Origin of the sequence: Vibrio sp. Makdt, assembly GCF_027587015.1 — a bacterium.
Taxonomy (GTDB): domain Bacteria; phylum Pseudomonadota; class Gammaproteobacteria; order Enterobacterales; family Vibrionaceae; genus Vibrio; species Vibrio chagasii_B.
On sequence record NZ_JAPPTH010000022.1, the window covers coordinates 1 to 82,249 of the forward strand.

At 44.7% G+C, this 82,249-nt stretch carries 68 protein-coding genes, 1 tRNA gene, 1 pseudogene and 1 riboswitch; of the genes and pseudogenes, 44 read left to right on the forward strand and 26 right to left on the reverse strand.

Going from position 1 to position 82,249, the window contains the following annotated elements:
* A partial coding sequence (locus OH460_RS21230; protein ID WP_269999476.1) for a cation-translocating P-type ATPase occupies nucleotides 1–1,708 on the forward strand: 1,708 nt, incomplete at its 5' end.
* Between the two features lie 180 nt (nucleotides 1,709–1,888).
* Here the strand turns inward: OH460_RS21230 and nth are convergent.
* From nth to OH460_RS21270, 8 genes are all read right to left on the reverse strand, one after another.
* Nucleotides 1,889–2,524, reverse strand: a complete 636-nt coding sequence (nth, locus tag OH460_RS21235) for an endonuclease III (protein WP_050633734.1) — start codon at nucleotides 2,522–2,524, stop codon at nucleotides 1,889–1,891.
* Between the two features lie 163 nt (nucleotides 2,525–2,687).
* Nucleotides 2,688–3,380, reverse strand: a complete 693-nt coding sequence (locus OH460_RS21240) for an electron transport complex subunit E (protein WP_269999477.1) — start codon at nucleotides 3,378–3,380, stop codon at nucleotides 2,688–2,690.
* Entirely contained in the window at nucleotides 3,380–4,009 is a 630-nt protein-coding gene (rsxG, locus tag OH460_RS21245; protein ID WP_012603532.1) for an electron transport complex subunit RsxG, read from the reverse strand. The genes OH460_RS21240 and rsxG overlap by 1 nt, the downstream gene beginning before the upstream one ends.
* Nucleotides 4,010–4,022: 13 nt before the next feature.
* Nucleotides 4,023–5,069, reverse strand: coding sequence for an electron transport complex subunit RsxD (gene rsxD, locus OH460_RS21250; RefSeq protein ID WP_137408072.1), 1,047 nt, complete (start codon nucleotides 5,067–5,069; stop codon nucleotides 4,023–4,025).
* Nucleotides 5,069–7,846, reverse strand: coding sequence for an electron transport complex subunit RsxC (gene rsxC, locus OH460_RS21255; protein ID WP_269999478.1), 2,778 nt, complete (start codon nucleotides 7,844–7,846; stop codon nucleotides 5,069–5,071). Before rsxC ends, rsxD begins: the two co-directional genes overlap by 1 nt.
* A gap of 7 nt (nucleotides 7,847–7,853) precedes the next feature.
* The gene (gene rsxB / locus OH460_RS21260) at nucleotides 7,854–8,447 is read right to left on the reverse strand and encodes an electron transport complex subunit RsxB (protein ID WP_004734040.1); all 594 of its coding nucleotides are present in this window, start codon (nucleotides 8,445–8,447) and stop codon (nucleotides 7,854–7,856) included.
* 2 nt (nucleotides 8,448–8,449) lie between these two features.
* The gene (gene rsxA / locus OH460_RS21265) at nucleotides 8,450–9,028 is read right to left on the reverse strand and encodes an electron transport complex subunit RsxA (RefSeq protein ID WP_004737335.1); all 579 of its coding nucleotides are present in this window, start codon (nucleotides 9,026–9,028) and stop codon (nucleotides 8,450–8,452) included.
* A gap of 1,273 nt (nucleotides 9,029–10,301) precedes the next feature.
* Nucleotides 10,302–10,377 (reverse strand) — tRNA-Asn (locus tag OH460_RS21270).
* A gap of 508 nt (nucleotides 10,378–10,885) precedes the next feature.
* On the opposite strand from OH460_RS21270, the gene uvrB reads away from it, so the two are divergent.
* From uvrB to luxU, 3 genes are all read left to right on the forward strand, one after another.
* Complete coding sequence (gene uvrB / locus OH460_RS21275) at nucleotides 10,886–12,916, forward strand: excinuclease ABC subunit UvrB (RefSeq protein ID WP_269999479.1); 2,031 nt, start codon at nucleotides 10,886–10,888, stop codon at nucleotides 12,914–12,916.
* A gap of 323 nt (nucleotides 12,917–13,239) precedes the next feature.
* Nucleotides 13,240–14,628, forward strand: coding sequence for a quorum-sensing sigma-54 dependent transcriptional regulator LuxO (gene luxO, locus OH460_RS21280; protein WP_017632950.1), 1,389 nt, complete (start codon nucleotides 13,240–13,242; stop codon nucleotides 14,626–14,628).
* Nucleotides 14,629–14,651: 23 nt separating this feature from the next.
* Nucleotides 14,652–14,996: a quorum-sensing phosphorelay protein LuxU gene (gene luxU / locus OH460_RS21285; protein ID WP_017632949.1), complete on the forward strand. Its 345-nt coding sequence runs from the start codon at nucleotides 14,652–14,654 to the stop codon at nucleotides 14,994–14,996.
* A 93-nt stretch (nucleotides 14,997–15,089) separates the two neighbouring features.
* Here the strand turns inward: luxU and OH460_RS21290 are convergent, their stop codons facing one another.
* Nucleotides 15,090–15,977, reverse strand: a complete 888-nt coding sequence (locus OH460_RS21290; RefSeq protein WP_017632499.1) for a YvcK family protein — start codon at nucleotides 15,975–15,977, stop codon at nucleotides 15,090–15,092.
* Between the two features lie 194 nt (nucleotides 15,978–16,171).
* Nucleotides 16,172–16,324, forward strand: a riboswitch (molybdenum cofactor riboswitch).
* On the opposite strand from OH460_RS21290, the gene moaA reads away from it, so the two are divergent.
* The 11 genes from moaA to OH460_RS21345 all read left to right on the forward strand — a co-directional run bounded on the left by moaA (nucleotide 16,313) and on the right by OH460_RS21345 (nucleotide 26,454).
* Entirely contained in the window at nucleotides 16,313–17,302 is a 990-nt protein-coding gene (gene moaA, locus OH460_RS21295; protein WP_239830265.1) for a GTP 3',8-cyclase MoaA, read from the forward strand. Its footprint overlaps the riboswitch before it by 12 nt.
* An 87-nt stretch (nucleotides 17,303–17,389) precedes the next feature.
* A complete protein-coding gene (gene moaB, locus OH460_RS21300; RefSeq protein ID WP_004734027.1) occupies nucleotides 17,390–17,902 on the forward strand; it encodes a molybdenum cofactor biosynthesis protein B in 513 nt (170 codons plus the stop codon).
* 12 nt (nucleotides 17,903–17,914) lie between these two features.
* On the forward strand, nucleotides 17,915–18,394 hold the full coding sequence (moaC, locus tag OH460_RS21305) for a cyclic pyranopterin monophosphate synthase MoaC (RefSeq protein ID WP_004734026.1): 480 nt from the start codon (nucleotides 17,915–17,917) through the stop codon (nucleotides 18,392–18,394).
* Complete coding sequence (gene moaD / locus OH460_RS21310; RefSeq protein WP_239830264.1) at nucleotides 18,391–18,636, forward strand: molybdopterin synthase sulfur carrier subunit; 246 nt, start codon at nucleotides 18,391–18,393, stop codon at nucleotides 18,634–18,636. Before moaC ends, moaD begins: the two co-directional genes overlap by 4 nt.
* Nucleotides 18,637–18,638: 2 nt before the next feature.
* The gene (gene moaE, locus OH460_RS21315) at nucleotides 18,639–19,094 is read left to right on the forward strand and encodes a molybdopterin synthase catalytic subunit MoaE (RefSeq protein ID WP_102332513.1); all 456 of its coding nucleotides are present in this window, start codon (nucleotides 18,639–18,641) and stop codon (nucleotides 19,092–19,094) included.
* 640 nt (nucleotides 19,095–19,734) lie between these two features.
* Nucleotides 19,735–21,366 carry an ABC transporter substrate-binding protein gene (locus tag OH460_RS21320; RefSeq protein ID WP_269999480.1) on the forward strand — a complete coding sequence of 544 codons (1,632 nt, stop codon included), beginning with the start codon at nucleotides 19,735–19,737 and terminating at the stop codon, nucleotides 21,364–21,366.
* Between the two features lie 103 nt (nucleotides 21,367–21,469).
* Nucleotides 21,470–22,390, forward strand: a complete 921-nt coding sequence (gene oppB / locus OH460_RS21325) for an oligopeptide ABC transporter permease OppB (protein WP_019823600.1) — start codon at nucleotides 21,470–21,472, stop codon at nucleotides 22,388–22,390.
* 15 nt (nucleotides 22,391–22,405) lie between these two features.
* Nucleotides 22,406–23,308 carry an oligopeptide ABC transporter permease OppC gene (gene oppC / locus OH460_RS21330; protein WP_269999481.1) on the forward strand — a complete coding sequence of 301 codons (903 nt, stop codon included), beginning with the start codon at nucleotides 22,406–22,408 and terminating at the stop codon, nucleotides 23,306–23,308.
* Nucleotides 23,309–23,350: 42 nt separating this feature from the next.
* Nucleotides 23,351–24,322 carry an ABC transporter ATP-binding protein gene (locus OH460_RS21335; protein WP_269999482.1) on the forward strand — a complete coding sequence of 324 codons (972 nt, stop codon included), beginning with the start codon at nucleotides 23,351–23,353 and terminating at the stop codon, nucleotides 24,320–24,322.
* Nucleotides 24,319–25,311, forward strand: coding sequence for a murein tripeptide/oligopeptide ABC transporter ATP binding protein OppF (oppF, locus tag OH460_RS21340; RefSeq protein ID WP_210447377.1), 993 nt, complete (start codon nucleotides 24,319–24,321; stop codon nucleotides 25,309–25,311). Before OH460_RS21335 ends, oppF begins: the two co-directional genes overlap by 4 nt.
* Before the next feature lie 204 nt (nucleotides 25,312–25,515).
* Complete coding sequence (locus OH460_RS21345; RefSeq protein WP_269999483.1) at nucleotides 25,516–26,454, forward strand: glutathione S-transferase family protein; 939 nt, start codon at nucleotides 25,516–25,518, stop codon at nucleotides 26,452–26,454.
* An 82-nt stretch (nucleotides 26,455–26,536) separates the two neighbouring features.
* Here OH460_RS21345 and pta read toward each other — a convergent pair whose 3' ends face one another.
* On the reverse strand, nucleotides 26,537–28,702 hold the full coding sequence (gene pta, locus OH460_RS21350; protein ID WP_105057414.1) for a phosphate acetyltransferase: 2,166 nt from the start codon (nucleotides 28,700–28,702) through the stop codon (nucleotides 26,537–26,539).
* 139 nt (nucleotides 28,703–28,841) lie between these two features.
* Nucleotides 28,842–30,038, reverse strand: a complete 1,197-nt coding sequence (locus OH460_RS21355; RefSeq protein WP_004737356.1) for an acetate kinase — start codon at nucleotides 30,036–30,038, stop codon at nucleotides 28,842–28,844.
* A 343-nt stretch (nucleotides 30,039–30,381) separates the two neighbouring features.
* Between OH460_RS21355 and yfbV the strand changes: the two genes are divergently transcribed.
* From yfbV to OH460_RS21370, 3 genes and pseudogenes are all read left to right on the forward strand, one after another.
* Nucleotides 30,382–30,834, forward strand: coding sequence for a terminus macrodomain insulation protein YfbV (gene yfbV / locus OH460_RS21360; protein WP_269999484.1), 453 nt, complete (start codon nucleotides 30,382–30,384; stop codon nucleotides 30,832–30,834).
* A gap of 271 nt (nucleotides 30,835–31,105) precedes the next feature.
* Nucleotides 31,106–32,071, forward strand: coding sequence for an ABC transporter substrate-binding protein (locus OH460_RS21365; RefSeq protein ID WP_239930991.1), 966 nt, complete (start codon nucleotides 31,106–31,108; stop codon nucleotides 32,069–32,071).
* A 256-nt stretch (nucleotides 32,072–32,327) separates the two neighbouring features.
* Nucleotides 32,328–33,795: pseudogene (locus OH460_RS21370) on the forward strand (GGDEF domain-containing protein).
* Between the two features lie 49 nt (nucleotides 33,796–33,844).
* On the opposite strand, the gene dusC reads toward OH460_RS21370, so the two are convergent.
* Entirely contained in the window at nucleotides 33,845–34,801 is a 957-nt protein-coding gene (gene dusC / locus OH460_RS21375; protein ID WP_269999485.1) for a tRNA dihydrouridine(16) synthase DusC, read from the reverse strand.
* A gap of 180 nt (nucleotides 34,802–34,981) precedes the next feature.
* Here dusC and OH460_RS21380 point away from each other — a divergent pair, with 180 nt between their 5' ends.
* The gene (locus tag OH460_RS21380) at nucleotides 34,982–35,602 is read left to right on the forward strand and encodes a YecA family protein (RefSeq protein ID WP_269999486.1); all 621 of its coding nucleotides are present in this window, start codon (nucleotides 34,982–34,984) and stop codon (nucleotides 35,600–35,602) included.
* Between the two features lie 97 nt (nucleotides 35,603–35,699).
* Here OH460_RS21380 and dsbB read toward each other — a convergent pair whose 3' ends face one another.
* Together dsbB and nhaB are read right to left on the reverse strand one after the other, a co-directional pair.
* On the reverse strand, nucleotides 35,700–36,209 hold the full coding sequence (gene dsbB / locus OH460_RS21385) for a disulfide bond formation protein DsbB (protein ID WP_008220257.1): 510 nt from the start codon (nucleotides 36,207–36,209) through the stop codon (nucleotides 35,700–35,702).
* 147 nt (nucleotides 36,210–36,356) lie between these two features.
* Complete coding sequence (nhaB, locus tag OH460_RS21390; protein ID WP_102426095.1) at nucleotides 36,357–37,949, reverse strand: Na(+)/H(+) antiporter NhaB; 1,593 nt, start codon at nucleotides 37,947–37,949, stop codon at nucleotides 36,357–36,359.
* A 640-nt stretch (nucleotides 37,950–38,589) separates the two neighbouring features.
* Here nhaB and fadR point away from each other — a divergent pair.
* Nucleotides 38,590–39,429, forward strand: coding sequence for a fatty acid metabolism transcriptional regulator FadR (gene fadR, locus OH460_RS21395; protein ID WP_008220261.1), 840 nt, complete (start codon nucleotides 38,590–38,592; stop codon nucleotides 39,427–39,429).
* Between the two features lie 117 nt (nucleotides 39,430–39,546).
* Here the strand turns inward: fadR and OH460_RS21400 are convergent, their stop codons facing one another.
* Together OH460_RS21400 and metG are read right to left on the reverse strand one after the other, a co-directional pair.
* Complete coding sequence (locus OH460_RS21400; RefSeq protein ID WP_105057410.1) at nucleotides 39,547–40,026, reverse strand: DUF1456 family protein; 480 nt, start codon at nucleotides 40,024–40,026, stop codon at nucleotides 39,547–39,549.
* Nucleotides 40,027–40,240: 214 nt separating this feature from the next.
* On the reverse strand, nucleotides 40,241–42,301 hold the full coding sequence (gene metG, locus OH460_RS21405) for a methionine--tRNA ligase (protein ID WP_102424359.1): 2,061 nt from the start codon (nucleotides 42,299–42,301) through the stop codon (nucleotides 40,241–40,243).
* Between the two features lie 157 nt (nucleotides 42,302–42,458).
* Between metG and apbC the strand changes: the two genes are divergently transcribed.
* From apbC to OH460_RS21420, 3 genes are all read left to right on the forward strand, one after another.
* Nucleotides 42,459–43,535: an iron-sulfur cluster carrier protein ApbC gene (gene apbC, locus OH460_RS21410; RefSeq protein ID WP_008220270.1), complete on the forward strand. Its 1,077-nt coding sequence runs from the start codon at nucleotides 42,459–42,461 to the stop codon at nucleotides 43,533–43,535.
* Nucleotides 43,536–43,811: 276 nt separating this feature from the next.
* On the forward strand, nucleotides 43,812–44,453 hold the full coding sequence (gene udk, locus OH460_RS21415; RefSeq protein WP_004737367.1) for a uridine kinase: 642 nt from the start codon (nucleotides 43,812–43,814) through the stop codon (nucleotides 44,451–44,453).
* Between the two features lie 107 nt (nucleotides 44,454–44,560).
* Complete coding sequence (locus OH460_RS21420) at nucleotides 44,561–46,687, forward strand: AsmA family protein (RefSeq protein WP_269999487.1); 2,127 nt, start codon at nucleotides 44,561–44,563, stop codon at nucleotides 46,685–46,687.
* A gap of 116 nt (nucleotides 46,688–46,803) precedes the next feature.
* Here OH460_RS21420 and OH460_RS21425 read toward each other — a convergent pair whose 3' ends face one another.
* The gene (locus tag OH460_RS21425) at nucleotides 46,804–47,844 is read right to left on the reverse strand and encodes an IS481 family transposase (RefSeq protein ID WP_269999488.1); all 1,041 of its coding nucleotides are present in this window, start codon (nucleotides 47,842–47,844) and stop codon (nucleotides 46,804–46,806) included.
* Nucleotides 47,845–48,085: 241 nt separating this feature from the next.
* The gene (cobO, locus tag OH460_RS21430) at nucleotides 48,086–48,691 is read right to left on the reverse strand and encodes a cob(I)yrinic acid a,c-diamide adenosyltransferase (protein ID WP_008220274.1); all 606 of its coding nucleotides are present in this window, start codon (nucleotides 48,689–48,691) and stop codon (nucleotides 48,086–48,088) included.
* Between the two features lie 84 nt (nucleotides 48,692–48,775).
* Between cobO and OH460_RS21435 the strand changes: the two genes are divergently transcribed.
* The gene (locus tag OH460_RS21435) at nucleotides 48,776–49,225 is read left to right on the forward strand and encodes a low molecular weight protein-tyrosine-phosphatase (RefSeq protein ID WP_269999489.1); all 450 of its coding nucleotides are present in this window, start codon (nucleotides 48,776–48,778) and stop codon (nucleotides 49,223–49,225) included.
* A gap of 102 nt (nucleotides 49,226–49,327) precedes the next feature.
* Here the strand turns inward: OH460_RS21435 and OH460_RS21440 are convergent, their stop codons facing one another.
* A complete protein-coding gene (locus OH460_RS21440) occupies nucleotides 49,328–50,875 on the reverse strand; it encodes a SulP family inorganic anion transporter (RefSeq protein ID WP_008220276.1) in 1,548 nt (515 codons plus the stop codon).
* Nucleotides 50,876–51,133: 258 nt separating this feature from the next.
* Nucleotides 51,134–54,295 carry a ribonuclease E gene (rne, locus tag OH460_RS21445; RefSeq protein WP_269999490.1) on the reverse strand — a complete coding sequence of 1,054 codons (3,162 nt, stop codon included), beginning with the start codon at nucleotides 54,293–54,295 and terminating at the stop codon, nucleotides 51,134–51,136.
* A 619-nt stretch (nucleotides 54,296–54,914) separates the two neighbouring features.
* On the opposite strand from rne, the gene rluC reads away from it, so the two are divergent.
* Nucleotides 54,915–55,859 (forward strand): 23S rRNA pseudouridine(955/2504/2580) synthase RluC, encoded by a 945-nt coding sequence (gene rluC, locus OH460_RS21450; RefSeq protein ID WP_269999491.1) that lies wholly within the window; start codon nucleotides 54,915–54,917, stop codon nucleotides 55,857–55,859.
* Nucleotides 55,860–56,254: 395 nt separating this feature from the next.
* On the opposite strand, the gene OH460_RS21455 is transcribed toward rluC, so the two are convergent.
* On the reverse strand, nucleotides 56,255–56,836 hold the full coding sequence (locus OH460_RS21455) for a Maf family protein (protein ID WP_269999492.1): 582 nt from the start codon (nucleotides 56,834–56,836) through the stop codon (nucleotides 56,255–56,257).
* A 149-nt stretch (nucleotides 56,837–56,985) separates the two neighbouring features.
* Here OH460_RS21455 and yceD point away from each other — a divergent pair, with 149 nt between their 5' ends.
* The 15 genes from yceD (at nucleotide 56,986) to OH460_RS21530 (ending at nucleotide 70,052) form a co-directional block, all read left to right on the forward strand.
* Nucleotides 56,986–57,513, forward strand: a complete 528-nt coding sequence (yceD, locus tag OH460_RS21460; protein WP_137409091.1) for a 23S rRNA accumulation protein YceD — start codon at nucleotides 56,986–56,988, stop codon at nucleotides 57,511–57,513.
* Nucleotides 57,514–57,548: 35 nt separating this feature from the next.
* Nucleotides 57,549–57,719 carry a 50S ribosomal protein L32 gene (gene rpmF, locus OH460_RS21465; protein ID WP_004737376.1) on the forward strand — a complete coding sequence of 57 codons (171 nt, stop codon included), beginning with the start codon at nucleotides 57,549–57,551 and terminating at the stop codon, nucleotides 57,717–57,719.
* 9 nt (nucleotides 57,720–57,728) lie between these two features.
* A complete protein-coding gene (gene plsX, locus OH460_RS21470; protein ID WP_061033778.1) occupies nucleotides 57,729–58,754 on the forward strand; it encodes a phosphate acyltransferase PlsX in 1,026 nt (341 codons plus the stop codon).
* A gap of 5 nt (nucleotides 58,755–58,759) precedes the next feature.
* Nucleotides 58,760–59,710 carry a beta-ketoacyl-ACP synthase III gene (locus tag OH460_RS21475; RefSeq protein ID WP_061033777.1) on the forward strand — a complete coding sequence of 317 codons (951 nt, stop codon included), beginning with the start codon at nucleotides 58,760–58,762 and terminating at the stop codon, nucleotides 59,708–59,710.
* Nucleotides 59,711–59,790: 80 nt separating this feature from the next.
* Complete coding sequence (fabD, locus tag OH460_RS21480; RefSeq protein ID WP_061033776.1) at nucleotides 59,791–60,714, forward strand: ACP S-malonyltransferase; 924 nt, start codon at nucleotides 59,791–59,793, stop codon at nucleotides 60,712–60,714.
* A gap of 24 nt (nucleotides 60,715–60,738) precedes the next feature.
* Nucleotides 60,739–61,473, forward strand: a complete 735-nt coding sequence (gene fabG / locus OH460_RS21485; RefSeq protein WP_004737380.1) for a 3-oxoacyl-ACP reductase FabG — start codon at nucleotides 60,739–60,741, stop codon at nucleotides 61,471–61,473.
* 166 nt (nucleotides 61,474–61,639) lie between these two features.
* A complete protein-coding gene (acpP, locus tag OH460_RS21490; RefSeq protein WP_004737381.1) occupies nucleotides 61,640–61,873 on the forward strand; it encodes an acyl carrier protein in 234 nt (77 codons plus the stop codon).
* A 93-nt stretch (nucleotides 61,874–61,966) separates the two neighbouring features.
* Nucleotides 61,967–63,211 (forward strand): beta-ketoacyl-ACP synthase II, encoded by a 1,245-nt coding sequence (fabF, locus tag OH460_RS21495; protein ID WP_004737382.1) that lies wholly within the window; start codon nucleotides 61,967–61,969, stop codon nucleotides 63,209–63,211.
* A gap of 102 nt (nucleotides 63,212–63,313) precedes the next feature.
* Nucleotides 63,314–64,156, forward strand: coding sequence for an aminodeoxychorismate lyase (pabC, locus tag OH460_RS21500; protein WP_269999493.1), 843 nt, complete (start codon nucleotides 63,314–63,316; stop codon nucleotides 64,154–64,156).
* Nucleotides 64,153–65,169, forward strand: coding sequence for an endolytic transglycosylase MltG (gene mltG, locus OH460_RS21505; protein WP_269999494.1), 1,017 nt, complete (start codon nucleotides 64,153–64,155; stop codon nucleotides 65,167–65,169). Before pabC ends, mltG begins: the two co-directional genes overlap by 4 nt.
* Before the next feature lie 10 nt (nucleotides 65,170–65,179).
* Nucleotides 65,180–65,812 (forward strand): dTMP kinase, encoded by a 633-nt coding sequence (tmk, locus tag OH460_RS21510; protein ID WP_061033773.1) that lies wholly within the window; start codon nucleotides 65,180–65,182, stop codon nucleotides 65,810–65,812.
* Nucleotides 65,813–65,818: 6 nt separating this feature from the next.
* Nucleotides 65,819–66,784 (forward strand): DNA polymerase III subunit delta', encoded by a 966-nt coding sequence (locus tag OH460_RS21515; protein ID WP_116871819.1) that lies wholly within the window; start codon nucleotides 65,819–65,821, stop codon nucleotides 66,782–66,784.
* Nucleotides 66,775–67,542, forward strand: coding sequence for a TatD family hydrolase (locus OH460_RS21520; RefSeq protein ID WP_269999495.1), 768 nt, complete (start codon nucleotides 66,775–66,777; stop codon nucleotides 67,540–67,542). Before OH460_RS21515 ends, OH460_RS21520 begins: the two co-directional genes overlap by 10 nt.
* A 444-nt stretch (nucleotides 67,543–67,986) precedes the next feature.
* A complete protein-coding gene (gene ptsG, locus OH460_RS21525; protein WP_008223640.1) occupies nucleotides 67,987–69,417 on the forward strand; it encodes a PTS glucose transporter subunit IIBC in 1,431 nt (476 codons plus the stop codon).
* A 230-nt stretch (nucleotides 69,418–69,647) separates the two neighbouring features.
* A complete protein-coding gene (locus tag OH460_RS21530) occupies nucleotides 69,648–70,052 on the forward strand; it encodes a hypothetical protein (RefSeq protein WP_008223638.1) in 405 nt (134 codons plus the stop codon).
* A gap of 78 nt (nucleotides 70,053–70,130) precedes the next feature.
* On the opposite strand, the gene OH460_RS21535 is transcribed toward OH460_RS21530, so the two are convergent.
* Nucleotides 70,131–70,724, reverse strand: coding sequence for a porin family protein (locus OH460_RS21535; protein ID WP_269999496.1), 594 nt, complete (start codon nucleotides 70,722–70,724; stop codon nucleotides 70,131–70,133).
* Nucleotides 70,725–70,869: 145 nt separating this feature from the next.
* Here OH460_RS21535 and cydH point away from each other — a divergent pair, with 145 nt between their 5' ends.
* Nucleotides 70,870–70,959 (forward strand): cytochrome bd-I oxidase subunit CydH, encoded by a 90-nt coding sequence (gene cydH, locus OH460_RS21540; RefSeq protein ID WP_105057857.1) that lies wholly within the window; start codon nucleotides 70,870–70,872, stop codon nucleotides 70,957–70,959.
* 67 nt (nucleotides 70,960–71,026) lie between these two features.
* Nucleotides 71,027–72,241, forward strand: a complete 1,215-nt coding sequence (locus OH460_RS21545) for a patatin-like phospholipase family protein (protein WP_269999497.1) — start codon at nucleotides 71,027–71,029, stop codon at nucleotides 72,239–72,241.
* A 151-nt stretch (nucleotides 72,242–72,392) separates the two neighbouring features.
* On the opposite strand, the gene pyk is transcribed toward OH460_RS21545, so the two are convergent.
* Nucleotides 72,393–73,838 carry a pyruvate kinase gene (gene pyk, locus OH460_RS21550; RefSeq protein ID WP_269999498.1) on the reverse strand — a complete coding sequence of 482 codons (1,446 nt, stop codon included), beginning with the start codon at nucleotides 73,836–73,838 and terminating at the stop codon, nucleotides 72,393–72,395.
* Nucleotides 73,839–74,157: 319 nt separating this feature from the next.
* Here pyk and mlc point away from each other — a divergent pair, with 319 nt between their 5' ends.
* Both mlc and OH460_RS21560 read left to right on the forward strand, forming a co-directional pair.
* The gene (gene mlc / locus OH460_RS21555) at nucleotides 74,158–75,375 is read left to right on the forward strand and encodes a sugar metabolism global transcriptional regulator Mlc (protein ID WP_061033767.1); all 1,218 of its coding nucleotides are present in this window, start codon (nucleotides 74,158–74,160) and stop codon (nucleotides 75,373–75,375) included.
* 166 nt (nucleotides 75,376–75,541) lie between these two features.
* On the forward strand, nucleotides 75,542–76,483 hold the full coding sequence (locus OH460_RS21560) for a chemotaxis protein CheV (RefSeq protein WP_061033766.1): 942 nt from the start codon (nucleotides 75,542–75,544) through the stop codon (nucleotides 76,481–76,483).
* Between the two features lie 315 nt (nucleotides 76,484–76,798).
* Here OH460_RS21560 and OH460_RS21565 read toward each other — a convergent pair whose 3' ends face one another.
* From OH460_RS21565 to imuA, 3 genes are all read right to left on the reverse strand, one after another.
* Complete coding sequence (locus tag OH460_RS21565) at nucleotides 76,799–79,891, reverse strand: error-prone DNA polymerase (protein WP_269999499.1); 3,093 nt, start codon at nucleotides 79,889–79,891, stop codon at nucleotides 76,799–76,801.
* 74 nt (nucleotides 79,892–79,965) lie between these two features.
* Nucleotides 79,966–81,438: a Y-family DNA polymerase gene (locus OH460_RS21570; RefSeq protein ID WP_269999500.1), complete on the reverse strand. Its 1,473-nt coding sequence runs from the start codon at nucleotides 81,436–81,438 to the stop codon at nucleotides 79,966–79,968.
* Between the two features lie 3 nt (nucleotides 81,439–81,441).
* On the reverse strand, nucleotides 81,442–82,149 hold the full coding sequence (imuA, locus tag OH460_RS21575) for a translesion DNA synthesis-associated protein ImuA (RefSeq protein ID WP_105057395.1): 708 nt from the start codon (nucleotides 82,147–82,149) through the stop codon (nucleotides 81,442–81,444).
* Nucleotides 82,150–82,249: the final 100 nt, after the last annotated feature.

An 82,249-nucleotide genomic window follows, 5' to 3' on the forward strand; every position in this document is an offset into this window, starting at 1 on the left:
TTACTGGGATGTGTCAGGCAAAGGTTTTGATCCTAAGGGTGAATTCATTACCAAAGGTCACAATGTCGAAGCGACAAACAGCCCTGCAATGATGAAAGGTCTTGTTGTTGCAACGCTTTGTAACGATGCTGAATATGTAAATGCTGATGGTAAATGGACGGTTCGTGGCAACCCGACAGAAGGTGCACTAATTGTTGCAGCGGCAAAAGCAGGTCTTAAACAAGATGAAATGCTATCAACGGGTGGCTACTCAATTGTTAAGAAGTTCCCGTTCGATTCTGGTCGTAAGATGGCTTCTGTTATCGTTCGTGACCCACAAGGTAAGCACTTCCTAGCATTGAAAGGCGCGCCAGATGTTGTTCTTAGTAAATCAACCAGCTTCATGGTTGACGGTGGTTTCGTACCAACGGTTGGTTGTGAAGTTGCAGGCAACTTGGCTCTCGATACCGCACCGTCTCAAGAACTTCATTTAGACTTTGAAGCGGCAATCCAAACCTTTGGTGGTAATGCTCTGCGTACACTTGCCGTTGGTTTCCGTGAATTAAAAGAAGAAGAGCTTGAGTTAGATTTCCCTGAGCTTGAAAAAGACGTCAGCATCCTGGGTATCTATGGCATCATGGATCCACCACGTCCAGAAGTGCGTGATGCAGTAAATAGCTGTTATAGCGCTGGTGTTCGTACGGTAATGATTACCGGTGACCACGCAGTTACGGCAGCAGCGATTGCTCGTGAAATCGGAATCATCCGTAGCGAAGACGATCTAGTGGTAACGGGTGCTGAGCTTGACCAAATGGATGACGAGAAGCTTTTGTCTATCTGTTCTCAGGTTGCAGTATTTGCACGTGTTACTCCAGAGCACAAGCTGCGTATCGTAAAAGCGCAGCAAGAGAACAACGAAGTTGCCTCTATGACCGGTGACGGCGTGAACGATGCGCCAGCACTGCGTCGTGCAGACATTGGTGTTGCGATGGGTATTACTGGTACGTCTGTTGCGAAAGACTCAGGTGACCTTATCCTGTTGGATGACAACTTCAGTACTATCGTGAAGGCGGTACGTCAGGGTCGTCAAATTTTCGATAACCTACGTAAGTTTATCCGCCAAGCACTTACAGCGAACGTGGGTGAGGTTTCGGTAATCCTATTTGCATTCCTACTCATGGGACCAGATGTAGTACTTCCGCTAACTCCACTAATGATTTTATGGGTTAACCTCGTTTCTGATGGTCTGCCAGCACTCGCACTCGGTGTTGAGCCAGAAGAGAAAGATCTCATGGAGCGTAAGCCAGGCAAACGTGACCAAGGCTTCTTCTCTAATGGTCTAGGCGCTCGTATCCTAACTCGTGGTCTCGCATTAGGTGGTCTAAGCTTTGTGACATTCTCTTACGCACTCGACGGTGGTTACAGTGCTCAATACGCACAAACCGTTGCGTTTTTAACACTGATCTTTGCTCAACTTTGGAGCTTGTTCGATGCTCGTACGTTTACAACGATTTATCGTAAGAATCCGTTCACTAACCACTACCTACTTGGTGCGGTGGCAGTATCGGCTATCTTGTCTTTAAGCGTTGTTTACACAAGCTTCGGTCAGCTGGTCTTCAGCACAGAAGCACTAGAGTTTAATCACTTAATATCGTTAATCTTCATTGCAGCAGTACCAACATTTGTTCTATCTGCTGTCAAAGAAGTGACTAAAGTGAAGTTTATCTAAGAAAGACTTCTTAGCTAAATAATTGAATCCCGCCATAAAAGGCGGGATTTTTTATGCCTGTTATCTTGGGAGCGCAGAATTAGAAATGAAAACTGATATAGAGGCGACTTCTAGAGAGTGGCAATAAAAAAGCAGCGCTTTAAGCGCTGCCGTATTGATTAATCGTTGTGAACGGAAAGACTAATCTTCGCTCTTTTCTTTGTACTCACAGAGGTCTTCAATGATACAGCTGCCACAGCGTGGTTTACGTGCGACACAGGTGTAACGTCCATGAAGAATGAGCCAATGGTGGACATCCAGTTTGAATTCTTTTGGGATAACTTTAAGTAGTTTTGCTTCGACATCGTCGACGGTTTTACCCATCGCTAGCTTAGTGCGGTTTGATACACGATAGATGTGAGTATCAACGGCAATCGTTGGCCAACCAAATGCGGTATTTAACACTACATTTGCTGTTTTACGTCCAACACCTGGAAGGGCTTCTAATGCAGCGCGATCTTCCGGTACTTCACCATTATGTAGGTCAAGCAGCATACGACACGTCTTGATGGTGTTTTCTGCTTTTGAGTTAAATAGGCCGATGGTCTTGATGTACTCTTTTAAGCCATCAACACCAAGGTCGAAAATGGCTTGCGGCGTATTGGCTACAGGGTACAGCTTATCCGTCGCCTTGTTCACGCTGACATCGGTTGCTTGTGCAGACAATAGAACTGCAATCAGCAGTTCGAATGGGCTGTTCCAGTTAAGCTCAGTCTCTGGCTTTGGATTGTTTTCTCTTAAACGCTCAAGTATTTCTACTCGTTTTACATTGTTCATAGCGACATTACTTTCAAATAGTTAGGGCATGAAGCTTGGATTGCTTCTGCTTTATCATCGGTTACGCGCTCTTATGAGCGTCATTATTATATGTACTGTTTAGATCTGATTTTCCCGCTGAGTGGTTGAACTAACTCAGCGGGATTAAAGCTAATTTAACTTATCAGGCATTGGTAACGCGAGCGCGTTCAATGACTGGTTTTTCTTGTTTTGGTTGTCTAGATTTTGCTTGGTTATCGATAATGTTTTTCAACGCTATCAAGAAACCAACACCAATAAATGCGCCCGGTGGAAGTAGAGCTAACAAGAAGCTGTTATCAAACTGGAAAATTTCGATTCGTAGTACCGATGCCCAATCACCGAGCAGCAGATCTGCGCCATCAAATAGGGTGCCATTACCAATGATTTCGCGCATTGCGCCCAGTACCACCAATACTGATGTCATACCAAGACCCATCCAGAAACCATCTTGAGCGGCAGGTAATACTTCATTTTTAGACGCGAAGGCTTCTGCTCGGCCAATGATGATACAGTTAGTTACGATCAGTGGGATGAAGATACCGAGAGATAGGTACAGGCCATAAGCGTAAGCATTCATCAGCAGCTGAACACACGTTACCAGTGATGCAATGATCATCACGAATACTGGAATACGCACTTCTTTTGGTACGTGGTTACGAACCAGAGAAACAGCAACGTTCGAACCGACCAATACAAGCAGAGTCGCAATACCTAGTCCAAGTGCATTGGTCACCGTTGAAGACACAGCCAACAGCGGACATAAGCCAAGAAGTTGAACTAGGGCTGGGTTGTTAGCCCACATGCCATTTTTGATTAGTGTTTTATGATCACTCATTATTCACCACCACAATTTAGAGGTTGAGCAAGCAATGCTTGGTTGTTTTGGTTGACGTATTGAACCGCTTGTTTGACTGACTTCACAACCGCTCTCGGAGTGATAGTAGCGCCAGTAAACTGGTCGAAGTCACCACCGTCTTTACGAACCTTCCAACGGTCTAGATTAGAATCCGTCACTTGCTTACCTGCAAACGAAAGAATCCAATCACTCACACGTAGATCAATCTTATCACCTAATCCCGGAGTTTCTTGGTGAGAAAGTACACGTGTGCCCAAAATGGTACCGTCGATTTTCATACCGACGATCACTTTAATTGCACCGTTATAACCGTCTGGTGCAATTGCCTCGATAGCAATCGCGCTTGGCTCACCATTGATTTTTGCGATGTAAGCGGGCATCGCTTGTTCAGTACCAAGCTCTTCTGCTTGAACTAAAGTACAAGACGAAAACAGTTCGTTGTCGTGAAGATCGTGCGGGATCACTTGGTTAAGAACAGACAGTAGCTGAGCCTGTTCTTGTTGTTTGATCTGGTCTTTTGTGAGGTAGTGGGTTACCGCCACTAACCCTGTCGATGCACAGGCAAAAATCGCGAGCACAAGGCCGTTTTTCTTAATCGCATTTAGCATGATGTCCGCTCCTTTAGTGGCCGTATGTACGAGGCTTGGTGTAGTAGTCAATTAGTGGAACACACATGTTGGCTAACAATACAGCAAACGCAACGCCATCAGGGAAGCCACCCCAACTGCGGATAATAAACACTAGCGCACCAATTAGGGCACCAAACACCAAGCGACCTTTAACTGTCGTTGAAGCCGAAACTGGGTCGGTTGCAATAAAGAATGCACCAAGCATAGTCGCGCCAGACAGAAGGTGAATGGTTGGAGAAGCGGTTTCACCAGGAGTGAGCACTAAGAACACTAAGCTAAACAGAGTAAGACTGCCGATGAAAGCCACAGGGATATACCATTGAATAACACGTTGCTTAATCAGCACTAAACCGCCGATTAGGTAAGCAAGGTTTACCCACTCCCAGCCTACGCCAGCTAACCAACTAAATTGAGGTTGAGACAGCGCTTCAGATGCCGTGTTACCAGCCGTTAATGCTGTTTTGAACGCATCAAGCGGCGTTGCCATTGTAGTGCCATCAATACCAAGGCGTGCTTGTTGCAGAGACAAACCTTCGTTATTGAATCCCGTGAATATCATCAAGAATGAGTCAATAAAGCTTGTTGCTTCTGCTGTCAGGCTCGCGGGAGCATTCCAACTGGTCATTTGAACTGGGAATGAAATCAGCAAAACAACGTAAGCGACCATCGCAGGGTTAAATGGGTTCTGCCCCAGGCCACCGTATAAGTGTTTCGCGATAATAATAGCGAAGAACATACCAATCACTAGAATCCACCACGGTGAGTGCGGAGGAATAGCGACACTCAGTAGCCAAGCGGTTACAACAGCACTGTAATCACGCAGTGCCATTACTGGCGGGCGTTTTCTCAATAGCATGACGGCTGCTTCAAAGATAACAGCAAGCGCGATAGCAAATACTAACTGGATGAGGGTACCCCATCCAAAGAAGTAGGTTTGAGCTAGTAGACCTGGCAATGCACAAATAGCCACCCATTTCATTAGATCTGGGGTGCTTCTACGGCTATGCGCGTGCGGTGAGCTGGCGATAAAGAAGGCCACTACTCTTTCTCCTCATTGTTCTTTTTGTCTTGCTCTTGCTGTGCCTTTCTTGCTTTAGCACGAGCAATAGCGGCAGCAACGGCTGCTTTTTTAGGGTCAACAGCTTCAGATTGAGTCTCAGCTGCCACTTCGAGCACTGGCTCTGGCGTTTCTACTGTTTCGTCTTGTTTCGCTTGCTGTGCTTTTTTCGCTTTAGCACGAGCGATAGCTGCAGCAACAGCAGCTTTCTTCGGATCGACCTGTTCAGATTGAGTATCAGTTTCTACTTCAACTACTGGTTCAGATGTTTCTGCTTGCTTAGCTTGCTGTGCTTTTTTTGCTTTAGCACGGGCTATAGCGGCAGCAACGGCGTCTTTCTTAGCATCGCCAGAACTTCCAGCTTCAGTTTCAACTGCAGGTTCAGGAGCTTCGGTTGTTTCTTGTGTCGCTTGCTGTGCTTTCTTAGCCTTAGCGCGAGCGATGGCCGCAGCAACAGCAGCTTTCTTAGGGTCGACTTGCTCCGATTTAGTCTCGGTTTCAACTTCTACCACTGGTTCAGATGTTTCTGCTTGCTTAGCTTGCTGTGCTTTTTTGGCTTTAGCACGAGCGATAGCGGCAGCAACAGCATCTTTTTTAGCGTCACCAGAGCTTTCAGCAGGAGCATCAGAAGCTGATGCTGCTTGTTGTGCTTTCTTCGCTTTGGCGCGAGCTATTGCGGCAGCAACGGCATCTTTCTTAGCATCACCAGAGCTTTCAGCCGAAGCTTCAGAAGCAGCTTCCGCTTGTTGAGCCTTCTTCGCTTTGGCACGAGCTATTGCGGCAGCAACTGCGTCTTTCTTGGCGTCGCCAGAACCTTCAACAGGAGTATCAGAAGTTGATTCCGCTTGCTGTGCTTTCTTCGCTTTAGCACGTGCAATAGCCGCAGCAACTGCGTCTTTCTTGGCGTCGCCAGAGCTTTCTGCCGGAGCCTCAGAAGCTGATTCCGCTTGTTGAGCTTTCTTCGCTTTAGCTCGTGCAATCGCAGCAGCAACCGCGTCTTTCTTGCCATCACCTGAGCTTTCTGCAGGAGTATCGGCTGCTGCTTGTTGTGCCTTGCGCTCTCTCGCTTGACGCTTGCGCTCTTCACGCAGTTTAGACATTTCAGAGTTGTCTGGTTCAGCGCCTTCTGCTTTCTGAGCTGCAGCTTGTTTCGCTTTTGCCTTCGCAATAGCGGCAGCAACCGCAGGTTTCACTGCTGGCTCTTCATTCGGAGCCTGATCCGCAGCGGCTTTTTGTGCTTTAACACGAGCAATAGCCGCAGCAATAGCATCATCACCGCCAGATGTTTTCATATCTTTGCGGCGGTTATCTGCGGCTTTCTTAAAGCGGTTTTCACGTTCGGCTTTATCACGCTCCATACGAGCGTTCTTCTCTTCAAAGCGAATCTTGGCGCGCTCTGCAGCAGCGGCCTCATCTTTTCGAGTTTTGATTTCAGCTTTTGCTTGGCGATAGTACTGAACAAGAGGGATTTCACTTGGGCAGACAAATGCACATGCACCACATTCAATACAGTCTTTAATATTTAGCTCTTCACACTTGTCTAGCTCATTGGCTTTTGCATGCCATTGCAACTGTTGAGGTAACAGTGACGCTGGACAAGCTTCAGCACATGCACTGCATCGAATGCACTCCATTTCGTAAGTGCTTGGTGCAATTTCACGACGTGTTGGCGCTAAAATACAGTTCGATGTTTTAGTGACCGGCACATTGGCATGCGGCAAGGTGAAGCCCATCATCGGGCCGCCCAAAATCAAACGCGGCAGCTTTTTATCGGCTTTGTAGCCAAACTCTTCAAGCAACTCGTGTACAGGTGTACCTAATAGTGCCCACACGTTGCGAGGTTGCTTAAAAGTCTTACCGGTTAAAGTCACAACGCGGTTAAATACGGGTTCACCGTCGATTACCGCTCTCTTAATTGAGTAAAGAGATCCGACGTTTTGAACTAATACACCGATGTCAGCAGGGATGCCGCCAGCAGGAACCTCTTTATTCGTGAGGATCTTAATCAGCTGCTTCTCACCACCTGAAGGGTATTTAGTCGGTATAACGCGAATGACGATGTCTTTGTCTTTCGCGGCAACCTCAAGTGCTTTTATTGCCGCTGGCTTGTTGTCTTCAATACCGATAACGGTCAGTTTTGGCTGAAGGATGTGTTCAACTATCTCAATGCCTTTTAATACTTCTTCGGCATGTTCTTGAAGCAACTTATCATCTGATGTGATGTAAGGTTCACACTCAGCAGCATTGACGATAAGAATATCAGTACGACCTAGGCCTGACTGGAGCTTTTTCGCCGTAGGAAAGCCTGCGCCACCCATACCTGAAATACCGGCTTGGCGAATCACATCAAGCAGCTCGTCTGAGGTTTTGGTTGAAAAGTCTTCAACGGGATTTCGTTCAATCCAAGTATCTAAGCCATCGGGTTTAATAACCACACTGAGTTCGCTCAAACCTGAAGGGTGAGCGGTAGTTCTCGGTTCAATAGCGGTAATCACACCTGATGTAGGTGCATGTACCGGCAATGTAAAGCCAGTATCTAAAGCCGTTAGTTGTTGGCCTTTCAGTACGGTGTCACCCGCGGCAACCAATAAGTTACCTGGTTTACCGATGTGTTGTTTTACCGGAAGGACGATTTCTTCTGGAAGCCTTGCATGAACGATGTCAGTGGTATTGGACTGTTTCTTGTTTTCAGCAGGGTGCACGCCGCCCGGGAAGGTCCAAATAGAGCCCGTGCGAATTTGTTCAATTAAAGAGATCATACTAACCCTACGCCTTAGGCTCTGACGCGGTCGCATCAGTTGCTTGGTTAGTGATATCCGTAACAGGAATGATGTTCATCTGCCATTTCCAATTTTCAGTCGTTGTTGCCACTGGAATCATTTCAATACAGTCAGTAGGGCACGGTGCGACGCAAAGATCACAACCAGTACATTCATCTTTAATTACCGTGTGTAGCGCCTTAGTACCACCAACTATCGCGTCGACAGGGCAGGCTTGAATACATTTAGTACAGCCGATACACATATCTTCATGAATGAAGGCAACAGTTTTTACTTTGTTATCTAAGTCGTGAGCGGAGTCTTCAACTTCTACGCCCATTAAGTCTGCTAGCTTCTCAATGGTTGCTTGGCCACCAGGAGGACATTTATTGATTTTGTCTCCGTTAGCAATCGCCTCTGCGTATGGGCGACAACCTGGATAGCCACACTGGCCACATTGAGTTTGCGGTAAAATTGTGTCGATTTGATCGACGATAGGATCGGCTTCTACTTTGAAACGAATAGAGGCGAAGCCCAAGATAGCGCCAAAAACAGCGGCTAAAACAGCTAACGCAATGATCGCAATTAAAATGGTACTCATGCTTATTTCACCAACCCAGTAAAGCCCATGAATGCCAGAGACATTAGGCCTGCTGTGATCATCGCTATCGATGCGCCTTTAAATGGCATTGGAACATCAGCAACCGCAATACGTTCACGCATTGCAGCAAATAGGATCAGAACAAGGGAGAAACCTACCGCCGCGCCGAAACCATAAACGATCGACTGGATGAAGTTGTGGTTTTCATTGATGTTCAAGAGTGCCACGCCTAATACCGCACAGTTGGTGGTGATAAGGGGGAGGAAGATACCCAATAGGCGATAAAGAGTCGGGCTGGTTTTGTGAACCACCATTTCCGTAAATTGAACCACGACTGCGATAACCAAAATGAAACTCATGGTACGCAGGTATTCAATACCCAGAGGGGTAAGGATGTAGGTTTCTACTAGGTATGCAGATACCGACGCTAACGTCAGAACGAAAGTCGTCGCGAGGCCCATGCCAATCGCAGTCTCCAGTTTCTTGGAGACTCCCATGAAAGGACATAGCCCTAAAAACTTCACTAGCACAAAGTTATTGACCAGCACTGTGCCAACCAACAACAAAAGGTATTCGGTCATAATGGATTAATTCTTGAGATTCCGATCCCGATATTATCCTGCTTTGCTCACCTAATAACAACCAGTGAACGGTGTGGTTTTGTATGTCTGATGGAAATTTATACGCTTAATAACAGGATAGCAGATGGAGCAACAATAAATTGGACGATCTAAAACTCACCAGGACTACACCTTGTACTGAAATAATTAGTCTACTTGAGAGCCATTTATTGATAAGAAAATTAACAATTTTAACGGGTAAGCGGACTGTTCTTATTGCTTTAGCCGTGTATTTCCTCTGCTATTGAAAGGTATGTATTGGTATGAAGAGGAAGGGCTACCTGACAGAACTGATCATTGTTTGAAAAATCAGTTTGCACAAATAGATAGGTATATTTGTGCTGTAACTATTAGACCGAAGAGCACTATTACTCGATGAGCTCAGGGGCGGGAGCATTGAGCATCGCTAGGTCGCGATTTAAAACAGCGAATTTATATATGAAGTTTACACCTATTGTGGGTGTCTCTGAGAGAGTTCTGGGCTCCTAAAAATTTGTAGATCAAAACGACGAAAACTCCGCTGATATCTTTGAAGTAATCATATTCTAACTTCTGATTTTTCTTGAAATTATTTGATTGTCAGTACTATTTAATTCTTTTCGTTTAAGGTGGTTCGTCAATCATTTAAGTGTGTTCAGTGGTGAAGATCGAGCTTTGGTTGCCAACATATCCACGCCTTTTTCATTGTTGAAGCAAAAGCTGTATCTGAGACGTTTTTTAGCAACTACTGAATGATTAAAACTGGTTAGAGCGGTTTGTTGTTTTAATAAGATATTGAATTATGAACTTTGACGGATACTTTGAAAAAATACAGATTCAAATAGAAAAGGTTGACTCACTCGAAGATCTACTAGTGTGGCGGAAGCGAATCAACATAGGCCACTCGGGCCTTTCATTTAGGACGGAGCAAGGCACCCTAACTTCTCACTGTTATCGAAGGTTTAAAGACGAAGAACCACAAGACGTAGACTGCAATTAATGGTTATAACTCGAACGCGGGTGGCCAGCGCGGCCCAACGTTTCGACTAGGACATTGGTTTGGTACAAACCAGTCGCTTTAAAACGCAAAAAGCCGCATCAAGTGATGCGGCTTCTTTAAATTTGGCTTCCCTTGTCGGGACTCGCACGTGGCCGACTAGGGCGGTCCGACGCTTCGGCTGAGACATTGGTTTGGTACAAACCAGTCGCTTTATAACGTAAAAAGCCGCATCAAGTGATGCGGCTTCTTTAAATTTGGCTCCCCCTGCGGGACTCGAACCTGCGACATACGGATTAACAGTCCGCCGTTCTACCAACTGAACTAAGGGGGAATTGCTTGTTAGCGATGCGAATTCTAATAAGACTCCTTTTTTCTGTCAATCAAAAATCACAGAAAAAAATCAGATAAAAAACTTTACTTTCTTGAATGCCTTATTGGATTTGGCTTTGCTTTAGTTATCCACCAAAATTGTGGATAAGTGTGTGTGTGAAACTTTAACAACAATAGCTGGGATAAATCTGAAAATGTAAAAAACGATCTAACTTGATGTATTTAAAGGGATGTTTTCAATTTATTACGATTGTATAACTTTTCCTGATTACAAAGGGAACAGTAAAACAAGCGGTATTTTTAGATTTTTTGGGGAAAAGTAGTGGATTAAAATTCGAGTAATTTAGCTGAGGGAACTTTGCAGGGGCACGGATAATACCAAGTTCTAAAATTAAAAGCTATAACTGATCTCTAATCTTAAGATGCATTTCTCCAGATAATAGTTGCATCGACACTCCTCATAGAGTGACAATGACCTGATTAAAAAAACAGTATGGAAATGGCGACCTATGAGTAAACTTTTTGATTTGGTATCGGACTACAGTCCGTCCGGTGACCAGCCGACTGCGATTACCCAATTACTAGATGGACTGGATTCTGGTCTCGCACATCAAACTCTATTAGGGGTAACGGGGTCGGGTAAAACTTTCACGCTTGCTAACGTCATTTCCCAGTCTCAAAGACCAGCAATCCTATTGGCGCCAAATAAGACGTTGGCTGCTCAACTTTATGGTGAGATGAAGTCTTTCTTCCCAAATAACGCTGTCGAGTATTTCGTTTCTTACTATGACTACTACCAGCCGGAAGCCTACGTTCCAACCACGGATACATTTATTGAGAAAGATGCTTCTGTAAACGCTCATATTGAACAAATGAGGCTGTCTGCGACCAAGGCACTATTAGAAAGAAAAGATGCCATTATCGTTGCGTCTGTTTCCGCTATCTATGGTTTGGGTGATCCTAAGTCTTATTTGAAAATGATGCTTCACTTGAGCCGTGGCGAAATCATGGATCAGCGCGATATCTTGCGTCGTTTGGCCGAACTTCAATATTCCAGAAACGATGTTGCTTTTGAGCGTGGTCAGTTCCGTGTTCGTGGTGAAGTGATTGATATCTTCCCAGCTGAATCCGACCAAGACGCAGTACGAATCGAGATGTTTGATGATGAAGTCGACTGTATCAGCATTTTCGACCCGCTAACTGGTGCAATTAAACAAAGAGATTTGCCACGCTTTACGGTTTATCCGAAGACTCACTATGTGACACCAAGAGAAAAAATCCTTGAAGCGATCGAGAACATCAAAGATGAACTACGAGATCGAGCCCAATACCTGAAAGACAATAACAAACTTCTCGAAGAGCAGCGTATCTCACAGAGAACTCAATTTGATATCGAGATGATGACAGAGCTTGGCTTCTGCTCGGGCATTGAAAACTACTCACGTTACTTGAGTGGTCGTGCAGAAGGTGAAGCGCCTCCAACATTATTCGACTACTTGCCTGACGATGGCCTGCTGATCATCGATGAGTCACACGTTACCGTGCCGCAAATCGGCGCGATGTATAAAGGCGACCGCTCTCGTAAGGAGACTTTAGTTGAATTTGGTTTCCGTCTGCCTTCTGCGTTGGATAACCGCCCAATGAAATTCGATGAGTTTGAATCCATCGCGCCGCAAACGATTTTTGTCTCTGCAACGCCTGGTAACTATGAACTTGAAAAATCAGATGGAGAGATCGCCGATCAAGTCGTTCGTCCTACTGGTTTATTAGACCCAATTATTGAAGTAAGGCCAGTTGCGACTCAGGTGGATGACTTGTTGTCTGAAATTAGAATCCGTTCAGCGAAAGAAGAGCGTGTATTGGTGACCACGTTGACCAAGAGAATGGCGGAAGATCTTACTGAATATCTAACAGAACATGGGGTGAAAGTGCGTTACTTACACTCGGATATCGATACGGTTGAACGCGTAGAGATCATTCGAGACCTACGTCTTGGCGAGTTCGATGTGTTAGTAGGTATTAACTTACTTCGAGAAGGTTTGGATATGCCGGAAGTATCGCTGGTGGCGATTCTTGATGCTGACAAAGAGGGCTTTTTGCGTTCTGAGCGCTCTCTGATCCAAACGATCGGTCGTGCAGCTCGTAACCTAGAAGGTAAGGCGATCTTGTACGGTGACTCGATCACTAAATCGATGAAAAAGGCGATAGATGAAACGGACCGCCGCAGAGAAAAGCAGCAGGCCTACAACGAAGAGCAAGGTATTACGCCACAAGCTCTTAAGCGTAATATCAAAGATATCATGGAGTTGGGTGATATCACTAAGTCGAAGCAGCAACGACAATCTAAGCAGGTACCATTGTCTAAGGTGGCAGAGCCATCAGAAAGTTACGCAGTACTAACACCACAACAGCTCGATAAAGAGATCAGTAAGTTGGAAGCGGCGATGTATCAACATGCTCAAAACTTGGAGTTTGAATTGGCGGCACAGAAGCGTGATGAAATAGAGCAGTTAAGAAAGCAATTCATTACCAATAGCTAACTTCACTTAATCGCATTTCTTAACTCAAGAGTTAACTAAAGAAGCTCCTCTCAAAAGACTACATTTGAGAGTGTTTCAGACAAAAAACAGCCAGTAGTAAATGTTCTACTGGCTTACGTTTGTGAACACTCAGTCCACTAACAACGTCAGTTGGCTAGGTGACCCGAAGGTCATCTCTATGACTGCATCGTTCGTGCCATATAGATAAAACATTGATAATTTGAAGCAAGTAAAAAAATACAATACAAACATTGTGGCTAATTTGCATAATGCAAAGCGGAATGCGACTATAATAAGAAATGCAAATTATAAATGGCTAGGATATGCAATCAAAAACGTTAGATAACAAATCAAAGTATTTGTTGATGGTGGAGGATACGGCTTCAGTCGCAGCGTTATATCGCTCGTATCTTACACCGCTCGAAATTGATATCAACATTGTCGGCACTGGCCGCGATGCAATTGAGAGTTTGAATCATCGAATCCCGGACCTCATTTTATTAGATTTACGTCTGCCTGATATGACGGGTATGGACGTGCTCTTTGCTGTAAAACAAAAATACCCTGAAGTACCCGTTATCTTCATGACAGCGCACGGTTCTATCGATACCGCCGTAGAAGCGATGCGTCATGGCTCTCAAGATTTCCTGATCAAACCGTGTGAAGCCGACCGACTTCGTATTACGGTGAACAACGCGATCCGCAAAGCGACCAAGCTTAAGAACAGCTCTGAACATCCTGGAAACCAGAATTACCAAGGCTTCATTGGCAGTAGCCAAACCATGCAGCAGGTTTACCGAACTATCGATTCAGCCGCATCGAGTAAAGCGAGTATTTTCATCACCGGTGAAAGTGGTACGGGTAAAGAGGTGTGTGCAGAAGCGATTCACGCGGCGAGTAAGCGTGGCGATAAGCCTTTCATCGCCATCAACTGTGCGGCAATTCCTAAAGACTTGATTGAAAGTGAGCTGTTTGGCCACGTAAAAGGCGCGTTTACGGGCGCGGCAACCGATCGCCAAGGTGCTGCTGAATTGGCTGATGGAGGCACACTGTTCCTCGATGAGTTGTGTGAGATGGACCTTGAATTGCAAACCAAGCTTCTACGTTTTATCCAAACGGGTACTTTTCAAAAGGTAGGCTCTTCGAAGATGAAGAGTGTGGACGTGCGTTTTGTTTGTGCGACCAACCGTGATCCATGGAAAGAAGTGCAAGAAGGTCGCTTTAGAGAAGATTTATACTACCGTCTGTATGTGATTCCTCTGCATTTGCCGCCACTGCGTGAGCGTGGTGAAGATGTTATCGAGATTGCTTACTCATTATTGGGTTACATGTCGGTTGAAGAAGGCAAGGCGTTTGTTCGTTTTGCTCAAGAAGTGCTGGATCGCTTTAACCAATATGAGTGGCCGGGTAACGTTCGTCAGCTACAAAACGTATTGCGGAATGTGGTGGTGTTGAATAATGGTAAAGAGATTACTCTGAACATGCTTCCGCCACCATTGAATCAACCTATTGAAAACAGTCTGCGCCTGAAAGAGAAGCAGAGTGAAGACATCACAGTAAAAGATATTTTCCCATTGTGGATCACTGAGAAAACGGCAATCGAACAGGCCATAAAAGCGTGTGATGGTAACATCCCTCGTGCGGCTGGTTTTTTGGATGTCAGTCCATCAACGATATACCGTAAATTGCAAACGTGGAATGCGAAGCAGTAATCACCAAACAATAAGAAAGAACGATGATGAAAGTATTAAATCAGCAAAAAGTTGATGAGCTTGCCGGTGAGATTGGGCAAGAGAATGTCCCAGTACTACTGGAAATATTTTTAGGTGAATTGAAGGGATACTACGAGCACCTAGAGCTAAACAAAGATACCGATACGTCTAAGTATTTGGCCGATATCAGCCATGCGTTGAAGAGTAGTGCTGCGAGTTTTGGTGCTGATTCTTTGTGTAATTTTGCTATTAGCTTAGACGCAAAAGTGAAGCAAGCATTGCCCGTTACAGATATTGATTTTCAAGATATGCAGGAACTTCTGCTATCGACTTATACCGAATATCAACAGTTGATGACGGATCTCTAAAACGGCTAATTGCTATATCTACAGGTAGAGATACAGAGACTAAAAAAGGAGCATCATGCTCCTTTTTCGTTTTCTGATGTTTGAACTTATGAACTAAGCCAACTGAGCTTCGATCGCTTGTTGAAGCTTCACTCGGTCGTGTCGCCAATCTCGGTTTGCTGATGCAAGATCCGTGGTCACACAATTCCATTGCCCTTCTAGCTCTGGATGCGGTTCATTACCTAGTACAACGTCTATCTTACGTGCTTTACAGGTACGTTCACACCACTCCAATTGCTCTTGAAGCGTCATTTTACCTGCCGGGCCGTGTTCTGGAGATAGGTTTTCAATGAAGATAACCTTTGCCTTGGTGTTTCCTGCGATGGCTTTACCAATTTCAGGTAGTAGCAACGGAGGCATCACACTGGTTAAAAAGCTGCCTGGGCCAAGCACTATGCAGTCTGCTTCTTCCACCGCGGCAACGGCCTCTTTGGTTGCTGGCACTTCTGGCGACAAGTCCATCATGCGTAGCTTTTCCGTCATGTCATCAACATTGGTTTCACCGGTTACCCAGCGGCCGTCCATTGATAGGGCCGTGAGGTCAGAAGGGTGCTCTGTCATCGGCACGATATTAACGTCGACCTTAAGCATATTTCGAATCAGGTTAATCGCTTCCAATGGACGAACCGAGAGGTTGTCTAATGCTGTGAGCATCAGGTTACCCAAGTTATGACCGTCGAGTTCGCCTTGGCCGCGAAAGCGGTATTCAAACATCATCGAACTAATTGAAGGTTCAGTGATCAATTGGTTGATACAGTTGCGTGTATCTCCCCAAGCGATACCACCTTGGCAGTCTCGAATTCGTCCGGTTGAACCGCCATTATCCGTTGTTGCAACAATGCCAGTTGCGTTGTTACCAAAGTCTTTTAATGCAGCAAGCATACGACCTAAGCCATGGCCTCCACCAATTGCTACGACTTTCTTTGAAGAGTAAATATTCATTTTTTGTTCTTGTTAGATTATTACCAACTATAATTTAGGTTAAATGCTTCTCGCTATATACTCAACAAGAGTTATTTTGAGCGTTTGATACGTTTTTTTTGCCGATGTGACCCGTTTTTTACCATCAGAGCTAGATTCACGTAAAAATATTAAGTATTTTATTACTCAGCTACTGCGCGTATGAATATAACGTGCGGTTGCCATAACTCCGAGCTCTCGCATGCTAAGTCGCACAGTGGTATTTGCTGTACCGATACGCATCAAGAGCCAGTGACATGTTGTCACAAGGGCTTAATTGGAAATGATTATGCCTCCCGTGTTTGGAAAGGTGTTCCGTGGCGCAACAATTCGAAGATAGATTCCATCGCAAGTTTTATTACTTGCGCTTGTCGGTTACAGACGTCTGTAACTTTAAATGTACTTACTGCTTGCCGGATGGTTATAAACCGTCAGGGCAAAAAAACTCGTCTTTTTTAAGTGTTCCCGAGATCAAACGCGTTGTAAAAGCGTTTGCAGATTGTGGTACCTCAAAGATCCGCATTACAGGCGGAGAGCCGAGTCTGCGTAAAGACTTTCCTGAAATCATACATACCGTTGCTTCTACTCCAGGCATCGAAAAAGTAGCCACGACAACGAACGGCTATCGCATGGAGAAACAAGTAGGGCAGTGGCGTGATGCTGGTTTAACCCATATAAACGTGAGCGTGGATAGCTTAGATTCACGTATGTTCCATCAGATCACTGGTGAGAATAAGTTTACTGAGGTTATGCGAGGTATTGATAAAGCGTTTGAGGTTGGCTTTGAACAAGTCAAAGTAAACGTAGTATTGATGAAAGACCTCAATAGCCAAGAGTTACCTGCCTTCCTTAATTGGATCAAAGACAAACCGATTCAACTGCGTTTTATTGAGCTGATGAAAACCGGCGAGATGGACGAGTTGTTTGACAAGCACCATGTGTCAGGTGTTGCGATTCGTAACCAGCTAATTGCGAATGGTTGGTTGCTTAAAGTGAGAGCCGTTAATGATGGCCCTGCGCAAGTGTTCGTTCACCCAGACTACAAGGGTGAGATTGGTTTGATCATGCCTTACGAGAAAGACTTTTGTGAGAGTTGTAACCGACTGCGCGTTTCTGCGACCGGTAAGCTTCACCTATGTCTGTTTGGCGATCACGGTGTTGAACTGAGAGATTTGATTCAAGAAGATCAACAAGAGCAAGAGCTCATCGATCGAATACAGGCTCAGCTTCAAACCAAGTCCGTTAGCCATTTCTTACATGATGGCAACAGCGGCATGACTCCAAACTTGGCGTCAATCGGCGGTTAACCCGCTATATACTCTAACGCATTTTATCGCTCAGCTTCTCTAGGCTGGGCGAATCAGTCTAATTGAAAAATTTATATAGGTGAACAAATGGGTCACGCAGAAAGCAAATTCCAAGCAGCAAACATCGCAGTACTAACGGTTTCAGATACACGTACAGAAGAAAATGATACGTCAGGTGGCTACCTAGCTGAGCATGCTAAAGAAGCGGGTCACAACGTTGTTGATAAGCAAATCGTTATCGACGACATGTACAAGATCCGTGCGATCGTATCTAAGTGGATCGCTGATGAAAGCGTACAAGCGATCATGATCACTGGCGGTACGGGTTTTACTTCTCGTGACAGCACGCCTGAAGCGCTTAAGCCACTATTCGACAAAGAAGTAGAAGGCTTTGGTGAGCTATTCCGTCAAGTGTCTTACGAAGAGATCGGTACATCGACAATTCAATCTCGTGCGATTGCGGGCTTTGCTAACCACACAGTAATCTTTGCGATGCCAGGCTCTACAGGTGCTTGTCGCACAGGTTGGACTAAGATCATCAAGCAACAGATGGATGCTAGCCACCGCCCTTGTAACTTCATGCCACACCTTTCAGTATAAGGCGGTTTGAGTATGAGCCAATTTACACACATTAACGCGTCTGGCGAAGCAAACATGGTCGATGTGTCGGCTAAAGCTGAGACAGTACGTGAAGCGAGAGCGGAAGCATTCGTTCAAATGTCTGCTGAAACGCTAGAGCTGATTGTTTCTGGTAGCCACCATAAAGGTGATGTTTTCGCAACGGCACGTATCGCGGGTATTCAAGCGGCTAAGAAGACGTGGGATCTGATTCCACTGTGTCACCCTCTGCTATTAACTAAAGTAGAAGTGCAGCTTGAAGCTATCGAGTCTGAAAACAAGGTTCGCATTGAATCTGTTTGTAAACTTGCTGGTAAGACAGGCGTAGAAATGGAAGCGCTAACGGCTGCTTCTGTTGCTGCGTTAACGATTTACGATATGTGTAAAGCTGTTCAGAAAGACATTGTTATCGAGAATGTACGCCTGTTAGAGAAAACGGGTGGTAAATCTGGTCATTTTAAGGTGGAATCATGATTACAGTACTTTTCTTTGCTCAAACTCGTGAACTTGTTGGTGTGGACAGCGTTGAAGTTGATGAAAAGTTCAAGACGATTGAAGCGATTCGCAGCCACCTTGTAACACAAAAAGGCAAATGGGATATCGCTTTGGAAGAGGGCAAACTTCTGGCTGCGCTTAACCAATCCATTGTCCCTCTGACAACTGAAGTGAAAGATGGCGATGAAGTCGCTTTCTTCCCACCAGTGACTGGAGGCTAAGCATGGATCCAAGAGTATTAGTGACAGCAGAGGACTTCTCTGTAGGCGACGAATACGACTACTTGGCTCAAGGTACAGCTGCCGGAGCGATTGTGACGTTCGTCGGTAAAGTTCGCGACATGAACCTTGGCGATAATGTGATTGGTTTGTCTCTGGAGCACTACCCGGGTATGACAGAGAAATCATTGAGCGAGATCTGTGATCAAGCTGAGGCACGCTGGCCAATCCAAAAGATGCGCGTTATCCATCGTGTTGGTGACCTCGATATCGGTGACCAGATTGTTTACGTTGGCGTATCCAGTGCACATCGCGGTGCGGCCTTTGAAGCTTGTGAGTTTGTGATGGACTTCCTAAAAACCAAAGCGCCGTTTTGGAAAAAGGAACGTACCACTGAAGCAACTCGTTGGGTTGACTCTCGAGATTCAGATGCGAAAGCTGCAGAGCGTTGGGAAAAATAACCACCCAAGGTTACTCACCTACAGAACGAATATTAAAAGCCGACTATTAAAGTCGGTTTTTTTTGTGCATGCTACAAAGCTATTTATAAATAACTGGTGTATTAATAAATGGTTAATCATTCAAGTTGCATATAAATTCGGTGCGTGATTTTGTCTGTCTTGGTGCATTTCTAAATCTGTTTTGGTGCAGTGCATTATGCTGTTTTGTATAAAGTGATAATCCTCACAAATAGTGGAGTCTATTTAGGGGATATGTGATGTGCAATTAGATTTCATGTGGCATTAATGTTAATTTGCTGACCGAGTTATAGCATAAGATGCTAAAAAAAATTATCAACACAGATACATCAACACTAAAGGCTGTTTTTTAATTAATCCCTATGTGTAACTCACTATTCATTAGGTTTTTATTAGAGATTTACACTGTTACCTTGAGTAATTCGGAGAATTATCCGATTTTTTGCGACTTGTTTATGGCAAATTACTTCAATGGTTGATAGTGTGTGCCTCAATCTTTGTAAGGTTTTAGGTTTTAGGTTTTTATGCTTAAATTTTGAGCTAAATAAATCTAAATCACTGCCGTTCAGTGAACCAAGCAAAGAAGTCATGGATGCAATACATAAAACTTGGAGTTTATTAAATGTACAAGAATAAAATCACTCAGGCCCTTCTTCTAGGTGCTGGTTTGGCAGTGGCTGCCTCTTCTACTCTTTCTATCGCTGCTGAAGTTCCAGCAGGCACTGAACTAGCAAAAGTTCAGGAACTGGTTCGCGGTAACGGTACTGAAGTAGCAACACTCGACCCTCACAAATCTCAAGGCGTACCAGAATCTCACGTAATTCGTGACCTTCTAGAAGGTTTAGTGAACCAAGATGGCGACGGTAATACTATCCCAGGAGTAGCTGAAAGCTGGGAAACGACAGACAACAAAACATTTACTTTCCACCTGCGTAAAGACGCTAAATGGTCTAACGGCGATCCTGTAACGGCAAATGACTTCGTTTACAGCTTTCAACGTGCGGTTGATCCTTTAACTGCTTCTCCATACGCTTGGTATATGGAATATACCAAGATGGCGAATGCGAAAGACATCGTCGCGGGTAAGAAAGACAAGAGTGAACTAGGCGTTAAAGCTTTAGATGACTACACGTTAGAAGTGACTTTAGATACAGCGGTCCCATATTTCGTAATGATGATGGGTCACACAACAGTGAAGCCAGTACACAAAGCAACTGTTGAAAAATTCGGTGACCAGTGGACTAAGCCTGAAAACTTTGTTGGTAATGGTGCATTTGTTCCAAATCAATGGGTAGTTAACGAGCGTCTTGAACTAGTACGCAACGAAAATTACTGGGATAACGAACATACAGTTCTTAACAAAGTAACATTCCTACCAATCGAAAACCAAGTAGCGGAAATGAACCGCTTCCTCTCTGGTGAACTAGATTTCACATACGAAGTTCCTAACGAGCACTTCCGTCGCTTACAGAAAGAATACTCAGAAGATGTAAACATTAAGGGTAACCTGTGTACTTATTACTACCAATTTAATGCACAGAAAGCACCTTTCGACGACGTGCGTGTTCGTAAAGCAATGTCTTACGCGATGGACCGTGACATCGTTACGAAAGCTATTCTTGGTCAAGGCCAAAAACCAGCTTACTTCTTGACTCCTGAAATTACTGCTGGTTTTGACCCGGTAACTCCAGAGTATGGTCAACTTTCTCAAAAAGAGCGTATTGCTGAAGCGAAGCGTCTTCTTGAAGAAGCTGGCTACACGAAGAGCAACCCGCTTGAATTCAGCCTGCTTTACAACACATCTGAGAACCACAAGAAGCTTGCTGTAGCAATTGCATCAATGTGGAAGAAAGAGCTTGGTATTAACGCGAAACTCGAAAACCAAGAGTGGAAATCATACCTAGACAGTAAAGATACTGGTAACTTTGACGTTGCTCGTGCAGGTTGGTGTGGTGACTACAATGAAGCATCTTCATTCCTAACATTGATGGTTAGCCAGAATACAACTGCTGGTCAGCACTACAAGAGCGCTGAATATGACAAGGTTATCGATAAAGCCCTAAGCTCTACTTCAGAAGAAGAGCGTACGAAGCTATACATCGAAGCAGAAAAATTGCTAGCTAAAGACATGCCAATTGCTCCAATCTACCAGTACGTTACAACACGTCTTGTATCACCTCAGCTAGGTGGTTACCCAGAAGGTAACGCCGAAGATAAGATCTATTCAAAAGATCTTTATATCAAAGCAAAATAACCTCCTATAAAAATAAAATATAACTAACTTAGACCTGTGTGCGAGAAATCGCACACAGTGTCTATTTATTTTTTAATTGTCACAGACTGAAAAGAGTGAGTTTATGCTTAAATTCATTATGAAAAGGATATTCGAAGCGATTCCAACCATGTTGGTGTTGATCACTATATCTTTCTTTCTCATGCGTTTCGCACCGGGTAACCCGTTTTCAAGCGAGCGCCCATTACCGCCAGAAGTTATGGCTAACATTGAAGCTAAATACGGCTTAGATAAACCTGTTTTTGAACAATACACCACGTATTTGACAAATATCTTACAAGGTGACTTCGGTCCATCATTCAAATATCAAGATTACACCGTTAATGAGCTGATCGCAGTCGCACTTCCAGTATCTGCGAAGGTAGGCTTTATTGCCTTTATCTTTACCCTGATTATGGGAGTATCGGTCGGGACGATTGCCGCCTTGAAGCACAACACCTGGATAGACTACACCATAATGTCGACCGCCATGCTCGGGGTAGTAATGCCATCCTTCGTGTTGGCTCCGGCGCTTATTTACCTATTCTCTCTGCACTGGAACATATTCCCAGCAGGTGGTTGGCACGGCGGTACTTATATGTACATCGTGCTGCCAGTTATCGCGATGTCTCTTCTTTACGTAGCCACATTTGCTCGTATTACTCGCGGTAGCATGATTGAAACGCTCAACAGTAACTTTATCCGAACTGCACGAGCAAAAGGCCTAAGTTACCGTTACATCGTTCTAAAACATGCACTGAAGCCAGCACTGCTGCCTGTCGTTTCTTATATGGGACCTGCGTTTGTAGGTATCATTACAGGTTCAGTTGTTGTAGAAACCATCTTCGGCTTACCAGGTATCGGCAAGCTGTTTGTTAACGCCGCGTTTAACCGTGACTACTCGCTAGTAATGGGTGTAACCATCTTGATTGGTTTCCTATTCATCTTGTTCAACGCAATCGTTGATATTTTGCTAGCGCTGATTGACCCGAAAATTCGCTACTAACAGGGACGCATGGTTATGTTGAAGAAAAAAGAAAATTTAGAAGCGATCGAAAAGTTCTCTGAGAGCTTAGAAATTGAAGGTCGCAGTTTGTGGCAGGATGCCCGCATTCGTTTTATGCGAAACAAAGCGGCAATGGTAAGCCTGTTTATCCTTACGCTTATGGTATTGGCAGTTATCTTCTTACCGATGCTGGCTCAGTACACTTATGATGATACTGACTGGTACGCAATGCATGCAGCGCCAAGTGCGGAGCACTGGTTTGGCACTGATAGCTTAGGCCGTGATTTGTATGTTCGTACTCTTATTGGTGGCCGTATCTCATTAATGGTTGGTGTGATGGGTGCATTCGTAGCGGTACTGATTGGTACGCTTTACGGTGCAGCTTCTGGCTTCATTGGTGGTCGTACTGACCGAGTGATGATGCGTATCCTAGAGATCTTGTACGCGGTTCCATTCATGTTCCTAGTTATCGTTCTAGTGACATTCTTTGGTCGTAACATCATCCTAATCTTCGTTGCGATTGGTGCGATTGCTTGGCTAGATATGGCGCGTATTGTACGTGGTCAAACGTTAAGCTTACGTAGTAAAGAGTTCATTGAAGCTGCACACGTATGTGGTGTAAGCAAATGGAAGATCATTACACGTCATATCGTACCGAACGTGCTAGGCATCGTAGCGGTTTACTCTACGCTGCTTATTCCAAGCATGATCCTTACAGAATCATTCTTATCTTTCCTTGGTCTTGGTGTTCAAGAGCCTATGACAAGTTGGGGCGCGCTGTTACAAGAAGGCTCGCAAACAATGGAAGTTGCAATCTGGCAACTGGCATTCCCTGCGGTATTCATGGTAGTTACGCTGTTCTGCTTTAACTACGTAGGTGATGGTCTGCGCGATGCGCTTGATCCAAAAGACAGATAACGAAATAGCAATTAAAAGCTATAAAAGATTAAGGAAGCAATAATGAGCTTATTAGATGTCAAAGATCTGCGCGTCGAATTTACCACGCAAGATGGTATCGTAACTGCAGTAAACGACTTGAATTTCTCACTTAACCAAGGTGAAACGCTGGGTATCGTGGGTGAGTCAGGTTCAGGTAAATCACAAACGGTATTTGCACTGATGGGGCTGCTGGCTAAGAACGGCATCATCTCAGGCAGTGCAAAGTTTGAAGGCAATGAAATCCTTAACCTATCTGAAAAAGCGTTGAACAAAGTTCGTGCTGAACAGATCGCGATGATCTTCCAAGACCCGATGACATCACTGAACCCTTACATGAAAGTAAGTGATCAGCTGATGGAAGTACTTATGCTGCACAAAGGCATGGGTAAAGCAGAGGCGTTTGAAGAATCAGTACGCATGCTTGAAGCGGTTAAAATCCCTGAAGCACGCAAGCGTATCACCATGTACCCACACGAATTCTCTGGCGGTATGCGTCAGCGTGTGATGATTGCAATGGCGCTATTGTGCCGTCCAAAACTGCTTATTGCAGATGAACCAACTACCGCGCTGGATGTAACTATTCAAGCGCAAATCATGGAATTGCTAAACGAATTGAAAGATGAGTTCAACACGGCAATCATCATGATCACCCACGATTTGGGTGTGGTTGCAGGTTCATGTGACAAAGTACTTGTGATGTACGCGGGTCGTACAATGGAGTACGGCACGGTTGATGAAATTTTCTACGAGCCAAGCCATCCATACGCAGAGGGCCTACTGAAAGCGATTCCTCGTTTGGATACAGAAGGTGAAATTCTACCGACTATTCCAGGTAATCCACCAAACTTACTTCGCCTGCCAACAGGCTGTCCTTACCAAGACCGTTGTCACCGCGTAATGGATCGTTGTAAGCAAGAAGCACCTATTTTGACGCCATTTGGTAATGACCGTCAGCGTGCTTGTTTTTCTGACTGGGAGACTTGGACAAAATGAGTGTAGATAAACAGTTATTACTAGATATTAAAGACCTGAAAGTTCACTTTAGCATCGCAGCTAAATCAGCGTGGCCTTGGGCAAAACCGTCAAACCTGAAAGCCGTTGATGGCGTTGATATCCACCTTTACGAAGGGGAAACGCTGGGTGTAGTAGGTGAGTCTGGTTGTGGGAAATCGACATTTGCTCGTGCAATCATTGGTTTGGTTGAAGCGACAGACGGCGAAGTTATGTGGTTAGGCCAAGACCTGACTAAAATGCAGGAAGTACAGCGTCGTGAAACTCGTAAAGAGATTCAGATGATCTTCCAAGACCCACTAGCATCGCTTAACCCACGTATGTCTGTTGGTGACATCATTGCTGAGCCTCTAGAGACTTTTTACCCAGAGCTTTCTAAACAGGAAGTGAAGGACCGAGTTAAAGAGATGATGGCAAAGGTTGGTCTACTACCAAACGTAATCAACCGTTACCCACATGAATTCTCAGGTGGTCAGTGTCAGCGTATCGGTATCGCACGTGCTCTTATCTTGAAGCCTAAGATGATCATCTGTGATGAACCAGTTTCAGCATTGGATGTATCTATCCAAGCTCAAGTAGTTAACCTTCTGAAGGAGCTACAAAAAGAGTTAGGTTTGTCTTTGGTATTCATCGCGCACGATTTGTCGGTTGTGAAACACATTTCTGACCGCGTGTTGGTGATGTACTTAGGCAACGCGGTAGAACTTGGAGAATCAGATGCATTGTTCTCTGATCCTAAGCACCCGTACACCAAAGCGTTGATGTCTGCAGTTCCAATTCCAGATCCTCGCTTAGAGCGAAGCAAAACCATTCAGATGTTGGAAGGTGATCTACCATCGCCAATCAATCCGCCATCAGGCTGTGTGTTCCGTACTCGTTGCCCACAAGCAACAGAGGCCTGTGCGCAAACTAAGCCAACGATTCAAGGCAATGACGTTCACGCAGTATCTTGCTTGCACGTACAAATGTAGAGCCTATTTAAAACGGTTCAGCCTGTGACAGGCTTAAGCGCGACTAGTTATTAGAGTCGCGCTTTTTTTGTCTTAGGTTTAGGCTTATTGGTCCGCTCAACAAGCTTCATCAAAATATTCGAACAACTAAGCCAACTTCTTCTAGTTTTGAAAAAGTTGGCTTTTTTTATACTAGAGAAAAGTTAGCATCACAGGGGTTTGGATATGGGCAAGTTAGTTGAAGGTGTTTGGCACGACGTGTGGTACGACACCAAAGAAAGCGGTGGTAAGTTCGTTCGTGAAGATGCGGGCTTTCGCAACTGGGTTGAAAATAAAGCCGGAGCGCAATTTGAGCCAGAAAGTGGTCGTTACCACCTATATGTATCGTTAGCTTGTCCGTGGGCGCATCGCACGCTGATCTTCCGTGAACTGAAAGACCTAACCGATCACATCGATGTGACAGTAGTTTGCCCTGACATGATGAGTGAAGGGTGGCAAATGGGCTTGCCTGAGCCTCTGTTCGGTCACACTCGCATGCACCAAATCTACACCCAAGCCAAACCGGACTATTCAGGTCGAGTAACGGTTCCTGTTTTATGGGATAAGAAAACCAACACCATCGTGAGCAACGAGTCGTCTGAAATCATCCGCATGTTCAATTCAGAATTTAATGAGTTAACAGGTAACACCGATGATTACTACCCATGGGAATTGGCGAGCAAGATTGACGAGTGGAACGACTACATCTATCCGAACATCAATAACGGCGTTTATCGTACCGGCTTCGCGACCACACAAGAAGCTTATGAAGAAGCGTATGACGCGTTATTTGAAGCGTTAGACAAAGTGGATACCCACCTTAGCGAAAACCGTTATCTGGCAGGTAACGAGATTACAGAAGCGGATTGGCGGTTGTTTACGACCTTGGTTCGATTCGATGCAGTGTATGTTGGCCACTTCAAGTGTAACAAGCAGCGAATTGCGGATTACAAACATATCCAAGGTTATCTAAAAGAGCTCTATCAAATAGAGGGTATTAAAGAGACGACGGATTTCTACCACATCAAGCGCCACTACTATTATAGCCACACTGGTATCAACCCGACTCAAGTGGTTCCTAAAGGGCCTGAACTGGATTTAGATTCGCCTCACGGACGTGGTTAGAATCATTAATTAATTCGCTTTTCTTCAGGCGTAAAAAAACCCTAGATAAACATCTAGGGTTTTTGCTTTCTGAAAAAGAAAATTAGTTAACTACTTTTTCTTCAGCTTGCGCAGCTTGGTCTGCTTGGATAGCCGTTAGAGCTACTGTGTACACGATATCGTCTACTAGAGCGCCACGAGACAAGTCATTTACTGGCTTGCGCATACCTTGAAGCATTGGACCGATAGATACTAGATCTGCTGAACGTTGTACCGCTTTGTAAGTCGTGTTGCCAGTGTTTAGGTCTGGGAATACGAATACAGTCGCTTTACCAGCTACCGGAGAGTTCGGTGCTTTAGAAGCAGCAACGTTTTCCATGATAGCAGCATCGTATTGTAGAGGACCGTCGATCACTAGATCTGGACGTTTCTCTTGAGCAAGCTTCGTCGCTTCACGTACTTTATCTACGTCTGCACCCTTACCAGATTCACCAGTAGAGTAAGAGATCATAGCAACGCGTGGGTCGATACCGAATGCCGCAGCAGAATCTGCAGATTGGATAGCGATTTCAGCAAGCTGTTCAGCTGTTGGATCTGGGTTGATCGCACAGTCACCGTAAACCAGTACTTGGTCAGGCAGTAGCATGAAGAATACAGAAGATACGATAGAAGCATCTGGTGCAGTCTTGATGATTTGGAACGGAGGAACGATAGTGTTCGCTGTAGTGTGAACAGCACCAGAAACTAGGCCGTCTACTTCACCGTTTTCAAGCATCATAGTGCCTAGGAATACTGAGTCTTGTAGCTTCTCACGAGCAACAACTTCAGTCATGCCTTTCGCGCCACGTAGCTCAACTAGACGAGCTACGTAGTTTTCACGTACTTCATCAGAGTTGATGATCGTTACGCCAGCACCTAGCTCAACACCTTGTTGTGCTGCAACACGACGGATCTCTTCAGGGTTACCCAGAAGCACACACTCTGCAATGCCGCGCTCTGCACAGATAGCAGCAGCTTTAACTGTACGTGGCTCATCACCTTCAGGAAGAACGATACGCTTGCCAGCTTTGCGAGCGAACTCAGTTAGTTGGTAACGGAATGCTGGTGGGCTTAGACGACGAGACTTCTCAGTACCTTCCGTCATTGACTCGATCCAGTTGCCATCGATGTGACCCGCAACGTGTTCGTTGATGAACTCGATACGCTCTTTATCGTCTGCTGGTACTTCTAGGCTGAAGCTCTGTAGGTTCAGAGATGTCTGCCAAGTGTTACCTTGTGCTTTAAAGATTGGAAGACCAGTCTCTAAAGCAGGCTTGATTAGGTCTTGGATTTCCGCAGGGATATCGTAACCACCAGTTAGAAGAACAGCACCAATCTCAACGCCGTTCATTGCTGCAAGTGCTGCTGCAACGATAACGTCAGGACGGTCAGCCGAAGTCACAAGTAGTGAACCTGGCTTGAAGTGTTCAATCATGTGCGGTAGAGAACGCGCACAGAAAGTGATGCTCTTAATACGACGAGTATTCAGTTCACCTTCGTTGATGATTTCAGCGTTTAGGTGAGAAGCCATATCTGCAGCACGAGTAGCGATTAGCTCGATGCTCCAAGGCACACAACCAAGAACACGGATTGGAGAAGTGTTGAAGATCTCCATTACTTTTAGTTCGCTTTGCTGAGCGCTGTCTGCATCGTCAAAGATTTCAGATAGGTCAGGGCGAGTACGGCCTGCTTCATCTACTGGAGCGTTAAGCTTGTTGATGATAACGCCAGAGATGTTTTTGTTCTTAGTGCCACCGAAGTTAGAACATGCTACTTCGATACGCTCTTTAAGTTGAGCAGGGTTGTCAGTACCCGGAGTTGCAACAAGTACAATCTCTGCACCTAGTGTCGCAGCAATTTCTGCGTTCACTTGGTTAGCGAATGGGTGCTTACGAGTTGGTACTAGACCTTCGATAAGAGTTACGTCAGCATCTTTGTTGATCTGGTTGTAACGCTCAACAACTGTTTCTAGTAGCTCGTCCATGTTGTCGTTACCGATTAGGCTTTCAGCAACAGACATAGCAAGAGGTTGACCGATCTTAACATCGCTGTTTACGCCAACGATAGTTGAAGTTAGATCAGGTTGGTCGCCACCAGAACGTGGTTGAGAGATTGGTTTGTAGAAAGAAACCTTAACGCCCTTGCGCTCCATTGCGCGAAGAACACCCATGCTTGCGCTAGTTAGACCAACACCAGCACTAGTAGGGATAAGCATAATAGTACGAGACATTCGTATGAGTACCTTTAGCTATTGGATTAAAAAAGCTCAACTTCATATTCCTATTTAAGGGTAGGAATAGGAATAGAAGCTGAGCCCCATTTTTATCAAAAGACCGCCGACTCGTTAAAGCCTGCGGTCCTAAATTTGATTAAAGACCTGCTAGTTTCGCAGTGTCTTCAGCAATTACTAGCTCTTCGTTAGTAGAGATAACCATTGCAGGGATACGGCTGTTAGCTGTAGTGATAGTACCTTCGCCGCCGAAACGAGCTTTAAGGTTAGCTTCACCGTCAACTTCGATGCCGAAGATGCCTAGGCGGTTTAGAACCATTTCACGGATTGGGCCAGAGTTCTCGCCGATGCCGCCAGTGAAAGTGATTGCGTCTAGACGACCTTCTAGAGTTGCAGTGTAACCAGCAACGTATTTAGCTAGGCGGTGACAGAACACGTCCATTGCACGAGTTGCTTCTTCTTTCTCACCGTAGTTGTCTTCAACGAAACGACAGTCAGAAGTCACTTCAGTTAGACCAGCAAGACCAGACTCTTTAGTTAGCATGTTGTTGATTTCTTCAACAGAGTAGCCAAGAGCGTCGTGTAGGTGGAAGATGATTGCAGGATCTAGGTCACCACAACGAGTACCCATTACTAGACCTTCAAGAGGAGTAAGGCCCATAGAAGTATCTACAGATTTACCGTTCTTGATTGCACATACAGAAGCGCCGTTACCTAGGTGACAGTTGATGATGTTAACTTCTTCAACTGGCTTGTTTAGTAGGCCTGCAACTTCACGAGTGATGAATAGGTGAGAAGTACCGTGCATGCCGTAACGACGGATGCCGTGCTCTTTGTACAGGTTGTACGGTAGAGCGTATAGGTAAGACTCAGAAGGCATTGTTTGGTGGAACGCAGTGTCAAATACAGCAACGTTTTTAAGGCCTGGGAAGTTCTGTTGAGCAGCTTCGATACCGATTAGGTGAGCTGGGTTGTGAAGAGGTGCGAAAGTCGCAGCGTCTTGAATACCCTTAAGAACGTCATCTGTGATTAGTGCAGATTGAGTGAACTGCTCGCCGCCGTGTACGATACGGTGACCGATAGCGCCAAGGTTAGCTTTAAGCTCAGGCTTAGAAGCAAGAATAGTTTCTACCATGAAAGATAGTGCTTCTACGTGAGCTGCGCCCGCGCCTAGTTGTGCTTCGTGCTTGCCGTCAAGTTTCCACTTCATACGAGCTTCTGGAAGACCTAGACACTCAGCAAGACCAGTTAGGTGCTCTGCACCTGTTTCTGCATCAACAACAGCGAATTTAAGAGAAGAACTACCACAGTTTAAAACTAAAACTAGCTTAGACATTAATGACTACCTGTTAATTTTTCTGATCGAAATCAGTTAAGGATGAAAATTAATCTCAAGAATAGACGAAGCTCGCTAGCTTGCGTACTAACCTTGGTCAAAAAAACGTTAATTTCCGTATTAAAGTGAAAGCGCACTTTTTAAGCAAAAGCGGCTTGTGCATTCCTTGCAGAAGTCTTCTCAAAGTTGCTTAAATTGTAAATAAGGGCAACAATGAGATTGAGGTCTGCAAATAATAGCGATATTGTGCAAATATAACAAAAAAATTTGAAAGAATATTATTTTTCGTCAAATTTTTGTGTTTTTAGTTGATGATTTCAACTTTTTTTAATGGGAGACTCATATGAGCAATAGAGTTGGTTTAGCTGGCAGTTTAAAAGATGGCCAAAAGTACATGGATCTCTGGCCTGTTCGAAAAGAGTTAAACGCTATTTTCCCAGAGCAACGCATCATTAAAGCGACGCGCTTTGGTGTTAAGGTAATGCCTGCGATCGCTGCTATCAGTGTTCTTACGCAAATGGTTTTTAATAATTACCAAGCAATGCCACAAGCTGTGGTCATGGCTTTGTTCGCTATTAGCTTGCCACTTCAAGGCATGTGGTGGTTAGGTAACCGTTCAAACACTCAACTTCCGCCGGCTTTGGTCTCTTGGTATCGAGAGTTACACGAAAAGATCACTGAAACAGGGTTCGCGTTAGAGCCGATGAAGCCGCGCCCTCGCTATAAAGAATTAGCCATTATCCTTAACCGCGCTTTCCATCAGTTAGACAAGTCGTCAATGGAGCGCTGGTTCTAAAAACACCTTACATCTCCCTATAGGCCTGAGAGCATCGATATTCTACATACTTTGCTTGCTCTCAGAGCTAATCCTTGCATATCTTATTCACCCCATTTCTTATCGTATCCCAAAGCAAACCTAGCTTTCCTCGCATAATTCGAGCCTTGTTGTGTTTTTGTTAAATATCACTTCAAGTTATCAATTGTTACTGGTAATAATATCAATAGTGATTTGATGTTGTTCTCTTTGATCGAGCAATAACAACGGAAGCTTGATTCAGGGAGTGTGGATGGGTTTAGTAAAAAAAGTATTAACGGCAGTTTTGAGCTGTTCTCTGCTGCTATGGACTAGCAGTGTGATGGCAAACATTGCGAAAGTGTCGGTGTCACAAGTGGTCGATCACCCAGATTTAAACGCGACACGTTTAGGGCTTCTTGAAGGGCTCAGAGCAAAAGGTTATGAACCTGGAAAAAACTTAGAGTTTTCTTATGAAATGGCCGATGGAAACCCAGCTCAGGCAGCGAAAATTGCCAGAGAACTTGTGAGTGAAAACCCACATGTTTTGGTGGGCATCGCGACGCCGAGCTCACAGGCTTTGGTGTCAGCTACTCGAACAATTCCTATTGTGTTTACGGCCGTCACCGATCCGATCGGAGCAAGGCTTGTTAAACAATTTGAAAAACCGGGACGTAATGTGACTGGCCTTTCTGATCTATCTCCAATTGTTCAGCATGTCTCACTAATCAAAGAGCTTCTTCCTGAGGCGAACTCTATAGGCGTGGTCTATAACCCGGCAGAAGCTAATGCGGTCGCTTTAGTTGGGCTACTTAGAAAAGCAGCGCGTGATTTTGGCTACGAGCTCTATACAGAAAAGGCGCTGACCATTGATGATGTGGAATCTAAAGCAGAATCAGTGGCGAAGCGTTCCGACGTAATTTACGCGCTAACCGATAATACGGTTGCTAGCGGTGCTGAAGGCCTTATTGAAGCGGCAAACCAAGCGGGGACGCCAGTGGTCGCAGGGGCAACGTCTTATGTAGGGAAGGGGGCTATTGCTGGTTTAGGGTTAGACTATTACGACGTTGGAGTACAAACCGCGGATTATGTGTCTGCTATCTTGAATGGTCAAAAACCCGGTAAATTGAGCGTAAAGACCGCACAGAGTTCGCAATTGGTGATTAACTTGGATGCAGCTCGCGAGCTAGGTGTTACGGTGCCAAAGTCAGTGATTGAGCGTGCGATAGTGAGCCGGTGATGGCGTTGGATAGCATGAGCTTAGCGAATTAGACATAAGTCATATTGTTAACGGTGCTAGCATTGCCTTCCATCAAATGGCGCTACGCTGTTCTACGCGTTAACTTTTATCTATTTTGTTCATTTATAAGCAGTTATTTCACCGAGAGCGGTACCGTTAATATCAATTTACATTATTTTACGTCGAGCAGGTTGGCGATTAATGTAATAATATTAATGGGGTAAATGAAAATAGCTGAGCGCTAAGAGCACATTATATGAAAGTAAATAGGCACTTTAGCCTTACCTTTGTCTTTCGGGTTTCCCGCGGTGATCGCGGCAATGCTGCTTGGTTTAATCGGAAAGAACCATTTCGATTCGGTGAAAAAAGACATCGACAGCGAGTTTCATCGTATCGAAGATGTATTTAAAAGAACTACAAAAGTGGTCACAGCCCTAGACTACAGCTTCTCTAACTACTACAAATCAGGAAACCCGCTTTTTCTTGATCACAATAAACATGTTGTGAATGGACTTTGCCAAATCTGGCCTATTGATGTGCTACTCCTAGCGGATGGTAAAACTTCAGATATCCCCTCTGTTGATATCGACTATATGTTGATTGGCGAAGAGTCCCTCTGTTCCGAAAGCAGTGATAGCTACAAAAGTGCATCAGAAAAGATCGCACTTGCCCCGATTCTTTCATTCTTATCTCAACTTGATGAATACCACGACGGTGTACACTTCATTGACACTCGTGGTTATGTGATCTCTTCGCCAGAGGATTTTGCCAAAGGGTTGAGTAAAGAGTTGTTATCGACCATTAAGAGTCGCCCATATTGGCAGAAAACTGCGAATAACCCCGATCAACTGACCCTTTCTGGCCCTGGTTATCGTTTTGATTCTCTTGATCGCATGATTAGTATGACTATTCCTGTGTTCCATAAAGGCGTGCACCAAGGAATGTTGTCGGTTGATATAAACGCGGATCGGCTGTTGGCAAACTCTAACGAACACCTGGCTGGTCGTATCGATATCATAGACACAACTCTAACGATGCCGAAAGCTACCGCAGCTTTCTATCACGGGATTAACCTCGAAGGTGTCGCCTCGCATCACGCGATGTACTATGAATTAGATTTAGTGAAAGAGATTGAGCACTTTTTTGTTTATGAGAAAGACAGCCTTATCGTTGCCATTATTGTGTATCTGTTCTCTGTGACTATTTTCTTCTATGTTAACTCTAATATTGAAAGGGGTTATTTCAAAGAGCTTGCGGCTAAAGATCCAATGACGGGGTTGCTGAATCGACGCGGGTTGGAAGCATTTTGGCGTAGAGTAGAGCATGACCAACTGTTTGCTTTGACCGTTTTTGATATTGACGACTTTAAGTCGATCAATGACACCTACGGTCATGATAAAGGCGATGATGTCATTCGTTACATGTCACGCCAAATCACGAGTAGCATACGCAGTAGTGATGTTGCAGCCCGGTTTGGTGGCGAAGAGTTTGTAGTCTACCTGAAAGGGGATGATCGCGAGACTTTGATGCGAACACTCGATCGTGTAAAAACAGCGATTTGCGCCAATTCAACAGATATTATTCCGAATGGATTCACAGTATCTGGCGGTGTGTGCATTGTAGAGACAGAACAGAGCAAGCTTCACTTTGAAGAGATATTTAAGTTTGCTGATGAGAAGCTTTACGTGGCTAAAACGACCGGTAAAGATCGTATCGAATTCTAGCCACGTTGTTCAGTCTACATGCTTTAATCGACAGTTCGAGAGCGGAGAACTATGCAGGCTGATTGTACAGCTCTTGGTAGCGTTTTATCTGCTCGACGATAGGCGCGGCTTTTTTGTAGGTTCTGATTTCTCGGAACAGCTCTTCCGCTTCTGGGTACTCTTTGCGCAGATACACAAACCACTGTTTTACACGGTTTGGATAGTAAAGGCCTTTATCGCCCTCAATTTCGAACTCTGAATAGCGTAACAGCAGAGCAATCACCTCTATCCATGGCATTGGCTGGTGGTTGTGCTTAACCACGTTACCAAGATTTGGAACGTTGAATGCGCCACGGCATACCATGAGTGAATCGACACCTGTCGTTTTAATGCAATCTTGCCCGTCTTGATAGTTCCAAATCTCACCATTCGCGATCAAAGGCAGCGACGTCTTCTGGCGGATTTGATTGATGTAATCCCACTTTATTTCACTTGCTTTATAGCCACCGGTTTTGGTTCTTGCATGGACTGTTAGTTCGTCCGCTTTGGCTTGTTCAATCGCATCGACAATCTCAAAGCACTCGTCTGGGTGTTCCCAGCCTAAACGAATTTTAGCGGAAACAGGGATGTGATCAGGGACAGCTTCTCGGGTCGCTTTAACAACTTGGTAGATAAGCTCGGGCTCTTTCAGTAATGATGCGCCACCGTTACTCTTATTTACCGCTTTGGCTGGGCAACCGAAGTTTAGATCGATACCTTTGGCACCAAGGTTCGCAGCTTGAATCGCATTTTCTGCCATCCATTTCGGGTGTTGACCGAGTAGCTGCACATGGACAGGAACGCCCGCCATCGTCTGAGAGCCTTGGTGGAGCTCAGGACACAAGCGATGGAATACATGCGGCGGTAATAGTTGATCAGTAACACGCACGAATTCGGTTACGCAGAGATCGTAATCATTGAGCTCTGTGAGAATTTCACGCATTAGATGGTCTAGAACGCCCTCCATAGGGCCAAGTATTACTCGCATGCTGATTTACCGAAACATCTCTGTCCTGAAAATAAAGAGGCGTGATTGTACGGCTTGCCCACGGGATTGTCACTATGAGTGTGGCTTTGCTTACGATGAGGCTCATTCAATCGGTTAATGGCGACATGATGCATGGGATAGCGTTATAATAGGAAAAATGCCCCACTATCCAGAGCTTTCATGACATATCAAATATTAAGCCTACCAGAGTCAATTACCGACATTACTCCGCAGTTTCTTGAAGGGGCAATTCTTGCTTCTAACCTAGCCACTAAGCCGTTAGAGCCAGAAGCGTGGCTTGCGATTATTGCTCCAGAAGCGGGTGAAGCGCTTGTGGCAATCGTGACAGAACAGATTAACCGCCAGCACAACCTCATTCAGCGTAGTGAATACTTACTGACAGATGTGTTTTCTGAAGGTGACTTTACTGAACAATTCGCTGATTTCGCGGAAGGTTTCATGATGGTTTGGCCAACCGTAGAAGAGCAATGGCAAACCGTAAGTGTTGCTGACGGCACACTACGCATGCTACAAGCTCTGCTGACGACATTGATGCTCGCGATTGATGAAGAGCAAACTCAACAGCAAATGGTGGCGGCTGGACTAGAGAACCCGCCTGCGCTTGCAGATCTTGTCGGTCAAGTTGACTTAATGATTTCTGAGGTCGCATTGGCTGCTGATGAAGCGATGCTGGGTAATAAATCTCAGAGCGTGAATCCGTTTAAAGATATCGGTCGTAACGATGCTTGTCCGTGTGAAAGCGGTAAAAAATTCAAGCAATGCTGTGGCAAGAACAGTTAATCGTTTCAAGCGCGCTGTTCTTTAGAGAACGACAAAGATTGGATAACAAAAAGTCGACCCTAAGGTCGACTTTTTAGTTTTTGTAAAGCGTGAGTGATTAGTTGTTCTTGGATTTAACGAATTGAGAAATGACCACGAAACCGAACGCCACTAAGTTGCCTGCAAAGATAATGACAAGCCATTGCGGCATAGAAAGCGACAAGAACTGCCACACGACCTTGCTGCAGTCACCGTAGGCTTCAAACATCCACGGAGCCCATTGGTTTAAAGGTGCCCAGCTAGGGAAGGTCACGAACAGGTCACAGGTTGCAAATGGAGACGGGTTGAACTGGTAATCAACGTGCTCCAAAGCCAACGTTAAACCTTTGTATGCGCCAAAACCCCAGCCAGCAAGGCCAAGCCAGCGCGAGATTGGATTGTTCGGGGCGATAGCACCTATCATGGCTGCGACACCAATAGCTAGCATTGCCACACGCTCATAAATACACATGACACAAGGGCCAAGCATCATGACATGCTGAAAGAACAGCGCACAAGCCTCAAAAAATACGATAAATGCTAGCAGTAAAAGCCAAGATAAACGTCCCTTAGAGAAGTCTTTGAGCATTACAAAAAAGTTCACGAATTAAATCCCGTCTATAAAATAAAAAAGCCCTGAATACTCAGAGCTTTTTATCTTGGATAAGTTTCCTAATCAACTAATATTTTTGATTAGTGAGTTACACATTTTGTGCTTTGCGACACAGTGTGTAGCTTAGTGACCACCAGAGATCACTGGAGCAACCGCTTCACCGGTGCGCTGAATGATCCAACCTGCGTCATAGAACCATGCTGTCATCGGTTCAACAAAGTATACGATGCCTGCAAGGCCAACCAGTGCTAGCACGATAGTGTATGGCAGGGCCATGATTACCATGCGGCCGTAAGACAGTCGAATTAACGGCGCAAGTGCAGACGTTAATAGGAATAAGAACGCAGCTTGACCGTTTGGTGTTGCAACTGAAGGTAGGTTAGTACCTGTGTTGATAGCAACAGCAAGCAGGTCGAATTGGTCGCGAGTGATAATGCCTTCAACCAACGCTGTTTTCACTTCGTTGATGTAAACCGTACCTACGAACACGTTATCTGAAACCATCGATAGAATACCGTTGGCTACATAGAATAGGGCAAGCTGAGCGCCTTTATCTTCAACGTGAAGAACCGCATCGATTACTGGCTTGAATAGTGCTTGGTCGATGATTACTGCAACGACAGCGAAGAACACTGCAAGAAGCGCAGTAAATGGTAGCGCTTCCTCAAAAGCTTTACCCATAGAGTGCTCTTCGATTACACCTGTAAACGCAGTCGCTAAAATGATAACTGAAAGACCAATTAAACCAACTTCAGCAACGTGAAGTGCCAAGCCAACGATAAGCCAAACTGCGATTGCACTTTGAACCCAAAGCTTTGCAACATCTTGTTTAGTTCGGTTTTCACGTTCTTTGTTGTCAAACTCAACTAGGATTTGGCGAACGTTGTTTGGCAGCTTGGCGCCATAACCGAATACTTTGAATTTCTCGACAAGCGCACAAGTTAGAATGCCGCAGAAGAAAACAGGCAATGTTACAGGAAGCATACGGATAATAAACTCACCGAATTCCCAGCCTGCTTGTTTCGCGATAACTAAGTTTTGTGGTTCACCAACCATGGTCATTACACCACCTAGCGCAGTACCTACACCAGCGTGCATCAGTAGCGAACGTAAGAAAGCACGGTAGTCTTCTAAGTCTTCACGAGTTAGTTCAGAGATTTCTTCATCGTGAGTATGGTCGTGTGCAGAGTTAGAGCCTTTGCCCGATGCCACTTTGTGGTAAATCGAGTAGAAGCCCACAGCCACGCTGATCACAACTGCGATTACAGTTAGTGCATCTAGGAAAGCTGATAGGAATGCTGCTGCAACACAGAACGCAACAGAAAGCATGATCTTAGAACGAATGCCGAGCAGTATCTTCGTGAAAATGAACAGAAGAAGTTCTTTCATGAAGTAAATGCCGGCAACCATGAATACTAATAAGAGTAATACTGGAAGGTTTGCTTGCAGCTCATGATAAACCATTTCAGGTTTGGTCATGCCAATCGCAACGGCTTGAATTGCCAATAAGCCACCCGGTTGAAGAGGGTAGCACTTGAGAGCCATAGCTAGGGTGAAAATAAACTCAACCACCAATAGCCAACCCGCAACAAATGGGTCAACTAGGAAGAAAACAAACGGGTTGATGATTAAAAAGGAAATGATGGCAAGTTTATACCAATCAGGAGCTTTACCAAGGAAATTCTTGATAAAAGCGTTTCCGAGAGACATCGGCATGTTAATACTCTTTTATGTTGATTATGAATAGACAAGCAATACAACATTTTGAGAATCGAGCTATAGAAAGTGTTAAAAACTATAACTAACAGTGACTTAGAAAAACTACATTCCATGTAACGTTCTGTGGTCTTGCCAAGTCACTCCCTTAGAAACTCAAGCACTGCTTATTTTTGAGCGCAACTCTACTCTTAGATAACATTTAGTCAACAGGAAAAGCCCTGTAGCACCTAAAATACCTCTTTTTTGTGTGAGAAACGCGATCAAAGTAGCGGAAGCATACCACTTAAAATGTGATAAAAACCGACTAGAATCAATATTTCAGCGAAATGATTGAAATTTACAGAATAAAGACGGTTTATATATGATTATTACAACTTAATATTGCAATTTGATAGCTTTGAAAATATGACCAATGTCGTTGATTTTAAAGTGAATTTATTGTGTTAATTATTTGTTGAAATGCTGATTTATATAGACTTGCTTTGCAAACCTTGGACGGAAACATGAGCTTAACTTTAGAGCTTTAGCTCTACTGGTGTTTTGAGGGAGTAAAATTTTTGAGGGTGTTTCCGCTCGCCTTTACTAGTGGTATGATGAGTAAATTAGAAGAAAATAATTTAATTGGATTGAAGTGTAGATGGTCATTAAGGCGAAGAGCCCGGCAGGATTTGCAGAAAAGTATATCATTGAAAGTATTTGGAATGGCCGTTTCCCTCCAGGTTCTATCTTGCCAGCAGAGCGTGAGCTTTCTGAGCTAATTGGTGTTACACGTACTACGCTTCGTGAAGTACTACAACGTCTTGCTCGTGATGGTTGGTTAACAATCCAACATGGCAAACCAACTAAAGTTAACCAGTTTATGGAGACATCAGGCCTTCATATCCTTGATACGCTAATGACGCTGGATGTTGATAACGCAAGCAAGATGGTAGAAGACCTGCTTGCTGCTCGTACTAATATCAGCCCGATTTTCATGCGTTATGCATTCAAAGCAAATAAAGAGGCTTCAGAGCGTACAATCAGTAATGTGATTGAATCGTGTGAAGCGCTACTTGCGGCACCTACGTGGGATGAGTTCTTAGAATCTTCTCCGTATGCAGACAAAATTAAGCAAGCAGTAAAAGAAGACACAGAGAAAGATGAAGCAAAACGTCAAACGATCTTGATCGCGAAGACATTCAACTTTTACGACTACATGCTGTTCCAACGTTTGGCGTTCCATTCAGGTAACCAGATTTACGGTCTGATCTTTAACGGTGTACGTAAGCTCTATGATCGTATTGGTAGCTACTACTTCTCTAATCCTGAAGCTCGTCGCTTGGCTATGGAGTTTTACAAAGAGTTGTTCGTTATCTGTGAGAGCGGTCAACGTGAAAACTTGCCTTTGGTTATTCGTAATTACGGTATCGCAAGTGCACAGATCTGGAACGAAATGAAAACGACGTTACCAACAAACTTTACGGAAGACGACAGCTAATCTTTTTGGTTAACTTAGTCAGTTTCTAAAGTAAGAACAAAGAAAAGCGGCGAGATAATTCAATTATCTCGCCGCTTTTTATTTATTAAGAGTCTGGTTAACTTGGTCGATTGTTATTTAACCCGCAAACTCTTCTGAGTCTGGACGGTGAGTAAATTGAACGCCATTTAGAAAATCACAAAGCAATTGGTCTTCACACACTTTGTAGTTTTTGTTCTCTGGCTTGCGGAAGTAGGCGCCAATCTCATACTTACTTAGGCTGATACCCACCACTTCTAATACATCGAGCACGTCTTCTGCTTTCATGTTCAACGCAATACGTAGCTTCATGAAAATCATGTTGTTGGTAAGTGCAACTTCAGGCTTTGGCTGAGCCCCTTCTTTTTTACCGCGCTTAAGGTTGATGAAACCATTTAGGAATACCGCTAACTCTTTGTCTTTCATCTTAGAGCATGACTTATCGTTATCCGCTTTTAGCCAGTTAATCACTTGGTCGTGGGCAACAGTCACATCCGCTTGCTCGATAGCTTTGATGATTTGTGCGTTCTTAAGGTTTAGTGCGTGTTGAATACGACGCAAGATTTCGTTGTTAGTCACAGAGGTGTCCTAAAAGGTTTAGAGAGTAAAGCGGCTTCAAACGGCGTATTGCTGCTGATAACCTTGTCATACTTTACTTAGCATAGTTGACGGCGACTCTAACAGAGAACGCCGATTTTCGGTAGATATAAAAAATCCCCGATGCTATTAACTCTTTCAAGTTAAGTTACATCAGGGATTTGGCAGTGAATGCTTTATCTGACAGACGCCAAAATTACATTACACGCATACCAGGTTGAGCACCTTCGTGTGGCTCAAGGATCCATAGGTCGCTGCCGCCAGGGCCTGCTGCTAGGATCATTCCTTCAGACATACCAAACTTCATCTTACGAGGTTTTAGGTTTGCAACCATAACAGTTAGCTTGCCTTCTAGCTCTTCAGGTTTGTATGCTGACTTGATGCCAGAGAATACTTGGCGAGTCTCACCACCGATGTCCAGTTGGAACTTCAGTAGTTTGTTCGCTTTTGGCACTTCTTCACAAGAGATGATACGAGCAATACGCATATCAACGGCTGCGAACGCGTCAAATTCAATCTCTTCAGCGATTGGTTCTTTGTCTAGCTCTGTTTGGCTTGCTTTTTCTTTCTCAGCTTCTGCTTTCTCTTTAGCTGCCATTTCTGCTGCTGCGTCTTCTTTAGAAGACTCAATCATCGCTTCCACTTTCTTAGGATCAATACGGCTAAATAGCGCTTTGAACTTAGTGATCTCGTGATCGGTTAGCGGAGTAGCAACACCTTCCCACGTTAGCTCTTCGTTTAGGAAAGCTTCAGTGCGAGCCGCAAGTTCAGGCATCACTGGTTTCAGGTAAGCCATTAGGACGCGGAATAGGTTGATACCAACAGAAGAAACTTCTTGAAGCTCTTTCTCTTTACCTTCTTCTTTTGCAAGAACCCAAGGTGCTTTTTCGTCGATGTACTGGTTCGCTTTATCTGCTAGTGCTGTGATTTCACGGATAGCACGGCTGAATTCACGAGTTTCGTATAGCTCACCGATACGCTCTGCAGCAGCAACGAATTCGTTGTATAGCTCTGGTTCTGCAAATTCAGCGGCTAGCTTGCCTTCGAAGCGCTTAGTGATGAAGCCAGCGTTACGAGAAGCTAAGTTAACAATCTTGTTTACTACGTCAGCGTTTACACGTTGAGTGAAGTCTTCAAGGTTAAGGTCAAGGTCATCGATACGGCTGTTTAGTTTCGCAGCGTAGTAGTAACGTAGACATTCAGGGTCTAGGTGATTTAGGTACGTACTTGCTTTAATGAAAGTACCTTTAGACTTAGACATCTTCGCGCCGTTTACAGTCACGTAGCCGTGTACGAATACGTTGTTTGGCTTACGGAAACCAGAACCTTCTAGCATTGCAGGCCAGAATAGGCTGTGGAAGTAAACGATGTCTTTACCGATGAAGTGGTAAAGCTCAGCGGTGCTGTCTTTCTTCCAGTACTCGTTAAAGTCTAGATCGTCGCGCTTGTCACATAGGTTCTTGAATGAGCCCATGTAGCCGATTGGTGCATCTAGCCATACGTAGAAGAACTTGTCTTTTTCGCCTGGGATCTCGAAGCCAAAGTATGGTGCATCACGAGAGATGTCCCACTGTTGTAGACCAGACTCGAACCACTCTTGCATTTTGTTTGCTGTTTCAGCTTGCAGTGAGCCAGAACGTGTCCACTCTTTTAGCATGCTTTCAAACTGAGGTAGATCGAAGAAGAAGTGCTCAGAGTCTTTCATTACTGGAGTTGCGCCAGAAACTGCTGACTTAGGATCGATTAGCTCAGTTGGGCTGTATGTCTCACCACAGTTATCACAGTTATCACCGTACTGGTCTTCTGACTTACACTTAGGGCAAGTACCTTTTACGAAACGGTCTGGTAAGAACATCTCTTTCTCAGGGTCGAAAAGCTGAGAAATAGTACGGCTAGAAATGAAACCGTTCTTTTTAAGTTCTAGGTAGATGTGAGAAGCCAGTTCACGGTTCTCGTCGCTGTGTGTGCTGTGGTAGTTATCAAAGCTGATATCAAAGCCAGCGAAGTCTTTTTGGTGCTCTTCACTAACAGCAGCGATCATCTCTTCTGGCGTGATACCCATCTGTTGAGCTTTAAGCATAATTGGCGTGCCGTGAGCATCGTCAGCACAGATGAAGTTTACAGTGTTGCCACGTAGACGCTGGTATCGAACCCAGATATCAGCTTGGATATGCTCAAGCATATGACCAAGGTGAATAGAGCCGTTAGCGTACGGAAGCGCACAAGTTACCAAAAGTTGTCTTGGATCAGTTGCCATACTTAATAATTCGCTTTTTTGATAGGTATAAATTTGATTGGTAATACTACTTTATAACGTGTGATACGCCAAGGTATCAGACAAAGGATTCCCCTAGTTTTTTAGGGGTTCAGTCTTCATCTCGTGGGTGATAGCATAAATAAAAAAAGGAGCCCCAATGCGTAACTTTACTTCGAAGCAAGATTTCTGTTCATGGTTGAATGAGTTTGAGTCACCAATCCTCATCCCAGAGTGGGCGCTACACCAAAACATTGTCTCAGTTGATCCTCGTGGATCGTTTGTTATTACTTTGCCTTTCGCTGCGAATCAGCTTGCTGTTGACCTGGAAAATTGGATGAACGCTCAGATTGAACAAAAGCTTGTGAGTGCTTTTCAATTTGAAGTGAAGGTCAAGCCATCGGCACTTGAAACGACGGTATCAACGCCACTTAAAGGCGTGAAGAATATTATTGCTGTCACTTCTGCCAAGGGCGGGGTGGGCAAATCAACGACTTCCGTTAACCTTGCGCTGGCTTTATCTAAGTCAGGCTCAAAAGTCGGTTTATTGGATGCGGACATCTACGGCCCATCGGTTCCTATGATGCTAGGACAACTAGATGCGAAGCCAGAAGTGCAAAACAATAAGTGGATGATGCCAATCGAAGCGCACGGTATTTTCACGCATTCAATTGGTTACCTTGTATCGAAAGATGACGCTGCGATTTGGCGTGGTCCAATGGCGGCAAAAGCACTGGGTCAGCTTGTGAATGAAACGGTATGGCCAGAATTGGATTACCTGGTTATCGATATGCCACCGGGCACAGGTGATATCCAGTTAACTCTATCTCAGCAGATCCCAGTAACCGGTGCGGTGGTTGTGACTACTCCTCAAGATCTGGCTTTAGCAGACGCACGTAAAGGTGTCGCGATGTTCGATAAAGTGAGTGTGCCTGTAGCAGGCTTAGTTGAAAACATGAGCTACCATATATGTAGTCACTGTGGTGAGAAAGAGCATATCTTTGGCGCTGGTGGCGCAGAGGCTATGTCTGAAGAGTTCTACCTCGATATCTTAGCGCAAATCCCACTGCATATTGATGTTCGCGAAGACATCGATGCCGGTTGCCCGACGGTAGTGCGTCGCCCTGATAGCGAACATACACGTCACTACCTTGAGCTTGCTGAAAATGTCGCGGCTAAAATGTTTTGGACGGGTAAAGCACGACCAGAAGCGATTAACTTTTCTATGGTTGAATAGTAAGCGCGAACCTCAACGCGGTATAGATAATGAGTGGTTTAGATAAACAGCCCGTGGTTTTTGCACAACTATCGTTTTTTGGTTAGGTAGTTGGCAAGCCTGTGCAAATAGTTGTAGGCAAGTTATTTGAAAGCAAACGATTGTCTTAAGTAAATGTATTGAGATCATCAATTTGACTGCAATTTGCTAAAATGGCGACTAGAATCTCGGTGCTTTAGCCCCTATAATCAGGCGGTTTATCTATTCCCACCACCAAACCATATCGGGTGCAAAATAATGTCTGATAATAATCAATGTGTCATCGTAGGTATCGCTGGCGCTTCAGCTTCAGGAAAAAGTCTGATTGCTAGTACGATTTATAATGAGCTGCGCGAAAAAGTAGGCGACCATCAAATTGGTGTTATCACGGAAGATTGCTATTACAGCGACCAAAGCCACTTGAGTATGGAAGAGCGTGTTAAAACTAACTACGATCACCCAAATGCACTGGACCATGATCTGTTATGTGAGCATTTACAGCAGCTGATGAGCGGCAATGCTGTAGAAGTACCAGAGTACAGCTACACAGAACACACACGTACTTCTGAAACGACTACACTTACTCCTAAGAAAGTGATCATTTTAGAAGGTATTCTGCTATTAACAGACCCACGTCTTCGTAACCTAATGCACGCAAGTGTGTTCATGGATACACCACTAGACATCTGTCTACTACGCCGTGTTAAGCGCGACGTTGAAGAGCGTGGTCGAACAATGGATACAGTACTAAAGCAATACCAAGAAACAGTACGTCCGATGTTCATGCAGTTTATCGAGCCTTCAAAACAACATGCAGACATCATCGTTCCTCGTGGTGGTAAAAACCGTATCGCGATTGATGTACTAAAAGCGCACATTGCGAAGTTGTTGAAGTCTTAATCGAATAAAAGTTTTGCCTAAGTGACTCACTTAGCTTTATTTTTTACCGAATCAGTGGCACTTTTATAGTGCCACTTTCTTTTGGAATCTAAGCAAGGAATATGCGGATGAAGAAACTACTCATTTTCATAGCTGTGCCAGTGTTTATTGTTGTTGCAGCAATTTTGGCACTAGTACTGTTAGTGAATCCCAACCAATTTAAGCCATTAATTGTCGAACAAGCCCAGAAGCACACCGGCCTTGAGCTAGTGATCGAGGGTGATATCAGCTGGCAATTCTTCCCATCTATTGGCTTCGAACTTGGTCAAACTGAATTACGCAACCCAGAAGGGTTCACCCAACCTAACCTATTTAAGGTTGATACCGTTGGCGTTGACGTTTCGGTTACTCCGCTATTTAGCAACCAACTAGAGATCGGCAACATCACTCTAGATGGCGCTGAATTCTACTTAGAAACGCTTAAAGATGGCCGTAAAAATATTGATGCGCTGACGCAAGCATCTACATCTGATGCGTCGGCACCAGCAGCTGATACAACGTCTGAGCCTGCGCAGGCTCCACAAGAGCAAAGCGCATCTGAGGCATCTGGCTGGACGATAAATCTAGCAGGCGTAACCATTTCAAACGCACTATTTGAAATGGATGATAAGCAAGCGGGTTCTTTCACTAAACTGTACGATGTGTCTTTGAACCTATCTGAGTTCGCAGTAGACACATGGACGACGGCAACTTTCGCTGCGTCTGGTGAGAACAACCAACAAAAATTCTCAGCTAACGGTAGTGCAGAGTTCAAATTGGCTGAAGGCTTTGCAAGCTATGCGCTACGTAATATCGACCTAAACGCTAAGTTTAATGACCCAACGACGTCAATTGACTCCGTAAAGCTTGGTTTAGATACGTTTGAGTTCGATAAGGTTAACCAACTGACTTACGCTGTGGTTGGTAAAGCTGCTGGTCTAGATTTAGACCTGAAAGGTGGCGGTGAGCTGACGGTTGATAAAGCAATTTCAAAAGTGACACTGAACAAGTTAACGTTAGACTCTACGTTCAAGGGTGACACGCTTCCTCAGTCACCAATGAAAGTCGACATGTTGTCTGATCTTAGCTTTTATCTAACGAAGAGCCATTTGAGCTTTGTGCTAGAGAAGCTACAAGCTAACTCTATTGCATTAGACGGTAAAGCCGACGTTACTCTGTCAGATATACCAAAGGTTCGTTTCTCGCTTCATAGCCCGAATATTGATTTAGACGAGTTCCTAGGTTTAGGTAGTTCAACAGAAACTGCGAGCACGGCGCCTTCTGGTTCTGCTGGTGGCTCAACGTCAAAGTCAGGCAGCTCAGCACCAGCGAAAGAAGTTGAACCTGACCTATCTGCGTTGAAAACGCTTGATGTGAAAGGTGATATCACGATCGATAAGTTCAAAGCAAACAATGCGAAAATGCAGAATGTTAAAACGGCGTTCTCTGTTAACCGCGGTGTTGCTGAATTGACTTCATTCACATCAAACCTTTATCAAGGTTCTATCTCTGCGACAGCGAAACTAGACGCTCGTAAAACACCAGCGACTTACACTGCTAAGAAGAGAATTAAAGGTGTGAAAGTTCAGCCATTATTGGTTGATGTTGCCGGTAACGATATGCTTGAAGGTACAGGTAATATCGATGTTAATGTGAAAGGTAAGAGCCTTACACCAACAGGAATCAAAAAGAACTTAGTTGGTACTATCGCGATTAACTTTGAAGATGGTGCGGTTAACGGCATCAACGTTGCACAGCTGATTCGTGAGAACTACGCGAAGATCAAAGGTGAAAAAGTTGAAAGCACAAATGAAGCTAAAAAGACTGATTTTAGTGCGATGAAAGCGACGCTTAAGGTTGATAAAGGTTGGGTTTCAACGAATGACTTGTCGGCACAATCACCATTACTACGCGTTACAGGCCAAGGCAAAGCTAACTTCATTAATGAAACGGTAGATTTCTTAGTAAGAACATCGATTGTTGGCTCATTAGAAGGTCAGGGCGGTAAGAGTATTGATGACCTGAAAGATGTGACGATTCCGATTAAGGTGACAGGCCAATGGGCTGACCCGAAATTTGCACTTGTTTTTGATGATGTATTGAAGCAAAAAGCACAGAAAGAGATTGACCGTGGTGTTAACAAGCTAACGGACAAGATTAAAGATGAGAAGACCAAAGAAGCCGTAGATGGTTTATTGAAAGGTTTCTTTAATTAACGGTTCTCGCTAAATATAAACAAGCGCCATTCCTATTGTAGGAATGGCGCTTTTTATTTGTACTAATTCAGACCTGATCTGACAGTTACCCACTTTTAGACTCGGTGCCTGTCAGATTATATCTGGGCTAAATTCTTTTCAGCCCAGATTGATTTCCCATCCTCTAATGTCTCTATTGGCGTTCTGCCACAGCACATTTTTCCTTGATGGGTACGATGATTGTTGTAGTAGTCCATCCATTCGTCCAGATCTTTCTGTAACTCTTCCATAGAACTATACAGTTTCTTTCTGAATGTGACTTGGTAGAACTCATTCAATATGGTCTTGTGAAAGCGTTCGCAGATACCATTTGTCTGCGGTGACATCGCTTTCGTTTTCGTGTGGTCGATATCATTGATGGCTAGATAGAGTTGGTAGTCATGCTGATCAACACGACCACAGTATTCAGTGCCTCGGTCAGTCAAGATTCTCAACATTGGCAGCTTATGATTCTCGAAGAACGGCAGAACCTTGTCATTCAACATATCTGCTGCCGTGATTGGTGTTTTTGTTGTGTAGAGCTTTGCGAACGCTATTTTGCTGTAGGTATCAACGAACGTCTGCTGATAGATACGCCCAACACCTTTAAGGTTGCCGACATAGAATGTGTCTTGAGAGCCTAGATAGCCTGGGTGTGTTGTTTCTATCTCACCACAAGCTTCATCATCATGCTTCTTGCGTTCTAGAGCAGCGACTTGTTCTTCCGTTAGAATGATACCGTTCTCAGCGACTTGCTTTTCTAATGCAATGAGGCGTTTTTTGAAGTTTTCTAGGTCGTTGCGAAGCCAGATTGAGCGCACGCCACTTGGAGAGATAAAGACCCCCAGTTTACGCAGTTCGTTGCTTGTTCTAACTTGCCCATGAGCAGGGAAGTCGATGGCGTATTTTAGGACGGCTTGTTCAGTTTCACTATCAACTCGGTTCTTTAAGTTTGGTGTTCTTCTGCTCTGATTAATCAGAGCATCAATACCGCCAGTTTCAACCAGCTCTTGATAGCGATAAAACGTGTCTCGAGAGACACCCATAACCTTGCAAGCTCTAGATACATTGCCAAGTTCCTCTGCAAGATTGAGAAGCCCAGCTTTGTGTTTGATGATTGGATTGCTAGTATGAAGCATGAGAGTTACCTCTATTGTCTTTGATTAGTGATTAAGCACCTTTAATCAAAGTGGGTAACTCTCTTCTTTTCAAATTGAAGTGTCAGATCTAGTCGGAACTAATACATTTTATTTTGGCATAGGTAATACTCAAGAGAGATTCCCTATGACACTCGTCCCTCGCTCAAGGGCATAACGGCCTAGTGGTTGTCATCCTCTAGAGGGAAGAATGACCGAGTCCGGGAGCTCTGGTTGAAGGTGATTACCAGTCAACGCCTTGTAGCGCTTTAACACCAGATTCGAAAGCGTGCTTCACGTTGCGTACCTCTGATACGGTGTCTGCCATTTCAGTCAGTGTGCGGTGCGCGCCACGGCCTGTAATGATCACTGATTGCATCTTCGGACGGTTGTTAAGCGCTTCAACGACTTCATCTAGTTCAATGTAACCGTAGCTCACCATGTAAGTCAGCTCATCAAACAGAATCACATCAATCGATTCGTCAGCCAGCATGCGTTTACACTCTTTCCATACGCGTTGTGCCGCTTCGATATCTTGCGCCTTGTTCTGCGTTTCCCAGGTAAAACCAGTGCCCATCACCTGAAATTCAACATCTAGCTTTTGCAGGACATTCTTTTCACCGTTATCCCAAGTGCCTTTAACAAACTGAGCAACCGCACATTTCTTACCGTGGCCTACTGCGCGAGTTATGGTACCAAAGCCAGAGGTCGATTTGCCTTTACCATTACCAGTGATGACCAGTAACAGGCCCTTTACTTCTTGTGCTGCAGCGACACGAGCATCGACTTGTTCTTTTACTTTCTGTTGTCTTGCTTTATGACGTTGTTCTTTGTTGTCTTCAGTCGACATAACAAATCCTTTTAAGTTGTGATTGCGCCTATCATAGCCTAACTTAACGATAGCAAAAACCATCGGAAGAACAGGTGATTACGGATGAAAAAGATACTCGTGGTTTGTATGGGGAATATTTGTCGCTCGCCAACAGGTGAAGCGGTATTACGAAAGAAGGCACAGCAGATCAATATTGATGTTCTAGTCGACTCTGCAGGGACGATTGGTTTCCATCAAGGTAACCCACCAGACTCGCGCTCTAAAGCGGTCGGAGAGAAGCGAGGTTATAGCTTTAAAGGCATTACTTCACGAAAAGTCGTCGCAAATGATTTTGAAGAGTTTGACTTAATACTCGCAGCAGATAGAGCTAACTTGACCGACTTAATGAGCCAATGTCCGGCACATTTGCAATACAAACTGGCGTTGTTTCTAAGCTTTGGTGAATCGCAGTATCAAGAGGTTCCTGATCCGTATTATGGAGAGGGTGATGGGTTCGAACTGGTTTTGGATTTAATCGAAGAGTCTAGCGAAGCGATATTAAGGTCGATTTGATATCGAGGATATAAAAGCAGTAGAACGCTTGCACGCGAAGTATAAAAAAGGCCGACATTGAATGTCGGCCTCTCTATATCTAGCGTAAAGTGATGCTTAGGATTACTTAGACATTACTTTGTAGATTGGGTCTTCAGCTACGTTAGCTTCTACTAAGCTGCCTGCTTTGTGCAGCATAGCAACACAGTCTTGGCTTAGGTGACGAAGGTGCAGCGTTTTACCTTGTGCTGCGTAACGCTCAGCAATGGTATCAATTGCTTCAATAGCTGAGTGGTCGGTTACGCGAGAGTTCGCGAAATCAACGATAACGTCTTGTGGATCTTCATGAGCGTCAAATAACTCAAGGAAGTTCGCTGTTGAACCGAAGAAGATTGGACCGTTTACTTTGTACTCTTTTGAACCCGCTTCGTTGATGCAAGTATCTGCGTAGATGTGCTTAGCATGCTGCCATGCAAACATCAGTGCAGATGCAATAACACCCACAAATACAGCAACCGCTAGGTCAGTCATTACTGTCACAACCGTAACAAGAACGATAACGAAGAAGTCTTGCTTAGGTACGCGACGTGCAAGCTTGAAGGTTGCCCATTCGAATGTACCAATAACAACCATGAACATCACACCAACTAGCGCCGCTAGCGGGATCATTTCGATAAGTGCTGAACCGAATAAGATGAACATTAGCAATGCCACAGCAGCAACGATGCCCGATAGACGACCACGGCCACCAGAGTTTACGTTGATCATTGACTGACCAATCATCGCACAACCACCCATCGCGCCAAATACTGAACACGTCACGTTAGCCATACCTTGACCAACACATTCACGGTTAGATTGACCACGAGTGTTTGTCATCTCGTCTAGTACTGTTAGCGTTAGTAGCGATTCGATTAGACCAATCGCTGCAAGGATCACTGCGTAAGGTAGGATGATGTATAGCGTTTCTAGGTTAAACGGTACTGCTGGAATAGAGAAGGTCGGTAGAGAACCCGCCAGCGTTGCTGCTTCGTCACCAGACATAGTACGTAGGAAATCAACAACAGTACGAGTTTCAAGATCAAGACCTACAACCAATGCCGTCACCGTTACGATAGCAACCAATGAAGATGGTACTGCTGTCGTCAGTTTTGGTAGGAAGTGGATGATCGCCATAGTTAGTGCCACTAGGCCTAACATCAGAGTCATCTGGTCGCTTGGTAGCCAAGTTAAAGCACCTGTTAGATCCGGTGCTTTGAATTGACCAAGTTGAGCTAGGAAAATAACGATAGCTAAGCCGTTCACGAAACCAATCATTACTGGGTGTGGAACGATGCGGATAAATTTACCTAGCTTGAAGACACCTGCTGCAATTTGCAGAAGGCCAGCTAGCATAATTGCCGCGAATAGGTATTGAACACCATGAGTTGCAACTAGGCTTACCATTACAACAGCCATTGCGCCAGTCGCACCAGAAATCATGCCTGGGCGGCCGCCGAAGATTGAAGTGATAAGACCTACGATGAATGCTGCGTACAGACCAACCATTGGGTCAACGCCAGCAACAAAGGCGAATGCTACAGCTTCAGGTACCAGAGCAAGTGCTACGGTAAGGCCTGACAGTACGTCATTCTTTACAGAGTGCTTAGAAAATTGTGGGAATTCGAACATGTGTGCTCAGCTATGCTTAAAATGGATTTACCGACACGAGTGTATTGCGTAGCTAAACAGTGATGAAAAAGAGCGGCAATAGCTAAGTGTCGAAAAGATAAGTGCGCGAATGCTACCCAAAATTGTGACTAAGTTCAAGGTAGAACCCAATTTTGAGTAATATATCTATTAATTTTTATTCGATTAGCAGATAAGAAAAAGGCTGCTTAAATAAGCAGCCTTTGATTCGATTTTCTAATGATTACTCAGTAGTAAACACTAGTAGTTTGGCTTAGTCATGCCTGCGCCAGCTTTGTTTGACGCTACCTGACTACCTGCACCTTTTGGTACAAAACGTTCAGTGCGGAACGGTGCTGCAACCACTTCAATCTCTTTGATCTCTTGAGGACCAGGAGCTTTAGTCATTGGTGAGCCCGCTTGCTTCTTCGCAACCGTTGCTTTTGGCGTTTCTGCTTTTGCAACAGGCGCTTCTTCAACTTTCAGTTCAGCTTTCGGTGCTTCAACGACTTTTGCTGGTTCAACAACAGCCGCTTCAGCTTCAACTGCTGGTGCTTCAGCAACTGCTTCCTCAGTTTTCACAGTCTCAACTGGTGCTTCAACTACTGGAGTTTCAACGACAGGTGCCTCAACTTTCGCTTCGACAACCACTGGAGCTTCTTCAACAACAGCAGGAGCTTCAGTGACTTGAGCTTCAGCAACTGGTGCCTGAGTTACTGCAGTCTCTTCACGGCGGATAATCACTTTACCCATTGCCAGTTCAGGACATGCAAAACCGCCTGCCATTACAACGCTGCTTTGTGGTGCTGTCTCTTGAGCGACATTTTGCTCTTGAGTATTAACCACTGTTTGCGTTTCAACTGCTACTTCAGCCACTTCAGGTTTTGCCTGTTTGTGGTGAGGTTTCGGAATGAAGCGAGGCATCACTTTACCCATAGCCATCTCTGGAGAAGCTACACCACCTTTACGTAGGCGGAATGGGTTAGGGCGACGATCACGACCGCGACGACGACGTTGACCACTTGCACGTAGGTGACGTGGAGAACGACGGTTACGACGTTGTTTCGGTTCTTCCTGTTCAGATTGCTCGCCATTTGCTTGAGTTGCTTCAACTTGCTCTGCAACTTTTTGCTCTTGCGCGACTGATTTGTTTTTCGCTGCTGCTTGCTCTTTAGAAACAGATGGTGCTTTTTGTTCCTTAGTTGAGTTCTCAGCCGCTTCTGCTTGAGCTTGCTGGTCTTTAACACGAACTTGCTTGTTCAGCTTACGACGCTGGCGACGCTCTTTGATCTTAGCAGCTTTCGCTTCAGGCTTAGCCTTTGGCGCATCTGACTTACCAGCTTGTGCGTCTGCCGCTAGCTGTAGGCCTTCTTCTGCTAATTTAGATGGTGCTTGCTCTTCGCGTTGCTTCTGCTCATCACGCTGCTTGTTGCGTCGATCTTGCTTAGGCTTACGAGGTTGACGATTTTGCTGTGGAGCTGCATCTTTCTGCTCTTCAGACTTCTCATCACGTGCAGGCTTGCGACGGCGTTTGTTGTCACGGCTATCGTTACGGTTGTCACCACGCTCACCACGTTGGTTACGGCGGCGGTTATCGTTACGGTCACGGCGTTGACGGTTGCCATTGCGGTTGTTTTTAGGCTTCTCTTCAGTTTGTTTCTCTTCTTGCTTCTCTTCTTGAGTTGAAGAGCCAAATAGGAAACTACCGATAGCCTTAAAGAAGCGACCAATTAGGCCTGGTTCTTGTGCTACTGGTTCAGCTTTCTTCTCTTGTGCCGCTTTTGGTGCTGGCGCTGGAGTCGGTGCTGATTGAGCTGGAGCAGCGAAGCCTTTCAGAGCTGGCTCTTCGATCTTCTTAGGACGAATTGCTTGTTCTGCAGGTTCTTTGCTTTCTGCTTCTTTCAGAGCATCTAGCTTCTTAGGAAGTAGGTAAGAAAGTAGATCGAACTCTTCGCCTTCACGAACACGGATAACCTCAAAGTGCGGTGTTTCCATGTCAGAGTTAGGAACAACAGTGATCTTAACTTCTTGGTTCTTCTCGATGTGGTTTACTGAGCGACGTTTTTCGTTCAGAAGGTAAGACGCGATAGGAACAGGCACAACAGCAAGTACTTGTGCTGTGTTGTCTTTCAGAGCTTCTTCTTCAATCAAACGTAGAACAGACAGTGCTAGAGATTCGTTATCACGAACAACACCAGTACCTGTACAACGAGGACAAATGTGGTGGCTTGCTTCTGCTAGTGATGGGCTCAAACGTTGACGAGACATCTCTAGAAGACCAAAGCGAGAAATACGGCCAATTTGTACACGAGCACGGTCTAGACGAACGGCATCACGTAGGCGGCTTTCAACTTCGCGTTGGTGGCGAACCGGAGTCATATCGATAAAGTCGATAACAACAAGACCACCTAGGTCACGTAGACGTAATTGACGTGCAATTTCATCGGCTGCTTCTAGGTTAGTGTTCAGTGCTGTCTCTTCGATATCACCGCCCTTTGTTGCACGAGCTGAGTTGATATCGATAGAAGTTAGCGCTTCTGTTGGATCGATTACGATAGAACCACCAGAAGGAAGGCGAACTTCACGTTGGAAAGCCGATTCGATCTGGCTTTCAATCTGGTAGTGACTGAATAGTGGTACTTCACCATCGTACTTCTTAACGCGATTCATGAAATCTGGGCGTATTAGTTGAATGTGCGCTTGAGCACGTTCAAAAATAGTGTTGCTGTCGATTAGAATCTCGCCGATGTCACGACGTAGGTAGTCACGAATTGCGCGAACAATAACGTTACTTTCTTGGTGAATTAGGAAAGGAGCTGCATTTGAATCAGAAGCTTGCTTGATAGCGCCCCAGTGATTCAATAGAACATTTAGGTCCCACTCTAGCTCTTCTGCGCTTTTGCCAACGCCCGCTGTACGCACGATTAAGCCCATACCTTGAGGAAGCTCAAGAGTGCTCAATGCTGCTTTCAGTTGGGTACGCTCATCACCTTCGATACGACGAGAAATACCGCCTGCACGAGGGTTGTTTGGCATAAGAACTAAGTAACTACCTGCCAAAGAGATGAAAGTTGTCAGTGCAGCACCTTTGCTACCACGTTCTTCTTTCTCTACTTGTACGATTACTTCTTGGCCTTCTTTTAGCACTTCTTTAATGCTAGGACGGCCTTGGTATGTATAACCTTCAGGGAAGTATTCGCGGGCAATTTCTTTAAGAGGGAGGAAACCGTGACGTTCTGCGCCGTAATCAACGAATGCCGCTTCTAGGCTTGGTTCAATACGGGTAATACGTCCTTTGTAGATATTCGCTTTCTTTGACTCATGACCTGGACTTTCGATATCTAGATCGAATAGTCGCTGGCCGTCAACCAAAGCGACACGCAACTCTTCTTTTTGAGTTGCGTTAATTAACATTCTTTTCATTTAGAAATACTCGTTGTCTTTTCTTATTTTCATCATTGTTCTTATCGCTTTATTTCGTTTCTCATGGTGCCAGATCCCATGGCTTTATCGGTGCAGCCTCCCGGCTGGAGAGGGATGCTCTGGGGCACGTCAGTCATCATAGGGAGTTAGCCTATGATCCGCGATGTGGCGGTGAATACTCAACATGAGCGTACGTGAGTAGAGCGATAAGGGGACTCAGTTGACTGTGTCTTACGCCAATTGCAGCACTGTCTAATCTGAGTTATCTACTCATTTACTTGCTTATGAACGATTGTCTGTTTAAATTTTAGTCAAACCGTTGATAGCAGCTGTGAACTATAGCAGTGGTCGGTAAACACAGCAATCTGCTTTGTCGGAATGCTGTAAAAAAAACAGTTTTTGTTTGTGTTTTGATAGTTCTAACTCACTGTCTATAAATAATTTATCAATTGATATTTTAATTTGCAGGAATCTTGATGCTTTTTTGTTCGAAGAATCAAAGAAATATAGAACTTCAGTGACCATTTGGTGGTAGGTGGCAAAGAATTAAGAGTAAATTAGTTCAGAATAGACCTAAGAAAATCTCAATTATCAAAAGTGACAGTGATACAATAGCGCAATGAGCGAAATTAGAACCCAAGTCCAATTTGTCGATATTGACGAAGATATGGCTGGTCAGCGTATTGATAACTTCTTACGCAACCAATTAAAAAATATCCCGAAAAGCATGATTTACCGAATCGTGCGTAAAGGCGAAGTCCGCGTAAACAAAAAACGCATCAAGGCTGAGTACAAACTAAAAGCTGGTGATTTAGTTCGTATCCCGCCAGTTACCATTGAAGAGAAAATTGAAGAGAACGTGCCAAGCACGAAACTCAACAAGGTTTCAGAATTGGAACAGTGCATCATTTATGAAGATGATCACATGCTGATTCTAAATAAACCATCGGGCACTGCCGTTCATGGCGGTAGTGGACTTAAGTTTGGCGCAATTGAAGCATTGCGTGCACTTCGTCCTGAAGCTCGCTTTCTCGAGTTAGTGCACCGTATCGATAGAGATACGTCTGGCATCTTGCTTGTTGCTAAGAAGCGCTCGGCGCTAAGACATCTTCAAGCGCAATTCCGTGAAAAAACGGTTCAAAAATACTACTTCGCTTTAGTGATGGGCGAGTGGAAGAACAGCTGCAAGGTGGTGAACGCGCCTCTGCTGAAAAATGAAGTAAACAGTATCGTTCGTGTTAACCCGAATGGTAAAGCGTCGGAAACTCGCTTTAAGGTTTTAGAGAAGTTCAAAGATGCGACACTGATTCAAGCGAGTCCTATTACTGGCCGTACGCACCAAATCCGTGTACACACTCAATATACGGGCCACCCAATTGCATGGGATGACCGCTATGGTGATCGTCGTTTTGATGCTTACACGGGAAAGGTCGGGTTGGATCGCTTGTTCCTACATGCTGCAAACATCAAGTTCACGCATCCGGGTAGCGAAGAGAAGATGGATATCTCAGCTCCGATGGAAGCGCGATTAGAAAAAGCGCTGACTGGTTTACGTAAGCTTTAAGAAGATACGAGATACGAGATACGAAGATATAGAGTGTCTATAAATTTATTCTTCAATATCCATAATTGAGAAAGGTTGACGAATTTCGTCAACCTTTTTTGTTTGTGCTTGTTACAAGAGCTCCCCAACTCCCTCGTCCCCACTCTTGGGGATGATGTACTTTTTGCTATTCGAGTAAAATAGTACCTTGTATTTACGTGTTACTTGGGTCGAACAACTTTTGGGTTACTGTCTTCCGCAGTGTTTATGAGACAGCAGTGACCTTTTTAAAAGTTGAGTGGTACTACTATGGTCTTCATATCGTGTTCACCTTAAAGTTCAAGAGACAACTGCCGTCATTCCCTAGAATGACGAAGGAAGGAGTAGGGAATCTCTGTAAGAGTGGTAAGCGCGAGTTAAAGCACACTCATTCCTTGCGCATCCAACATATCGACTAGGTCAATAAGCGGTAGACCAATAAGCGTGTTCGGATCTTTTCCTTCCATCTCTTTGAACAAAGCGATACCTAGTCCTTCACACTTAAAGCTGCCAGCGCACCAGTAAGGTTCTTCTTTTTCAACATAAGAGATGATTTGTTGCTCGGTTAAGTCACGGAAGTGAACAATAAAGGTATCGAGACGCGTGTCAGCTTGTTGGGTTTCGCTATTCCATACAGTGACGCCTGTATAGAAGATGATGCTCTTGCCACTTTGACGGGACAACTGTTCAATCGCTTTTTCACGAGTGTGAGGCTTACCTATGATCTCGCCGTCAATCACGCAGACTTGATCCGAGCCAATCACCAAACTTGGCTGCTCAACAACGCAAGACTTAGCTTTGGTTTCAGCAAGGCGCATGACCAACTGTTGTGGAGTCTCTCCCGAAATCGGTGTTTCGTCACAGTCAGGCTTGGCTGTAATGAAGCTAATTTGTAGCTTTTTGAGGATCTCTTGCCTAAATGGTGAGGTAGAGGCTAAAACTAGTTGGTAATTTTTCATTTTAATTTACAATTCATAGAAGCATTTACAGTAGGATATAGGAAGTTATCCCGCTATTCATAATGCTCTGTATGGGAAAGGTAAAAAAGTGTACTTTTTTTGCCATTTCCTTTGACTAAACTCGATTTGGAAGATAAGATTCGCGCCCTATGCAAAAGGTAAAAATACCGCGTACAGTTGATCCGGCAAGAACGGCTCAGAAACGACTAGATTTAGATGGCATCATCCAAACCAGTCTTTTTAAGCGTTTAGCTGAGGCAACTGAAGGCGTAAAACGTGACGCGCAAGTCTCATTGTCATTTGGGCTTGATGAACAACGATTAGTCGTTATCTCTGGTAAAGCTAACGTCGAAGTCGATTTAGAGTGTCAGCGTTGTAATGAGGTTTTCGCACATGAGTGCGATGTCCAATTCACTTATACTCCTTATTATAATGAGAAAAGTGAAGAGGAAGCACCGGAAGAGTACGATTTGGTAGATCTGAACGAGTACGGTGAGTTAGACCTGATTCAACTAGTTGAAGACGAGTTCATCCTTGGATTGCCGCAAATAGCAATGCACGATAATGCGAAATGTAGCGTTAACTCAAATAACTTGGTGTTTGGTGAACTTCCTGAAGAAATTGAGGAAGACAAGAAGCCGAATCCATTTGATGTTTTAAAAAGCTTGAAGAAGTAACTGCTTCTTTAAGAATTTACATAGGAGTAGGGTCAATGGCCGTACAAAAGAGCAAGAAATCACGTTCAATGCGTGGCATGCGTCGTTCACACGATGCGCTAACTACAGCTGCACTTTCTGTAGACGCAACTTCAGGTGAAACTCACCTACGTCACAACGTGACTGCGGAAGGTTTCTACCGCGGCAAAAAGGTTATCAACAAGTAAGGTTGACCTTTGCAAAATCTAACCGTTGCGCTTGATGCAATGGGCGGGGACTTCGGTCCTCGTGTAACAGTGCCTGCCGCCGTGCAGGCACTGTCGTATTTCCCAGAGCTAAAAGTCATTCTCATAGGTGATCGAAACGCGATCACATCTCAATTATCTTCATTAGGTCGAATGCCTGACTCTCGTTTGAGTATTCAGCATTGTGATCGAGTTATTTCCAATTCTGAAAAACCTTCACTAGCCTTGCGTAACAGTCAGGGTAGCTCCATGCGTGCTGCGATTGATTTGGTCGCCGACTCTCAAGCGGATGCTTGTGTGAGTGGTGGCAACACTGGCGCATTGATGGCTTTGTCCCGTTTCCGACTTAAGCTCCTTCCTGGTATTGATAGGCCTGCATTGGTTTCAGCTTTGCCTACCGCCTCAGGAAATCGCACATGGATGCTTGATTTAGGGGCAAATGTGTCTAGTGATGCAGATTCGCTTTTCCAATTTGCTGTAATGGGCAGTGCATTAGCGGAACAACATTTAGGTCGCGCTCCACGTGTCGCTATTTTAAATATCGGTGCCGAAGAAATTAAAGGTAATGACCTTGTAAAACGATGCGCTGAAATGTTGTCGAATACTCAGTCTGTGAACTTCATAGGCTATATTGAAGGTAATCAACTCCTGCAAGATGCTGCTGATGTCGTCGTATGTGATGGTTTTGTGGGCAATGTCTGCTTAAAAACGTGCGAAGGTACGGCTCAGCTCTTTATTGATAAGCTAAAAACGCGCATGATGGCTTCAACAATAAAGGGTTGGATAGCCAGAATGTTGTTTTCTGAGCTATTTACTGAATTAAAAACCTTGAACCCCGACCAGTATAACGGCGCAAGTTTGTTAGGATTGCGCGGCATTGTCATTAAAAGTCATGGAAGTGCTGATGTATCTGCAGTTGTCAACGCGATTGGCGAGGCAGTACACGAGGTCAAACGACAAGTCCCCAGCCGCATTAGCGATCGTTTGGAAGCGGTTTTACTCGAGAGGCATTATTAGTCTTCATGTATAGCAAAATTTTAGGTACTGGCAGCTACTTGCCATCTCAGGTGCGTACTAACGCAGACTTAGAGAAAATGGTAGAGACTAGCGATGAGTGGATTGTTGCTAGAACAGGTATTAAAGAGCGTCGTATTTCAGCGGAGAACGAAACCGTTGCAGATATGGCGTTTTACGCTGCTGAAAATGCCATTGAAATGGCGGGTATCGACAAAGAAGATATTGATTTAATCATCGTTGCGACCACCAGTAGTAGCCACACATTCCCGTCTTCGGCGTGTCAGGTACAAGGTAAGCTTGGTATTAAAGGCTGCCCTGCGTTTGATTTGGCTGCAGCGTGTTCTGGTTTTGTCTATGCTTTGTCTGTTGCAGATCAGCACATCAAATCAGGTATGTGTAAGAACGTTTTGGTGATTGGTGCTGATGCACTGTCAAAAACCTGTGATCCGACTGACCGCTCTACGATCATCCTATTTGGTGATGCAGCAGGCGCGGTGGTTGTAGGCGCGAGCGAAGAGCCAGGTATTTTGTCGACTCACATTTACTCTGATGGTAAATACGGTGAGCTTCTAAGCCTTGAAGTACCAGAGCGTGGCGGTGATGCAGACAAATGGCTGCACATGGCGGGCAACGAAGTATTCAAAGTGGCGGTAACTCAGCTATCTAAGCTAGTTAAAGACACATTAGCTGCAAATAATATGGATAAGTCAGAGCTTGATTGGTTAGTTCCACACCAAGCGAACTACCGTATTATTTCGGCAACGGCGAAAAAACTGACGATGTCACTTGATCAAGTGGTGATCACCCTTGATAAGCACGGCAACACTTCAGCAGCTACCGTACCAACAGCATTAGACGAAGCTGTTCGTGACGGACGAATTAAACGCGGTCAAACACTTCTATTGGAAGCATTTGGCGGCGGCTTCACTTGGGGTTCTGCGTTAGTTAAATTCTAACCCTAAGCGAAAACCTACAAACAAGGCACATAACTTATGTGCCTTATTCAATTTTTTGCTTTGCTTAAAGGAAAATTACAATGAGCAAGTTTGCTATCGTATTCCCAGGCCAAGGCTCTCAAGCTATCGGTATGCTTGCAGACCTAGGCGAACAGTATGATGTTGTTAAACAAACATTTGCTGAAGCTTCAGAAGCACTTGGTTACGATCTATGGGCATTAGTTCAAGATGGCCCAGTAGAAAATCTAAATGAAACTTTCCGCACTCAACCGGCTCTATTAACAGCGTCTGTTGCAATTTGGCGTGTATGGCAAGAGCTTGGCCTAGAGCAACCTGCAAACTTAGCGGGTCACAGCTTAGGTGAATACTCTGCACTAGTATGTGCTGGCGTTATCGATTTTAAAGAAGCGATCAAGCTAGTTGAACTACGTGGTCAACTAATGCAAGAAGCGGTTCCTGCAGGCGTTGGTGCTATGTACGCAATCATCGGTCTAGATGATGAAGCGATTGCTAAAGCGTGTGAAGAAGCGGCACAAGGTGAAGTTGTTTCTCCAGTGAACTTCAACTCTCCTGGTCAAGTTGTTATCGCGGGTAACAAAGCGGCAGTAGAGCGTGCTGGTGCACTATGTAAAGAAGCGGGCGCTAAGCGTGCACTTCCTCTACCAGTATCTGTACCGTCTCACTGTGCACTAATGAAACCTGCAGCAGACAAGCTAGCCGTGGCTCTAGAAGCGCTAGAGTTCAACACGCCAGCACTACCTGTTATCAACAACGTTGATGTTGTTGCTGAAACAGACCCTGCAAAAATTAAAGATGCGCTTGTTCGTCAACTTTACAGCCCAGTTCGTTGGACTGAAGGTGTACAAGCGATGAATGAGCAAGGCGTTGAGAAGCTACTCGAATTAGGTCCTGGTAAAGTTCTTACTGGCCTAACAAAACGAATCGTAAAAACTATGACAGCTGCTGCAGTTAATGACACTGCATCACTAGAAGCTGCTAAGTAATAACCACTTAATAGAGAAGTTATGATGAATTTAGAAGGCAAAGTTGCACTAGTTACAGGCGCAAGCCGTGGTATCGGTCGTGCAATCGCTGAACTTTTAGTTGAGCGTGGTGCTAAAGTTATCGGTACTGCTACATCTGAAGGCGGCGCTGCTGCAATCAGTGAGTACCTTGGCGAGAACGGTAAAGGTCTTGCTCTTAACGTAACTGATGTTGACTCAATTGCTGCTACACTGAAAACCATCAACGATGAGTTCGGTGCGATTGACATTCTAGTTAACAATGCAGGTATCACTCGTGACAACCTACTAATGCGTATGAAAGACGACGAATGGAACGACATCATCGACACTAACCTAACACCTATCTTCCGCATGTCTAAAGCTGTATTGCGTGGCATGATGAAGAAGCGTGAAGGCCGTATCGTAAACGTTGGCTCTGTAGTTGGTACTATGGGTAACGCTGGTCAAGCAAACTACGCAGCAGCGAAAGCTGGCGTGATTGGCTTTACTAAATCAATGGCTCGTGAAGTTGCGTCTCGTGGCGTTACAGTAAACACTGTTGCTCCTGGTTTCATCGAAACTGACATGACTAAAGCGCTAAATGATGACCAACGTGCAGCAACTTTGGCGAATGTACCAGCAGGTCGACTAGGTGACCCTCGCGAAATCGCTGAAGCTGTGGTATTTTTGGCGTCGCCTGCGGCAGCTTATATCACAGGTGAAACACTTCACGTCAATGGCGGTATGTACATGGTTTAAATTATGTGCAACATTTGTGCATGATTTAAGTCAAGATCATACGTAATTTCGGTTAAAATCGTGAAAATTGTGGTTTGACCAGAAAAGTTGACCTTGCAACTTTCAATAGATTGAATAAACTACGGAAAACATCGCATAAAGCGAACTCTGTAAAGGAAAAGAAAAAATGAGCAACCTCGAAGAACGCGTAAAGAAAATCATTGTTGAACAGCTAGGTGTAGACGAAGCTGAAGTTAAAAACGAAGCTTCTTTCGTTGATGACCTAGGTGCAGATTCTCTAGACACAGTTGAGCTAGTAATGGCTCTAGAAGAAGAATTCGACACTGAAATCCCAGATGAAGAAGCTGAGAAAATTACTACTGTTCAAGCAGCTATCGATTACGTAACTAGCGCTCAGTAATAATCTCTCCCAGGCGGTCACCTCGACCGCCTGTGTTTTCTCTAACTCATCTATCCTCATCTTAAATCACCTCAATCTCCGGAGTGTAAAATCGTGTCCAAGCGTCGTGTAGTTGTCACTGGCATGGGTATGTTGTCACCGGTAGGCAACACTGTAGAATCTTCTTGGAAAGCCCTGCTAGCTGGTCAAAGTGGTATCGTGAATATCGAGCATTTTGATGCAACCAATTTCTCAACTCGTTTTGCAGGTCTAGTTAAAGACTTTAACTGCGAAGAGTACATGTCTAAAAAAGATGCTCGTAAAATGGATCTATTCATCCAGTACGGCGTCGCAGCAGGTGTTCAGGCACTTGATGATTCTGGTCTAACTGTTACTGATGAGAACGCACCACGTATTGGTGTGGCTATCGGTTCTGGTATCGGTGGTCTTGGTTTGATCGAAGCTGGTCACCAAGCGCTTACTGAAAAAGGCCCTCGTAAAATTAGCCCATTCTTTGTTCCGTCAACGATCGTGAACATGATTGCTGGTCACATGTCTATCATGCGTGGTCTACGCGGTCCTAACATCGCTATTTCTACTGCATGTACAACTGGCCTACATAACATTGGTCACGCGGCACGTATGATTGCATACGGCGATGCTGACGCAATGCTAGCGGGTGGTGCTGAAAAAGCATCTACACCACTAGGTATGGGTGGTTTTGGTGCAGCTAAAGCACTATCTACTCGTAACGACGAGCCTCAAAAAGCTTCTCGTCCATGGGACAAAGGCCGTGACGGTTTCGTTCTTGGTGACGGTGCAGGCATGATGGTTCTAGAAGAGTACGAACATGCGAAAGCTCGTGGCGCTAAGATTTACTGTGAGCTAGTTGGCTTCGGTATGTCGGGTGACGCTTACCACATGACATCTCCAAGTGAAGATGGCTCTGGTGGTGCACTAGCAATGGAAGCGGCTATGCGTGATGCTGGCATTACTGGTGAACAAATCGGTTATGTTAACGCACACGGTACATCGACTCCTGCAGGCGACGTAGCAGAAGTTAAGGGCATCAAACGTGCTCTTGGCGAAGCTGGCAGTAAGCAAGTATTGGTTTCTTCTACGAAATCAATGACAGGCCACCTTCTAGGTGCTGCAGGCTCTGCCGAAGCTATCATCACGGCTATGTCTTTGGTTGACCAAATTGTTCCACCAACAATCAACCTAGATGATCCTGAAGAAGGCTTAGACATTGACCTAGTACCTCACACTGCTCGTAAAGTTAGCAACATGGAATATGCTGCATGTAACTCTTTCGGTTTCGGTGGTACAAACGGTTGTTTGATCTTCAAAAAGATTTAATCATCTTATAAAAGACCTAAACGTCGTAGATAGTCATAATTAGACTTGTTTTTAAACGGCTTGATGCTTAGCATTGAGCCGTTTCTTTTTATGGGGAAAAACATGTTTTGGGTTGACGGACAAAGCCAGCAAACTATCGACATCTCAGACCGTTCGTTTCAATACGGAGACGGCTGTTTTACGACTATGCTTGTCTCAAATGGTGAGATCCAGCATTTTCACGACCATCAGCATCGTGTCGATGAATGTCTAAAAGCGTTACGTATTTCTGCACTAGATTGGAATGTGGTTAACGTGTGGCTAGCTCGTGCAATTCAATATATCCAAAACAGTCACCATGAAAGTGCAAACAAGTCTAATAATAGAAAAGCCGGAATAAAGCTGCATGTTAGCCGCGGTGCTGGCGGCAGAGGCTACAGCACTAAGAACATTGCTAAGCCAACCATTACCATTAGTACGTTTGATTACCCAAGCCATTATGAGGCATGGCAAGATACCGGAGTTGAACTCGGGATTTGTCGCCAAGCTTTAGGGCTGAGCCCATTGCTTGCTGGTCACAAGCACAACAATCGTCTTGAGCAGGTACTGATGAAAGACGAGATGGATCAAGCTGGTGAAGTTGACGGTTTGGTTCTTGATATCTCTGGCAATGTGATTGAAACCACCATGGCCAATCTGTTTTGGCGCCAAGGTGAGGTGATTTGTACGCCTCAGCTAACCCAAAGTGGTGTAGCGGGAGTTATGCGTAAGCAAGTGTTAACTGCGCTGAACCAAACTGAACTTTCCGTTACTATTGGTGACTATTGCTTACCTCAACTCATGCAAGCTGATGAGGTTTTCATCACCAACTCCATTTTAGGGGTTGCCCCTGTTACCCGTATTAGTGAAACCCAATTCGACATTGGAACCGTTACTCGTAGCCTTCAAGGACAACTAAACTCGTGATCAAAAAGTTATTTATTTTTATTATCTTGTGCCTCATTGCAGCGGGCGCTGCCGGGTTCTATGTGTATAACCAAGCACAAGATAACCTGAAACAAGTTATTCAATTAGAAAAGCCGCAGGTAGTTACCGTTGCTTCAGGTAGCAGCTTTAACCGCGTGCTGGCTCAGTTAATCAATGAGGGCCTATTTGAGGGATCTCCTTATGAGAAATTAATCCGTAAGCTTCACCCTGAACTTGTTGACGTAAAAGCGGGTACTTTCCTGCTAGAGCCGGGGTTAACGCTTGAGCAAGCGCTGCAAGTGCTTGTAGAGGGTAAAGAGCACCAGTTTACAATTACCTTTGTTGAAGGCAGTCGTTTCGACGAATGGCTCGTGCAGCTAAAAGACAATGAATTCATTCAACAGACGTTAGATGGTGTGTCTGAAAAAGAGATCGCTGAAAAGCTGGGTATTGAAAATGAGAAGCTAGAAGGTTTGTTCTTAGCGGAAACCTACCACTACACCTACGGCACAACCGATTTAGATTTGTTGAAGCGCGCCCATCGTGACCTAATGAACGTGGTGAATGATGAATGGGAAAACAGAGCGGATAAACTGCCTCTTAAGTCACCTTATGAAGCTCTGATTCTGGCTTCTATTATTGAGAAAGAGACGGCCGTAGCTTCAGAGCGTGAACGTGTGTCGTCTGTGTTCGTTAACCGCTTAAACAAGCGTATGCGTCTACAAACGGATCCAACGGTGATTTACGGAATGGGCGATAGCTACGATGGCAACATCCGTAAGAAAGATTTAAGAACTCCAACGCCATACAATACATACACTATGAGTGGCCTACCGCCAACGCCGATTGCCATGGCAGGTCGAGCGTCAATTAATGCGGCTCTGAATCCAGAAAAGAGCAACTATCTCTATTTTGTCGCGAGTGGCACAGGTGGGCACGTATTTTCAAAGAGTTTGGCTGAGCACAATCGTGCAGTACGAGCTTACTTAAAACAATTAAGAAAAAACAAATAAAGAACGAATTATGAATCAGTCGAAATTTATCGTGGTTGAAGGCCTTGAAGGTGCGGGTAAAAGTACAGCTATCAATGCCATTGTTGAGACATTGAAAGCTTCTGGTGTTGAAGAGCTAGTAAACACTCGAGAACCAGGCGGTACCGTGCTGGCAGAAAAGATGCGTTCACTGGTCAAAGAAGAGCACGAAGGCGAACAGCTTCAAGACATGACTGAGTTACTGCTGATGTACGCTGCACGTGTTCAATTAGTCGAAAACGTGATTAAGCCTGCTTTAGATAGCGGTAAATGGGTATTGGGTGATCGTCATGATATGTCTTCTCAAGCGTATCAAGGTGGTGGTCGCCAGATCGCGCGTACGACAATGGAATCATTGAAAGCAACCACACTAGGCGATTTTAAGCCGGATCTAACTCTATACTTGGACTTAGACCCTAGAGTAGGGCTTGAGCGTGCACGTGGCCGTGGTGAGCTAGATAGAATTGAAAAGATGGATATCTCTTTCTTCGATCGCACGCGTGAACGTTACCTTGAGATCGCTGCGCAAGATGAGTCGGTTCTTGTGATCAATGCAGAGCAAGAGATAGAACAAGTAGCCGCGGATATTAAGCAAGCGCTTAGTACGTGGCTAGACCAACAGTAGGTAGTCATGGCGGAAGTGTATTCTTGGCTCACACCAGTTTGGAGTGAGTGGAAAAAAAGCCTCGATGCTGAGCGTTTTCCTAATTCGGTGATTGTTAATGCGCCGGAAGGGTTGGGCGTTGACGCTCTCATTAGCCAACTTACCGATGCATTAATGTGCACAAACTATGAAAGTGAGGCGTGTGGTTTTTGCCATAGCTGTGAGTTAATGAAGTCGGGCAGTCATCCCGATTTTCATGTCATCTCGCCAGAGAAAGAAGGCAAATCGATCACGGTTGATCAAGTTCGTGCTAGTAATCGCTGGGCTCAAGAGTCATCCCAGTTGGGCGGTTTACGCGTTATCTTGCTTGAGCCTGCTGAAGCGATGAACGAGTCGGCTTCTAATGCTCTTTTGAAAACTCTCGAAGAGCCATCAAGCCAGTGTATTTTCATTTTATCGACTCGTAACAGTAATCGATTAATGCCAACCATCATCAGTCGCTGTCAGCAGTTCAATGTGGTGAGCCCACAATTGGAAGCGGGCTCAGCATGGCTAGATGGAGAAGTGGGTAAGGCCGTTCCTGCGTATATTTTGGCACTTAACGACAATGCTCCGTTGAAAGCGAAAGCGATGTTTGAAGAGGGCGGTGTTGACGCTTCCGAGAAAGTGTTCGACGGTTTCGTTAATATCATCAAAGGCACTCAACCTGACATGCTAAAGTTCTCGACAGAGCTTAGCAAAGACCCTTTGATTCAATTGGGTTGGTTATGGCACTTATTGTCTGACGTACAGAAGCTGCATTTTGGCTTAGCGAATACGGCTATCACTCCCAGCGCTAATGCGCTGCGTGAGGTGATGTCTTATCAAAGCGCCTATACTGCAGCACATAAACTGTTGATATTGACTGAGCAGTTGAAGCAACACCCTGGGCTCAATACGGAGCTACTCATAATGAATTGGCTGATAGCCACTTGCGAGGAAACATGTTCGTAGATTCCCACTGTCATTTAGACAAGCTGGATTACCAAGATTTACACACCAGTGTAGAAGATGTCGTGAACAAAGCAAAAGCAGCGAATGTTGACCAACTACTTTCTGTAGGTGTGACACTAGATTCGTTTGAAAACATGCTCGAAATGATTGCACCGTTTGATAACGTTAACGCGTCTTGTGGCGTTCATCCTCTTGATGTTGAGAGTGACTTTAGTTTAGAAAGAATGCGTGAATACGCGAGCAATTCTAAAGTCGTTGCCATTGGTGAAACTGGCCTTGATTACCATTACCAGCCTGAAACGGCTGAACTGCAGCAACTGCGATTTAAACAGCATGTTGAGCTAGCGGTTGAACTGAACAAGCCTTTGATCATCCATACCCGTAATGCGCGTGAAGATACACTTGCTATTCTTCGTGATGGTGGTGCAGAGAAGTGTGGTGGTGTAATCCACTGCTTTACCGAAGATCAGGCATTTGCTGAAGCGGCCATGGAGCTGGGATTTTATATCTCAATTTCAGGTATTGTGACCTTTAAGCAGGCAACAGAACTTAAAGAGGTCGTTAAGAATCTGCCGTTAGATAGGCTACTAATTGAAACGGATTCTCCATACTTAGCACCGATCCCATATCGTGGAAAGCAGAACCAACCTGCATATGTTGTGGAAGTGGCGGCCTACATCGCGCAATTAAAAGGTGTATCGATGAAAGAGGTTGCTGAACAAACGACCAAAAATTACCAAAAACTTTTTTTGCGATAAAAAACTAACTAAACAAATAAAAGGGAGCGAAAGCTCCCTTTTTGTGTTTTTGATCACCAAAAATACGTTTTTTTTTAATGTTTACGAATTATGTTGAACTTGAGAGCGTGAATTATAACATTTGTAATTTTGTTACTAAAAATAACATTCTCTCTTATTTTATTTACCCAGTAAAATAATAATGACTTGTAAAAATATCCTTAAATTTCAATTGCTTATTTTATTGTAAACCATTGCATTTCTAGATTTGACATGTGATCCAAGACGTGTTTTGAAACTAAATTTCGTAAGTCACTAGAAAGTTAGTTCTGCATCAATATATATTTAGCGGCAGAAAATATAATGCAATACATGGTTACATTTTCACTGGGTGCTAACATATAGGCTACGGGGGTGTGCCGTTAGAACCCATATAATTATTTTATCTTTATCAGGAGCATAAACATGTTTAAGAACCTTTTTGCTAGCCTGCAAAAAGTTGGTAAGTCTCTGATGCTTCCAGTATCAGTTTTACCAGTTGCGGGTATTTTGCTAGGTGTCGGTGCAGCAGATCTTCCTTTCATTCCAGAAATTGTTTCAAACCTTATGGAGCAAGCTGGTGGTTCAGTATTCGGTCAAATGGCACTACTGTTCGCAGTAGGTGTTGCACTTGGCTTTACTAACAACGATGGTGTAGCTGGTCTAGCTGCAATCGTTGGTTACGGCATCATGACTGCTACACTAGGCGTAATGGCTGGTGTAATGGGCGTTGATAAAATCGATACTGGTGTACTAGGTGGTATCCTAGTCGGTGGTGTTGCTGCTTGGGCATTCAACCGTTTCTTCCGTATTCAACTTCCTGAGTACCTTGGCTTCTTCGCTGGTAAGCGTGCTGTGCCAATCATCACAGGTTTCTCTGCGATCGGTCTAGCAATTCTACTATCTGTAGTATGGCCTCCAGTTGGCGGCGCTATCTCTGCGTTCTCTGATTGGGCTGCTCACCAAAACCCACAAGTGGCGTTTGGTATCTACGGTATCGTTGAGCGCTCTCTAATTCCATTTGGTCTTCACCACGTATGGAACGTACCTTTCTTCTTCGAAGCTGGTACTTGTGTAAACGCTGCTGGCGAAACTCAAAACGGTGTTCTTACTTGTTACCTAGTTGCTGATGACGCATCTCGTGCAGCGGGCAATGGCTTCGGTCAGCTAGCTGGTGGTTACATGTTCAAGATGTTCGGTCTTCCTGCTGCTGCAATCGCAATTGCACACTCAGCTAAGCCTGAAAACCGCGCTAAAGTAATGGGTATCATGGCTTCTGCTGCGTTAACTTCATTCCTAACGGGTATCACTGAACCAATTGAATTCTCATTCCTATTCGTTGCTCCTGTTCTGTACGCAATCCACGCTCTACTAGCTGGCTCTGCTTACGTTCTTGCGAACACTCTAGGTTTTGTACACGGTACATCTTTCTCACACGGTCTAATCGACTTCCTAGTTCTATCTGGCAACGCGTCTAAGATGGGCCTAATGGTTGTATGTGGTATTGCTTACGCTGCAATCTACTACATCGTATTCCGCACTGTGATTAAAGCTCTAGACCTTAAAACTCCGGGTCGTGAAGACGAGTCAGAAGAAGAAGCAGTTGCGACTGGTTCTGAACTTGCTGGTGAGCTAGTTGCTGCATTCGGCGGTAAAGCGAACATCACTGGTCTTGACGCTTGTATCACTCGTCTACGTGTTGCAGTTGCTGATACAGCAGTTGTTGACCAAGACAAGCTGAAGAAACTAGGTGCTGCAGGTGTTGTAGTAGTAGCGGGTGGCGTACAAGCTATCTTCGGTACTAAATCTGACAACCTGAAAACAGACATGGATGAGTGGATCCGTAACAACGGTTAATTCACTGATTCAATAAATTGAAAGGAGGCCGAAAGGCCTCCTTTTTTGTTTTCTACTGTTTAGCTATGTTTCATCAAACTTATTCTTTTGTCTCTCAGTTATTTACCATTCATTTGAAATTACTCTCCTATGGATATCACCTTTGATGGCCTGCTATCTTTAACCTGATGATGACAAATGGTGTCGGTATTTAATTAACCTACCGTTTTTTGAAACAGTTTGAGAATACTATGAAACATCGTTACTTGATTGGCCTTATGTGCGGCAGCCTTGCCTCGTTAGCTCACGCTTCTGAAGCTCCTGCGTTAGAAGTTGGTCTAGCCGTTGACCAAGATCTGAGTGCCGTTGTTGAGTTTGACCAGAAATACCGTGTTACTATTGGTAATGACGGCGCTGCATTTGATTACATCTGGAAGCGAGGTCAGTTCGAGACTGAAGCTCCGTTGAGCTGGTACGTCGGCGCGGGTGCTTGGGCTGAATGGAATGACGACTTTGGCTTACGCTTGCCGTTAGGCGTTAAAGTGAACTTCTACGAAGGTTGGAATGCTTACGCACAGGTTCACCCTGAACTTGATATGTACAAAGGTGTTGAGTTGCAACTAGGCGGTGCTCTGGGTGTGACCTATAAGTTCTAAGGTTGAACTGAAAAATACGATACAGCGAAAAGCCAGCAAATTAGCTGGCTTTTTCATTTCTGTAGTATGCATTGTCATTTAGAAAGTAAAACTTAATCCGACATTGGCTTGGAATTGGTTCATCCAGTCTGTATCAAAGCGAATAATGCAGTCTTGGCCATTGCTTGGAATGTTGCATACGCCGGTTGTGTCGTTATCTACGACGGTACCTAACCAACGAACTTGGGTATTGAGCGCTAAGCGGTCACTAAACTTATATTCTAAACCGCCAAAAATCGACGTCGAGAAACCGTATTTATCTTTCGCCCAGTCCACATCAACATAAGAGGCGCCCAGTCCTAAGCCTAGGTACCCTGACAGAACCGAAGATGCAGGGTAGTAAATACTACTTTGAAAGTGCAGGTATTGGATTGAAGAGCTTAGGTTAAGCGTTTCCAGCTCTGAGCTTTGATTCGAATAAAAGAAACCAACACGTCCTTTCTCAAGCGGCGTTTCAATGGCAAAGGTGTAATTTTCAGATCCTTTCATGTCATAGTTTTTACCATTTTGATCTTCAACACTCCCTCCGGCGGTATAACCAACCATTGGAGTAATAATGATCTCCGGTGAGGCATAAACACTCGAAACCGAGAAAAGTGCAACCAACGTCATCATATTTGCTTTGTTATTCATGAGTATATCCTTATCCATACACTTACTAATTGTGATGGTTACATCAATATCGTGCGACTAATTTCGACGATTCTTGAAGATACTTCACACACCTGATAGTACTTAAATAGTGACTCAACAAATTAATAATAAGCCAGAGGTGTCTATGGAACATAATCTGAAAAATGCCCTACAAATTACAGCGTTCATCTACGTAATCATTCTTTCATTTGGCTTTATTGCGATCGGTAGTTAATACCATTTATTGCGATCGGTAGTTAATACCATTTATTGCGAGGCTGAGTTTTGATACTCAGGAAATAATGAATAGTGGGTTCGTAACCAATATTGATACCGCAATAGACTTAGATTATTACGCTAAGTTTATTGCTGGTAAAACAGCACTGGTCGCTCAAGGTGGCGGACAGAGAAGTATTTTTACCTCAGGCGTTCTCGACGCTTTTCTCCTCTCTAATTTTGACCCCTTCGATGAATTTTTCGGTACCTCGGCAGGTGCGCTTAACTTATGTGCCTATTTGTGCCGTGATAAAGGCTTAGGGCGCTCTTTTGTCCTTGACCTGACCACCTCTCCAGAGTTCTTCAATCTGTTCTCTTACATACGGCACAGGAAGAATTTAGGGCTTGAGTGGGCCTTAGAGCAAATCATGGCTTATCCTTATAAGCTTGACCTTGATTTAGGGCGACAAACCTTAGGTGAGCGGCACTTCTATGCGGCGGTAACGGGTTCTAAAGATTTACGAGATCACTACTTCCCTCTGTTGGGAGACGATTGGTATAAGGTGATGATAGCAACTTGTGCCATTCCTCGTTTGTACAATGATGAGATCTTGATTGGTGGTAGTGCTTATGTGGATGGCGGCGTGTCTGCCTCTATTCCCGTTCAAGAGGCGTGGCGTAGGCAAGCTCGTTCAATTGTTGTGATTCGTACAGAACCTGTAACCGATGAAGAGGGGAGACCGCTAGTTCAAGCTCCGCAGCAGCAACAGAAAATTCAAGCACCTAAACCGGTAACTGCCGAGGAGCTGGAGTGGTTCCGAGAATCGTTCGATAGTGTTCAAGGCCATTGGCAACAGAAAGTGGAGCAATGGAAAACCGACTGGAGCTCTTTTTTCCAGCAGCAGATCCTTCGTTCTAAAGAGCAGAAGCGCGACCGTGGGCATTTAGATTTGCTTAATGGTGGTCGATGGTTGTTTGGCGCTGATGATATTTACCGTTTAAGCCATTTAATTGGTGATAAGTTTGATTCTGGGTTGGCTGACATGTTGATGGTGCACTATCAAACTTATTCGTTGACTCAAGACTTTTTGAATTCTCCTCCAGACGATGCCTTTGTGGTGCAGATCGCGCCAAGTAGACCGTTAAAATCGAGCTCTTTAATGAGTGACAAAGAAGATTTGCTCCATGATTACGAATTGGGTTTAGAGGCCGGCTACCGATTCGTTGAAACTTATACCACAACGGAAAACGCTCGCAGTTCGCATATGCCCCAACTGGCAAGCGTTGTTATTGATAAATAATGCGGGCGGAATGCTATAGCTAGCCTCGTGGTGTGCACACATAGCTCGTCATGTACTGAAATGAAAAAGGGTTATTGAACTTGGTTCGATAACCCTTTTACTTTTATCTCATGTTGTCGCTGCTTATTGGCTTTATCCGCTGCGCTGAGAGTTAAGTGACAGGTAGGATTCTCATACAGTTAGTTGAGCCAGCCACGTCCATGATATCGCCTTGGGTAATGATCACGAGATCACCAAACTTGAGGTGTCCTTTCTCTTTTAGGCAAGCAAGTGTCGATAGTGCAATGTCAAAGCTGTCTTTGGCTTCTGTCTCAAAGTAGATAGGGGTTACGCCTCGATACAAGGTACAACGGTTTAGCGTTCCTTCGTTACGAGACAAAGCGTAGATAGGCATGTCAGCACTTAAGCGAGACATCATCAAAGCAGTGCGCCCAGACTCAGTCAGCGTGACTACTCCTTTAATGCCTTCCATGTGGTTGGCAGAGTAGATGGTTGCCATTGATACTGTTTCTTCTGCTGTCACAAAAGTGCGGTCAATTCGGTAGTTGGACTGATTGACGTTTGCCATCTTCTCGGCGCCCACACACACTTCAGCCATCGATTTTACCGTCTCTACTGGGTATTGCCCGGCAGCGGTTTCACCAGACAGCATTACCGCATCAGTACCATCAAGCACTGCGTTCGCTACATCCATTACTTCAGCACGGGTAGGCATTGGAGCGGAGATCATTGATTCCATCATCTGAGTTGCAGTGATGATAGTGCGATTAAGGGCTCTAGCGCGGCGTATAAGCTGTTTTTGTACACCGACCAACTCTGGGTCTCCAATTTCTACTCCGAGGTCACCACGAGCCACCATGACCACATCTGAAGCCATTATGATGTCATCCATGTTCTCAACGGTCGATACTGTCTCTGCTCGCTCTACTTTGGCGACCAGGTGAGCTTCTAAACCTGCTTCACGCGCAAGTTGGCGAGCGTAGTGCATGTCTTCGCCGTTACGAGGGAAAGAGACAGCGAGGTAATCGACTTGGATTTGGGCGGCGGTGACGATGTCTCGTTTGTCTTTGTCGGTTAGCGCTTCTGCAGAAAGCCCACCGCCTTTTTTGTTGATGCCTTTGTTGTTGGATAGCGGACCGCCAATGATGACTTCGGTATGAACGCGGCAACCTTCGACCTGAGTGACTTTGAGTTGCACACGACCATCGTCAAGCAACAGAATGTCGCCGGCTGAGACATCATTAGGCAGCTCTTTGTAGTCGAGGCCAACGGCGTGCTGGTCGCCTTCACCTAAACCTAGGCTGCTGTCTAGAGTGAATTCATCACCAACAGCCAGTTGAATCTTTCCATCTCTGAATGTCGACACACGAATCTTGGGACCTTGAAGGTCGCCGAGAATAGCAATTTGTGTCCCCAGTTTTTTTGCGATTGCTCTGACTTTTTCTGCACGTTGTATATGGTCGTCGCTGCTGCCGTGGGAGAAGTTCATACGAACAATATTGGCACCGGCTTTGATGATCTCTTCAAGCACGTTACCTTTATCGGTAGAAGGGCCTAGCGTTGTGACGATTTTCGTTTTTCTTAATTCAGCTGTCATGAATACTCCTAGAGTGAGGCCAGTAATCTTTTTAAAAGACTGAATTAAGTATATGCATTAATTGATAATTTATTGGGAGCTAGGAGGATATTTCTTGATTTGCCTTTAATTATTGAATTCAGGGCTCAAACGCGATGTTTTATTCTGAAAATTAAGTCGTAAATTATCGATGTGGGTGTTAATTTTCCTCGAACTATTTGACTCGATACACAAAGATTCATGTATATACGTGATACTGGTCACGGCGATATACCAAGTGACTTCACAATTACTTCGCAAAGTAAAAAAATTATCCCGTTGATGATTTCTGGAGCGTAAAATGTACATGGCTCAACCGGGCCATATTGATCATATCAAACAGGTCAATGCTGGTCGTGTATATAAACTAATTGACCTTAAAGGTCCTATTTCTCGTATCGATCTGTCCAAACAAAGTGAGTTGGCTCCGGCGAGTATTACCAAAATAACCCGTGAACTCATGGAAGCTCACCTTATCCACGAGACGACGGTTCAAGAAGCCACGACTCGCGGACGTCCTGCTGTTGGTTTGCAAACCAACAATGAAGGTTGGCAATTCTTGTCGATGCGTCTTGGACGCGGGTATCTTACTATCGCGCTTCATGAACTGGGCGGCGATGTGCTTATCGATACGAAGATCGACATTCACGAACGCGACCAAGATGATGTACTTGCGCGTCTTCTTCATGAAATCGACGAATTCTTTCAAACTTATGCTGAGCAGCTCGACAGGGTAACCAGTATCGCGGTCACGCTTCCAGGCCTTGTGAATTCAGAGCAGGGTATTGTGTTGCAAATGCCGCATTACAATGTCGAAAACTTAGCTTTGGGTCCTGAGATCTACAAAGAAACAGGTCTACCAGTCTTTATTGCCAATGACACCCGAGCTTGGGCATTAGCAGAGAAGTTGTTTGGTAATTCTCAAGATAATGACAACTCTGTCTTAATCTCTATTCACCACGGTTTAGGCGCCGGGATTATTCTTGATGGCCGAGTTCTGCAAGGTCGTCACGGTAACATCGGTGAATTGGGTCATATCCAGATCGATAAGGAAGGCAAACTTTGCCATTGTGGTAATCGAGGCTGTTTAGAAACGGTCGCGAGTTCACAGGCGATTCGTGAACAAGTGAAAGAGCGCCTAGCCAATGGTGAAGAATCCACGCTTACCGTTTTTGAAGATGTCACGATTGAACAAATCTGTGCTGCTGCGGCTGATGGTGACCCACTGGCTGTCGAAGTGATTGAGCAGTTAGGCCGTTACTTAGGTTCAGCGATTGCCATTGTGATTAACCTGTTTAACCCAGAGAAAATCTTAGTCGGTGGTGTTATCAACCAAGCTAAGAGCGTTCTGTACCCGGCGATTCAAAAGTGTATCGAAGAGCAGAGCTTATCGGTTTACCATCAAGATTTAGAGCTGGTGGAATCTCGATTCTACAAGCAAGCAACCATGCCAGGTGCTGCACTTATTAAGCAGGCTCTCTACGACGGTCAGTTGCTAATGAAAGTTATTGAAGGCTAACTCTTTTTCTCTTCTTTTAGCCTTCCCCGATCCTTTCCATGTACTTAAGCTTCGTATAACAACATTTGTTGTACTTAGTTTAAGCATTCTGTGCATTAGCGCTTTGCTTTAACCCATTGAAGTAGGCTATTGTAGCCACAGTTATTATTTGTCACTAAGGTGTTGTATGTCTGGCGTTTTAAATTCGGTTGATCAGAGAACGAAACTGGTTGGTGAAAACCGTCTGGAACTCTTGTTATTCAGCTTAAATAGTCGCCAATTATTTGCGATTAACGTATTTAAAGTTAAAGAAGTGCTAAAAGTGCCGGTACTTACTCGCTTACCGGGCTCCCACCATCATATTACAGGGGTGGCTTCTTTACGTGGTGAATCAGTACCTGTGATTGATCTGCGAAGTGCGATTGGCTTTCCGCCGTCACGTGCAGAGTCTCAAGAAAGTAACTTGATCATTACGGAGTACAACCGAACTGTACAAGGTTTCTTGGTTGGACAGGTGCGTAATATCGTCAATACAACATGGACTGAAATCCAGCCGCCACCAAAGACAACAGGTCGTGCAAACTACCTAACCGCTATCACGCATATTCAAGAAGAAGATCAGCACAAAATCGTTGAGATCATCGATGTTGAGAAGGTGCTAGCAGAGATCATCGATTACGATGTGTCGATCTCTGAAGGTGTGTTAGATGAGCAGTTAGCTCAAGAGATGATTGGCCGAAACGTACTTATCGTTGATGACTCTTCAACGGCACGTAACCAAATTAAAGGCACTTTGTCGCAGCTTGGATTAAACATCATTGAGTGTTGCGATGGCTTAGAAGCTCTGAACTTACTCAAGGGTTGGTGTGACGAAGGGAAAGACATCAATCAAGAAATTCTGTTGATGATCACCGACGCCGAAATGCCTGAAATGGACGGTTATAAGCTGACACACGAAGTACGAACTGACCCAAGAATGCATGACTTGTTTATTACGCTAAATACTTCATTAAGTGGAAGTTTTAATGAAGCAATGGTCGAGAAAGTAGGGTGTAACCGCTTCATTTCTAAGTTCCAACCGGACTTGTTGGTTGAGGTAACGCAGGAGCGTATGCGACAGATTTTGTAAATTATACCGACAGGTGGTTTGTTTTGAGTGACCTTATGGAAAACGTTTGCTATTATTGATGCAGCATATTAATTGTCACAAAATATGCTCAACTACTCACGTAACTTTTCACGCACAATTTAAGGTAGTTCCTCTTAATGATATGGTTAACGTCTAAAGTTGTTATGACTTTAAGCTTATTACTATATAGGGAATTTAAGAAAAGACGTACGGAAGCTGACGTTGAGGTATAACTCAACAATTTGAAATAAAGGGAGGCAGATGCTTCCCTTTTTCGTTTCTCTATTCTCCTAAATAAAACAGTCGCTTGAGTTGTTAGTGAAAGTCTCGCGACTTGGTTTTTAAGCCAACAATCTCATCGGTAATGTCGATAAGCTTCCCCGCAATTACATGTACCACTTCACCTTCTTTTTCTAGGATGCCTTGCACCTTTAACGCCTTGGCTGTGAGATACGCTTGCTGTTGAGCGCGCGCCGTTGCTCCCCATACCACCACATTAATATTGCCCGTATTATCTTCCAGTGTGACAAAGGTGACGCCTGCTGCGGTTCCGGGGGATTGCTTACCCGTTACAAGCCCAACAACGGTGACCATGGATTTGTGTCGTTGTTGTTTTAAGTCTTTCATATGAGTGAATCGACCTAGTCGATTAGCCTCTTCCAGTAACGTGATGGGGTGCTTATTCAAAGAGATCCCAACACTGGTGAAGTCCTCAAGTAAATCCTGCATCTCACTGGGTTGTTGCAATCCTTGTTCGTCATTACCTTTTTCAAAGCTGTCATCGATTTGACTAAACAAGGGTAGATCAGAGGCCGAGTCCATAATCGCCCAGCGAGTTTGAAAGCGGTCACCTGAAACGTTGTGAAGCGCATTTGCTGAGGCAAGTAGCTCAATGTCTTTCTTGTTGATTGATAACTGCTTTACCTGACTAGGGTGGCGATAACCCGATTTCGGCCGGTTAGCGAGCACACTCTGGATACCATGTTCACTCAAGCCTTTGATTTGTCTCATCCCTAAACGTATCGCTAAACCATTTTGCTGAGAGACAACTGTGTGGTTGTCTTGAGAGGCATTCACACATACTGGGAGTATCGCCACATTGTGTCGCTGCGCATCTTGTACCAATTGCGATGGGCTGTAAAACCCCATAGGTTGGCTATTCAGTAAGGAGGCGTAGAAGCACTCTGGGTAATAGTATTTTAACCAAGCTGAACAATACGCGAGTACTGCAAACGAAGCGGAGTGACTTTCCGGGAAACCGTATTCACCAAAGCCACATATCTGTTTAAATATTTGCTCCGCAAATTCAGTGTCATAGCCTCGCTTTTGCATGCCTTCAATGAGTTTGGTTTTAAATTTAAATACGTTGCCGTTTTTCTTCCAAGCGGCCATCGCACGTCTGAGCTGATCCGCCTCACCACCTGTAAACCCTGCGGCGACCATAGCGAGCTTTATCACTTGCTCTTGGAATATAGGCACACCCATAGTGCGCGATAGAACGGATTCAACCTCTTTCGAGGGATAGCTGATTGGCTCAATACCATCACGGCGCTTGAGATAAGGGTGCACCATGTCACCTTGAATAGGACCTGGGCGTACGATAGCGATTTGAATCACCAAGTCGTAGTACGTCCTTGGCTTGAGCCTTGGAAGCATGCTCATTTGAGCTCGTGACTCAATCTGGAATATGCCAACGGTATCTGCTCGTTGAATCATGCCATAAACTTGAGGATCATCTTTAAGGCGAGTGATCTCTGCGATCGTTAACGAGCGACCATGAATACGCTTGATCAGGTCGAAGCATTTTCGAATGGCAGAAAGCATACCAAGTGCAAGTACATCAACTTTAAGCAGCCCCAGAGTTTCAAGGTCATCCTTATCCCATTGAATAATTGTGCGATCGTGCATTGCGGCGTTCTCGACTGGAACCAATTCATACAAAGGTCCAGAAGAGATCACAAAGCCGCCCACATGCTGAGACAGGTGACGTGGGAAGCCGATGATTTCATTAACTAAATGGATAAACTGCTGACCTTTTAAAGATTCAGGTTGTAGCCCTAATAGCGTGAGCTGAGCCTGCCAACCTAGGCTTTTATCTCTGCGGTTGGTGTTCTTAATGAAGTAATCAAGCTGGGTCTCCTGTAGCCCCAGTGCTTTACCTACATCCCTTACTGCACTTTTGAAGCGATAAGAAATGACCGTAGCAGCAAGCGCAGCACGTTCTCTACCGTATTTTTGATAGATGTACTGGATGATTTCTTCGCGGCGTTCATGCTCAAAGTCGACATCAATATCGGGCGGCTCATCACGCTCTTTACTGATGAAGCGTTCGAACAGTACTGAGATCTGCCTTGGGTCGACAGAGGTGATCTCTAGACAGTAACAAACCACGGAATTGGCCGCTGAACCTCGACCTTGATAAAGAATGCCTTGGCTTTTCGCAAACATGACGATGTCATGGATCGTTAGGAAGAAGAAAGGGTAGTCGAGCTCGTCAATAAGCCCTAACTCTTTATCGATGATCTGTTGAATGTCACTAGGGACACCTTGTGGGAAGCGAGCCTGTTTGCCTTTCTCGACCAACATGCGCAGATAACTCATGGGAGTTTCACCTTGAGGGATCAGTTCACTTGGGTATTCGTATCGCAAGCTATCCAAATCAAAGTCACACAGTTCAGCGATGCGATTGCTCTCCTCTAGCCACTCTGTTTTAAAGATATGCGAGAGCTTATTGATGCTTCGCAAACAGCGCTCGGCATTCGCCAGTAAGTGACTGCCTACTTCGGTAATGGGCTTTTGGTATTTAATCGCAGTGAGTGAGTGCTGTAAGGGCAAGCAATTAGCATTGTGCATCAACACGCCGCCACAAGCTGTCATTGGTAGGTGATGATGATGTGACAGCTCCACACAGTAATCGATGTACTGCTGATCGGTCTGTTTTAGGTGTCGTTGCAATCCAATCCACAATCGACCTGAGTGATGTTGTGAAAGCCACTGTCCCCAATGGGCGTCTTCAGTTTTCTGTTGAGGCAGCCATAGAATGAAGCAGTGCTTAGCCGACATGATATCCCATTCAGAGAGTTGATAATGTCCTTTGCTGCTACGGCGTCTCGCGTTAGTAATAATACGGCACAGCTCAGCATAGGCCTTCCTATTTGGACACAGCAAAACCACTTGGCACTCTTCATTTAGCCAAAACATGCTCCCGACAATCTGTTTGAGCGACAGTTCATGTTGCTTGATTGCAGAGTGAACCTTAACGATGCCTGCTACTGAGCACTCGTCGGTGACCGCAAGTGCTTTGTAACGTAAAAAGTCGGCCTGTAAAACCAGCTCTTCCGCGTGCGAAGCTCCCTCAAGAAAGGAGTAATTACTTTGGCAGAAAAGCTCTGAGTATTGCTGAGACATAACGTAATCTCACTTAATCATTGCGAGTAAACATGATTGAAAAAGGGACGTTGAAATTGAATAAGTAGAACAGACTAGCTAAATAAGCCGTGCAAAAACCACTGCTTATCGGGTGTTCTAAAGACCCATAACCATCGACCGTTTTCACTGTGAGCAATAAAGTAGTCACGAATGATTTTCTGGCCATCCCACCATCCAGAAACAATACGTTCAGGGCCCTGAGATAAGGTGACGTTCTCGGTTAAGGCTTCGGGCTCCTGCAGCAAAATACTGGGCCTGAGTCGCTGTTGGCTTATATTGATAGTTGGCTCTGTTTGTCCCACAACCTCAACGGTGGCTTGTTTCTTTGCTACGTTTTTACTCAGGGTTGGAAGCGAATAGCGATTGGCTTTTTCTGGCCTAGGATCCTGCTGTATTTTCGGTGTTTGAATACATGCCTGTCCGAGCTTTGCCTGTAACAGTGACAGTAGATCTAGCGCAGCAAGCGTTCCGGTATTGCCATCAAAAAGATCATGGTAGGCCGTTTGAGGTTCACCATGACGAGCTAACGAGAGAGTGAGCCCTTGAACGGGGGCTGTGAGCTTGAGTGACTCTAAGGTGAGATGGGTAAGGTTAGCCCACTTTTCAGCAAGGTAATCCCCCTGTGCTGAATAGAAAGAGACATGGTGGTCGTCTTTATCCCTGAGGTGCAGAGTCAGTGTTAGCTCAAACGCGACTCTGTCACGTAGCTTCAAAAAGCACTCCAGTTGATTCAATAACTTCAGCAGTGGCTTTTCGATAAATAGAATGTTCTCTATATCAAACAACAGCTCCAGATATTGCTGGAAGCTTTCTGGTGGATGATAGAAATCAATAGGGTGCTTGAATTGCCCATTGAGGCGACCAACATAATTGACCAAGTCGATATCAAAGCGACGTGCGACTTCTTGCAAAGGCAGCTTCAATAGCTCTTCAACGATATTAATACCGACACGATTTAAGCGCTCAACTTGCTTAGGTGGCAATTCACTAGAACTTAATGCTTGTTGGTTAACCCAAGCCTTCATCTGTTGAACATTGTTCGTTACTTGATTGATCGCTTGTTTGCCCAGAAGGATCGCAGAGAGCGGTGAGTAGCCCGTGGCAAAACTGAACTTAATGTTGAGAGCTTCAATATGGCTTTTGAGTTCATGCCAATAGTTATCCAGCCCATCGTAAAGCGATAGCATGTTAGAAGCTTTAATCAACAAGCCATTGGGTGGCAACAGAGTCATGTCGGAAGTCACTAGGTACGCCCATTGAGCTATCTCTTTCAGTTTGTTTTTCTCAAGCTCAATGCTGTATGGGTGAACGTGTAAGTGATGGCAAAGCGCCGCCGCTGACCCTAGCCCCATACCCAGTGTGATGCCTGATTCCAGCGCGACTTGATTAGCTTGCAGTACACGATGATCTTTTTCATCCACGATGATAATAGGTTGCTCGTGTGATTCTTCCTTTGAGCTCGATTCACTTGAGTTAAACAAGGTATCCAATTGCAGAGATGGAAAGTGCAGATACAGCCACAGCATACGCTAGCCTTGTTTCGCAATAGGAAAAGCCAGCACAGTATTATCAGACAAGACACGGTGTGAACTGTCGATGCTGATGACTTTCTCTGTCAGTAACGGCCAATGGTGAGTCATGTCGAGGATAAAGCTGCCATACGACCAGCTGCCTTTTCTTTTTGTTACCTCAACCTTTAACCCCTGAGCATGAGAAGAGAGCTTCATGCTTAAAGAAACGGGTAGGGATAATTGATTATGGCTGGTGGCTTTAAAATGAAACTGCAGGCATTTACCGGTTTCACTTGCTGCTTGTAAGCGTTTGGTTTGGTGGATTTCGAGATCGGCTCCCCATAACAATACAGAATGGCAAGCACCACTCTTGAGGCATTGCTCAGCAGCCCATAATGCATCGAGATCGCGTTGAGGCTCGATCACCAAGATGTTATCAAGTTCGACTCCCTGGCTACTAAAAAACTCGGCACAGATCTTCCCTGGCGGGTTAATGAATATGGCCAGTTTTTGCGAGTTTTGTTGAGATAAATAGGGCGTGAGTAGGCGTAGTTCGCCGATCCCTTGTTGTGATTCAACTTCAATAACGCCGTGCGTCGGAAAGCCACCATCAAGCTGTTTATCCAATTGCGGATAGCCTGTTGAAGTGGTACTTCCTAGCGTTGTTGATTGTAGCCCTTTCCAGATTAGCTGGCGGTCTTGTAAGTTTTTTATGAGTTCATGCATAATTAAATACCTGTATATTCATACAGTATATTTAATCGTGAAAAAGATGCAAAGCAAAATGACGAAAATTAGTAGAAGCAAGTATTAGATACTTGATTTA

What these genes read in the sequence shown, in the direction of transcription:
- OH460_RS21530 (WP_008223638.1), top strand. Translation starts at nt 69,648, where the DNA reads ATGAAACATCGTTACTTGATTGGCCTTATGTGCGGCAGCCTTGCCTCG.
- rsxG (WP_012603532.1), bottom strand. Translation starts at nt 4,009, where the DNA reads ATGCTAAATGCGATTAAGAAAAACGGCCTTGTGCTCGCGATTTTTGCC.
- OH460_RS21355 (WP_004737356.1), bottom strand. Translation starts at nt 30,038, where the DNA reads ATGTCTAAGCTAGTTTTAGTTTTAAACTGTGGTAGTTCTTCTCTTAAA.
- OH460_RS21345 (WP_269999483.1), top strand. Translation starts at nt 25,516, where the DNA reads ATGGGCAAGTTAGTTGAAGGTGTTTGGCACGACGTGTGGTACGACACC.
- oppB (WP_019823600.1), top strand. Translation starts at nt 21,470, where the DNA reads ATGCTTAAATTCATTATGAAAAGGATATTCGAAGCGATTCCAACCATG.
- pabC (WP_269999493.1), top strand. Translation starts at nt 63,314, where the DNA reads ATGTTTTGGGTTGACGGACAAAGCCAGCAAACTATCGACATCTCAGAC.
- OH460_RS21565 (WP_269999499.1), bottom strand. Translation starts at nt 79,891, where the DNA reads ATGTCTCAGCAATACTCAGAGCTTTTCTGCCAAAGTAATTACTCCTTT.
- OH460_RS21440 (WP_008220276.1), bottom strand. Translation starts at nt 50,875, where the DNA reads ATGTTCGAATTCCCACAATTTTCTAAGCACTCTGTAAAGAATGACGTA.
- apbC (WP_008220270.1), top strand. Translation starts at nt 42,459, where the DNA reads ATGCGTAACTTTACTTCGAAGCAAGATTTCTGTTCATGGTTGAATGAG.
- nhaB (WP_102426095.1), bottom strand. Translation starts at nt 37,949, where the DNA reads ATGCCGATGTCTCTCGGAAACGCTTTTATCAAGAATTTCCTTGGTAAA.
- rsxA (WP_004737335.1), bottom strand. Translation starts at nt 9,028, where the DNA reads ATGACCGAATACCTTTTGTTGTTGGTTGGCACAGTGCTGGTCAATAAC.
- OH460_RS21560 (WP_061033766.1), top strand. Translation starts at nt 75,542, where the DNA reads ATGTCTGGCGTTTTAAATTCGGTTGATCAGAGAACGAAACTGGTTGGT.
- cydH (WP_105057857.1), top strand. Translation starts at nt 70,870, where the DNA reads ATGGAACATAATCTGAAAAATGCCCTACAAATTACAGCGTTCATCTAC.
- rne (WP_269999490.1), bottom strand. Translation starts at nt 54,295, where the DNA reads ATGAAAAGAATGTTAATTAACGCAACTCAAAAAGAAGAGTTGCGTGTC.
- luxO (WP_017632950.1), top strand. Translation starts at nt 13,240, where the DNA reads ATGCAATCAAAAACGTTAGATAACAAATCAAAGTATTTGTTGATGGTG.
- OH460_RS21240 (WP_269999477.1), bottom strand. Translation starts at nt 3,380, where the DNA reads ATGAGTGATCATAAAACACTAATCAAAAATGGCATGTGGGCTAACAAC.
- OH460_RS21425 (WP_269999488.1), bottom strand. Translation starts at nt 47,844, where the DNA reads ATGCTTCATACTAGCAATCCAATCATCAAACACAAAGCTGGGCTTCTC.
- acpP (WP_004737381.1), top strand. Translation starts at nt 61,640, where the DNA reads ATGAGCAACCTCGAAGAACGCGTAAAGAAAATCATTGTTGAACAGCTA.
- OH460_RS21435 (WP_269999489.1), top strand. Translation starts at nt 48,776, where the DNA reads ATGAAAAAGATACTCGTGGTTTGTATGGGGAATATTTGTCGCTCGCCA.
- pta (WP_105057414.1), bottom strand. Translation starts at nt 28,702, where the DNA reads ATGTCTCGTACTATTATGCTTATCCCTACTAGTGCTGGTGTTGGTCTA.
- oppC (WP_269999481.1), top strand. Translation starts at nt 22,406, where the DNA reads ATGTTGAAGAAAAAAGAAAATTTAGAAGCGATCGAAAAGTTCTCTGAG.
- OH460_RS21290 (WP_017632499.1), bottom strand. Translation starts at nt 15,977, where the DNA reads ATGAATATTTACTCTTCAAAGAAAGTCGTAGCAATTGGTGGAGGCCAT.
- fabG (WP_004737380.1), top strand. Translation starts at nt 60,739, where the DNA reads ATGAATTTAGAAGGCAAAGTTGCACTAGTTACAGGCGCAAGCCGTGGT.
- OH460_RS21365 (WP_239930991.1), top strand. Translation starts at nt 31,106, where the DNA reads ATGGGTTTAGTAAAAAAAGTATTAACGGCAGTTTTGAGCTGTTCTCTG.
- moaE (WP_102332513.1), top strand. Translation starts at nt 18,639, where the DNA reads ATGGATCCAAGAGTATTAGTGACAGCAGAGGACTTCTCTGTAGGCGAC.
- OH460_RS21335 (WP_269999482.1), top strand. Translation starts at nt 23,351, where the DNA reads ATGAGCTTATTAGATGTCAAAGATCTGCGCGTCGAATTTACCACGCAA.
- moaD (WP_239830264.1), top strand. Translation starts at nt 18,391, where the DNA reads ATGATTACAGTACTTTTCTTTGCTCAAACTCGTGAACTTGTTGGTGTG.
- imuA (WP_105057395.1), bottom strand. Translation starts at nt 82,149, where the DNA reads ATGCATGAACTCATAAAAAACTTACAAGACCGCCAGCTAATCTGGAAA.
- fadR (WP_008220261.1), top strand. Translation starts at nt 38,590, where the DNA reads ATGGTCATTAAGGCGAAGAGCCCGGCAGGATTTGCAGAAAAGTATATC.
- yceD (WP_137409091.1), top strand. Translation starts at nt 56,986, where the DNA reads ATGCAAAAGGTAAAAATACCGCGTACAGTTGATCCGGCAAGAACGGCT.
- metG (WP_102424359.1), bottom strand. Translation starts at nt 42,301, where the DNA reads ATGGCAACTGATCCAAGACAACTTTTGGTAACTTGTGCGCTTCCGTAC.
- udk (WP_004737367.1), top strand. Translation starts at nt 43,812, where the DNA reads ATGTCTGATAATAATCAATGTGTCATCGTAGGTATCGCTGGCGCTTCA.
- OH460_RS21545 (WP_269999497.1), top strand. Translation starts at nt 71,027, where the DNA reads ATGAATAGTGGGTTCGTAACCAATATTGATACCGCAATAGACTTAGAT.
- cobO (WP_008220274.1), bottom strand. Translation starts at nt 48,691, where the DNA reads ATGTCGACTGAAGACAACAAAGAACAACGTCATAAAGCAAGACAACAG.
- OH460_RS21515 (WP_116871819.1), top strand. Translation starts at nt 65,819, where the DNA reads ATGGCGGAAGTGTATTCTTGGCTCACACCAGTTTGGAGTGAGTGGAAA.
- OH460_RS21380 (WP_269999486.1), top strand. Translation starts at nt 34,982, where the DNA reads ATGACATATCAAATATTAAGCCTACCAGAGTCAATTACCGACATTACT.
- pyk (WP_269999498.1), bottom strand. Translation starts at nt 73,838, where the DNA reads ATGACAGCTGAATTAAGAAAAACGAAAATCGTCACAACGCTAGGCCCT.
- oppF (WP_210447377.1), top strand. Translation starts at nt 24,319, where the DNA reads ATGAGTGTAGATAAACAGTTATTACTAGATATTAAAGACCTGAAAGTT.
- moaC (WP_004734026.1), top strand. Translation starts at nt 17,915, where the DNA reads ATGAGCCAATTTACACACATTAACGCGTCTGGCGAAGCAAACATGGTC.
- rpmF (WP_004737376.1), top strand. Translation starts at nt 57,549, where the DNA reads ATGGCCGTACAAAAGAGCAAGAAATCACGTTCAATGCGTGGCATGCGT.
- OH460_RS21420 (WP_269999487.1), top strand. Translation starts at nt 44,561, where the DNA reads ATGAAGAAACTACTCATTTTCATAGCTGTGCCAGTGTTTATTGTTGTT.
- rluC (WP_269999491.1), top strand. Translation starts at nt 54,915, where the DNA reads ATGAGCGAAATTAGAACCCAAGTCCAATTTGTCGATATTGACGAAGAT.
- uvrB (WP_269999479.1), top strand. Translation starts at nt 10,886, where the DNA reads ATGAGTAAACTTTTTGATTTGGTATCGGACTACAGTCCGTCCGGTGAC.
- OH460_RS21520 (WP_269999495.1), top strand. Translation starts at nt 66,775, where the DNA reads ATGTTCGTAGATTCCCACTGTCATTTAGACAAGCTGGATTACCAAGAT.
- OH460_RS21535 (WP_269999496.1), bottom strand. Translation starts at nt 70,724, where the DNA reads ATGAATAACAAAGCAAATATGATGACGTTGGTTGCACTTTTCTCGGTT.
- moaB (WP_004734027.1), top strand. Translation starts at nt 17,390, where the DNA reads ATGGGTCACGCAGAAAGCAAATTCCAAGCAGCAAACATCGCAGTACTA.
- OH460_RS21570 (WP_269999500.1), bottom strand. Translation starts at nt 81,438, where the DNA reads ATGCTGTGGCTGTATCTGCACTTTCCATCTCTGCAATTGGATACCTTG.
- luxU (WP_017632949.1), top strand. Translation starts at nt 14,652, where the DNA reads ATGATGAAAGTATTAAATCAGCAAAAAGTTGATGAGCTTGCCGGTGAG.
- tmk (WP_061033773.1), top strand. Translation starts at nt 65,180, where the DNA reads ATGAATCAGTCGAAATTTATCGTGGTTGAAGGCCTTGAAGGTGCGGGT.
- dusC (WP_269999485.1), bottom strand. Translation starts at nt 34,801, where the DNA reads ATGCGAGTAATACTTGGCCCTATGGAGGGCGTTCTAGACCATCTAATG.
- nth (WP_050633734.1), bottom strand. Translation starts at nt 2,524, where the DNA reads ATGAACAATGTAAAACGAGTAGAAATACTTGAGCGTTTAAGAGAAAAC.
- rsxC (WP_269999478.1), bottom strand. Translation starts at nt 7,846, where the DNA reads ATGATCTCTTTAATTGAACAAATTCGCACGGGCTCTATTTGGACCTTC.
- yfbV (WP_269999484.1), top strand. Translation starts at nt 30,382, where the DNA reads ATGAGCAATAGAGTTGGTTTAGCTGGCAGTTTAAAAGATGGCCAAAAG.
- OH460_RS21455 (WP_269999492.1), bottom strand. Translation starts at nt 56,836, where the DNA reads ATGAAAAATTACCAACTAGTTTTAGCCTCTACCTCACCATTTAGGCAA.
- OH460_RS21320 (WP_269999480.1), top strand. Translation starts at nt 19,735, where the DNA reads ATGTACAAGAATAAAATCACTCAGGCCCTTCTTCTAGGTGCTGGTTTG.
- ptsG (WP_008223640.1), top strand. Translation starts at nt 67,987, where the DNA reads ATGTTTAAGAACCTTTTTGCTAGCCTGCAAAAAGTTGGTAAGTCTCTG.
- dsbB (WP_008220257.1), bottom strand. Translation starts at nt 36,209, where the DNA reads ATGCTCAAAGACTTCTCTAAGGGACGTTTATCTTGGCTTTTACTGCTA.
- mlc (WP_061033767.1), top strand. Translation starts at nt 74,158, where the DNA reads ATGTACATGGCTCAACCGGGCCATATTGATCATATCAAACAGGTCAAT.
- OH460_RS21475 (WP_061033777.1), top strand. Translation starts at nt 58,760, where the DNA reads ATGTATAGCAAAATTTTAGGTACTGGCAGCTACTTGCCATCTCAGGTG.
- fabD (WP_061033776.1), top strand. Translation starts at nt 59,791, where the DNA reads ATGAGCAAGTTTGCTATCGTATTCCCAGGCCAAGGCTCTCAAGCTATC.
- rsxB (WP_004734040.1), bottom strand. Translation starts at nt 8,447, where the DNA reads ATGAGTACCATTTTAATTGCGATCATTGCGTTAGCTGTTTTAGCCGCT.